Annotated in this window: 109 protein-coding genes, 1 tRNA gene, 1 pseudogene and 1 riboswitch (1 of these 112 running past the window's edge); of the genes and pseudogenes, 42 read left to right on the top strand and 69 right to left on the bottom strand. The window is 73.2% G+C overall.

Annotated features, from left to right (window positions below; translation table 11 throughout):
- Positions 1–564: 564 nt before the first annotated feature.
- The gene (locus tag C1N71_RS05005; protein ID WP_137755409.1) at positions 565–2,250 is read right to left on the bottom strand and encodes an ATP-dependent helicase; all 1,686 of its coding nucleotides are present in this window, start codon (positions 2,248–2,250) and stop codon (positions 565–567) included.
- Positions 2,247–3,149: an NAD(+) diphosphatase gene (gene nudC / locus C1N71_RS05000; RefSeq protein WP_137755408.1), complete on the bottom strand. Its 903-nt coding sequence runs from the start codon at positions 3,147–3,149 to the stop codon at positions 2,247–2,249. The genes C1N71_RS05005 and nudC overlap by 4 nt, the downstream gene beginning before the upstream one ends.
- Before the next feature lie 66 nt (positions 3,150–3,215).
- Between nudC and C1N71_RS04995 the strand changes: the two genes are divergently transcribed.
- Positions 3,216–4,298 (top strand): phosphotransferase, encoded by a 1,083-nt coding sequence (locus C1N71_RS04995; protein ID WP_137755407.1) that lies wholly within the window; start codon positions 3,216–3,218, stop codon positions 4,296–4,298.
- Here C1N71_RS04995 and C1N71_RS04990 read toward each other — a convergent pair.
- Together C1N71_RS04990 and C1N71_RS04985 are read right to left on the bottom strand one after the other, a co-directional pair.
- Positions 4,295–7,486: an ATP-dependent helicase gene (locus C1N71_RS04990; RefSeq protein WP_175414109.1), complete on the bottom strand. Its 3,192-nt coding sequence runs from the start codon at positions 7,484–7,486 to the stop codon at positions 4,295–4,297. The genes C1N71_RS04995 and C1N71_RS04990 overlap by 4 nt on opposite strands.
- Entirely contained in the window at positions 7,483–10,506 is a 3,024-nt protein-coding gene (locus C1N71_RS04985; protein WP_175414108.1) for a UrvD/REP family ATP-dependent DNA helicase, read from the bottom strand. The genes C1N71_RS04990 and C1N71_RS04985 overlap by 4 nt, the downstream gene beginning before the upstream one ends.
- A 98-nt stretch (positions 10,507–10,604) precedes the next feature.
- Here C1N71_RS04985 and C1N71_RS15275 point away from each other — a divergent pair.
- Together C1N71_RS15275 and C1N71_RS15270 are read left to right on the top strand one after the other, a co-directional pair.
- Positions 10,605–10,754, top strand: a pseudogene (locus C1N71_RS15275) (DUF3107 domain-containing protein); the annotation flags it as partial.
- A 68-nt stretch (positions 10,755–10,822) separates the two neighbouring features.
- The gene (locus C1N71_RS15270) at positions 10,823–11,116 is read left to right on the top strand and encodes a hypothetical protein (RefSeq protein WP_254678186.1); all 294 of its coding nucleotides are present in this window, start codon (positions 10,823–10,825) and stop codon (positions 11,114–11,116) included.
- Between the two features lie 34 nt (positions 11,117–11,150).
- Here C1N71_RS15270 and C1N71_RS15265 read toward each other — a convergent pair whose 3' ends face one another.
- Positions 11,151–11,867 carry a ferritin-like fold-containing protein gene (locus C1N71_RS15265; protein ID WP_254678104.1) on the bottom strand — a complete coding sequence of 239 codons (717 nt, stop codon included), beginning with the start codon at positions 11,865–11,867 and terminating at the stop codon, positions 11,151–11,153.
- 131 nt (positions 11,868–11,998) lie between these two features.
- Between C1N71_RS15265 and C1N71_RS04970 the strand changes: the two genes are divergently transcribed.
- A complete protein-coding gene (locus tag C1N71_RS04970) occupies positions 11,999–13,441 on the top strand; it encodes a DEAD/DEAH box helicase (RefSeq protein ID WP_137757198.1) in 1,443 nt (480 codons plus the stop codon).
- An 80-nt stretch (positions 13,442–13,521) separates the two neighbouring features.
- Here the strand turns inward: C1N71_RS04970 and C1N71_RS04965 are convergent, their stop codons facing one another.
- Positions 13,522–14,175 (bottom strand): suppressor of fused domain protein, encoded by a 654-nt coding sequence (locus C1N71_RS04965; protein ID WP_137755402.1) that lies wholly within the window; start codon positions 14,173–14,175, stop codon positions 13,522–13,524.
- Between the two features lie 86 nt (positions 14,176–14,261).
- Positions 14,262–15,146, bottom strand: coding sequence for a PHP domain-containing protein (locus tag C1N71_RS04960; RefSeq protein WP_137755401.1), 885 nt, complete (start codon positions 15,144–15,146; stop codon positions 14,262–14,264).
- 53 nt (positions 15,147–15,199) lie between these two features.
- On the opposite strand from C1N71_RS04960, the gene C1N71_RS04955 reads away from it, so the two are divergent.
- Entirely contained in the window at positions 15,200–16,207 is a 1,008-nt protein-coding gene (locus C1N71_RS04955; RefSeq protein ID WP_137755400.1) for an endonuclease/exonuclease/phosphatase family protein, read from the top strand.
- 503 nt (positions 16,208–16,710) lie between these two features.
- Here C1N71_RS04955 and C1N71_RS04950 read toward each other — a convergent pair.
- The 3 genes from C1N71_RS04950 to C1N71_RS04940 are packed head-to-tail and all read right to left on the bottom strand — an operon-like array spanning position 16,711 to position 20,645.
- Complete coding sequence (locus C1N71_RS04950) at positions 16,711–17,505, bottom strand: ferritin-like domain-containing protein (protein ID WP_137755399.1); 795 nt, start codon at positions 17,503–17,505, stop codon at positions 16,711–16,713.
- 48 nt (positions 17,506–17,553) lie between these two features.
- A complete protein-coding gene (locus tag C1N71_RS04945; protein WP_137755398.1) occupies positions 17,554–19,845 on the bottom strand; it encodes an SDR family oxidoreductase in 2,292 nt (763 codons plus the stop codon).
- On the bottom strand, positions 19,842–20,645 hold the full coding sequence (locus C1N71_RS04940; RefSeq protein ID WP_137755397.1) for a hypothetical protein: 804 nt from the start codon (positions 20,643–20,645) through the stop codon (positions 19,842–19,844). The genes C1N71_RS04945 and C1N71_RS04940 overlap by 4 nt, the downstream gene beginning before the upstream one ends.
- Before the next feature lie 90 nt (positions 20,646–20,735).
- Here C1N71_RS04940 and C1N71_RS04935 point away from each other — a divergent pair, with 90 nt between their 5' ends.
- The 3 genes from C1N71_RS04935 to C1N71_RS04925 are packed head-to-tail and all read left to right on the top strand — an operon-like array spanning position 20,736 to position 23,866.
- On the top strand, positions 20,736–21,491 hold the full coding sequence (locus C1N71_RS04935; protein WP_137755396.1) for an SDR family NAD(P)-dependent oxidoreductase: 756 nt from the start codon (positions 20,736–20,738) through the stop codon (positions 21,489–21,491).
- Positions 21,492–21,500: 9 nt separating this feature from the next.
- Positions 21,501–22,202 carry a lysophospholipid acyltransferase family protein gene (locus C1N71_RS04930; RefSeq protein WP_137755395.1) on the top strand — a complete coding sequence of 234 codons (702 nt, stop codon included), beginning with the start codon at positions 21,501–21,503 and terminating at the stop codon, positions 22,200–22,202.
- On the top strand, positions 22,199–23,866 hold the full coding sequence (locus tag C1N71_RS04925; protein ID WP_137755394.1) for an FAD-binding oxidoreductase: 1,668 nt from the start codon (positions 22,199–22,201) through the stop codon (positions 23,864–23,866). Before C1N71_RS04930 ends, C1N71_RS04925 begins: the two co-directional genes overlap by 4 nt.
- 18 nt (positions 23,867–23,884) lie before the next feature.
- On the opposite strand, the gene C1N71_RS04920 is transcribed toward C1N71_RS04925, so the two are convergent.
- Genes C1N71_RS04920 through C1N71_RS04910 form a run of 3 tightly spaced genes read right to left on the bottom strand, consistent with a single transcriptional unit; the run spans position 23,885 to position 26,450 of the window.
- Positions 23,885–24,925, bottom strand: coding sequence for a hypothetical protein (locus tag C1N71_RS04920; protein ID WP_137755393.1), 1,041 nt, complete (start codon positions 24,923–24,925; stop codon positions 23,885–23,887).
- Entirely contained in the window at positions 24,922–25,647 is a 726-nt protein-coding gene (locus C1N71_RS04915) for an esterase/lipase family protein (RefSeq protein ID WP_137755392.1), read from the bottom strand. Before C1N71_RS04915 ends, C1N71_RS04920 begins: the two co-directional genes overlap by 4 nt.
- Entirely contained in the window at positions 25,644–26,450 is an 807-nt protein-coding gene (locus C1N71_RS04910) for an alpha/beta fold hydrolase (protein ID WP_137755391.1), read from the bottom strand. The genes C1N71_RS04915 and C1N71_RS04910 overlap by 4 nt, the downstream gene beginning before the upstream one ends.
- 50 nt (positions 26,451–26,500) lie before the next feature.
- Between C1N71_RS04910 and C1N71_RS04905 the strand changes: the two genes are divergently transcribed.
- Positions 26,501–27,991 (top strand): aminopeptidase P family protein, encoded by a 1,491-nt coding sequence (locus C1N71_RS04905; RefSeq protein ID WP_175414107.1) that lies wholly within the window; start codon positions 26,501–26,503, stop codon positions 27,989–27,991.
- Positions 27,992–28,067: 76 nt separating this feature from the next.
- Here the strand turns inward: C1N71_RS04905 and C1N71_RS04895 are convergent, their stop codons facing one another.
- Complete coding sequence (locus tag C1N71_RS04895) at positions 28,068–28,712, bottom strand: LysE/ArgO family amino acid transporter (protein WP_254678103.1); 645 nt, start codon at positions 28,710–28,712, stop codon at positions 28,068–28,070.
- Positions 28,713–28,796: 84 nt separating this feature from the next.
- Between C1N71_RS04895 and C1N71_RS04890 the strand changes: the two genes are divergently transcribed.
- Entirely contained in the window at positions 28,797–29,720 is a 924-nt protein-coding gene (locus C1N71_RS04890) for an ArgP/LysG family DNA-binding transcriptional regulator (protein WP_137755389.1), read from the top strand.
- Here C1N71_RS04890 and C1N71_RS04885 read toward each other — a convergent pair.
- On the bottom strand, positions 29,665–30,204 hold the full coding sequence (locus tag C1N71_RS04885) for a general stress protein (RefSeq protein WP_137755388.1): 540 nt from the start codon (positions 30,202–30,204) through the stop codon (positions 29,665–29,667). The two genes, C1N71_RS04890 and C1N71_RS04885, sit on opposite strands and share 56 nt — an antisense overlap.
- Before the next feature lie 76 nt (positions 30,205–30,280).
- On the opposite strand from C1N71_RS04885, the gene C1N71_RS04880 reads away from it, so the two are divergent.
- The 3 genes from C1N71_RS04880 to C1N71_RS04870 are packed head-to-tail and all read left to right on the top strand — an operon-like array spanning position 30,281 to position 33,157.
- Positions 30,281–31,513: a magnesium transporter MgtE N-terminal domain-containing protein gene (locus C1N71_RS04880; RefSeq protein WP_254678102.1), complete on the top strand. Its 1,233-nt coding sequence runs from the start codon at positions 30,281–30,283 to the stop codon at positions 31,511–31,513.
- On the top strand, positions 31,506–32,066 hold the full coding sequence (locus C1N71_RS04875) for a DUF1003 domain-containing protein (protein ID WP_254678101.1): 561 nt from the start codon (positions 31,506–31,508) through the stop codon (positions 32,064–32,066). Before C1N71_RS04880 ends, C1N71_RS04875 begins: the two co-directional genes overlap by 8 nt.
- Positions 32,063–33,157: an Mrp/NBP35 family ATP-binding protein gene (locus C1N71_RS04870; protein ID WP_137755387.1), complete on the top strand. Its 1,095-nt coding sequence runs from the start codon at positions 32,063–32,065 to the stop codon at positions 33,155–33,157. Before C1N71_RS04875 ends, C1N71_RS04870 begins: the two co-directional genes overlap by 4 nt.
- Positions 33,158–33,163: 6 nt before the next feature.
- Here C1N71_RS04870 and C1N71_RS04865 read toward each other — a convergent pair whose 3' ends face one another.
- From C1N71_RS04865 to C1N71_RS04855, 3 genes are all read right to left on the bottom strand, one after another.
- Entirely contained in the window at positions 33,164–34,582 is a 1,419-nt protein-coding gene (locus C1N71_RS04865) for a pyridoxal phosphate-dependent decarboxylase family protein (protein WP_137755386.1), read from the bottom strand.
- Positions 34,579–35,934: an MFS transporter gene (locus C1N71_RS04860; RefSeq protein ID WP_137755385.1), complete on the bottom strand. Its 1,356-nt coding sequence runs from the start codon at positions 35,932–35,934 to the stop codon at positions 34,579–34,581. Before C1N71_RS04860 ends, C1N71_RS04865 begins: the two co-directional genes overlap by 4 nt.
- A gap of 83 nt (positions 35,935–36,017) precedes the next feature.
- Positions 36,018–36,434 (bottom strand): Sec-independent protein translocase TatB, encoded by a 417-nt coding sequence (locus C1N71_RS04855; RefSeq protein WP_254678100.1) that lies wholly within the window; start codon positions 36,432–36,434, stop codon positions 36,018–36,020.
- 108 nt (positions 36,435–36,542) lie between these two features.
- On the opposite strand from C1N71_RS04855, the gene C1N71_RS04850 reads away from it, so the two are divergent.
- Positions 36,543–37,175 (top strand): O-methyltransferase, encoded by a 633-nt coding sequence (locus C1N71_RS04850; protein WP_137755384.1) that lies wholly within the window; start codon positions 36,543–36,545, stop codon positions 37,173–37,175.
- Positions 37,176–37,248: 73 nt separating this feature from the next.
- On the opposite strand, the gene C1N71_RS04845 is transcribed toward C1N71_RS04850, so the two are convergent.
- The 3 genes from C1N71_RS04845 to dapE form a co-directional block, all read right to left on the bottom strand.
- Positions 37,249–37,422 carry a DUF3117 domain-containing protein gene (locus C1N71_RS04845; RefSeq protein ID WP_092505945.1) on the bottom strand — a complete coding sequence of 58 codons (174 nt, stop codon included), beginning with the start codon at positions 37,420–37,422 and terminating at the stop codon, positions 37,249–37,251.
- Positions 37,423–37,547: 125 nt separating this feature from the next.
- On the bottom strand, positions 37,548–38,711 hold the full coding sequence (locus C1N71_RS04840; RefSeq protein WP_137755383.1) for a hypothetical protein: 1,164 nt from the start codon (positions 38,709–38,711) through the stop codon (positions 37,548–37,550).
- A gap of 15 nt (positions 38,712–38,726) precedes the next feature.
- Complete coding sequence (dapE, locus tag C1N71_RS04835) at positions 38,727–39,809, bottom strand: succinyl-diaminopimelate desuccinylase (protein ID WP_137755382.1); 1,083 nt, start codon at positions 39,807–39,809, stop codon at positions 38,727–38,729.
- A gap of 24 nt (positions 39,810–39,833) precedes the next feature.
- Here dapE and C1N71_RS04830 point away from each other — a divergent pair, with 24 nt between their 5' ends.
- From C1N71_RS04830 to C1N71_RS04820, 3 genes are all read left to right on the top strand, one after another.
- Positions 39,834–40,757 (top strand): DapH/DapD/GlmU-related protein, encoded by a 924-nt coding sequence (locus tag C1N71_RS04830; protein ID WP_137755381.1) that lies wholly within the window; start codon positions 39,834–39,836, stop codon positions 40,755–40,757.
- A gap of 74 nt (positions 40,758–40,831) precedes the next feature.
- Positions 40,832–41,593 (top strand): ABC transporter ATP-binding protein, encoded by a 762-nt coding sequence (locus tag C1N71_RS04825; protein ID WP_137755380.1) that lies wholly within the window; start codon positions 40,832–40,834, stop codon positions 41,591–41,593.
- Entirely contained in the window at positions 41,575–43,155 is a 1,581-nt protein-coding gene (locus C1N71_RS04820; RefSeq protein ID WP_137755379.1) for a hypothetical protein, read from the top strand. The genes C1N71_RS04825 and C1N71_RS04820 overlap by 19 nt, the downstream gene beginning before the upstream one ends.
- A gap of 19 nt (positions 43,156–43,174) precedes the next feature.
- On the opposite strand, the gene C1N71_RS04815 is transcribed toward C1N71_RS04820, so the two are convergent.
- From C1N71_RS04815 to msuE, 7 genes are all read right to left on the bottom strand, one after another.
- Positions 43,175–44,116, bottom strand: coding sequence for a hypothetical protein (locus C1N71_RS04815; protein ID WP_137755378.1), 942 nt, complete (start codon positions 44,114–44,116; stop codon positions 43,175–43,177).
- Between the two features lie 35 nt (positions 44,117–44,151).
- On the bottom strand, positions 44,152–45,600 hold the full coding sequence (locus C1N71_RS04810; protein ID WP_137755377.1) for an NCS2 family permease: 1,449 nt from the start codon (positions 45,598–45,600) through the stop codon (positions 44,152–44,154).
- A 47-nt stretch (positions 45,601–45,647) separates the two neighbouring features.
- Positions 45,648–46,934, bottom strand: coding sequence for a citrate synthase (locus C1N71_RS04805; RefSeq protein ID WP_441297167.1), 1,287 nt, complete (start codon positions 46,932–46,934; stop codon positions 45,648–45,650).
- A gap of 24 nt (positions 46,935–46,958) precedes the next feature.
- Positions 46,959–48,044 carry a succinyldiaminopimelate transaminase gene (dapC, locus tag C1N71_RS04800; RefSeq protein ID WP_137755375.1) on the bottom strand — a complete coding sequence of 362 codons (1,086 nt, stop codon included), beginning with the start codon at positions 48,042–48,044 and terminating at the stop codon, positions 46,959–46,961.
- A gap of 15 nt (positions 48,045–48,059) precedes the next feature.
- Positions 48,060–48,377, bottom strand: a complete 318-nt coding sequence (gene fdxA, locus C1N71_RS04795) for a ferredoxin (protein WP_137755374.1) — start codon at positions 48,375–48,377, stop codon at positions 48,060–48,062.
- A 106-nt stretch (positions 48,378–48,483) separates the two neighbouring features.
- The gene (locus C1N71_RS04790; RefSeq protein ID WP_137755373.1) at positions 48,484–49,536 is read right to left on the bottom strand and encodes a PIG-L family deacetylase; all 1,053 of its coding nucleotides are present in this window, start codon (positions 49,534–49,536) and stop codon (positions 48,484–48,486) included.
- A gap of 59 nt (positions 49,537–49,595) precedes the next feature.
- Positions 49,596–50,174, bottom strand: a complete 579-nt coding sequence (gene msuE / locus C1N71_RS04785; RefSeq protein WP_137755372.1) for an FMN reductase — start codon at positions 50,172–50,174, stop codon at positions 49,596–49,598.
- 121 nt (positions 50,175–50,295) lie between these two features.
- Between msuE and C1N71_RS04780 the strand changes: the two genes are divergently transcribed.
- A complete protein-coding gene (locus C1N71_RS04780; RefSeq protein ID WP_137755371.1) occupies positions 50,296–51,690 on the top strand; it encodes an LLM class flavin-dependent oxidoreductase in 1,395 nt (464 codons plus the stop codon).
- Between the two features lie 61 nt (positions 51,691–51,751).
- Here C1N71_RS04780 and C1N71_RS04775 read toward each other — a convergent pair whose 3' ends face one another.
- The 3 genes from C1N71_RS04775 to C1N71_RS04765 form a co-directional block, all read right to left on the bottom strand.
- A complete protein-coding gene (locus C1N71_RS04775; protein ID WP_137755370.1) occupies positions 51,752–52,645 on the bottom strand; it encodes an endonuclease domain-containing protein in 894 nt (297 codons plus the stop codon).
- A gap of 185 nt (positions 52,646–52,830) precedes the next feature.
- Positions 52,831–54,747 (bottom strand): translational GTPase TypA, encoded by a 1,917-nt coding sequence (gene typA / locus C1N71_RS04770; RefSeq protein WP_137755369.1) that lies wholly within the window; start codon positions 54,745–54,747, stop codon positions 52,831–52,833.
- A gap of 166 nt (positions 54,748–54,913) precedes the next feature.
- Positions 54,914–56,770: an ABC transporter ATP-binding protein gene (locus C1N71_RS04765; RefSeq protein ID WP_254678099.1), complete on the bottom strand. Its 1,857-nt coding sequence runs from the start codon at positions 56,768–56,770 to the stop codon at positions 54,914–54,916.
- A 57-nt stretch (positions 56,771–56,827) separates the two neighbouring features.
- Between C1N71_RS04765 and C1N71_RS04760 the strand changes: the two genes are divergently transcribed.
- Positions 56,828–57,463: a PH domain-containing protein gene (locus C1N71_RS04760; protein ID WP_137755367.1), complete on the top strand. Its 636-nt coding sequence runs from the start codon at positions 56,828–56,830 to the stop codon at positions 57,461–57,463.
- A 3-nt stretch (positions 57,464–57,466) separates the two neighbouring features.
- Here the strand turns inward: C1N71_RS04760 and C1N71_RS04755 are convergent, their stop codons facing one another.
- The 3 genes from C1N71_RS04755 to C1N71_RS04745 all read right to left on the bottom strand — a co-directional run bounded on the left by C1N71_RS04755 (position 57,467) and on the right by C1N71_RS04745 (position 61,882).
- The gene (locus C1N71_RS04755) at positions 57,467–58,417 is read right to left on the bottom strand and encodes an ABC transporter permease (protein ID WP_137755366.1); all 951 of its coding nucleotides are present in this window, start codon (positions 58,415–58,417) and stop codon (positions 57,467–57,469) included.
- Between the two features lies 1 nt (position 58,418).
- Positions 58,419–59,954 carry an ABC transporter permease gene (locus tag C1N71_RS04750; protein WP_137755365.1) on the bottom strand — a complete coding sequence of 512 codons (1,536 nt, stop codon included), beginning with the start codon at positions 59,952–59,954 and terminating at the stop codon, positions 58,419–58,421.
- 122 nt (positions 59,955–60,076) lie between these two features.
- Entirely contained in the window at positions 60,077–61,882 is a 1,806-nt protein-coding gene (locus C1N71_RS04745) for an ABC transporter family substrate-binding protein (RefSeq protein ID WP_254678098.1), read from the bottom strand.
- A gap of 286 nt (positions 61,883–62,168) precedes the next feature.
- Here C1N71_RS04745 and C1N71_RS04740 point away from each other — a divergent pair, with 286 nt between their 5' ends.
- The gene (locus C1N71_RS04740; RefSeq protein ID WP_137755364.1) at positions 62,169–62,552 is read left to right on the top strand and encodes a thiol-disulfide oxidoreductase DCC family protein; all 384 of its coding nucleotides are present in this window, start codon (positions 62,169–62,171) and stop codon (positions 62,550–62,552) included.
- Positions 62,549–63,361: a CPBP family intramembrane glutamic endopeptidase gene (locus C1N71_RS04735; RefSeq protein ID WP_137755363.1), complete on the top strand. Its 813-nt coding sequence runs from the start codon at positions 62,549–62,551 to the stop codon at positions 63,359–63,361. Before C1N71_RS04740 ends, C1N71_RS04735 begins: the two co-directional genes overlap by 4 nt.
- Before the next feature lie 19 nt (positions 63,362–63,380).
- Here the strand turns inward: C1N71_RS04735 and C1N71_RS04730 are convergent, their stop codons facing one another.
- From C1N71_RS04730 to C1N71_RS04675, 12 genes are all read right to left on the bottom strand, one after another.
- Positions 63,381–65,147, bottom strand: coding sequence for an ABC transporter substrate-binding protein (locus tag C1N71_RS04730; RefSeq protein WP_137755362.1), 1,767 nt, complete (start codon positions 65,145–65,147; stop codon positions 63,381–63,383).
- 95 nt (positions 65,148–65,242) lie between these two features.
- Positions 65,243–68,086: an aminomethyl-transferring glycine dehydrogenase gene (gene gcvP, locus C1N71_RS04725; protein ID WP_137755361.1), complete on the bottom strand. Its 2,844-nt coding sequence runs from the start codon at positions 68,084–68,086 to the stop codon at positions 65,243–65,245.
- Entirely contained in the window at positions 68,086–68,442 is a 357-nt protein-coding gene (gene gcvH, locus C1N71_RS04720) for a glycine cleavage system protein GcvH (protein WP_137755360.1), read from the bottom strand. Before gcvH ends, gcvP begins: the two co-directional genes overlap by 1 nt.
- On the bottom strand, positions 68,439–69,539 hold the full coding sequence (gene gcvT / locus C1N71_RS04715; RefSeq protein WP_137755359.1) for a glycine cleavage system aminomethyltransferase GcvT: 1,101 nt from the start codon (positions 69,537–69,539) through the stop codon (positions 68,439–68,441). The genes gcvH and gcvT overlap by 4 nt, the downstream gene beginning before the upstream one ends.
- Before the next feature lie 69 nt (positions 69,540–69,608).
- Positions 69,609–69,697: riboswitch (glycine riboswitch) on the bottom strand.
- 80 nt (positions 69,698–69,777) lie between these two features.
- Positions 69,778–70,119 carry a monovalent cation/H(+) antiporter subunit G gene (gene mnhG / locus C1N71_RS04710; protein ID WP_137755358.1) on the bottom strand — a complete coding sequence of 114 codons (342 nt, stop codon included), beginning with the start codon at positions 70,117–70,119 and terminating at the stop codon, positions 69,778–69,780.
- Positions 70,116–70,409 (bottom strand): monovalent cation/H+ antiporter complex subunit F, encoded by a 294-nt coding sequence (locus C1N71_RS04705; protein WP_254678097.1) that lies wholly within the window; start codon positions 70,407–70,409, stop codon positions 70,116–70,118. The genes mnhG and C1N71_RS04705 overlap by 4 nt, the downstream gene beginning before the upstream one ends.
- A complete protein-coding gene (locus tag C1N71_RS04700; protein WP_175414106.1) occupies positions 70,406–70,927 on the bottom strand; it encodes a Na+/H+ antiporter subunit E in 522 nt (173 codons plus the stop codon). Before C1N71_RS04700 ends, C1N71_RS04705 begins: the two co-directional genes overlap by 4 nt.
- 20 nt (positions 70,928–70,947) lie before the next feature.
- On the bottom strand, positions 70,948–72,444 hold the full coding sequence (locus C1N71_RS04695) for a Na+/H+ antiporter subunit D (protein WP_137755356.1): 1,497 nt from the start codon (positions 72,442–72,444) through the stop codon (positions 70,948–70,950).
- On the bottom strand, positions 72,444–72,989 hold the full coding sequence (locus C1N71_RS04690) for a Na(+)/H(+) antiporter subunit C (RefSeq protein WP_137755355.1): 546 nt from the start codon (positions 72,987–72,989) through the stop codon (positions 72,444–72,446). Before C1N71_RS04690 ends, C1N71_RS04695 begins: the two co-directional genes overlap by 1 nt.
- A complete protein-coding gene (locus C1N71_RS04685) occupies positions 72,986–75,862 on the bottom strand; it encodes a Na+/H+ antiporter subunit A (protein ID WP_137755354.1) in 2,877 nt (958 codons plus the stop codon). The genes C1N71_RS04690 and C1N71_RS04685 overlap by 4 nt, the downstream gene beginning before the upstream one ends.
- 177 nt (positions 75,863–76,039) lie before the next feature.
- Positions 76,040–76,519: a glutathione peroxidase gene (locus C1N71_RS04680; RefSeq protein ID WP_137755353.1), complete on the bottom strand. Its 480-nt coding sequence runs from the start codon at positions 76,517–76,519 to the stop codon at positions 76,040–76,042.
- 33 nt (positions 76,520–76,552) lie between these two features.
- Positions 76,553–78,118, bottom strand: coding sequence for an APC family permease (locus C1N71_RS04675; RefSeq protein ID WP_137755352.1), 1,566 nt, complete (start codon positions 78,116–78,118; stop codon positions 76,553–76,555).
- Between the two features lie 74 nt (positions 78,119–78,192).
- On the opposite strand from C1N71_RS04675, the gene C1N71_RS04670 reads away from it, so the two are divergent.
- Entirely contained in the window at positions 78,193–79,296 is a 1,104-nt protein-coding gene (locus C1N71_RS04670) for an LOG family protein (RefSeq protein WP_137755351.1), read from the top strand.
- Positions 79,297–79,305: 9 nt separating this feature from the next.
- Here the strand turns inward: C1N71_RS04670 and C1N71_RS04665 are convergent, their stop codons facing one another.
- Positions 79,306–80,025: a hypothetical protein gene (locus tag C1N71_RS04665; RefSeq protein ID WP_137755350.1), complete on the bottom strand. Its 720-nt coding sequence runs from the start codon at positions 80,023–80,025 to the stop codon at positions 79,306–79,308.
- Between the two features lie 36 nt (positions 80,026–80,061).
- Positions 80,062–81,549, bottom strand: a complete 1,488-nt coding sequence (locus C1N71_RS04660) for an MDR family MFS transporter (RefSeq protein ID WP_137755349.1) — start codon at positions 81,547–81,549, stop codon at positions 80,062–80,064.
- 184 nt (positions 81,550–81,733) lie between these two features.
- Between C1N71_RS04660 and C1N71_RS04655 the strand changes: the two genes are divergently transcribed.
- Positions 81,734–82,309 carry a CDP-alcohol phosphatidyltransferase family protein gene (locus C1N71_RS04655; RefSeq protein ID WP_137755348.1) on the top strand — a complete coding sequence of 192 codons (576 nt, stop codon included), beginning with the start codon at positions 81,734–81,736 and terminating at the stop codon, positions 82,307–82,309.
- 187 nt (positions 82,310–82,496) lie between these two features.
- Positions 82,497–83,552, top strand: coding sequence for a Glu/Leu/Phe/Val dehydrogenase family protein (locus C1N71_RS04650; RefSeq protein ID WP_137755347.1), 1,056 nt, complete (start codon positions 82,497–82,499; stop codon positions 83,550–83,552).
- A gap of 18 nt (positions 83,553–83,570) precedes the next feature.
- Here C1N71_RS04650 and C1N71_RS04645 read toward each other — a convergent pair whose 3' ends face one another.
- Entirely contained in the window at positions 83,571–84,149 is a 579-nt protein-coding gene (locus tag C1N71_RS04645; protein WP_137755346.1) for a DinB family protein, read from the bottom strand.
- A 92-nt stretch (positions 84,150–84,241) separates the two neighbouring features.
- Between C1N71_RS04645 and C1N71_RS04640 the strand changes: the two genes are divergently transcribed.
- Positions 84,242–84,628 (top strand): helix-turn-helix domain-containing protein, encoded by a 387-nt coding sequence (locus C1N71_RS04640; RefSeq protein ID WP_137755345.1) that lies wholly within the window; start codon positions 84,242–84,244, stop codon positions 84,626–84,628.
- Here C1N71_RS04640 and C1N71_RS04635 read toward each other — a convergent pair.
- The 5 genes from C1N71_RS04635 to C1N71_RS04615 form a co-directional block, all read right to left on the bottom strand.
- A complete protein-coding gene (locus C1N71_RS04635; RefSeq protein ID WP_137755344.1) occupies positions 84,592–85,221 on the bottom strand; it encodes a ClpP family protease in 630 nt (209 codons plus the stop codon). The genes C1N71_RS04640 and C1N71_RS04635 overlap by 37 nt on opposite strands.
- Positions 85,218–85,829, bottom strand: coding sequence for a ClpP family protease (locus tag C1N71_RS04630; protein WP_137755343.1), 612 nt, complete (start codon positions 85,827–85,829; stop codon positions 85,218–85,220). The genes C1N71_RS04635 and C1N71_RS04630 overlap by 4 nt, the downstream gene beginning before the upstream one ends.
- Before the next feature lie 100 nt (positions 85,830–85,929).
- Positions 85,930–88,047 carry a DEAD/DEAH box helicase gene (locus tag C1N71_RS04625; protein WP_254678096.1) on the bottom strand — a complete coding sequence of 706 codons (2,118 nt, stop codon included), beginning with the start codon at positions 88,045–88,047 and terminating at the stop codon, positions 85,930–85,932.
- A 212-nt stretch (positions 88,048–88,259) separates the two neighbouring features.
- Positions 88,260–89,564: an SRPBCC family protein gene (locus tag C1N71_RS15485; RefSeq protein WP_137755341.1), complete on the bottom strand. Its 1,305-nt coding sequence runs from the start codon at positions 89,562–89,564 to the stop codon at positions 88,260–88,262.
- 33 nt (positions 89,565–89,597) lie between these two features.
- The gene (locus C1N71_RS04615) at positions 89,598–89,969 is read right to left on the bottom strand and encodes a winged helix-turn-helix transcriptional regulator (RefSeq protein ID WP_137755340.1); all 372 of its coding nucleotides are present in this window, start codon (positions 89,967–89,969) and stop codon (positions 89,598–89,600) included.
- A 109-nt stretch (positions 89,970–90,078) separates the two neighbouring features.
- Here C1N71_RS04615 and C1N71_RS04610 point away from each other — a divergent pair, with 109 nt between their 5' ends.
- The 8 genes from C1N71_RS04610 (at position 90,079) to arfB (ending at position 93,582) form a co-directional block, all read left to right on the top strand.
- Entirely contained in the window at positions 90,079–90,927 is an 849-nt protein-coding gene (locus tag C1N71_RS04610; protein ID WP_137755339.1) for an SDR family oxidoreductase, read from the top strand.
- Positions 90,928–91,001: 74 nt separating this feature from the next.
- The gene (locus tag C1N71_RS04605) at positions 91,002–91,343 is read left to right on the top strand and encodes a hypothetical protein (RefSeq protein ID WP_137755338.1); all 342 of its coding nucleotides are present in this window, start codon (positions 91,002–91,004) and stop codon (positions 91,341–91,343) included.
- 104 nt (positions 91,344–91,447) lie between these two features.
- On the top strand, positions 91,448–91,783 hold the full coding sequence (locus C1N71_RS04600; RefSeq protein ID WP_137755337.1) for a hypothetical protein: 336 nt from the start codon (positions 91,448–91,450) through the stop codon (positions 91,781–91,783).
- A gap of 148 nt (positions 91,784–91,931) precedes the next feature.
- Positions 91,932–92,273 carry a hypothetical protein gene (locus C1N71_RS04595; protein WP_137755336.1) on the top strand — a complete coding sequence of 114 codons (342 nt, stop codon included), beginning with the start codon at positions 91,932–91,934 and terminating at the stop codon, positions 92,271–92,273.
- A gap of 41 nt (positions 92,274–92,314) precedes the next feature.
- Positions 92,315–92,647, top strand: coding sequence for a TraR/DksA family transcriptional regulator (locus tag C1N71_RS04590; RefSeq protein ID WP_137755335.1), 333 nt, complete (start codon positions 92,315–92,317; stop codon positions 92,645–92,647).
- Positions 92,648–92,700: 53 nt separating this feature from the next.
- Positions 92,701–92,871, top strand: a complete 171-nt coding sequence (locus C1N71_RS14910; protein ID WP_175414105.1) for a hypothetical protein — start codon at positions 92,701–92,703, stop codon at positions 92,869–92,871.
- Positions 92,872–92,933: 62 nt separating this feature from the next.
- Entirely contained in the window at positions 92,934–93,089 is a 156-nt protein-coding gene (locus C1N71_RS14905) for a hypothetical protein (protein ID WP_175414104.1), read from the top strand.
- A gap of 52 nt (positions 93,090–93,141) precedes the next feature.
- Positions 93,142–93,582: an alternative ribosome rescue aminoacyl-tRNA hydrolase ArfB gene (gene arfB, locus C1N71_RS04585; protein ID WP_137755334.1), complete on the top strand. Its 441-nt coding sequence runs from the start codon at positions 93,142–93,144 to the stop codon at positions 93,580–93,582.
- Between the two features lie 15 nt (positions 93,583–93,597).
- Here arfB and C1N71_RS04580 read toward each other — a convergent pair whose 3' ends face one another.
- Complete coding sequence (locus C1N71_RS04580; RefSeq protein WP_137755333.1) at positions 93,598–93,909, bottom strand: hypothetical protein; 312 nt, start codon at positions 93,907–93,909, stop codon at positions 93,598–93,600.
- A gap of 172 nt (positions 93,910–94,081) precedes the next feature.
- On the opposite strand from C1N71_RS04580, the gene C1N71_RS14900 reads away from it, so the two are divergent.
- The gene (locus tag C1N71_RS14900) at positions 94,082–94,219 is read left to right on the top strand and encodes a hypothetical protein (protein ID WP_175414103.1); all 138 of its coding nucleotides are present in this window, start codon (positions 94,082–94,084) and stop codon (positions 94,217–94,219) included.
- Between the two features lie 331 nt (positions 94,220–94,550).
- Here the strand turns inward: C1N71_RS14900 and ychF are convergent, their stop codons facing one another.
- Entirely contained in the window at positions 94,551–95,624 is a 1,074-nt protein-coding gene (gene ychF / locus C1N71_RS04575; protein WP_137755332.1) for a redox-regulated ATPase YchF, read from the bottom strand.
- Positions 95,625–95,729: 105 nt separating this feature from the next.
- Between ychF and C1N71_RS04570 the strand changes: the two genes are divergently transcribed.
- The 3 genes from C1N71_RS04570 to C1N71_RS04560 all read left to right on the top strand — a co-directional run bounded on the left by C1N71_RS04570 (position 95,730) and on the right by C1N71_RS04560 (position 97,676).
- Positions 95,730–96,428 (top strand): DsbA family oxidoreductase, encoded by a 699-nt coding sequence (locus C1N71_RS04570; protein ID WP_137755331.1) that lies wholly within the window; start codon positions 95,730–95,732, stop codon positions 96,426–96,428.
- 76 nt (positions 96,429–96,504) lie between these two features.
- Complete coding sequence (locus tag C1N71_RS04565) at positions 96,505–97,203, top strand: nucleotidyltransferase domain-containing protein (RefSeq protein ID WP_137755330.1); 699 nt, start codon at positions 96,505–96,507, stop codon at positions 97,201–97,203.
- Positions 97,200–97,676, top strand: coding sequence for an AAA family ATPase (locus C1N71_RS04560; protein ID WP_217496035.1), 477 nt, complete (start codon positions 97,200–97,202; stop codon positions 97,674–97,676). Before C1N71_RS04565 ends, C1N71_RS04560 begins: the two co-directional genes overlap by 4 nt.
- An 80-nt stretch (positions 97,677–97,756) precedes the next feature.
- Here the strand turns inward: C1N71_RS04560 and C1N71_RS04555 are convergent, their stop codons facing one another.
- Together C1N71_RS04555 and C1N71_RS04550 are read right to left on the bottom strand one after the other, a co-directional pair.
- Positions 97,757–98,149 carry a PPOX class F420-dependent oxidoreductase gene (locus tag C1N71_RS04555; protein WP_137755329.1) on the bottom strand — a complete coding sequence of 131 codons (393 nt, stop codon included), beginning with the start codon at positions 98,147–98,149 and terminating at the stop codon, positions 97,757–97,759.
- Positions 98,146–98,544, bottom strand: coding sequence for a VOC family protein (locus C1N71_RS04550; RefSeq protein ID WP_137755328.1), 399 nt, complete (start codon positions 98,542–98,544; stop codon positions 98,146–98,148). Before C1N71_RS04550 ends, C1N71_RS04555 begins: the two co-directional genes overlap by 4 nt.
- Positions 98,545–98,643: 99 nt before the next feature.
- Here C1N71_RS04550 and C1N71_RS04545 point away from each other — a divergent pair, with 99 nt between their 5' ends.
- Genes C1N71_RS04545 through C1N71_RS04535 form a run of 3 tightly spaced genes read left to right on the top strand, consistent with a single transcriptional unit; the run spans position 98,644 to position 100,900 of the window.
- Positions 98,644–99,405, top strand: a complete 762-nt coding sequence (locus C1N71_RS04545) for a YqjF family protein (protein WP_137755327.1) — start codon at positions 98,644–98,646, stop codon at positions 99,403–99,405.
- A 44-nt stretch (positions 99,406–99,449) separates the two neighbouring features.
- A complete protein-coding gene (gene yccX / locus C1N71_RS04540) occupies positions 99,450–99,719 on the top strand; it encodes an acylphosphatase (protein ID WP_137755326.1) in 270 nt (89 codons plus the stop codon).
- A gap of 17 nt (positions 99,720–99,736) precedes the next feature.
- A complete protein-coding gene (locus C1N71_RS04535; protein WP_137755325.1) occupies positions 99,737–100,900 on the top strand; it encodes a VOC family protein in 1,164 nt (387 codons plus the stop codon).
- Between the two features lie 86 nt (positions 100,901–100,986).
- On the opposite strand, the gene C1N71_RS14895 is transcribed toward C1N71_RS04535, so the two are convergent.
- The 7 genes from C1N71_RS14895 to leuC all read right to left on the bottom strand — a co-directional run bounded on the left by C1N71_RS14895 (position 100,987) and on the right by leuC (position 107,966).
- Entirely contained in the window at positions 100,987–101,736 is a 750-nt protein-coding gene (locus C1N71_RS14895; protein ID WP_175414101.1) for a CPBP family glutamic-type intramembrane protease, read from the bottom strand.
- Positions 101,733–102,821, bottom strand: coding sequence for a D-alanine--D-alanine ligase family protein (locus tag C1N71_RS14890; RefSeq protein ID WP_175414100.1), 1,089 nt, complete (start codon positions 102,819–102,821; stop codon positions 101,733–101,735). Before C1N71_RS14890 ends, C1N71_RS14895 begins: the two co-directional genes overlap by 4 nt.
- Positions 102,818–103,828 (bottom strand): NAD(P)H-dependent glycerol-3-phosphate dehydrogenase, encoded by a 1,011-nt coding sequence (locus C1N71_RS14885; protein WP_175414099.1) that lies wholly within the window; start codon positions 103,826–103,828, stop codon positions 102,818–102,820. The genes C1N71_RS14890 and C1N71_RS14885 overlap by 4 nt, the downstream gene beginning before the upstream one ends.
- Positions 103,821–104,561, bottom strand: coding sequence for a lysophospholipid acyltransferase family protein (locus C1N71_RS04525; protein WP_137755324.1), 741 nt, complete (start codon positions 104,559–104,561; stop codon positions 103,821–103,823). The genes C1N71_RS14885 and C1N71_RS04525 overlap by 8 nt, the downstream gene beginning before the upstream one ends.
- 2 nt (positions 104,562–104,563) lie before the next feature.
- Positions 104,564–105,823 carry a UDP-N-acetylglucosamine 1-carboxyvinyltransferase gene (gene murA, locus C1N71_RS04520; protein WP_441297172.1) on the bottom strand — a complete coding sequence of 420 codons (1,260 nt, stop codon included), beginning with the start codon at positions 105,821–105,823 and terminating at the stop codon, positions 104,564–104,566.
- Between the two features lie 98 nt (positions 105,824–105,921).
- A complete protein-coding gene (gene leuD, locus C1N71_RS04515; RefSeq protein WP_137755323.1) occupies positions 105,922–106,530 on the bottom strand; it encodes a 3-isopropylmalate dehydratase small subunit in 609 nt (202 codons plus the stop codon).
- Positions 106,530–107,966, bottom strand: coding sequence for a 3-isopropylmalate dehydratase large subunit (gene leuC / locus C1N71_RS04510; protein WP_137755322.1), 1,437 nt, complete (start codon positions 107,964–107,966; stop codon positions 106,530–106,532). The genes leuD and leuC overlap by 1 nt, the downstream gene beginning before the upstream one ends.
- Positions 107,967–108,091: 125 nt before the next feature.
- On the opposite strand from leuC, the gene C1N71_RS04505 reads away from it, so the two are divergent.
- Together C1N71_RS04505 and C1N71_RS04500 are read left to right on the top strand one after the other, a co-directional pair.
- A complete protein-coding gene (locus tag C1N71_RS04505) occupies positions 108,092–108,760 on the top strand; it encodes a PH domain-containing protein (protein ID WP_137755321.1) in 669 nt (222 codons plus the stop codon).
- A gap of 54 nt (positions 108,761–108,814) precedes the next feature.
- Complete coding sequence (locus C1N71_RS04500) at positions 108,815–110,017, top strand: cobalamin-independent methionine synthase II family protein (RefSeq protein WP_137755320.1); 1,203 nt, start codon at positions 108,815–108,817, stop codon at positions 110,015–110,017.
- Positions 110,018–110,072: 55 nt separating this feature from the next.
- On the opposite strand, the gene C1N71_RS04495 is transcribed toward C1N71_RS04500, so the two are convergent.
- From C1N71_RS04495 to C1N71_RS04480, 4 genes are all read right to left on the bottom strand, one after another.
- Complete coding sequence (locus tag C1N71_RS04495) at positions 110,073–110,450, bottom strand: TFIIB-type zinc ribbon-containing protein (RefSeq protein ID WP_137755319.1); 378 nt, start codon at positions 110,448–110,450, stop codon at positions 110,073–110,075.
- Between the two features lie 75 nt (positions 110,451–110,525).
- A complete protein-coding gene (locus C1N71_RS04490; RefSeq protein ID WP_175414098.1) occupies positions 110,526–111,242 on the bottom strand; it encodes an HNH endonuclease in 717 nt (238 codons plus the stop codon).
- Between the two features lie 119 nt (positions 111,243–111,361).
- Positions 111,362–111,437, bottom strand: a tRNA-Glu gene (locus C1N71_RS04485).
- 98 nt (positions 111,438–111,535) lie between these two features.
- Positions 111,536–111,660: the 3' portion of a diacylglycerol/lipid kinase family protein gene (locus C1N71_RS04480; RefSeq protein WP_137755317.1), read on the bottom strand. It continues 772 nt past the right edge of the window; the window shows 125 of its 897 coding nt (coding positions 773–897); the start codon falls outside the window, past its right edge — the gene reads right to left on this strand; it ends in the stop codon at positions 111,536–111,538.

Below are 111,660 nucleotides of genomic sequence, written 5' to 3'. Positions count from 1 at the left end.
ACGACGACGTCGCCGCGCTGCTGGACCGGATGCGGCGGGGCGTCGTGCCGACCGAGCCCGCGGTCGTGCTCGGCGACGAGCGCGCGGCGACGCTGCTCGCCGCCCTCGCCCCGGCGCTCGATCGGCACGAGCGACCGCGGCTGCGCATCGAGGTCCGAGGGCTCGGCGCGGTAGCCGCCACGGTGCGGCGGGTGCTCGAGGAGGACGGGCACCGCGTCGCGCAGCGCGGCGTCGACGTGTCTATCGCCGTCGCCGACTGGCGGCTGCCCGACCTCGAACGGCAGCGGCTGCTGCGGCGCGAGCGACCCCACCTGCCCGTGATCGTCGGCGATCAGCGCATCGTCATCGGGCCGTGGACGGTGCCGGGCGAGGGCGCGTGCCCGCGGTGCGCCGACCTCGCCGAGACGCAGGCCGCCGTGCCGCACGGGCTGCCGCCGATCGACGGCGTGCCGGCGGCCGCGGTCGCGCAGACCGTCGCCCACGTCGCGACGCTCGTGAACCTCCATGCGCTCGGCCGTGCGGAGCCGGGCTCGGGCGCGAGCGTGGCGCTCGACACTGGGGCGCTCAGCGCGCGGCGCTGGCGCCAGCACCCGTCCTGCGGGTGTCGAGCTCTGCCAGGAACCGCGACGGCGTCCGCGGCATCCGCCCCGACGCCGCGGCGTGCGAGAGGTGCAGCGTCGTCCGCGCGCGCGTGATGCCGACGTAGCACAGTCGCCGCTCCTCGTCGATCGCGTCGAGGCTCGTCGCGTACGAGATCGGCAGCAGCCCCTCCGAGAGCCCCACCATGTGCACGTGCTCCCACTCGAGGCCCTTCGCCGCGTGCAGCGTCGCGATCGTGACGGCCTCGACGCTCGGCTCGTGGTCGGTCGCGGCGCGACGGGCGAGCTCGGCGGCGAACCCCGCTGCCGTCGCCCCCTCCGGCGCCTCCTCGGCGAGGGTCACGAGCGCGTGGAGCGCATCCCAGCGCGCTCGCTCCTCGCCCTGGGTCGCGGGCGGCTCGTGACTGTATCCGAGCGGATGCACGACGTCGACGACGGCCTGGAACAGGGGGCGACCGTCGTCCGGGGTCTGCTGCAGCAGCAGCATCGCCTGCCGCACGGCCGGCAGCTCGAAGAAGCGCTGCGCGCCCGCGAGGCGCACCGAGAGACCGGCGTCGGCGAGCGCCTGCTCGATGCCCGCCGACTGCGCGTGGAAGCGCACGAGCACAGCGATGTCCGACGCCCGCGCGCCGCGCTCGACGAGCGTGCGGCACCGCTCGGCGACCGCGCGCGCCTCCGCCGAATCCGACGGATGCATCGTGACCTCGACCTCGGATCCCGACCGATCGGCGCGCAGGTGGATGGCGTCGCGGCCGCGCATGAGGCGGTTCGCCGCGTCGACGATCTGCGTCGTCGAGCGATGGGAGTGCTCGAGCCGCACCACGGTGGCCTCGGGGTGACGACCGACGAACTCGGGGAGGCTGCGCGCATTCGCGCCGGCGAAGGCGAAGATCGTCTGGCTCGGGTCGCCGACGACGCACACCTCCTCGCGGTCGCCGAGCCACGCGTCGAGCAGGCGCTGCTGCAGCGGCGAGACGTCCTGGTACTCGTCGACCGTGAGGTGGCGGTACTGCCCGCGCACGGTGTCCGCCGCGATCGGCTCGCGCTCGAGCATGCCCGTGGTGGCGAGGATGACGTCCTCGAAGTCGATCTGGCGGCGATCGTCCTTCAGCCGCTCGTAGGTCTCGTGGAGCTCGACCATCGTCGACACCGACATGTCGCCGGGCAGCGCGCGACCGTGCGCGCCCGCCGCGTACTGCTCGATCGTCAGGGCGCGCGCCTTGCGCCACTCGACCTCCGCGGCGAGGTCGCGCAGCTGCGCCGTGTCGACCTTGAGCCGCAGCTGCAGCGCGGCGTCGGCGATCGTGCGGGCCTTCGTCGGCAGCACCTCCGGCATCCGCCCGCCCGCGAGGCGGGGCCAGAAGTGCGCGAGCTGCGCGAGCGCGGCGGAGTGGAAGGTGCGCGCCTGCACCTCGGCGCCGAGCGCGCGCAGCCGGGTGCGCATCTCCCCCGCCGCCTTCGTCGTGAACGTGACGGCGAGCACGCGGCGCGGGTCGTAGACGCCCACGGCGACGCCGTACGCGATGCGGTGCGTGATGGCGCGCGTCTTGCCCGTGCCCGCACCCGCGAGCACACACACCGGACCCTGCACGGCGAGGGCCACCTCGCGCTGCTGCTCGTCGAGGCGCTCCAGGATCTGCTCGGGCGTCACCGATCCAGCCAGCGCTGGATGAGGTAGGAGGCGATCGAGGCGCTGCCGGGCAGCCCCACGACGCCCGCCCGCACCTCGTCGCGCGTGAGCCAGCGCACCTCGACGATCTCCTCGCCGTCGGGCCGCGCGGCCTCCGGGTCGAGCGCGACCGCCTCGAAGCCGATCATGATGCTGCGCGGGAAGGGCCAGGGCTGGCTCGCGACGTAGCGCGGGTGCTCGACCGTGACGCCCGATTCCTCCGCGACCTCCCGCACGACCGTCGCCTCGAACGACTCGCCGAGGTCGACGAAGCCCGCGAAGAGCGAGAAGCGGTCGGTCCAGGCGGCGTTGCGGCCGAGCAGGATGCGCTCGTCCGACGCGTCGGTGACGAGGACGATGACGGCGGGGTCCATGCGCGGGAAGTGCTGCGCGCCCGCCCCGTCGACGCCCACCCAGCCGCCTTGCACGAACGACACCGGCGAGCCGTCGACGCCCGAGTACGCGGTCTGCGCCTGCCACCTGGCCAGCGCGACCGCCTGCGTGAGGATGCCGGCATCCTCGTCGTCGAGCTCCGCGCCGATCTCGCGCAGGCTGCGCCACGCGCCGAGCTCCTGCCCGTCGCCCGCGCCGTCGACGATCCCGCCGTCGACGGTGGCCGCGAGCACGACGGCGCCCTGCTCCTGCTCGAGGTGCCCGGCCGAGCGACCGAGCCACGACAGGCGAGCGCCGTAGGGCACGCGATCGACGGGCACCCGCACGATCGCGCCGTCGGCGACGAGCGTGCGATCGCCGTCCACGAGCACGACGCGCGTGGACGGATCCGCGAGCGCCGCCTCGAGCGACCCTTCCCGCATGCGGGAGGCGTGGTCCCGGTCGAGCGAGGCTCGAGAGAGCGGCGGGATCGCGGGCGAGTCGGTCACGGACGTCCTTCCCGTCGCAGCGCGTGGCGGCGCGGGGTCGGCCGATGCCCGCCGTACCCTCGCATCATGGCTGCGAACCCGTTCACTCTAGCCGCGCTGGCGACGTCCGCCGTGCCCGGCATCGAGGTCGTGGGAGCCGTCGACGACGGCTCGGACGAGGACCTCGAGGCGGTCGCCGCGCGCGTCGCCGACGGCCGCGTCGTGCGGGTCGTCGTGCCGCGCACGCCCGAGGCGCTGCGGCGCCTGCGCGACCAGGCGGTCACGCTCTCGGTCTTCTCGCGCGCCGTGCGCGACCGCCTCCCGTTCGAGGTGCCCGAGACGCTCGGCACCGCACCGCTGCAGCGCACCGCGGTCGTCGTCTCGACCCGGCTCGGCGGTGCGACGATGCGGCTGGCCGACGTCTCCCCCGCCCACCTGGGCATCGCCGCCTCGATCGGCGAGGCCATCGCGGCGCTCCACGACCTGCCCACGAGCGTCGTCGTCGACGCGGGGCTGCCGCACCGCACGACCGCCGAGATCCGCGACGCGCTCGTCGCCGTCTTCGACCGCGGGGCCGAGACCGGTCGGGTGCCGGCGGCGCTGCTCGCGCGCTGGGAGACCGCGCTCGACGACGCCGCGCTGTGGCAGTTCCAGCCGCGCGTCGTGCACGGCGACCTGCAGGCGCCCGCCTTCCGACGCGAGCACTCCACGATCACCGGCATCGACGGCTGGCACGCCCTCGGGCTCGGGGATCCCGCGATCGACCTCGCGTGGCTGCTCGGCAGCGAGCACGGCTCGTCGGTCGACGAGGCGTTCGTCGCCTACGCGGGCATCCGCGGCGCCGACCGCCACCTGCGTCGACGCGCCATGCTGCACGCCGAGCTCGACGTGGCCCGCTGGCTGCTGCACGGCGTCGACGCCGGCGACGCGGCGATCGTCGCCGACGCCGAGGGGATGCTCGCACGGCTCGCCGAGCGGGTCGCGGACGACGACGCCACGACGGCGCTGCAGCCCGAGCGCCTCCACACGATGGACCTCGCCGACGTGCAGCACATGCTCGACGAGCGCGGCACGTCGACCCCGCGCGACGACGCTCACCGACGTTCGCAGGCGCGCGAGCAGGAGACGGTCGAGCTCGACGGCGTCGACGCGGCCCGCTCGCCCCGCTAGGCGCCGTCCGTCGCGGCACCGTCCCGCGTCAGCACGCCGCGTGCGCGCTCCCACGCGTCGCGGAGCTCGTCGAGGCTCAGCACGTGCTCGGGCCGCACGACCTCGTCGTGCTCGACGAAGTACAGCTCCGCGCGCACGCTCTCGGGGTCGACGCCGGCATGGAGCGCGTACGCGGCGCGGTAGAGCGCGAGCTGCAGGCCGCGCTCGGCGACGTCGGCGCGCGACCTCGGCAAAGCGCCGGTCTTCCAGTCGACGAGCACGAGCTCGTCGCCGTCGCGCAGCACGGCGTCGATGCGGCATACCACCGAGGTCGAGCCGAGCGGCAGGTGCACCTCGAGCTCCGTCGCCACGTGCTCCATGCGGGCGTAGGGCGAGGCGAGGAACGTCCGCCGGAGTCGCTCGAGCCGCTCGACGTCGACCGCGACGAGGTCGCCGCCGAGCTCGCGCTCGTCGAGATCGCCATCGACGAGGTCGGCGAGGCCCGTGGTGCCGCGCCGCTCCACCCACTGGTGGAAGAGCGTGCCGAGCCGCGTGGCGCGGAAGGGCCGGCGCGGCATGGGCCGCACGCGCGCGAGCGCCTGCCCTGCGGGGTCTGCGAGCCAGTCCTTCGCGGTCGACGCCGAGATCCGGCTCGGCGCGACCGCGCGCGCGGGAGCGTCGCGCTCGGCGAGCAGCAGCGCGATCTCGTCGTCGAAGCGCGTCGCGGCGCTCGGGTCGGCGGCCCGCACGGCGTCCGCCGCCTGCGCGACGGCGCTGCGGCGGGCGCCGAGGGGATCGGGCGGCCACACGACCTGCTCCGCCTCGAGCACCGTCGGATTCTCGGGCTGCGCCGGCGCGTCCGGCAGCGCGACGCCGAGCACGGCGGCGCCGTCGCGCAGGAAGCGGGAGGGCTTCGCGACACGCTTGTTGCGTCCGATCCACCACGCACCCGACATCCACAGCGATGCCCTCGAACGCGTCACCGCGACGTACGCCAGGCGCCGCTCCTCAGCGTGGAACTGATCGGCGAGGCCGTCGACGTAGGCGGCGCGCTGGATGCCGTACTCGCGAAGGTCCGCGACGCCGCGCGGGTCGAAGGTCGGCAGCTCCGCGGCGTCGCCGCGCAGCGCGTACGGCACGGCGCCCACCGCGAGCCAGCCGCGCGCATCCTGCCGCTGCATCGGCAGCGTGCCCTCGGTGAGCGAGGGCACGGCGACGAGGTCCCACTCGAGGCCCTTCGAGGCGTGGATGGTGAGCAGCTGCACGACGCCGGGCTCGGGCTCGGGCGCGGGCGCGTCGAGCGTGTCGTCGCGCGCAGCGCGCTCGAGCCAGCCCACGAGCGACTCGAGCGTCGCCGACGGATCGGTGAGCGAGAACTGCTGCACCTCGGCGACGAACGCGTCGAGTGCGCGGCGCGGCGCCCGTGCGGGGTTCGCGAGCACCTCGACGTCGAGCCGCAGCTGGCGCTCGACGAGCCGGACGAGCTCGGGCAGCGGCAGGGCGCGCTGCCCGCGGAGCCTGCGGAAGGTGCGCGCCGCGTCGCGCAGCCGCTCCGCCCCCGCGGGCGAGAGCGCCGACCACACCGGCGCGTCGGCGCCGACGTCGAGCAGGTCGTCGAGCGCGTCGACGAGCGATGCGGCCGCGTCGTCGTCGGTCGACGCGCGATCCGCCGCGCGGGCGCGCTCGGGGACGTAGCGGGTCGCGACGCTGCGGGCGTGGTCGCGCAGCGCCGCGAGGTCGCGCGGTCCGACGCGCCAGTGCGCCCCGGCGAGCAGGCGCAGCAGGTGGCCGCCGGCGCGCGGGTCCGCGAGCACGGACAGCGCGGCGCGCATGTCGACGATCTCGGGCTCGGCGAGGAGCCCGCCGGTGCCGACGACGTGGCAGGGGATGCCGCGCCGCGTGAGCGCGTCGGCGAACGTCCACATGCGTCCCCGCACGCGCAGGAGCACGGCCGCGGTGGTCGGCGCCCGACCCGCGCCCCGCTCGGCGAACCAGGTCGCGAGCGCCTCCGCCTCGTCGGCCTGCGTCTCGAAGAGCTCGAGCGCGACCTCGCCCGCCGCGGCGCCGGGTCGGGCCTCGAGGCGCTCGACCCCGTGCGCGGGCAGCGGCGCCGCGATGCGGTTCGCGACGTCGAGCACGCCGGCGGCGTTGCGCCAGCTCGTCGACAGGGCGAATCGCGCCGAGCCGCCGAAGTCCTCGTGGAAGCGTGCGAGCGTGCCTGCGCTCGCGCCGCGCCAGCCGTAGATCGACTGGTTCGGATCGCCGACCGCCATGACGGGATCGCCGCGGAACAGCGTCGTGAGGAGGCGCACCTGGGACACGGACGTGTCCTGGTACTCGTCGAGCAGCACGACGCCGTGCCGCGCGCGGACCTCGTCGACGAGCCGCGGCGCCGCCTCGAGCGCCTGCAGCGCGAGGCGCACCTGGTCGCTGAACTCGATGACCCCGAGCTCGCGCTTGCGCGCGTCGTAGGCGCGGGCGAGGGCGGCGAGCGGCTCGAGCGCACGCATCGCCAGCACGTCCTTGTCGCGCTCCCGACCGATGCCGACCTGCCCTCGTCCGACCTCGAGCGCCGCGATGCGCTCGAACGCGTCGGCGAAGCCGTCGAGCACGCTGGGATCGAGCGCGTTGTCGCCGAGCTCGGATGCGAGGCGGCGCAGCCCGTCGACGACCACGTCGCTCGAGCGCAGCGCCGCGAGCCGCAGGTCGTCGCTCGCGAGCGCGACGTCGCGCGCGAGCAGCCACGCCGCGATGTCGCCGAGCAGGTCGGCGTCGGGGTCGCGGCCGAGCACGAGCGCGTGCTCGCGGTAGAGCTGGCTCGCGAAGGCGTTGTACGTCGAGACGGTGGGCTCGGCGACCGCCGCGGCCGCGTCGACGAGTCCGGCGCGCACGAGCTGCTGGATGCGCTCGATGAGCCGTGCGCGCAGCTCGCTGGCCGCCTTGCGGGTGAACGTGAGCCCCAGGATGCGCTCCGGCTCCACGAGCCCGTTCGCGAGCAGCCACAGCACGCGCATCGACATCGTCTCGGTCTTGCCCGAGCCCGCGCCCGCGACGACGAGCGCCGGCTCGAGGGGTGCGGTGATGACGGCGGCCTGCTCGTCGGTGGGGATGCGCGGCGGCCCCTCGGCGCCCGAGGCGGCGTGCAGGCGCTCGGCGATCTCGGCGGGTCCGATCGTCGCCGACGCGGGATCAGGGTCGATCGTCGTCACTGCGTCACCTGCCGTCGCACGTGGATCTCGCACTGCCCGTGCGCGAACTCGTTCAGGCAGTGCTCGAGGGGCAGCGCCGTGAACGTCGCGGCCGCCATCCGCGCGGCGACGTCGACGACGCGCTCCTCGAACGCCCCGAGCTCGTCGGGGGCGAGCGCCTCCTGATCGCCGATGGGCTTCGGGTCGCGCGGGTAGAGCAGTCGGGCCCCGGCGGACGTCGTGCCCGCCGGCACGCTCGCGATTGCGCCGCGGGCGGCCGCGAGCTGGTAGGCGCGCAGCTGCGCATGCTCGGCGATCGCCGGGCCGCTCGGCTTCGCCCTCCCCGTCTTGAGGTCGACGATGCGCACCTCGCCGCCTCGACGCTCGATCCAGTCGATGGAGCCCGACAGCACGACGTCGCCGATCTGCAGCTCGAACCTGCGCTCGTGGTCGCCGACGTCGATGCGCCAGCCGAGGGCGCGCTCGGTGCGCACGTAGTCGGCGATCGCGCCGACGATCTGCTCGACGATCGCGCGCTCGCGCGCGGACTCCCACGGCGACCGGAAGGCGAGCTCGGCCCAACGCTCCTCGACGGCGGCGAGCAGCGCTGCCGGGTCGGCGGCGTCGGCATGCTCGACCGCGGCGTGCACGATCGTGCCGATCGCCTGCGGCGTCGCCGACCCCGTCGGCGCCAGCCGCCCGACCGCCCAGTCGACCGGGCACGCCTCGAAGCCCTCGAGCGCGGAGGGCGACACGCGCACGGGCTCGCCCTCGTCGACGAGCGGGGCGTCGCTCGTGGCCGCGGCGAGACCCGCCCACTGCTCGGGCGCGGCGCCGGGCACGCCCTCGGCGGCCAGCCGCGCGAGCGCCGTCGCGGCCTCGGCGCGCACGCCCGTCGACGTCTGCTCGTCGACGAGCAGCCGGCGCAGCGTGCCGACGAGCTCGCGCAGCGTGCGACCGCGCGCATCCGACTCCTCCGGCGCGTCGGGCAGCAGCGCGAGCCACCGCGCGGGGCGCTCCTCCTCCGTGTCGATGGCGACGACGTGCACGGCGGCGCGTGCCCGTGCGATCGCGTGGACGAGCATGCGCAGCTCGTCGTCGGCGACGTCGGTGACGGTCGTGACGCCACCGACCGCGTGCGCGCCGAGCAGCTGCGCGCCGAGCAGGGAGCCCCGCGGGCGCAGGTTCGGCCACGCGCCCTCCTGCACCCCGGCGACGACGACGGTGTCGAGCTCGACCGAGACGAGCTGCGAGGGCGTGCCGATGCGCACGGAGTCGGCCACCTGCCGCCCGGCGAGCGAGTCGAGCTCGAGCGCCGCCGAGCGCCACGAGCGCACGAACTCGTCGGCGCGCACGTCGGGGTGCCGCTCGGCGTGCCGGGCGGCGTGGTCGAGCAGCGCGACGACGGCGTCGAGCCGGCGATGCGCCCAGGCCGCGTCGGCGCCGCCCGCGAGCGCGGCGTCGCGCCAGGCGTCGGCGACGCCCGCGCCGTCCCACAGCCGCCACAGCAGCTCGACGGCGGTGTCGGGGTCGTCGCCCTGCGCGCGCGTCGCCGCGTGCCGCAGCCGCGAGGCGACGTCGCGGGCGATGCGCGCCTCGGGTCCGCCGACGCCGTCGAGCGCGGTCTCGTCGGCGAGCGCCTCGGCGAGCAGCTCGTCGCCCGATCCCGGTGGCCGCTCCGCGGCGATCGCCCGGTGACGCACGGCGCGGCGCAGCCGCCGCAGACCCACGCCGTCGAGCCCGACGAGCGGCGAGGAGAGGATGCGGCGCGACGACTCGGGGCCGATGGGCTCGACGCCCGTGACGACGGCGAGCATCGCGACGAGGTCGTCGGCGACGCTCGAGGCGCGCACCGCCGACCCGCCCTCGCGCAGCGTCGGCACCTCGAGGTCGGCGAGCGCGCGCTCGAGCTCGGCGGCGAGCCTGCCCGATCGCGTCACGACCGCCATCTCGCCCCACGCGACGCCGTCGACGAGGTGCCTGCGACGCAAGATGCGCGCGACGCGGCGGGCCTGCTCGACGGCGCCGTCGACGCGGTGCACGGCGATCGCTCCCTCGCCGCCCGCCGCCTCGGCGGCGCGGTGCGTGCCGCCGAGCGCCGTGCCGATGCGCGCCGAGAGGTCGCCGATCGCCGCGCGCAGCGCGGGTCCGTGCCGATGGTCGATCGCGAGGTCGATCCTCGTGACGAACCCGAGCCGCGCGCCCAGCCCGCCGACGATCGACGGATCGGCACCGCGGAACATGTCGGTCGCCGTGTCGGGGTCGCCGAACGCGACGACGGCGGTGCCCGTCGCGTGCAGCGCCGCGACGAGACGCGCCGCGCCCTCCGTGAGCTCCTGGGCGTCGTCGACGACGAGCAGCCGCAGTCGTCGACCGCCGCGCTCGACGATGGCCGCGGCGCGTGCGAGGAGGCTCGCGGCGTCGACGGCGCCGACGCCGTCGCGATGCGCGAGCGCGAGCACCTGGTCGAGCTCGTGCTGGATGGCGCCGGCCGCCGCCCACTCCGGCCGATCCTGCTCGCGCGCGAGCGCCTCGAGCGCCGCGCGATCCAGACCCTGCTCGCGCGCCCGCGCCAGCACGTCGCGCAGCTCCGTGCGGAATCCCTGCTGCTCGCGCACCTCGGGGCCGAGGTGCTGCGGCCACGCAGGCCCAGCCTCCATCGCGACGTGGCCGGCGAGGAGGTCGGCGAGCATGCCGTCCTGCTCGGCGCCCGAGAGCAGCTGCGGGCGCTCGACGCCGTCCGCGAGCGCCTGCTCCCCCAGCAGCGCGTACGCGAAGGACGCCGCCGTGCGCGCGAGCGGACCGGGCGTCACGACGTCGACGCGCGCCGCGAGCCGATCGCGCAGCCGCGTGGCCGCGGCTCGCGACCCGGCGAGCACGAGCACGTCGCCGCCCGCCCAGCCCGGCCGCGCGAGCCGATCGGCCACGAGCTCGACGATCGTCGTCGTCTTGCCAGCGCCGGCGACGCCGAGCACCGTCGCGCTCGCATCCTCGGGCAGGTCGAGGACGGCGCGCTGGGAGGCGTCGAGGATCGTGGGCACCCCTCGACCGTAGGGTGCTCCGCCGACACCGCGGCGCACCCCGGCCGCTGTCGGCGAACGCGCACGATGGCCCGGAGCCGATCCCATATCCTTGCGGCATGGACATCCGCATCGGCATCAAGGACACCGCCCGCGAGATCGCGTTCGACTCGGCGCAGTCGCCTGCCGAGGTCGAGTCCGCGGTCACGTCGGCGCTCGACGGCGGACTCCTCTCCCTCGACGACGCCAAGGGGCGTCGATACCTCGTGCCGAGCGCGCAGATCGCCTACGTCGAGATCGGCTCGGAGTCGACGCGCCGCGTGGGATTCGTGGCCTGGTGGAGCTCATCTGGATGCCGGTGCTCGGGGCCGCGATCGGAGCGATCCTGCGCTACGTCATCCCGGGCCGCGACACGCACGGCCTGCTCCTGCTGCCCGGCCTCGGCGCCGCGACGACCGCGACGGCGTGGGTCGTCATGGTCGTCACCGGCTGGAGCCTCGACGACCCGTGGATCTGGACGCTCGCGCTCGTCGCACCCGCCGTCGTCTGCACGATCGCGGCGCTCGTCCTCGCCCGCGTGCGGCCCGCACGCGACGCGCAGCGCCTGCAGCAGCTGCTGTCGGCGCGCTGACGCGCTGCGGCCCGTCTCGTCGGGGGCGGCGCGACTAGGCCGTGAGGCCGAGCGCATCCATGCGTCGCGTGTGCGACGCGACGATGTCGTTGAACGCCGGCTCGAGCCGCTGCGACGGCGCGGGCGACGCGTCCTCGGGGCCGTGCACCGCCAGGTACATCTGCAGCAGCGTGTCGCCGACGAGGCGTCGACCCCATAGCGCCATGCGCGCCGCCAGGCGCGGGTTCTGCGCGATGGCGCGCTGCAGCTCGCGCGCGAGGAGCGGCTGCCCCGTCTCGCGCGTCAGCACCCGCAGCACCGCGTCGCGGTCGTCGTCGGGCAGGCCCGCGCCGTACGCGACGAAGAAGTCCGACAGCAGGCCCGTCGTCACGTGCAGCGAGAGCACCTGCTCGTACCAGTCGGCGCCCGCGACCTCCTTCGCGAAGCGCTCGCTCGAGGCGAAGAACGGCTCCATGGCGGTCAGCGGCTCGACGTCGCGCGGCAGCAGCAGCACGAGGTCGCGGTAGCGGGTGGACACGATGCGCAGCGCCTCGACGAGGTTCGCCTTCGCGGCGAGCGTGGGCGCCTCGGCCACCGCCTGCCCCGCCTGCTGCAGCACGACGAGCTGCAGCGCGAGCAGCTGGCCGAGGTACTGCTCGAGGCTCGGCTCGAGGTCCTGCAGCAGCACGCGATCGCCCTCGGGCACCACCTTGCGGGGTCGCAGCAGCGACCTCGTCACCTCGCGCGGCGTGCGATCGAACCATCGGACCACGGCGACGAGCCTAGCCATCCGCGAGAGCGCCAGCGGGCATCGGGATGCGCCGCCGGTAGACTCGCTCGCGACACACGCACTCCAGAGACGGACCAGACTTGACGTTCGCAGAACTGAACATCGATGCCGACATGGTCGAGGCCCTCGCCTCCCACGGCATCCACGACCCCTTCCCGATCCAGCAGCAGACGATCCCGCTCGGTCTCTCGGGTCAGGACATCATCGGCCAGGCCAAGACCGGCACCGGCAAGACCTTCGCGTTCGGGCTCCCCGTCGCGCAGCGGCTCGGCGCCGACCCGGGCCCCGGCGTGAAGGCGCTCATCGTCGTGCCGACGCGCGAGCTCGCCGTGCAGGTGACCGAGGACATGGTCCTCATCACCGGCAACCGACCCACGCAGATCGCGTCGATCTACGGCGGCAAGGCGTACGAGGGCCAGGTGGAGCAGCTGAAGGCGGGCGCGCAGATCGTCGTCGGCACGCCCGGTCGCCTGCTCGACCTCGCCAACCAGCGCATCCTCGACCTGTCGAAGGTCCAGGAGATCGTGCTCGACGAGGCCGACAAGATGCTCGACCTGGGCTTCCTGCCCGACATCGAGCGCATCTTCTCGCTCGTGCCGCCCGTGCGGCACACGATGCTGTTCTCCGCCACGATGCCCGGCCCGATCGTGGCGCTCGCGCGCCGCTTCATGTCGCGCCCCATCCACATCCGTGCGACCGATCCGGACGACACGATCGCGCAGGCGAACATCCGCCACCTCGTCTACCGGGCGCACGCGCTCGACAAGGACGAGGTCATCGGCCGCATCCTGCAGGCCGAGGGCCGCGGCAAGACCGTCGTCTTCACGCGCACGAAGCGCGCGGCGTCGCGCCTATGCGAGGAGCTCATCGACCGCGGCTTCGAGGCGGCTGCCGTGCACGGCGACATGAGCCAGGAGGCGCGCGAGCGCGCCATGGCGGCCTTCAAGGCTGGCAAGAAGGACGTGCTCATCGCGACCGACGTCGCCGCGCGCGGCATCGACGTCGACGATGTGACGCACGTCATCAACCACACGATCCCGGACGACGAGAAGACGTACCTGCACCGCGTCGGCCGCACGGGTCGCGCGGGCCGCACCGGCATCGCCGTGACGTTCGTCGACTGGGAGGACCTGCACAAGTGGGTCTTCATCGATCGCGCGCTCGAGCTCGGCATCCCCGAGCCGGCCGAGACGTACTCGTCGTCGCCCCACCTCTTCGAGGACCTCGCGATCCCCGCCGGCTCGAAGGGTCGCCTGCGCGCGACGCCGCCGGACCGCGTCGCCAAGCGCGAGCTCGAGCGGGAGCGCGACCGCGCCGCCCGCGACGGGGGCCGCGGACGCGGCGGCTCGAGCCGCGGCGGGCGCGGCGGGCAGCGTCGCGACCAGTCGGCGCGCGCCGAGGCGCCCGCGCGCGAGGCGCAGCCCGCCGAGGGTCGCGGCACGCACGACGGCGGCGGTGCGGAGCACCACGACGGCAACGCGGCGCCGGCGCGTCGCAGGCGTCGTCGTCGCCGCTCCGGCGGCGGCGCAGGCGCGCCCGCCGCGCCCCAGGCCTGAGGCCACGATCCCGCGCTCGGCCCCTCGACCATCCGGTCGAGGGGCCGACGTCGTGGTGCGCCGCAGCGCCCGCGAGCGCCTCAGGCGACGGACGCGCGGTACGGGTCGATCGCGATCGTGACGCCGGCCGCCTCGAGCCGGTCGATGAGCTCGTCCGAGCCCCGCGGCGTCGACTTCGCGAGCTGCGTCTCCGCATCCGTGATCGGCACGACGGCCAGGTACGAGACGCGACCCAGCGGCGTGCGGGCGGTCATGATCTCCGCGGGCAGGCCGAGCGGCGGCGCCACGAGCGCGGTCGAGAACGGCACGTCGTCGTGGAATCGGGCGCCGCTGGGGATCGTGTGACCCCACGACACCCATGTGCTGCTGCGGCGCGGGTAGCGGGCGAGACCCTTGAGCAGCCGGATGGGCCAGTAGGCCGCATCGTCGCGCAGCGCACCCTCGACGTCGGCGACGCCGTTCACGAGCCCCGGCCAGTCGGCGGGCACGCCGAGCAGCAGCTCCTGGTGCGCGCGATCGGCGAGCTCGGAGGGGACGAACATCGGCAGATGCGACATCCCGACCGTCGCGAGGGTCACGAACGGCCGACCGGCGGCGGGCGGGAAGACCGCGAGGTCGATGCGCAGCTCGTCGGGGATGCGCTCGGCGAGCACCGTCGACGGCTCCCCCAGGTGCGCCGCGAGGTGCTGCATGAGGGACTGCGCGTGCAGGTCTCCAGCTCTCAGGTCGTCCATGGGCGGATGCGGTCCTCTCGCTCGTCGACGGCACGTGCCGATCGCCAGGCTATCGGCGCACGGCCGCCGTGCCGACGGCGGGCGCGTCAGCGCGGGCGGGTGGGCTCGGCGCCGGTCGCGGCCTCGACGATCGCGTCGAGCGCCTCGGCGCTCGTCGTGTGCTCGCCGAACGCGTTGGGCTTGCCGCGGCCGTGCCAGTCGCTCGAGCCGGTCGTGATGAGGCCGTGGATGCGCGCCTGCTCGCGCAGCCACGCGCGCGCCTCGGGCGGGTTGTCGCGGTGCTCGACCTCGAGGCCCAGGAGGCCCGCGTCGACGAGCTCGGCGATGACGCGCTCGTCCATGGTCGCCTGGCCGCGGGCGGCGGGATGCGCGATGACGGGCACGCCGCCGGCGGCACGGATGATGCGCACGGCCTGCGACGGCGCCGGCGCCCGGTGCGGCTGGTAGTAGCCGCCGCGCCAGTGGAGGATGCCGTCGAACGCAGCGGAGCGGTCGGGCACGATCCCGAGCGTCACGAGCGCGTCGGCGATGTGCGGCCGTCCGATCGTCGCGCCCGGCGCCGCGTGGTCCTGCACGTCCTGCCACGTGAGCGGATGGTCGGCCCCGATGCGCTCGACCATGCGTCGGGCGCGCTCGACGCGCTCGACGCGGATGCGCTCGCGCTCCGCGAGGAACGCGGGTGCCGCGGGGTCGAGGAGGTAGCCGAGGACGTGGACGCTCGCCCACTGCTGCTGCGCGGAGAACTCGACGCCGGGCACGAGCCCCATGCCGAGCTCGCGCGCCGTCGCCGCCGCTTCCTCCCACCCCGACGTCGTGTCGTGGTCGGTGATCGCGACGGTGTCGATGCCCGCGGCGTGCGCCTGCAGCACGAGCTCGCGCGGCGACTCGGTGCCGTCGGACTCGGTCGAGTGCGCGTGCAGGTCGATGCGACCCCACGGCGTGCCCGAGCCGGGCGTGCTGGAGGGGGTCATCCCTCCATCGTAGGAGCCGCACGATCTACAGGTGCGCCGCCTACCCTGGACGGATGAAGGTGCTCGGCTGGCTGCTCGGCATCGCGGTCGCCGCCGCGCTGCTCGTCGCCGCGTGGCCGCAGACGTTCGGCCTCGAGCAGGCGCCGATCGTCGCGCAGGTCGTGTCGCTGCGGATGGGCGTCGTGGCGATCGCGGCGGGTCTGACGGTGCTCTTCCTGCTGCTCATGACGGCGAGGCGCATCCGCCGGTTCGCGGGCGCCGTCGTCGTGATGCTGCTCGTCTTCATGGTCGCGTCGTCGGGCATCCACCTGAGCCGCGGCGTCGACGACGCGCCGGTGCAGGCCGCCGAGGGCGACCTCGTCGTCGTGACGTGGAACACGCTCGGCGACGCGCCGGGCGCGGACGAGATCGCGGGCCTGCTGCGCGACACGGGCGCCGACGTGGCGATGCTGCCGGAGACGACGATCGAGACGGGCACGCGCGTGGCCGAGATCCTCGGCGCGGAGGGCAATCCGTTCTGGGCGATCACGACCGACTTCGCGAACTCCGAGTACGGGGCGCTCAACACGACGCTGCTGGTGTCGGCCGCGCTCGGCTCGTACACGGCGCAGCCGTCGGTCGACGTCGGGCAGACGAACACGCTGCCGACCGTCGTCGCCACGCCTGACGACGGCTCGGGTCCCGTGCTGGTGGCGACGCATCCCGTGGCGCCGATCCCGCAGCAGATGCGCAACTGGCGCGACGATCTCGCCTACGTCGCGAGCCTCTGCGCGCAGGGACGTTCGATCATCGTCGGCGGCGACTTCAACTCGACGCTCGACCACTGGACGTCGCTCGGCGTCGGCAGCGGCGACATCGGCACGTGCGTGGACGCTGCCGGCGCGACGGGTGCGGGCGCGATCGGCACGTGGCCGACGTGGGCGCCCGCGTGGCTCGGCGCGCAGATCGACCACGTCGTCGCCTCGGCGGACTGGCGCCCGATCGCCGCGCAGGTGCTCACGGGCTACGACGACCTCGGCACCGACCACCGCCCCGTGGTGGCGGTGCTGCGCCAGGGCTAGCGGGCAGTCCCGCGGGCGCTTCGGTGAACGCTCGCTCCCCCGTTCGCCCGAGGTGCGAGCGCAGCAGACGTCCTCGCTTCTGTGGCGCGAGCGCAGCACCTGTTCCCGCTCCCTGAGGGCGGTCATGGAGAGCTCCGAGGTGCGGTCGTGGAGACCCGCGTGCAAGCAGCATCCTCCCCGCCGCTCCCTGAGGTGCGAGCGCAGCGAGCCTCCCCGCTCCCTGAGGTGCGAGCGCAGCGAGCCTCCCCGCTCCCTGAGGTGCGAGCGCAGCGAGCCTCGAAGGGTGCCCGACGACCCCGCTCCGCTGATCGGCGAACGAGCCCGGGAGCCCCTTTCGAGGCTCGCTGCGCTCGCACCTCAAGGGGCGGTCATGGAGAGACGCGCACGCAGCACACGACGAGCATCCGGCAGCACGAAGGAAGGCCGGGTGGTGCGACCGACGACACCTCTCTGCGTTCCGCGTCGCCAACCGGCGCGCGCCGGCCTGACGCGCAGCAGGCGCGTCAGGCCGGCACGCCCCGGTTGTCCATGGCCTTCTCCACGATCCGCAGCCCCTCGAGCCCGGGCAGTGCGGAGATCTTCGTGTCGAGGTCGCGGATGAGCTTGCGGCCGTCGGGGCCCTGGAAGAGGTGGGTCATCACGTGGGTGACCTCCTCGTCGGTGTTGATGCCGGAGCCGACGGGCTGCCACACCTTCGACATGACGAAGCGGGTGATGACGCGAGCCTTCTTCGACGCCTCGAGTCGCTTGCGCGCCTGCGTCGCGTAGAAGGCGATGTGCTTCGACTCCTGGATGGCGATGCGCTTCAGCAGCGGCGTGAGCACGGGATGCGTGACCATCTTCGCGAGGCGGTGGTAGGCGGCGTTCGCCGAGTACTCGTTCGCGGCGCCGTACGTCATGTGCACGGCGACGAAGTCGTGGCCGACGACGTTGCCGAGCAGCGACTGCTTGATCGGATCGAGCCGATCCTTCCAGCCGAGCTTGATGCGGCGCGCCTTCAGCACGTCGTAGTCGACGGTGATGTCGTGCTTCGCGAGGACCGCGGCGAGCGCCTCTCCGTGCCAGAACTCCTCGCGGTTCCACATGGTCATGAAGGCGCCGACCTCGGGCTCCTTGTGCGACGGCGTCGTCAGCAGGTCCCGCAGGTAGCAGACCGTGTGGTACTCGACGTCGCACATGTAGCGCAGCGTGCGCAGCGTCGGCTCGTCGAGCGGCTGCTCGTCGAAGGCGTCGAGGTCGAGGTCGCCCCACTCGACGCCCTCGGACTGCTTCGTGTACTTGTCGATGTCGAAGGCCATGTGCCCGCTCGCCCGTCCTGCTCTACGCCGTGATGCTCCGGACCGCGCTCATGCGGCGGTCTCCGGGATGGTTCGGAGCAGCGCCCGGGATCGGACTGCCGGACCACGTCGCCAGCGTACCGACGTCCATCCGCGCCGGTCCGCCTCGGCCGCGAGCCGCGAGTCGGCGTTCACGGCCGTCGGCGTGCCGACGAGTCGCAGCCAGCCGAGGTCGGCGTGGCTGTCGCCGTAGCCGTACGACGCCGACAGGTCGGCGCCGTGCTCGTCGGCGTACTGCGCGAGCCACGACGCGCGCGCCTCGTCGACGAGCGGCGGGGTCGCGAGATAGCCCGTGAGACGACCGTCGCGCTCGTGCATGCTGCCGGCGACGACCTCGTCGAAGAGCGCGGCGACCGGAGCGGCGAGGCGGTCGAAGGATCCGGTGACGAGCACGGTGCGATGCCCGGCGGCGCGGTGCTGCAGGACGCGCTCGATCGCGTCGGCGCTCGCGTGGGACAGCATCCGCTCGCGGTAGCCGCTGCCCTGGACGATGCGCTCGAGCCGGTCGACGGCCATGCCCTCGTAGCGGCGCATGAACTCGCGGATGAACTCGCCGCGGTCGCGACGCTCGGCGGCGAGGTAGCGCGGCACGTCGGCGAGCATCCGCACGACCTCGGCGGGATACGCCGTGCGGCGCACGCCGTTCGTGCGCACCCACAGGTACTGCTCGACGATGTTCGAGTCCACGAGCGTGCCCTCGAGGTCGAAGACCGCGAGCACGTCGGAGCGCTGCGGCAGGCCCGCGGCGGACTCGGCGATCGCCGCCTTCGCCTTCGCGCGACGCCGCGCGGAGAACGACGTGGCGAGCTCGGTCACAGCGGGCAGGTGCACGTCCTGCAGGTAGTGCTCCCAGTCGATGGCCGTGATGTCGAAGCCGCGGTCGGCGGCGATCTCGGGCGGCAGCGACGCGTGCAGCGCCTTCGTGTTCGCGTCGTCGAAGATGATCTCCGACTGCACGTACACCTTGTAGAGCGCGATGAACTGGCGCAGGCGGCCGATGTCGCGCACGGCCTTGTCCGTCGACGTGCGCCAGCGGCGCGTGCGCGACGTCGTCGGCATGACGCCGAGCGCCTTCTGCGCGAGCGTCACGGCGCGCTGCTGCTGCGCGAGGCGCCGGTCGACGCGCATGCCGCCGGGGAAGGTCCACTCGGGCACGATGACGGGCGCGTCGCCCTGCTGCATGGGGTGCTTCGTGAAGTACGTCCGCACCGCCTCGAAGATCTCGTGGTACGGCAGCGGGTTCGAGCGCCCCGACGCCACCTGGTAGTACGCGGGGCTGCCGGCGGGCGGCGGCTGCGTCGCGGCCGCGATCGCCGCGTTCACGACGTGGTCGACGGGGATGACGTCGAGCACGGAATCCGGCGAGCCGGGGAACTCGGGCAGCTGGCCCTTGCCGTAGGCGACGATGAGGGGGTCTGCGACCTTGAAGCCGTCGATCCAGCCCGGGTACGGGTGCTGCGCGGCCGACTCGATGATCGACGGGCGCACGATCGACAGGCGTCGCTCGGCGCCCCACAGCTCCTCGGCGGCGCGCTCGGCGAACGCCTTCGTGAGCGTGTAGACGTCGGTCCAGCCGAGGCTCTGCGCCCGCGTGCGGCCGGCCTCGACGAGCTGCTCGGTCACCCAGGCGCGGCGTGCCTCCTCGCTCGCGGACGCGACCGCGAGCGGTCCGGCCTTGCCGTGCTCGGCGCGCGCTGCGTCGAGGAATCCCGTGAGCAGCTCTGGCATGCGCGACTGCATCTCGACGCGCTCGCGCGCCTGCCGGGCGGCACGGTGCTCGAGGCGCCAGTCGACCGAGTGCTCGAGGCTCTGCTCGAGCGCGACGCCCTTGCGCAGGCCGCCGACGTAGCAGGTGGAGATGTGCACGACGTGCGGGTCGGCGCCCGTGGCGCGCACCGCCTCGTACAGGCCGACCGCACCCCCGAGGTTCGTGTCGAACGACTCGTCGATGGGCGGGTCGAACGACACGCTCGCCGCGGAGTGGAAGACGACGTCGATGCCGGCAGGCAGCGGCGCGACCTCGTCGAGCCCGGAGTCGATGACCGTGATGCGCGTGCCGATCGCGGCATCGGCGACCTCGTCGCCGACCGCGGCGCGCCAGGCGTCGAAGACCGGCTTGCGCAGCAGCGCCGCCGCGCGCTGCTCGGCGCTCTCGTCGCCCTTGCCGCGCACGAGGATCGAGATCGTCGTGTCGGGGAACGTCGCGAGCAGGCGCTCGAGGATGGCCTGACCGACGAATCCGGTCGCTCCGGTGAGGAGGACGTGAGCGGACCCGAGGTCGTGCGGCGTCGTGGGACTCATGCCACCAGCCTGGCAGCCAGACGGTCCGCTGTCGCATCCATGCCCGGCAGCGCCGCGACGCGGTCGCGCACGCGCACGATGGCCTCGCGGCCCTGCGCACCTGCGAACGTGAGCCGCTCGAGCAGGTGCCGCGCCCTCGCGGGCACGTGGATGGCGCCGATGGGCCATGCGGCGCCGAGCAGCGCTCGGCGCGTGAGCCGGCGGGCGCGCGTCGAGCGGGCGAGCCTCGCGTGCGCCTCCTGGCCGAGGAAGTCGAGGTGGCGCGCCTGGACCTCGTCGACGATGCGGGCGAGCACGTCGATCGTCGTGTGGCGCGCGTGGCGCGCGAGGGCACCGAAGGCCTCGCCGATGATCCACTCGTCGACGAGCCCGGTCGCGGCGTGGATGGCGACGACGTCGTTTCCCGTCACGTTGGCGAGGATCGCACGGCGCACGGGTCCTCGACGCTCGGCGAGCTCGCGCGGGCGGAGCCGCGGCCGGCCGTGCAGCTCGGTGGGGTGACCGTGCGCCTCGAGGATCGCGCGCAGCGCGTCGGCGATCCAGAAGCGCTCGTACGCCCACGTCACGAGGAACGCCGTCATGCGCGCGTCCTTGTGCGTCGCGGTCACGAGCATGTCGCGCAGACGCCCCATCGTGGCGGCCTCGACGTGGTGCAGCACGGCGACGAGGCGCAGCGAGACGTCGTCGAGCGGGCTCGCGACGAACGCATCGAGGTCGAGCGCGTCGCGGTGGCTGCCGCGCGCGTCGCGGGCGAACGCGCGCACGTCGAAGCCGCGCTCGGGCGCGGTGGTGCTGGTCATCGTCTCGACGATACCGGCCCGAGCATGGCTCGCCGATCGGTCGATCGACGGTCGAGCCCCTCGACCGGGGCGCTCGCTAGGGTGGGGCGCATGCGTGCGCTCGTCACCGGTGCGTCCTCCGGCATCGGAGCGGCCTTCGCGCGCGCCCTCGCCGCCCGCGGTCACGACCTGGTCCTCGTGGCCCGCGATCGCGCGCGGCTCGAGGCGATGGCGGCGGAGCTGCCGGTCGACGTCGAGGTGCTGCCCGCGGACCTCGCGGTCCGCGACGAGCAGGAGCGCGTCGCCGCGCGGCTCGAGTCCGAGGACTCCCCCATCGGCATGCTCGTGACGTGCGCCGGGTTCGGGATGCACGCGCCCATCATGAGCGCGGACCCCGCCGAGCACGACCGTGCGTGGGAGGTCATGGGGCGCTCGACGCAGCGCCTCGCCGCCGCGGCGGCGCGTGCGATGCGCCCACGCGGCGAGGGCGCGATCGTCACGGTGTCCTCCACCGCCGGGCTCACTGCCATGGGCGCGTACGCGGCGATCAAGGCGTGGGTGACGACGCTGACCGAGGGGCTCGCGAACGAGCTGCACGGCTCGGGCGTCACCGTCACGGCGCTGCTGCCCGGCTGGGTGCGCACCGAGTTCCACGAGCGGGCGGGCATGGCAGCGTCCGGGCTGCCCGACGTGCTGTGGCTCGAGCCCGACGCCGTGGTCGCGGCATGCCTGCGCGACGTCGATCGCGGCAAGGTCCTGTCCATACCGAGCGTTCGGTACAAGGCGTTCGCGGGATTGCTGCGCGTCATGCCGCGCTCGGGCGTGCGAGCGCTCTCGCGTGCGCTGCGATCGCGTCGCGATCGATAGGTTGTCCTGGTGGCAGACGCCTCGCATCCCCGCGACCGCTTCGACTCGAAGGCGCATGAGGTCGCTCGCTTCGGCGCGCAACGCGGCGTGCTGAAGTCGGCCGTCCACGCCACCGTCACGCTGCACGCCGTCGACGCCGAGAAGGCGGCAGCCCTCGAGGGGAAGCCGTTCATCCTCGTCGCGAACCACTCGAGCCACCTCGACGCGCCGTCGATCCTCTCGGCCCTGCCGTGGCGCATCGCGAAGACCCTCGCGATCGGCGCCGCCGCCGACTACTTCTTCGACGTGTGGTGGCGCCGCGGACTCACCGCGCTGTTCTTCAACGCCTTCCCCGTGCAGCGCTCCGGACGGCGCAAGCAGGTGGTGTCGGCGCGCAGCCTGCTCGAGCGCGGCATCCCCGTGCTGCTGTTCCCCGAGGGCACGCGCTCGAAGACCGGCAGGATGGGGCCCTTCCGCCCCGGATCGGCGGCGCTCGCCACGAGCCTGGGCGTGCCGATCCTGCCCGTCGCGCTCATCGGCGCGCACGAGGCCCATCCGCGAGGGTCGTCGTGGCCGAAGCCTGGGCGACTGCCCGTGACGGTCGTCTTCGGCGACCCGATCGCACCGATCGAGGGCGAGACCGCCCGCGACCTCACCGCCCGCGTGCAGGCGGAGGTCGTCCGACTCGTGACCGTCCACGGCGGTCCTGACGCGAAGGAGCTGCCGGCATGACCGTCGAGCACATGAAGTGGTGGGGCTGGGGCCGCGAGGGCGTCGGGTTCCACTTCGAGGACAAGCCCGCGTTCGCGCCCTTCGTGCAGCAGGCCGTCGGGCTCGACCTGCACGCCGCCCCCGCCGTCGACACGCCGTCGTTCGACGCGCTCGACGTGCCCGCGTCGCAGGCGCCGTCCGCACTCCTCGACGAGCTGCGCGGCGCCATCGGGGCCGAGCACGTCGTGACCGAGGACCTCGATCGCGTCGTGCACACGTACGGCAAGTCGATCCGCGACCTCATCCGGGTGCGCGCCGGCATCCTGCCGCGCATCCCCGACGTCGTCGCCTACCCCGGCGACGAGGACGACGTGGCCCGCATCGTGCAGGTCGCGGTCGCCGCGAACGCCGTGCTCATCCCCTTCGGCGGCGGCTCGAACATCGCAGGCTCCCTCGAGCCGACCGCGACCGAGACGCGACCGATCGTGTCGGTCGACATGGGTCGCATGCGCCTGCTCGTCGACATCGACGAGCCGTCGCAGATCGCGCGCATCCAGGCGGGCGCGCTCGGGCCCGACCTCGAGGCGCAGCTGAACGCGAAGGGCTGGACGCTCGGCCACTTCCCCGACTCGTTCACGCACTCGACGCTCGGCGGCTGGGTCGCGACGCGCTCGAGCGGCATGCAGTCGGACAAGTACGGCGACATCGCCGAGATCACCCGAGGCATGCGGGTCGTGCGCCCCGACGGCACGCTCGTCATCCGCGCGATGCCGAACGCGTCGACCGGGCCGAGCGTGCGCGAGATGGTGCTCGGGTCGGAGGGCCGTCTCGGCATCATCACCGAGGTCTCGGTGCAGGTGCACCGCGTCCCCGAGGAGCGCGTCATCCACGCGTACTTCTTCCCGCGCTGGAACGTCGCGCTCGGCGCGATGCAGGCGATCGCGGCGTCGGATGCCGCACCGTCGATCACACGCGTGTCGGATGCGCGCGAGACGGCGTTCTCGATGTCGACGAGCAAGCTGCGCACGGGCACGTCGCGCATCCTCGCCGAGGAGGTGCTCCCCCGTCTCATGCGGTCGAAGGGCTGGGACCTCGACGAGATCTGCATGTCGTTCATCGGCTACGAGGGCTCGCCCGCGCACGTGCGCCGGCAGCGCGCAGCGGTCGAGAGGATCGTGAAGGCGTACGGCGGCATGGGCGTGGGCACCGGCCCCGGCGTGCTGTACGACCAGAAGAAGTTCGACACCCCCTACCTGCGCGACTTCCTCCTCGACCGCGGCGCCGTCGCCGACGTGTCCGAGACCGTCGCGCCGTGGTCGCGCCTGCTCGAGCTGTACGACGCGACCGTCGCCTCGGCGAACGCCGCCTACGAGCGGATCGGGCAGCCCGGCTGGATCATGTGCCATCTGTCGCACTCGTACCACTCGGGCGCGTGCCTCTACTTCACGTTCGCGTGGGTCGCGGGCGGCGACGAGATCGCCGAGTACGAGACCGTGAAGTCGGCCATCCAGCAGTCGTTCGTCGACCACGGCGGCTCGATCTCGCACCACCACGGCGTCGGCTTCGAGCACGCGCCGTGGCTCGAGCAGGACATCTCGGCCGAGGGCGTCACGGTCATGCGCGGACTGTTCGCCGCGTCCGACCCGCAGCGCATCCTCAACCCGGGCGCGATCGTCGCCGACTGACGCCGCCGTCGCGCTGGGTCAGGCGTCGAGCTCGACCCAGCCGGCGGCGTCGTCGCGCGCGAAGCGTCGCGACGGGACGCCGTCGACGGGCTGCGGGTCGCGCAGCCAGCACGTCGCGTCCGGCGACCATCCCGCGATGACGGTCGCTGCGTCGTCGTCGACGCGCAGCGCTCGTCCCGCGCCCTCGAGCCAGCAGCGCACGTCGAGGTGCACGGCGTCGTGGTGCGCCGCGACCGCGACCCAGTCGGGCACGATCCATGACGCGTGCCGCTCCCCCGTCGTCCGCGTCCAGTCGTGGCGACGGGCGAAGGTGACCTCGAGCGGATGGGCTCGGCACAGCGCCAGCCAGTCGTCGATCGACGCGATCCGGAGCAGCCGGTCGGGCTCGCGCATCGCGATCGCGGTCGCGCCCTGCCAGCCGAGCTCGTCCTCGACGAGAGCGAGCGCGATGGGCAGGCGACCGACGGTCTCGGGCGTCTGCGGCGTCGACCACCACGCGCCGCCGACCGGCACGCCTCCTGCGTCGAGCGGGTGGGCGCGCATCGCCTCGTCGTCGGCGAGCTCGGCCGCCCGCGCCGCGGTGAGGTCGACGGCCGTACGCGGCGGCGTCTCGTCCCATCGCACGAGCCAGGAGCCGCGCGCCCGGCCGTCGCGCAGCCAGTGGTCGCTCGCGGCGACGGCCTCGGCGATCGGAGCGAGGACGTCGCTCACGACCCGGTCGCTCGCGATGCGATCGTCGGCGTCCGGCTCCTGCCAGTACCGGGCTGAGGACACCGCGCTGGAGAGCGCAGCGTCGACGACCGCTGCGTCGACGTCGACGTGCGACGCCAGGATCGCCTGAACCACGTCGTCCACCGAGCGGTGCGGCACGGCGTCGGCTGCAGCGCTCCCCGGCCCGTCGAGCGCGATCCACGTCGTGCCGACCGCGGGGTCGTCGCGCTCGATCGCCCATGCAGCCCAGAAGACCGCCTCCCGCACGCGGTCGTCGTGCATCGCGACGTCGAGGCAGAGGCGGCGACCGCGCGGGCCGGCGAGGAGTCGGGCTGCGAGCGACGTCATGATGGCTCCCGGGCGCGCAGGCGGTCGATGGCCGCGACGATCGCCTCGAGCACCTCGCGGCTCTCGAGGCTCGAGAAGTGCCCGGCGGCGCGCAGGCGCACGACCTCGCCGCCGACGAGCGGCGGCGTGGCGGGCACGTGCGGGTCCCACGCGGGCACGAGCTCGACGATGCGCGCATTCGCCTCCGTCTCGGCCGCGAGCTCCCGCAGCGCGGGCGAGTCGTCGCGGAGCTCTGCGAGCGAGCGCCACCATGGCAGCAGCCGAGCGCGCGCGGATCCGCCGAACGGCGTCGCGACGGCGACGAGGCCCACGAGCCGCACGCCCTCGGGCGTCGCCTGGGCGATGCGGTCGCGCGCCCAGTCGACGAGCACGCGCTTGCCCGTCAGCCCGCCCTTCGAGTGCGCGACGAGCACGACGTCGCCGTGGAGGTCGTCGATCGCCGCGCGCACGAGCGGCACGGCGTCGACGAACGGCGCGAGGTTCCACCCGAGCGCGGGCACGGCGCGGACCCCGAGCCCCCGCGCCGCCAGCCGCCGCGCGAGCGGCTCGAGGTACCGCCAGCGCTCCCACACCCCCGGCAGGAGCACGACGGTCGCGGCGCCGGCGGGCGGCGGCACGTCGTAGGGCGTCGTGCGACGCACGAAGGCGCGCAGCTGGCCGCGCGTCGCATCGACGTAGTCCAGCGCCCACGTCGCGCCGCGCCGAACGAGGTCCGGGATCATGCGCCCGTGTCCTCGAGGAACCTCGTCACCATGCGGGCGACGGGCTCGGCGCCCGTGATCATCGCCTCGTGCCCCTTGCCTCGCGCCTCGCGGAACGTGGCGTCGGGGATGAGGGAGGCCACGTGCCGCGTCCAGCCCCGGGGGCAGACGACGTCGCTCGAGCCGCGCACGACGAGCGTCGGGCAGTCGATGCGCGGTGCGACGTCCTCGATGCGGTGGGCGAGCATCGCGTCGAACTGCGTGAGGAACCAGCGCGGACCGGCCTGCGCGTACATCCGCAGGCCGACGGCGGCGACGATCGGCGGATCGTTGACGAGATCGAGCAGCAGCCGCGCCGTCTGCGACCGCTTCGAGCGATGCCTCGCGTCGACCGTCGGGCCGATGAGCACGAGTCGCTCGACGAGGTCCGGGTGCCGTGCGGCGAGCTCGGCGACGACCTGCGTGCCCATCGAGTGGCCGATGGCGACGACCGGGGCGATGCCCAGGTCGCGCAGCACCGCCGCGACGTGGTCGGCGCACTCCGGCATCGACGCCTGCCTCGTCGGCTCCGGCGACTCCCCGAAGCCGGGCAGGTCGATCGCGACGACGTCGTACGGGCGGCAGAGCTCCTCGCGCAGCAGCCCGAAGTACTGCTGGCCCATGCCGATGCCGTGCACGAGGACGAGCGTGCGCGCATGGCCGCCGCGCCAGTGCCAGGCGACGACGACGTCCTCGCCGCGCCGATGCTCCGACCGCGTCGCACCCAGCCGACCGCGATTCTCGGCGCGCCAGGCGCGTCTGCCCGCGCGCAGTCGACCGCCCATCGTCCGATCGTAGGACCGCGAGCCTGGGCGACGGTGCGAGGATGGATGCCATGAGCGACACGACGACGAGCGCAGCCGAGACCACCGCCGAGCCCCAGGCGAACGAGCGCAACGCCGGTCGGTCGACGACGCCGCTGTCGAGCCGCTTCGTCGAGCACGTGCAGCAGGGCTGGGCGGACCGCGAGGAGGTGCTGCCCGAGCCGCGCGCCGCTGCCGCCGAGGCGGCCGCGCGACGCGCCGCGCTGTCGGCGAAGCATCCCGGCGCCCGCATCGTCGTGCCCGCCGGACCGCGCAAGCAGCGCTCGAACGACACGGACTACCCGTACCGCGCGGCCCCCGACTTCGCGATCCTCACGGGCTGGGGGGCCGACGCCGAGCCCGACTCCGTGCTCGTCCTCGAGCCCACCGACGACGGGCACGACGCGACGCTCTACTTCCGCCAGCCCGCCGGCCGCGACACGACGGAGTTCTTCGCGAACGCCGAGATCGGCGAGTTCTGGATCGGTCCGCGCCCCTCGCTCGCGCACGTCGCCGCCGACCTCGACGTCGCGACGAAGGACCTCGCCGAGGTGGACGCGGTGCTCGACGACGCCTCGGTGCCCGTGCTCGTCACGACCGAGGGCGATCCGGCGATCGTCGCTCGGCTGAGCGAGCGCGCCAACGCGAGCGCCGAGGGCGCCGACGTCGTCGGCCGCGACCTCGCAGAGCTGCGCCTCGTCAAGAGCGCGTGGGAGATCGCCGAGGTGCAGCGCGCCGTCGACGCGACGCAGGCGGGCTTCGAGGACGTCATCCGCGACCTCGACGCCGCTCGCGCGCACGCCCGCGGCGAGCGCGTCGTCGAGGGCACCTTCCACCGCCGCGCGCGCATGGACGGCAACGCCGTCGGCTACGACACGATCGCGGCCTCGGGTGCGCACGCGTGCATCCTGCACTGGACGCGCAACGACGGCGTCGTGCGCGACGGCGACCTCATGCTGCTCGACGCCGGCGTCGAGGTCGACTCCCTCTACACCGCCGACGTCACGCGCACGCTGCCGATCTCCGGCACCTTCTCCCCCGTGCAGCGGAAGGTCTACGAGGCCGTGCTCGAGGCGGCCGACGCCGCGTTCGCGGTCGTGCGGCCCGGCATCGTGTTCAAGGAGATCCACGCGGCCGCGATGGAGGTCATCGCGCGACGCACCGCCGAGTGGGGGCTGCTGCCGATGTCGGCGGAGGAGTCCCTCGAGCCCGAGAACCAGCTGCACCGGCGGTGGATGGTGCACGGCACGAGCCATCACCTCGGCCTCGACGTGCACGACTGCGCGCAGGCGCGGCGCGACTTCTACCACGACGGCATCGTCGAGGAGGGGATGGTCTTCACGATCGAGCCCGGCCTCTACTTCCAGCCCGACGACCTCACGGTGCCCGAGGAGCTGCGCGGCATCGGCGTGCGCATCGAGGACGACGTCGTCGTCACGGCCGACGGCGTGCGCAACCTCTGCGGCGCCATCCCGCGCACGGTCGACGACGTCGAGGCGTGGATGGCGCGGCTGCGCGCCTGAGCGCTCCGGCGCTCCGGCGCTCCGGCGCTCCGGCGCTCCGGCGCTCCGGCGCTCCGGCGCTCCGGCGCTCCGGCGCTCAGAGCGTCACGAGGCCGACGGCGATGCCGAGCATGACGACGGCGATGCCGGCGTCGAGGATGCGCCACGCGCGCTCGGTGCGCATGACGGGCGCGAGCAGACGAGCGCCGTAGCCGAAGCCCACGAACCAGACGGCGGCGGCGACGAGCCCGCCGACGAGGAACGACCAGCGCGCCTCGCCGTGCGTCGCGGCGATCGAGCCCATGACGAGCGTGGTCTCGATGAGCGCGTGCGGGTTGAGCCACGTGAGCGCGAGGATCGTGAGCACGGCCGTGCGCCGCGACGTGCGCTGCCGCACGGCGACGCCGCCCTCGCCCGCTCCCGTCTCGTCGGGCGCCGCGACGAGCGAGCCGCCTCCGCGCCATGCGCGTCGCGCGCACACGAACGCGTAGCCGACGAGGAAGATCGCGCCCGCCCACCGCGCGACGCCGTCGAGCCACGGCACGTGCTCGACGAGCACCGCCACGCCTGCGACGCCAGCGGTCTGCAGCACGACCTCGCTCGCGATGCACGCGAGCACGATCGCGCCGACGTGCTCGCGGCGGATGCCCTGACGCAGCACGTAGGAGTTCTGCGCGCCGATCGAGACGATGAGGCCGAGGCAGATGGCGAGTCCGGCGAGGAAGGCGGCGAGCGAGAGCACGCGTCGACGCTACGACCGTACGACCTGCAGCACCAGCGCAGGGATCTGCAGCACCTGAAGCAGCGCTGCAGGTAGCCTCACGGCATGGACCTCCCCCGCGACCTGCTGCGCACCCTCGTCGCCGCGGTCGACGCCGGCACCCTCGACGGCGCGGCGCAGGCGCTCTCCCTCACCCCCTCCGCCGTGAGCCAGCGCATCCGGGCCCTCGAGCGGCAGCTCGGACGCGTGCTGCTCGCGCGGACGCGACCCGTGCGCCCCACGCCCGACGGCACGATGCTGCTGCGCCTGGGTCGGCAGCTCGCGCTGCTCGAGCACGAGGCGCTCCGGGCGCTCGGCGCCGACCAGGGCACCGCGACGATGCGCCTGGGCGTCAACGCCGACTCCCTCGCGAGCTGGTTCCTGCCCGCGGTCGCCGCCGTGGCGCAGCGGCACGACGTCGTCGTCGAGCTGCACCGCGAGGATCAGGAGCGCACGGCGGCGCTGCTCGAGGCCGGCACGGTCATGGGTGCCGTCACCGCGCAGCGCGAGCCGGTCCCCGGGTGCGTCTCCTCGCCGATCGGCGCGATGCGCTACGTCGCGGCGGCGAGCCGCGACTTCGCCGCGCGATGGCTGCCGGAAGGGGGCACCGCCGCCGAGCTCGCCCGCGCGCCCTATGTCGACTTCGACGACTCCGACGTGCTGCAGTCGCGCCACCTCGGCGCGCGCGGCGTCGAGGGCTCGCCGCCGCGCCACCTCGTGTCGGCGTCCGCGGAGTTCGGCCACGCGATCGAGCTGGGCCTCGGCTGGGGCATGCTGCTGCCCTCGCAGCTCGCCACCGGCGCGTTCGTCGCGCTCGACGGCGACCCGATCGACGTGCCGCTGCACTGGCAGCGCTGGAACCTGGCGTCGACGCTGCTCGACGCCATCACGGACGCCGTGGTCGCGGCTGCCGCGGAGGCGGCCGACATCGTCGCTACGCCTGCGGCGTCTCGGGGGCCGGCGCGACCGGCGCCTCGGCCGGCGTCGTGACCGGCGCGGGTGCCGAGCGCTGCCCGATGACGTGCATCGCTCGACCCGCGATGCCCTGCGGCGCGACGACGTCGTAGCGGGCAGCCATCACCTGCTGCACGCTCGAGAACTCGCGGCGCTTGCGTGTCATGGCATGCGTGACGATCGCCAGCAGGATGCCCATGGCCGCGCCGAGCAGCGGCAGGATGAACGCCGACTGCAGCGACTCGGGCATGAGCAGGTAGATCGCGAGCCCGAAGAACACGCCGAACATGAGCCCGCGCAGCAGGCCGTTCAGCGCGACGCGACCCCAGGTGAGCCGACCCATGACCCGTTCGACGAGCTTGAGGTCGTTGCCGACGATCGCGAGGCCGCGGATGTCCGCGTCCGACTCCGACAGCCTGTTCACCGCCGCCTGCGCCTCGGCGTAGGTGGGGAACGACGCGACGACGATGCCGTCGGGCAGTCGCTGCTCGCCGCGGTCGGAGGGCTGGAGGATGGTCACGCCTCCATGGTCCCACGTCGCGCGGCGCTGGCGTGGGGCGTTCGCGACCCGCGAAGCCCACAGGTAGCGTTGCACCGTGAGCAGCAAGGCGTTCGTCGCACGGCTCGCGGGCTGCCCCGTCTTCGACCCCCAGGGCGACAAGGTCGGGCGCGTCCGCGACGTCGTCATGGTGCCGCGCGAGACCGCGGCGCCTCGCATCGTGGGCTTCGTCGTCGAGGTGACGGGCAAGCGTCGCGTGTTCCTGTCCGTCGGCCGCGTCATGGCGATCGGCGGCGGGCAGCTCATCACGACGGGCCTCATCAACCTGCGCCGGTTCGAGCAGCGCGGCGGCGAGCAGCTCGTGCTCGCCGAGGTGCTCGGCCGCTCGGTGACCCTCCGCGACGGCACCGAGGCGCGGCTCGAGGACCTGTCGATCGTCGAGACCGCGCCCGGCGAATGGGTCGTCGACCAGGTCTTCCTCCGCAAGCCCCGCACGTCGCCGTTCGGCAAGGGGCCTACGACCCTCGCTCGGTGGATGGACGTCGTGCACGACGACGCCGGCGAGCAGGAGTCGGACCACATCCTCGCGCAGCTGCAGGACCTGCCCGCCGCCGACGTCGCGACGGCGCTGCTCGACCTGCCCTCGCAGCGCATGCTCGAGGTCGCCGGCGACCTCTCCGACGACCGCCTCGCGGACGTGCTCGAGGAGATGGGCGAGGACGACCAGGTCGCGATCCTCGACGCGCTCGGCGACGACCGCGCCGCCGACGTCCTCGACCAGATGCAGCCCGACGACGCCGCGGACCTCATCGCGCAGCTGCCCGCCGAGCGCGGCGAGGCGCTCCTCGAGCTCATGGAGCCGGAGGAGGCCGAGGACGTACGCATGCTGCTCGCCTACGGCCAGGACACCGCGGGCGGCCTCATGACGACCGAGCCCGTCATCCTCGCCTCGGATGCGACGGTCGCCGAGGCGCTCGCGACGATCCGGCGGCACGAGATCGCGCCGGCGCTCGCCGCGGCCGTCTTCGTGACGCTGCCGCCGTACGAGCCGCCCACGGGCGCCTTCCTCGGCGTCGTGCACTTCCAGCGACTGCTGCGATACCCGCCGAACGAGCGCCTCGGCACGCTGCTCGACCCCGCCCTCGAGCCCGTGCGCGTCGACGAGACGGCAGCCGAGCTCACGCGCCGCATGGCGACCTACAACCTCGTGTCCGTGCCCGTCGTCGACGACCAGTCGCGGCTCGTCGGCGTCGTGACGGTCGACGACGTGCTCGACCACATCCTCCCCGACGACTGGCGCCGCGACGACGCGGAGGTGCGCCGTGGCTGACCGTCGGGACGAGCGCGAGGAGCGCCAGGATCGGCTCGCGACCCCGAAGGGCGCCGGCCGGGGCCTCTTCGGTCGCCGACGCGGCCGACGCGAGTCGAAGGACCGGTTCGGCGGCTTCAGCGAGGCGATGGCGCGCGGCATGGGCACGCCGTGGTTCCTCGTCGGGATGACGATCTTCGTGACCTTCTGGCTCGGCTACAACTCGATCGCGCCGCACGACTCGCAGTTCGACCCCCAGGACCAGGGCTTCCCGCTGCTCACGCTCGCGCTGTCGCTGCAGGCCTCCTACGCCGCCCCGATGATCCTGCTCGCGCAGAACCGGCAGGATGACCGCGACCGCGTGCAGATCGAGCAGGACCGCGTCCGCGCCGAGCGCAACCTCAACGACACCGAGTACCTCGCCCGCGAGGTCGTGGCGCTGCGCCTCGCGATCAAGGACATGGCGACGAAGGACTTCATCCGCGCCGAGCTGAAGAGCCTGCTCGACGACATCGAGGAGCAGCGGCGAGCCGAGTCGGACGCCGGGGACGCCGGGCCCGAGTCGAGGCCGTGACGGACGCGGCGACGGCGGATGCCGTCCGCGCGGCCCTCGCGCGGGTCGTGGATCCCGAGATCCGCAGGCCCATCACGGAGCTCGACATGGTCGGCGACGTCGCGGTCGACGGCGGTGTCGCGCACGTGGACCTGCGGCTCACGATCGTCGGATGCCCCGCCGCCGATCGCATCGAGGCGGACGTGCGCGCGGCGACGCTCGGCGTCGACGGCGTCGACGCCGCCGAGGTCGCGGTCGGCGTCATGACCCCCTCCGAGCGGCAGGCGCTCGTCGAGCGGCTGCGCGGCGCCCGCACGATCGCGTTCGGCCCCGACTCGCTCACGCGCATCGTCGCGGTCACGAGCGGCAAGGGCGGCGTCGGCAAGTCGACGCTCACCGCGAACCTCGCCGTCGCGCTCGCGCGCACGGGCCTCCGCGTCGGCCTCGTGGACGCGGACGTGCACGGCTACTCGATCCCCGGCATCCTCGGCGTCGACGACGCGCCCACGCGCGTCGGGGACCTCATGATGCCGCCGACGGCGCACGGCGTGCACGTCGTGTCGATCGGCATGCTCGTCGAGGGCAACCGCGCGGTCTCCTGGCGCGGACCCATGCTGCATCGCACCCTGCAGCAGTTCCTCACCGACGTCTGGTGGGGCGACCTCGACGTGCTGCTCATCGACATGCCACCGGGCACGGGCGACGTCGCGATCTCCCTGGGGCAGCTGCTCCCCCACGCCGACGTGGTCGTCGTCACGACGCCGCAGCGCGCCGCCGCCGACGTCGCCGAGCGCTCCGCGGAGGTCGCGCGGCAGACGGGGCAGCGCGTCGTCGGCGTCGTCGAGAACATGGCGGGACTCGTGCAGCCCGACGGGGGCGTGCTCGAGCTCTTCGGTGCCGGCGGGGGCGCGGAGGCTGCGGCGCGGCTCGAGGTGGAGCTGCTCGCGAGCGTGCCGCTGTCGATGGCGCTGCGGCAGGACGGCGACGCGGGCACGCCCGTCGTCGTCGCGCATCCCGACGACCCCGCCGCGCGCGCGATCGCGGCGCTCGCCGAGCGCCTGCGCGGCGGCCGTGGGCTCGCCGGACGCGCGCTGCCGTTCTCGACCCGCTGAGGGCCCTCAGTCGCCGAGCTCGCGCGCGAGCAGCTCGACGAGCAGGCGGTGGACGACGCTCGGCGGCGTGGCCTCGATGACGGCGATGAGCTCGGCGCGCTCGGCACCGAGGTCCTCCGCGCCGACCTGCGCGAGGATCGCCCCCGCCGTGGCGGAGTCGATCGGCACGCCCTCGAGCGCGGCGAGGGGCGCGGCGGCCTCGCCCGTCGCGGCCGGCACGCCCCGCACCTCCTCGGCGCATGCGACGAGCGCCTCGCGCAGCGCGTCGAGGTGCTGGTCGAGCGCGGGCGTCACCGTGAGGTGGAGCGTCGAGGGGAGGTCGGGCTGGCCGTGCTGCCGCAGGCCCGGCTGCGCCTGGGCGAGGAAGCCGCGCGCGACGAGCGCGTCGCCGAGCCGGAGGGGGTCGACCGGCGACGCCGAGGCGGCGTCGGTCGCGATCGCGAGCGCGACGCCGACGGGATCGCCCACGACGCGCAGACCCTCGATGCCCTCGACGGTCGAGCGGATGGCGTCGGCGATGCGCCGGCACCGCGCCTGCAGGACGCCGAAGCCCTCGGTGCCGAGCGACTGCAGCACCGCCCACGCCGCGACGAGACCCGCGGCCTGGCGCGAGCCGAGCAGCGTCGACGTCGCGACGGGGTAGCCGGGCCAGTCGGCGTCGGCGAACATCATGCCGCGCTGCCGATCGGCGCCGCGCTGCAGCAGCACGGAGGCGCCCTTCGGCCCGTAGCCGTACTTGTGCAGGTCGGCCGAGATCGACGTGACGCCGGGCACGGCGAGGTCCCACGGCGGCACGTCGTCGAGGAAGGGCAGCACCATGCCGCCGAAGCACGCGTCGACGTGCACGTCGATGCCGCGCTCGGCGCATGCGGCCGCGACCGCCTCGATCGGATCGACGACGCCGTGCGGATAGCTCGGCGCCGACACGACCGCCAGGGCGACGTCGTCGTCGAGCGCCGCGACGAACGCGTCGACGTCGACGACGCCGTCCGGCGTCACCGGCACGACCTCGAGCGTCATGCCCAGCAGATGCGCGGCCTTCTGGAACGCCGGGTGCCGCGTGGTCGGCGCGACGATGCGGCGCCTGCCGGGATGTGCCTCGCGCGCAGCGAGCACCGCCAGGATGATCGACTCCGTGCCGCCCGAGGTGCAGGTCGCGACCACGCCCTCGTCGCCGTGCAGCAGTCGCTTCATCATGGCGCCGAGCTCGCGCTCGACGACGGCGAGGGAGCCGTAGACGAACGGGTCGAGCCCGTTGAGGTGCAGCACCTCGAGCGCGGCCTCCTCGACGAGGTGGTGCAGCTCGGGGACGCCCGGGTCGTAGACGTAGGACAGCACGCGGCCGCCGCGCGTCGGAGCGTCGCGCTCCGCGCGCAGGGATCGCAGGCGCGCGAGCACCTCGTCGGGCTCGATCGCGAAGGTCATGCCTGGGTCTCCTGCCGGGGAGCGACCTCCGCGTCGACGACGGCGCGCGTGAGGCGGTAGCCGCGCAGCGGCACGAGCGACACGAGCACGACGAGCGCGGGGATGACGCTGAAGGCGACGGCGATGCCGACGACGACGCTCTCGGGCTGCTCGGCGCCGCCGCGGCTCGCGACGTAGCCCGTGGCGGCGAGGACGATGGACATGACGAGGCCGCCGAGCGCGAAGCCCGTCGTCTCCATCGCCGTCCAGACGCCGCCGATGACGCCCGAGCGGTCGACGCCCGTGCGCTTGCGGTCGTGGGCCATCGCGTCGGGCAGCATCGCCATCGGCAGGGACTGCATCCCGGCGTAGCCGAGGCCCGCCAGGGCGACGGGCGCGTAGACGAGGGCGTCGGGCACGAGCAGCGCAGGCACGAGCAGCACGCCGCCGACGATGAAGACGATCGAGGCGAGCTGGAACGCGAAGCGCTTCGACGTGCGCGCCGACAGCCACTGCCAGCCCGGCGCCGCGAGGATGGCGGGCGCGATGAGCGCGACGAACAGGAAGGTGATCGCATCCTCGTCCTGGAGGATGTACGTCGCGACGTACTGCCCGCCCGCGAGCATGAGGCCGGTCGCGAGCGCCTGCAGGAAGAACGGCACGACGAGCGCGCGCAGGCTCGGGCCGTGCCGCAGCACGTCCCACGTCTCGCGGTAGATGGCCGCGATCGAGCGGCGCGGCGGCGCGGTCGGCGCGTGACGCGGCGCGCTGCGCACCGCGACGAGGCAGCCGACCGCGAGGAGGGCGGCGCAGATGACGCCCATGAGCAGGTAGCCGACGTGCGCGTCCTCGACGATGCCGCGCAGCGCCGGTCCCCCGCCGCCGAAGGCGAGGATGGCGATGGTCAGCACGATGACGCGCGCCGTGAGCAGTCGTGTGCGCTCGTCGTAGTCGTGCGAGATCGACGCGGGCAGCGCCATGTACGGCACCTGGAAGACGCTGAAGGCGGTCGCCGCGCCGAAGTACGCGATGCCGACCCAGAGCACGGCGACGAGCGGCGGGAGGTCGGCGGGCACCGCGAACATGAGGACGAACAGCACCGGCAGGGCGATGCCGCCCACGAGCATCCACCGCCGACGCGAGCCCGTGCGCGCGTCGTCGTCGTCGGACAGCGCGCCGATGACGGGGTCGGCGACGACGTCCCACACGCGCACGATGCCGATGACCAGCCCGGCCCAGAGCGCAGCGATGCCGAGCGTGTCGGTCATGAAGTAGAGGAGCACGAGCCCGGGGAGCGTGCTGAAGCCACCCGTGCCGAGCGCTCCCGCGGAGTAGCGCACGACCGTGGAGCGAGGGATGCGGTCCTGCGGCATGCTGCAGACTCTACGGCAGAAGGTGAGGCATCGTCACGACGAACCCCCGTGGATGCCCGCTGGACGGTCGCCGGGCGTCGGCGTCACGTCGCCTCGACGTCGAAGGGCGCGCCGTGCGGCAGCGGATCGCGCGCGGCGGCCGCACGACGCGGCCGGCTCGACGACCGGCCGGCCGCCGCCATCGCCGCGACGGTGCTCGCCGTCGAGGCCTGCGTCGTGGCCGTGCGGGCCGCGGTCGGCGCGTCGTCCTGCAGCGCCTCGCGCACGATGCGCCGCGGGTCGTACTGCCTGGGATCGAGCTTGCGCCAGTCGACCTCGTCGAACTCCGGCCCCATCTCCTCGCGCATGCGATCCTTCGCGCCGTTCGCGAGGTCGCGCACGCTGCGCACCAGGCCTGCGAGGCGCTCCGCCGCGGACGGCAGGCGCTCGGGGCCGAGGATGATCGCCGCGATGATGCCGATGACGATGAGCTTGTCGAGGGTGAGCCCGAGGAACGTCACGATCCTCTCCTCTCGACGTGACCTCCAGACTACCGCCGCGCCGTCCCACGCGGCGCGGCGCGGCGGCGGGACCCGGGCGCGCGGCTAGCCTCGGGAGCGGAGGATGCCGTGGAGACTGCCCTGACGTCGAAGTACCTCGACGAGCTCGCGCCCGAGGACGCCGTGATCGCCGCCGCGCGCGACGCGGCCGACGAGCTCGGCATCGTCTCGGTCGAGCCTGCCGTCGGTGCGCTGCTCGCCCTCACCACCGCGACGCTCGGCGCCGGCGCGATCCTCGAGATCGGCACGGGCACGGGCGTGAGCGGCCTCTGGCTGCTGCGCGGGGCGCCCGCGGCGACCCTCACCTCGATCGACACGGAGCTCGACCACCACGCCCAGGCGCGCGCCGCCTTCACGCGCGCCGGCTACGCGCAGGCGAAGGTGCGCCTCATCACGGGCTCGGCGAGCGAGGTGCTGCCGCGCATGAACGAGGCGAGCTACGACGTCGTGCTCGTGGACGCCGACCCCGCGGACCGCATCGAGCACGTCGAGCACGCGCTGCGTCTCGTGCGCGTCGGCGGCACCGTGCTCGTCGCGCACGCGCTGCTCGGCGGCAGGGTCGCCGACCCCGCCCAGCGCGGCGATGCGGTCGCCGACGCACGCGCCCTGCTGAAGGAGCTGAGCGCATCCGACGCCGTCGCCATGGCCGTGAGCCCCGCGGGCGACGGCCTCCTGCATGTCACGCGGCTGCCGGAGCCGTAGGCGCCGACGCGCATCCGACGCACGCATGACGAAGGGCGGGCCCGCGGGCCCGCCCTTCGTCACGTCCGACGCGTCACGCCGAGACGACGACCTCGCTCAGCGCAGCGTGCAGCTCCGCCGCCTCGGCGTCGTTCACGGACACGACGAGGCGACCGCCGCCTTCGAGGGGGACGCGCACGACGATGAGCCGTCCCTCCCTCACTGCCTCCAGCGGACCGTCACCAGTGCGAGGCTTCATCGCAGCCATCAGGGGTTCCCCTCTCGTTCCCAGACGTCCAGTATCCCACGCATCCAGGAATGGACCCTGGGTTCGCAACATGATCGTCATGCAATCGATGGCGGACCGTGACCCGAGACGACCCCGCGGCTGCGCTACGGGATGGTCCAGTCGACCCCCACGACCCACCAGCACGCCCCGAGCCACCAGACCTGCCCTGCGATGCACGCGACGAGCGCGAGCGGACGCCACCATCGGCCCGGCAGCACCGCGACGACGGCGGCAAGGCCGTACGCCGGCAGCAGGATGCGGAACGTCGACGACTGCGGGAACCATACGGCCAGGAGGTAGAGGAGGTAGGCGACGGTCCACGCCCACGCCTCGACGCCCATCGCCTCGCGCGTCGCGCGGCGTGCGAGCACCCACACGAGCCCGCCGACGACGATCGCCAGCAGCCCGAGCCCCATGCCGCCGAGCCACCACTGCGCGCCCGCGACCCAGCCGGTGCCCGGCACGAGCTCCATCGGGCCGACGTAGGGCGCGCGCCAGCCGAGCTCCGTCGCGACGTACGCGCCCGGCTCGCCCGTGCGCACGGCGGCGTAGGCGGGCCACGCGAGCCCCCATGCGAGCGCCCACGCCGCGAGCGCGACGAGGATGCGGAGGTCGCGGCGCGGCCAGGCGTCGCGCTCCCGCCACCACGACCACGCGGCGACGATGCCGAGCGCGAGCGCGAACGCGAGCCCCGACGGGCGCGTGAGCGCCATGAGCGGCACGAGTGCGGCGAGCAGCACCCACCGCCGATGCCGCAGCGCCAGGAGCGCGCCCGCGAGCAGCGCGAGGTGCAGCGACTCCGCGTAGCCGACCTGGAGGAGCGGCGCGACCGGTCCGAGGAGCACGATCGCGAGCGCGAAGGCCGCGTGCTGCGGGATCGTCTCGCGCAGCAGCCGGTAGGCCAGCACCGCGAAGACCGCCGACGCCGCCCACGCGATGACGAGCGCCGCGACCTGCCAGTCGAGCCCGAGGCGCACGAGCGCCCGCACGAGCATCGGGTAGACGGGCATGAAGGCCCACGCGTTGTCGTCGATCGCACCCGAGGGCTCGCGCGGCAGGACGTCGGGATAGCCGCGCGTCGCGACGTGCTCGTACCAGCGCGCGTCCCAGATCGTCGAGAGTTCGACGAGCGACGGTGACGCCGCCGTGTACACGTTCGCGGGCTGCGCGGCGGCGAACGCGGCGAGCAGCGACGTCGACACGACGCGGCTCGCGGCCCAGATGGCGAGCGCGCGCCCCCACCACGGCAGCCGCGCCCACCACCGCATCCGCGTGCGCTCGCGTCAGGCGCCGGTGAGCCAGGCCCGCAGGCCGCGCTCGACGTCGACGATCTGCTGCAGCTCCACGCGCTCGTCGTCGGCGTGCGCCTTGAGGGGGTCGCCGGGGCCGTAGTTGACGGCGGGGATGCCGAGGCTCCAGAAGCGGGCCACGTCGGTCCAGCCGTACTTCGGACGCGGCTCGACGCCGACGGCCTCGACGAACTCGCGCGCGAGGGGTGCGTCGAGCCCGGGGCGCGCGCCCGCGGCGGCATCCTGCACCTCCACGTCGAAGCCCTCGAAGAGCTCCGTGACGTGCTCGATCGCCTCGTCGACGGTCCGCGAGGGCGCGAAGCGGTAGTTCACCTGCACGCGGCACTCGTCGGGGATGACGTTGCCGGCGACGCCGCCGACGATGCCGACGGCGTTGAGGCCCTCGCGGTAGACGAGGCCCTCGACCTCGACGTCGCGCGCGCGGTAGTCCTGCAGCGTCTGCAGCACCTGCGCCGCATCGTGGATGGCGTTGTGGCCCACCCACGAGCGCGCGGAGTGCGCGCGGACGCCGCGCGTGCGCACCTCGACGCGGAGCGTGCCGTTGCAGCCTCCCTCGATGTGGCCGTTCGACGGCTCCCCGAGGATCGCGAAGTCGCCCGCCATGAGATCCGGCCGCTCGGCGGCGAGGCGGCGCAGGCCGTTCTGCTCCTCGCCCACCTCCTCGTGGTCGTACCAGATCCACGTCACGTCCACGATCGGCTCGGCGAGCTGCACCGCGAGCAGCAGCTGCACGGCGACGCCGGCCTTCATGTCCACCGCGCCGCGGCCCCACAGGTACTCGACGCCGCCGAGCGACTCGAGGCGCGAGGGCACGTTGCCGTTGATCGGCACGGTGTCGATGTGGCCGGCGATGACGACGCGGCGGTCGCGACCGAGGTCGGTGCGGGCGACGACCGTGTCGCCCACGCGCGTCACCTGCAGGTGCGTCACGCCCTGCAGCGCCGCCTCGATGGCGTCGGCGAGCGGTCCCTCGTCGTCGGAGACCGAGGGGATGTCGAGCAGCTGCCGTGTGAGGTCCACGGCGGGTGCGGTCAGGTCGAGCGTCGGGGCAGCCATGGCTCCCAGCCTAGGCTGGAGGGCATGACGCGCCTCGCCCACGGACACGCCCTCGCGACGTTCTCCAGGGACCAGCCGCTCGACGCCTGGTTCCCCGCCCCGGCGCTCGGACCGGCGCCAGAGGGCGACGCCCGATGGCTGGCCGCGCGGTCCCTCGACGCGCACGCCGGTCCCGTGCCGGCGCTCGGCGTCGAGCGCCGCGTCGTGACGATCGAGATCGACCTCGACGCCGCGCCCGCCGACGCGCTCGACGTGCACCTGCGCCTCCACCTGCTGAGCCACCGCCTCGTGCAGCCGAACACGATCGCGCTCGACGGCGTCTTCGGCCTGCTGCCGGTCGTCGCGTGGACGACGCACGGCCCCACGACGCCCGAGCACGCGCGTGCGCACCAGCCCGCGCTGCGCGCCGCCGGCATCCAGGTGCAGCTCGTCGACCGCTTCCCCCGCATGACCGACTACGTGCTGCCCGAGGGCGTGCGCATCGGCGATGCGTCGCGCGTGCGCCTCGGCGCGCACCTGGCCCCGGGCACCGTCGTCATGCACGAGGGCTTCGTGAACTACAACGCCGGCACGCTCGGCGCATCGATGGTCGAGGGCCGCATCTCGCAGGGCGTCGTCGTCGGCGACGGCTCGGACGTGGGCGGTGGAGCCTCGATCATGGGCACGCTCTCCGGCGGCGGCACCGAGCGCGTCACCATCGGCGAGCGCGTGCTCCTCGGCGCCAACGCGGGCGTCGGCATCTCGATCGGCGACGACTCGATCGTCGAGGCCGGCCTCTACGTCACCGCCGGCACGAAGGTGACGGTGCTGCCCGGCGGCGAGCAGGTGAAGGCCGAGCGCCTCTCGGGCGTCGCGGGGCTGCTCTTCCGCCGCAACTCCGTGTCCGGCGCCGTCGAGGCGCTGCCGCGCACGGGCGCGGGCGTCGCGCTGAACGCCGCGCTGCACTAGGCGCCGGGCTCCCCCGCGCGGCGTCCCCCCACGGGTGGATGCCCCGCCCAGGGTGCGCCTGGTGGGATGGATGCATGACCGATCCCGTGCTGTCCCTGCGATCCCTGCACAAGCGATTCGGGCAGAAGGTGGCCGTCGAGGCGCTCTCGCTCGACGTGCCCGCCGGCTCGATGCTCGGCCTCCTCGGCCCCAACGGCGCCGGCAAGACGACGACGTTGTCGATGGCGACGGGCCTGCTGCGCCCCGACGGGGGCACGGCGCACGTGCTCGGTGCCGACGTCTGGCAGGACCCGGCGGGTGCGAAGGCCCGCATGGGCGTGCTCCCCGACGGCGTGCGGATGTTCGACCGCCTCACGGGCGCCGAGCTCCTGCGCTACACGGGGCTGCTGCGCGGCATGCGGGAGGCCGACGTCACGGCGCGCGCGGGCGAGCTCCTCTCGGCGCTCGGCCTCGACGAGGCCGCCTCGACGCTCGTCGTCGACTACTCGGCGGGCATGCGGAAGAAGATCGGACTGGCGTGCGCGCTCATCCACGCGCCGCGCCTGCTCGTGCTCGACGAGCCGTTCGAGGCCGTCGATCCCGTGTCGGGCGAGGCGATCCGCTCGATCCTGCGCGGCTTCGTCGGCTCGGGCGGCACCGTCGTGCTCTCGAGCCACGTCATGGAGCTCGTCGAGTCGCTGTGCGATCGCGTCGCGATCGTCGCGCAGGGCCGCATCCTCGCCGACGGCACGCTCGACGAGGTGCGCGCGGGGACGACGCTGCAGCAGCGGTTCCTGCAGCTCGTCGGCGTGCACGAGCTCGGAGAGGAGACGCTGTCGTGGCTGCGCTCCTCCTAGGCCTCCGCCTGCGGCAGCTGGGCCGCTCGCTCACCCGCAGCCCCTGGCACATCGTCGGCCTCGTCTTCGGCGTGCTCGGCGCGCTCTGGCTGCTCTTCCTCGTCGGCGCCGGAGCCGTCGCGCTGCGCGTCGGCGCGCCGGAGGCCGTGCCGTTCGTGCTCGTGCTCGTCACCTCCGTCGCCGTCGTGGGATGGGCGGTGGGCGCGATCCTCACGAGCGCCGACGAGTCGCTCGCGCCCGAGCGCTTCGCGCTGCTGCCCGTCCGCGCCCGGCAGCTCCTGCCCGGGCTCGCGCTCGCCCACCTCCTCGGCATCGGCGGCATCGCGACGGCGCTCGCGCTCGCGCTGCTGCTCATCGCCTGGAGCACGCAGGTCGCGACGCTCGTCGCCGCGATCGTCATGCTGCCGATCGCCCTCGTCACGTGCATGCTCGGCGCGCGCGTCGTCTCCGGCGCGCTCGCGCAGACGCTCGCGTCGCGACGCTCGCGGGACGTGACGGCGATCGTCCTCATGCTGCTGCTCATCTGCTCGGGGCTCATCGTCAGCGTCGCCGTCCAGGCGATCACGTCCTCGCCCTCGGCACTCGGCGTCCTGACCGACGTCGCCACCGTGCTCGCCTGGACGCCCATCGGCGCGACGGCGGGCGTGCCCGCCGCCATCGCCGGCGGCGACTGGATCGCCGCCGGCGTCCGCCTCCTCGTCGCCCTCGCGACCGTCGCGCTGCTGTGGTGGGCATGGGGTGCGCAGCTCGCCGCGCGGCTCGTCGCGCCCGTCGAGGCCTCCGGCGGCGGTCGTGTGCGCTCGGGCGGCATCGTGGACCGGCTGGTGCCGGCGACGCCCGTCGGGGCGATCGCGGCGCGCGGCGTGCGCTTCACGCGGCGCGACCCCCGCCACCTGCTGAACGCCATCGCGGTGCTCGTGCTGCCGCTCATCCTCGTGGGCTCCCAGCTCATCGGCGGCCAGGCCCTCGATCCGCGACTGGCGCTCTTCCTGCCGCTCGTGATGGCGCTCATGGTGCTGCAGATCACGCAGCTCTCGCTCGCCTACGACAAGGATGCGCTCGCGCTGCACGTGCTCGCCGGCGTCTCGGGGCGCGCCGACCGTGCAGGTCGCCTGCTCGGCGCCGGCGTCGTGCTCGGACCCATGGTCGTCGCCGCGCCCGTCGTGGTCGCCGGGATCACCGGCGGCTGGGACCTGCTGCCCGCCGGCCTCGGCGCCGCCGTCGGCACGTCGCTCGTCGCCGCGGGCGTCGGCATCGCCGTCGGCGCCTTCCTGCCGGGCCGCGCGCCCAGCCCGGAGCGGCCGTTCGGCCGCGGCTCGTCCGGCGGCGCGCAGTCGCTCGCCGCCCTCGCGATCATGGCGCCCATCACGCTCGTCGCCTCCGCCCCCGCCATCGCGCTCGCGATCGCGAGCGTCGTGTGGCAGCCGTGGCTCGGCTGGGTCGCCGTCGCCGTCGGGCTCGCCGTCGGCGCCGTCGCGATCGGCCTGGGCATCCGCATCGGCGGCGACCGCCTCGATCGCACGTGGCCCGAGGTGCTCGCCGCGGTGTCGAGCGAGGACTGAGCGCTGCGGCCGGCGGCCCTCAGCCGCCGTCGGCCCAGCGCAGCACGCGCAGCGCGCGCAGCGTGTTCCAGCGGCTCGGCTCGCCGGACGGCGCGTCGAGGTGCAGCTGCACGGCGCCGGGGTCGTCGTACTCCGACAGCCAGCGGCCATCGGGCTGCCGCTTCGAGCGCACGATGGCGATCGCCTCGGCCATGCGCGGCTCCGGATCGAGCCCCGCGAGCCGCAGGTGGTCGAGCGCGCGCAGGACGTCGTACCGCGCGCGCGGCGGGAAGGCGAACGACAGGTACGACGGCGAGACGATCTCGCCCGAGCGCAGCCCGCGCAGCAGCGAGCGCTCGAGCAGGTAGGCCATGCCGCGCTCCCGCATCGCCGCCGTCGACCTGCCGGTGCGCTGCTGGTACTCCAGCAGGCCCTCGAGCACGCTGATCGTGCTCGCGAACGACGACCTCGTCGAGCCCTCGCCCTCGAGTCGGAAGCAGTTCCAGCCGCCGTCGGGCTGCTGATCCTCCTCGCAGTAGGCGACGATCGCCGAGACGTCGGCCCCGAACCGTGCCCCCGCGCGGATGGTGCGGCCGTTGATGCAGGAGTCGACCTCGCCCTGCCAGAACGGCAGGTCGCCGTACTCCCAGCGGCCGTTGCGGGCGATGAGCTCGACCGTCTCCGCCATGACGGGCTCGTCGGCGGGCATCCCGAGGTCGCACAGCGACTCGAGCACCCACGACGTCGACGTCCACGCCTGCGGCTCCCCGAGCTCCCACGACCAGCCTGCCGGCGCCCACGCACCGCCCGCCCAGAGCCCGTCGTCGCCGCGGGCCGCCAGCAGCGCGGCGCCGAAGCCCTCGTGGGCGACGCGGGCGCGCTCGGCGTCGACCTCCTCCTGCGGAGCGTCGAGCAGGTCCTGCATGACCTGCCAGCGGATGCCGGGATCGCCCTCGAGGAGCCAGGTCGTCACGTCGTCCATGCGGCAGAGGCTACGCCCCGCCTCCGACGCCGCGTCTACAGGCCGAGCAGCGCCTCGATGGGTCCGCGGACGAAGAAGACGACGAAGAGGCCTGCGACGACCCACAGCAGCGGGCTGATCGTGCGCGCGCGACCGGAGACCGCGTGCACGAGCACCCACGCGATGAAGCCGACGCCGATGCCGTTCGCGATGTTGTACGTCAGCGGCATGACGACGATCGTGAGGAACGCGGGCAGCGCGACGCGGAAGTCGGTGAAGTCGATGTCGCGGATCTGGCTCATCATGAGCGCGCCGACGATGACGAGCGTCGCCGCCGCCACCTCGAGCGGCACGATCTGCGTGAGCGGCGTGAGGAACATCGCCGCGAGGAAGAGCACGCCCGTCACGACCGACGCGAGGCCCGTGCGCGCCCCCTCGCCGATGCCGGCCGCGGAGTCGATGAAGACCGTGTTCGACGACGCGCTCGCACCACCGCCCGCGATCGCGCCGACGCCCTCGACGACGAGCGCGCGCTTCAGGCCCGGGAACGTGCCGTCGGGCGCCGCGATGCCCGCCTGCTTCGCGAGGCCCGTCATCGACCCCATGGCGTCGAAGAAGTTCAGGAAGAAGAGCGTGAAGACGAGCATCGACGCCGCGACGGGGCCGACGCGCGCGAACGCGCCGAACGGATCCACCTGCCCGACGAGCGAGAGATCGGGCAGCGACACGAGCGCCGAGGGCAGCGCGGGCGCGGCGAGGTTCCAGCCGCCCACGCCCACCTCGAACGCGGGGCCGACGGGCCACAGCGCCTGCGCGCCGATCGCGAGCACCGTCGCCACGACGATGCCGATGAGCAGCGCCCCGCGCACCCGGCGGGCGACGAGGATGCCCATGATCGCGAGCGCGACGAGGAAGACGATCGTCGGCAGCGCCGTGATCGAGCCGCCCTCGCCCAGCTGCAGCGGCGGCGACGCGAGCTCGGTCGTGCGCACGAAGCCCGAGTCGACGAATCCGATGAAGGCGATGAAGAGGCCGACGCCGACGGCGATCGCGCTCTTCAGCTCGGCCGGGATCGCCTCGAAGATGCGGCGGCGCAGACCGGTGACGCTCAGCACGACGATGAGCACGCCGTTGACGACGACGAGGCCCATCGCCTCGGGCCACGTGAGCTCGCCCACGAGCGTGAAGGCGAGGAAGGAGTTGATGCCGAGGCCCGCGGCGAGCCCGAACGGCACGTTCGCGACGAGCCCCATCGCGATCGTCATGAGGCCGCCGACGAGCGCGGTCACGGCTGCGACCTGCCCGTTGGGCAGCCAGCCGCCCTCGACGTCGACCGCCGCCTGGTCGGCGGAGAAGCCGCCGATGATGAGCGGGTTCAGCACGATGATGTACGCCATCGCGAAGAACGTCACGAGGCCGCCCCGGACCTCCTGCGGGATCGTGGAGCCGCGCTCGCGGATCTGGAAGTATCCGTCGAGCCGCGTCGCGATCGCGGTGCGTGCCATGTGTCTCTCCTCGAGCACGGAACCGCTTTCGCTGCGGTGGGATGGATCTAGATGTGGCGCTCGCCGGGGCCGACGTAGAGCTGCTGCGGGCGGCCGATCTTCGTCTGCGAGTCGTCGACCATCTCGCGCCAGTGCGCGATCCAGCCCGGCAGGCGACCGATCGCGAACAGCACCGTGAACATCCGCTCGGGGAAGCCCATCGCCTTGTAGATGACGCCCGTGTAGAAGTCGACGTTCGGGTAGAGCTTGCGCTCGATGAAGTACTCGTCCTCGAGCGCGACCTGCTCGAGCTCCTTCGCGATGTCGAGCAGCGGGTCCGAGACGCCCAGCGCCTCGAGCACCTCGTCGGCCGACGCCTTCACGAGCTTCGCGCGCGGGTCGTAGTTCTTGTACACGCGGTGGCCGAAGCCCATGAGCCGCACGCCCTGCTCCTTGCGCTTCACGCGCTCGACGAAGCGCTGCACGCCCTCGCCCGAGTCGCGGATGGAGCGCAGCATCGTCAGGACGGCCTCGTTCGCGCCGCCGTGCAGCGGGCCCGAGAGCGCGTGGATGCCGGCGGAGACCGACGCGAAGAGGTTCGCCTCGGTCGATCCCACGAGCCGCACCGTCGAGGTCGACGCGTTCTGCTCGTGGTCGGCGTGCAGGATGAGCAGGCGCTCGAGCGCCTTCACCATGACCGGGTTCAGCTCGTACTCCTCGGCCATGAGACCGAAGTTGAGCTTCAGGTAGTTCTCGACGAACGACAGCGAGTTGTCGGGGTAGAGGAACGCCTGGCCGATCGACTTCTTGTGCGCGTACGCCGCGATCACCGGCAGCTTCGCCAGCAGGCGGATCGTCTGCAGCTCGACGCGGCGCGGGTCGTGCGGGTCGTGGTCGGCGGCGTAGTACGTCGACAGGGCCGAGACGGCCGACGACAGCGCGCTCATCGGGTGCGCGTCGCGCGGCAGCGAGTCGAAGAAGCGGCGCAGGTCCTCGTGCAGCAGCGTGTGCCGGCGGATGCGCGTGTCGAACTCGCCGAGCTCGTCGGCGGTCGGCAGCTCGCCGTAGATCAGGAGGTACGCGACGTCGAGGAAGGACTTCTGCTCCGCGAGCTCCTCGATGGGATAGCCGCGGTAGCGCAGGATCCCTGCATCACCGTCGATGTACGTGATCGCACTCCGCGTCGCCGCCGTGTTGACGAAGCCGTAGTCGAGGGTGGTGTGGCCGGTCTCGCGCATCAGCTTCGACACGTCGATGCTCGATCGCCCCTCGGTGGCGGGCAGGATCGGCAGCTCGACAGTGCGACCATCGACCGAAAGGGTCGCCGTCTTGGGCGTCTCGTCAGCGTGGGTCACCATCACACCCTATGGCGTACGCAGTCAGCGTCGAAAACCGGCCAGGCGCCGGGCGGCCTCGGCGATGCGCTCGTCGCTCGCGGTGAGCGCGACGCGTACGTGGCCGGCATCGCCGTAGAAGTCGCCGGGCGCGACGAGGATGCCGTGGGCGGCGAGCGCGTCGACCTGCGTGCGCGCGTCGCGGCCGTCCGTCGACCACAGGTAGAGGCCGGCCTCCCCGCGCACCGCGAAGCCGGCCGCCTCGAGCGCGGGACGCAGCGCGTCGCGACGCGCGCGGTAGCGCTCGCGCTGCTCCGCCACGTGCGCGTCGTCGGCGAGCCCCACCGTCATGGCGTGCTGCACCGGCATGGGCGGGATGAGGCCGACGTGCTTGCGCACCTCGAGCACCCTGCCGACGATGCGGGCGCATCCGGCGACGAACGCCGCGCGATAGCCGGCGATCGACGACTGCTTCGACATCGAATGCACGACGAGCAGGCCCTCGCGCGTGCTCCCGGCGATGCGCGGATCGAGGATCGAGGGCACCTCGTCGACGTCCCAGGGCAGCAGCGCGTAGCACTCGTCGCTCGCGACGACCGCGCCGATCGCCCGCGCGCGCTCCACGACGCGGCGCAGCGCCTCGACGCCTGCGACGTCGCCCGTGGGGTTCGACGGCGAGTTCACCCAGACGAGGCGCGTGCCCTCGGGCCAGTCGTCGGGGTCGTCGGCCGGCACGGGCGTCGCGCCCGCGACGCGCGCGCCGATGTCGTACGTCGGGTACGCCACGGTGGGGTGCACGACGACGTCGCCGGGCCCGAGGCCGAGCCACAGCGGCAGACCCGCCACGGTCTCCTTCGACCCGACGGTCGGCATGACGTTCGCGTGACCGAGCCCCGGCACGCCGCGCACGCGTGCGAACCAGTCGACGATCGCGTCGCGCAGCGCGGGCGTGCCCCAGCACGTCGGGTAGGTCGGCGCGTCGGACGCCGCGGCGAGCGCGTCCTGGATGACGTGCGGCGTGGGGTCGACGGGCGAGCCGACCGACAGGTCGACGATGCCATCCGGGTGCGCGGCCGCGACGGCCTTCGCCTCGGCGAGGGAGTCCCAGGGGAACGCGGGCAGCTGATCCATGCGATCGTGCGGCGCTCAGGCCTGCGGCGGCAGCGCCTTGACGATCGCGTGATCGTCGGCGATGACGCCGACCTTCGCGGCGCCGCCGGGCGATCCGTGCGTCTCGAAGAACTGCACGTTGACGTCGTAGTACTCGGCCCACTCCTCGGGCACGTCGTCCTCGTAGTAGATCGCCTCGACCGGGCACACGGGCTCGCACGCGCCGCAGTCGACGCACTCGTCGGGGTGGATGTACAGCATCCGCTCGCCCTCGTAGATGCAGTCGACGGGGCATTCGTCGACGCACGCGCGGTCCTTCACGTCGACGCATGGGAGCGCGATCACGTAGGTCACGAGGGGGTCCTTTCGACCGACTCAGCCTATCGTCGCCGTCGCGGGCCGCTCGACCAGCCGCGGCAGCGTCGTGTCGCGCCCGGGCGGCGTCCGTGCGTCGCGGTCGTCAGCCGCGCGCCGCGTCGCGGATGCGCGCGATGCCCTCGGGCGACGGCCATGCGACGGCGACGAGCGCCGCGACGCCGGGCACGAGCACCCAGAGCCAGCCGAGCAGGTCCGCCGCGAGGAGGCCGGCGCTGCCCGCCGTGCGGAAGGGGTCGAGCGCGACGAGCGCGATGGGGGCGAGGACGCCGACCGCCGCCGCGATCGTCGCGGGCCGCGAGCCGAGCAGGCGCGGGCCGACGACGATGCCGAGCGCCGCGACGAGCGCGAGCACGAGGCCCCACGGCTCGACGGCGCGGTACGCGAAGGTGCCGACGGTGCCGATGACGAGCGCGACGAGCCCGACGACGACCGTCGTGCCCCAGCCGATCGGCGACGGCGCGCGCACGAGGCGGTAGTGCTCGACGTCGGCGATCGGCTCGCGCTGGCCGCCGACGTGCACGACGTCGCGGCCGTCGACGGCGAGCTGGCTCGCGTGCGCCGCGAGCGCGTCGTGGACGCGGTCGGCGACGGGTGCGAGGGGCACTGCGACGTCGGCGGGCTCCGAGCTGCGGACGTAGACCGGGATGCGCAGGTCGCGCGCGACCGCGACGACGGCGAGGTGCACGGCGCGGTGGTCGGGATGGCCGTAGCCGCCGTCCTCGTCGTACGTCACGATCGCGTCGGGGCGGAGGCGCTGCACCGCGTCGAGCACGAGCAGCTCGACGTCGGTCGGCGGCTGCGACGTCAGCGCCGCCGTCGACACGTCGGCGCTCGGTGCCGCCCGACCGCCGACCCACGCCATGCCCGAGTCCTCGAAGCGCGCATCCGGCTCGACGCGGGTCGCCCCGAGCGCGACGATCGCGCGGTCGAGCTCGAGGCTGCGCAGCGCAGGCAGGCTCCCGGCGGCGTCGAGGGCGTCGCGCGCCTCGGGGCGCGCCTCGCCGCGCTCGCCCATCGTGAGGGTGAGGACGGAGGCGACGCCGGTCTGCGCGACCGTCGCGATGGCCGCACCGGTCGAGAGCGTCTCGTCGTCGGGATGCGCGTGCACGAACAGCACGTGCTCCCCGAGGTCCATCCCACCATCCTCGCATCCATCGCGGGTCGCGCCCGCCGGATGCCGTGCGCGGCGATCCGCTACCAGCGCGCGGGCACCGTGGGGCGCACGCGGTGCGCGACGAGCGGCAGCGAGCGCGAGACGGCGGCGTCGATGCGGTCGAGCAGCGCCGGCGATGCGACCCGTCCGTCGGCGAAGTCGCCCGCGGAGCCGTACACGCCCGTCGGCAGCGTGAGCGCCTGGAAGAAGCCGAACAGCGGCCGCAGCTGGTGCTCGATCGTGAGCGTGTGCCGCTCGCTGCCGCCCGTGGCCGTGAGCAGCACGGGCGTGTCGACGAGCGCGCGCTGCTCGACGAAGTCGAAGAAGTGCTTGAAGAGGCCCGTGAACGACGCGCGATAGATGGGGGTGCCGACGACGAGCACGTCGGCGGCCTCGACCGCCGCGAGCGCATCCTCGACCTCGGGCGACAGCCCCTCGCGCGACACGGCGCCCGCGAAGCCGCTCGCGATGCTCGCGAGGTCGATGCGCCGCGGCTCGATCGTCGCGCGCTCGCCGATGGCCGCGAGCACGGCGTCGAGCAGCACGCCCGTCTTCGACGGCGACTGCAGGCTGCCGTTCACGCCGACGACGCGCAGCGGGGGCTCGAAGGTGTCGCTCATGCACGGCAGGCTAGGTCGACGAGCGCCTCGGCGGTGCGCGCATTGCGTCGCATGACGACGCGTTGCGTCCCGAGTCGCTCGCGTCTTGCGCAGGCGGCGGACGCGCAGCTTGCATGCCCGCATGACCAGGCAGATCCGCTTCAACGCGTTCGACATGAACTGCGTCGCCCACCAGTCCTCCGGCCTGTGGCGCCACCCGGACGACCGCTCGCGGCACTACACCACCATCGAGTACTGGACGTCGCTCGCGCGCCTGCTCGAGTCGGGCACGTTCGACGGCATCTTCATCGCCGACGTGCTCGGCACCTACGACGTGTACGGCGGCACGAACGAGGCCGCGATCCGCAACGGCGCCCAGGTGCCGGTGAACGATCCGATCCTGCTCGTGTCGGCGATGGCGGCCGTCACCGAGCACCTCGGCTTCGGGATCACCGCCGGCACGGCGTTCGAGCATCCCTATCCCTTCGCGCGTCGGCTCACGACGCTCGACCACCTCACGAACGGCCGCATCGGCTGGAACGTCGTGACCGGCTACCTGCCGTCCGCCGCGCGCAACATGGGGCAGGAGGATCAGCTCGCGCACGACGACCGCTACGACCACGCCGACGAGTACCTCGAGGTGCTCTACAAGCTGTGGGAGGGGTCGTGGGAGGACGACGCCGTCGTCGAGGATCGCGAGCGCGGCATCTTCACCGACCCCGCGAAGGTGCACCCGATCCGCCACGAGGGTCGGCACTTCCGCGTGCCGGGCATCCACATCTCGGAGCCGTCGCCGCAGCGGACGCCGGTGATCTACCAGGCGGGCGCCTCGCCGCGCGGGATCCGCTTCGCGGCCGGCAACGCGGAGGCGATCTTCGTCGCCGCGCGCTCGAAGGAGGTGCTCGCCGCGACCGTGCAGCGCATCCGCGACGCGTTGGAGGCCGAGGGGCGCGACCGATGCTCGGCGAGGATCTACACGCTGCTGACCGTCATCACAGCGGCGACGCACGAGGAGGCGGTCGCGAAGGAGGCCGACTACCGCTCGTACGCGTCGGAGGAGGGTGCGCTGACCTTCCTGTCGGGCTGGATGGGCGTCGACCTCGCCGCGTACGACCCCGACCAGCCGGTCGGCGACGTCGAGTCGAACGCGATCCAGTCGACGGTGCAGCACCTGCAGCAGGAGGCGGCGCTCGGCCGCGAGTGGACCGTCGGCGACCTCGGTCGGCACGCCGCGATCGGCGGCCTCGGTCCGACGATCGTCGGCTCGGGCGAGGAGATCGCCGACGAGCTGCAGTCGTGGGTGGAGGAGACGGACGTCGACGGCTTCAACCTCGCATACGCCGTGACCCCCGGCACGTGGGAGGACGTCATCGAGCACGTCATCCCCGTGCTCCGCGAGCGCGGTGCCTATCCGTCCTCCTACGCGCCCGGCACACTCCGCGAGAAGCTGCACGGCGCCGGCCCCCGCGTCCCCGAGTCGCACCGAGCGGCGCGCTATCGCCTCGCTCCCGCGGCCACCGCCTCCTCCCCCACCTGATTGGTCACTTCTGCCGCCCGATTGGGCAGTAGTGGTTCGCGACACGCCGCGCAGCGAACCACTACTGCCCAATCGACCGACTCCGCGCGGCGCGGATGAGCGGGAGGATGCGCTGGCCGCCGTCGACGATGTCCGCATGCGAGATGCGGATGATCCGCCACCCGAGCGCATCGAGCGCGGCAGAGCGACGGATGTCGTAGCCGAACTGCTCCGCGTCGAGCCGGTGGTAGGCGCCGTCGTACTCCATGCCCACGAGCAGCTGCGGATACGCGAGGTCGAGGGTTGCGATGACGCGTGCCCGTCCATCGCGCACCTGATGCTGCAGCACGGGCTCCGGCAGTCCGGCGCGTCGCAGCAGCAGTCGCGTGCGCGTCTCGCCGGGAGAGTCGGAGCCCACGCGCACCAGCGGGATGGCCTTGTGCACCCGGGCGATCCCGCGCGCACCCGTGAAGTGCCGGGCGTGCTCGCGTAGATCGGTCGGCGTGAGCCGGCGCTCGCGTCGACGGCTCACGATCCAGTCGCCGACCTCGACGAGCTCGTCGAGCGTCAAGGACGAGGTGCCGAGATGCACGAAGGCGTCGGGGATGCTCTCGACGCGGTGACCGGCGACCTCGACGACGGTCGCCTTGATGCGGTGCCCGACGACCCCGTCCCGGCGCATGCGGCTCGTGAACGACGGCGATGCGAGGTGGATCGGCTCGTCGTCGAGCCGTGCCGGCAGCGGCATCCCGTGGATGCGGGCGGCCGTCACATGCGAGAAGAACTGGTCGTCGCGCGCAAGCTCCTCGAGGGAGCCGAGGAAGGCTGCGCGGGGGTCGACGGCGTGCTGCGCGACGCCGACGCGGGCCCCGCGCGTGGGCGCGACGAGATCGGGTGAGCGCAGATCGCCTCGCGTGCGACCGGCAGCCAGTGCTCGTGCGACGGTGAACGGCTCCGAGGTGTGATCGAGGTCCATGCGCGGATCCTGTCCCCGACCGCCCCGCCCTCTCTCCCGCATCCTCGCGGCTGTGGAGAGCTCTTGCCTGTGCATCCGCGACTCCCGCATCACCGCCGGAGACGCCGATTGGGCAGTAATGGTTCGCAGCACGGCGTGTCGCGAACCACTACTGCCCAATCACGAAGCAGAAGTGACCAATCGGGTCAGGACTGGGACTGCTTCTTCAGACGGGAGGCGGCGCGGGCGCGCAGCGTCGCATCGAGCTCGACCTTGCGGATCCGCACCGCCGACGGCGTCACCTCGACGCACTCGTCGTCGCGCGCGAACTCCAGCGACTCCTCGAGGGAGAGCTGCCGCGGCGGCGTCAGGCGCTCGAGCTCCTCTCCGGTCGACGACCGGATGTTGTTGAGCTTCTTCTCCTTGGTGATGTTCACGTCCATGTCGTCGCCGCGCGAGTTCTCGCCGACGACCATGCCCTCGTAGACGTCGTCGCCCGGCTTGATGAAGAACTCGCCGCGATCCTGCAGGGCCATGATGGCGTTCGACGTCGCGACGCCCGAGCGGTCGGCGACGAGCGAGCCCGACTGACGCGTGACGATCTGGCCGGCCCAGCGCTCGTAGCCCGCCGCGATCGCGTTCGCGATGCCCGTGCCGCGCGTGACCGTGAGGAACTCGGTGCGGAAGCCGATGAGGCCGCGGCTCGGCACCGTGAACTCGATGCGGATCCAGCCGGTGCCGTGGTTCGACATCGTCTCCATGCGGCCCTTGCGGCCGGCGAGCAGCTGCGTGATCGCGCCGAGGTACTCCTCAGGCGCGTCGATCGTGAGGTGCTCGAACGGCTCGTGCAGCGCGCCGTCGATGTGCTTCGTGACGACCTGCGGCTTGCCGACGGTGAGCTCGAAGCCCTCGCGGCGCATCTGCTCGACGAGGATGGCGAGGGCGAGCTCGCCGCGGCCCTGCACCTCCCATGCGTCGGGCTGGCCGATGTCGAGCACGCGCAGCGACACGTTGCCGATGAGCTCGCGGTCGAGGCGGTCCTTGACCATGCGCGCCGTGAGCTTCGAGCCCTTCACCTTGCCGACGAGCGGGGACGTGTTCGTGCCGATCGTCATCGAGATCGCGGGGTCGTCGACCGTGATGGGCGGCAGGGGGCGCACGTCCTCGGGGTCGGCGAGCGTCTCGCCGATCGTGATGTCCGAGAAGCCCGCGACCGCGACGATGTCGCCTGCGGACGCGGACTCGGCGGGCACGCGCTCGAGCGCCTGCGTCGCGAGCAGCTCGGTGACGCGCGCCGAGTGCACCGACCCGTCATGGCGCACCCACGCGACCGTCTGGCCCTTGCGCAGCGTGCCGTTGAAGATGCGCAGCAGCGCGAGACGACCGAGGAACGGCGACGCGTCGAGGTTCGTCACGTGCGCCTGCAGCGGCGCCTCGTCGTCGTACGTCGGCGCGGGGATGTGCTCGAGGATCGCCGCGAACAGCGGCTCGAGGTCCTCGTTCGCCGGCAGCTCGCCGTCGGCGGGCTTCGTCTGGTCGGCGCGGCCGGCCTTGCCCGAGGCGTAGACGACCGGCACGTCGAGCACGGCGTCGAGGTCGAGGTCGGCGCGGTCCTCCGCGAGGTCCGACGCGAGGCCGAGCAGGAGGTCCTGGCTGTCGGAGACGACCTCGTCGATGCGCGCGTCGGACCGGTCGGTCTTGTTCACGAGCAGGATGACGGGCAGCGACGCCTCGAGCGCCTTGCGCAGCACGAAGCGCGTCTGCGGCAGCGGCCCCTCGGAGGCGTCGACGAGCAGCACGACGCCGTCGACCATCGACAGGCCGCGCTCGACCTCGCCGCCGAAGTCGGCGTGGCCGGGCGTGTCGATGACGTTGATCGTCACGGCCTCGGCGCCGGAGGGCACGTGCGCACCCGCGTAGCGGATGGCCGTGTTCTTCGCGAGGATCGTGATGCCCTTCTCGCGCTCCAGCTCGTTGGAGTCCATGACGCGGTCGTCGACCGTGCCGTGCGCGGCGAAGGAGTTGGTCTGCCGCAGCATGGCGTCGACGAGGGTCGTCTTGCCGTGGTCGACGTGCGCCACGATGGCGACGTTGCGGATGTCGGGACGCGTGGCAGTGGCCATGCTCAGCCTCTCGGGCTCGGGATGCGGCTGGCAGGGCGCCGCGCACGACGAGATCGCGGGCGCGGCACCGTCGCGCTGCAGCTGCGTTGGACGGATGTCGGGATCGCGGCACGAACGCGCGCATCCCTGCCTCGATGCTACCGCGTCGAGGCAGGGATGCCGGGCATCAGGTGCGCGGGGTCTCCTCGATGATCGGCGCGACGCCGTCGTCGCCGCCCACGATCTCGCCCTCGTTCGACTCCTCGGCCGTCTGCACGAGCACCTGGTGGCGCAGCGCGCGGCGGGCACGCTGCTGGTCGGGGTCGGGCACGGGGATCGCCGCGATGAGGCGCTGCGTGTACGGCTCCTTCGGCGCGCGCAGGATCGCGTCGCGCGGCCCCTGCTCGACGATCTCGCCGTGGTGCATCACGGCGATGCGGTCGGCCATGATGTCGACGACCGCGAGGTCGTGGCTGATGAAGAGGCATGCGAAGCCGCGCTCGCGCTGCAGCTCCTGCAGCAGCTCGAGCACCGTCGCCTGCACGGACACGTCGAGCGCGCTCGTCGGCTCGTCCGCGACGAGGAGGCGCGGGTCCATCGACAGCGCGCGGGCGATGCCGACGCGCTGCTTCTGGCCGCCCGAGAGCTCGTGCGGGTAGCGGTTGCGGTACGACGCGGGCAGGCGCACGCTCTCGAGCAGCCCGACGACGCGCTCCTCGAGCTCCTTGCCCTTCGCCACCTTCGCCAGCAGCATCGGCTCGCCGATCGACTCGCCGATGGGGAGGCGCGGGTTCAGCGACGACGACGGGTCCTGGAAGACGATGCCGACGGACCTCGTCAGCCGTGCGCGCGTCGCACGGTCCTTCGCGGTGACGTCGATGCCGTCGACCGTGAGGCGGCCGCCCGCGATGGGCTGCAGGCCGATGGCGGCGCGCCCGATCGTCGACTTGCCCGAGCCCGACTCGCCGACGAGGCCGAGCACCTCGCCCTCGGCGATGTGCATCGAGACCTGGTCGACGGCGCGGAAGGTGCCGAGCTTGCCGCGACGGCCGTACTCGACGATCACGTCGTCGACGACGAGCACGTCCTTCGCCGCGTCGGCCTCCGCGGCCTCCTCGCGCTGCGCGCGCTCGGCGATGCGGAGGTTCTCGGCGGCGCGCTCCTCGAGCTCGCGGTCGAGCTCCTCGCCCTCGGCGCTCAGCGCGAGGGCGGCGGTCACGTCGATCGCCTTCCCCTCCCCGCCCTCGCCGAGGCGGGGCACGGCCGCGAGCAGCATCTGCGTGTACGGATGCGCGGGCGCGTCGAAGATCTGGCGCACCTCGCCCTGCTCGACGAGGTCGCCCTTCTCCATGACGACGATGCGGTCGGCGAGGTCGGCGACGACGCCCATGTCGTGGGTGATGAGCAGCACGGCCGAGCCGAGCTCGTCCTTGAGGTTGCGCATGAGGTCGAGGATCTCGGCCTGCACCGTCACGTCGAGCGCCGTCGTGGGCTCGTCGGCGATGAGCAGCTCGGGGTCGAGCGAGAGCGACTGCGCGATCATCGCGCGCTGCCGCTGGCCGCCCGAGAGCTGGTGCGGGTACGACTTGAACGCCTTCATGGGGTCGGGCAGCTCGACCATCTCGAGCAGCTCGAGCGCTCGCGCCTTCGCGGCGCTCGGCAGCATCGAGCGATGCGTGCGCAGCGCCTCCATGATCTGGAAGCCGACGGTGAAGACGGGGTTCAGCGCCGTCATCGGCTCCTGGAAGATGGCCGCGACGCGCTCGCCGCGCAGCGAGCGCATCTGCGCCGGCGTGATGCCGAGCAGCTCCTCGCCGTCGAGCTTGATGCTGCCGCGCACGCGGGCGGTCTTCGGCAGCAGGTCGAGGATCGCCATGGAGCTGACGCTCTTGCCCGAGCCGGACTCGCCGACGACTGCGACGACCTCGCCGCGGTCGATCGAGTACGTCAGGTGCTTGGCGGCGGGGCGCCAGTAGCCCTCGACGGCGAAGTCGACGCTGAGGTCGGTGATCTCGAGGGCTGGAGGTGCGAGGCGGTCGGTCACCGTGTCTTCCTTCCGTCGAGGCCGCGCCTGTGGGCGTGGTCCTGCGAGAATGCTTCGGTGCCACAGGGGGAACCGGTCGTCGTCCACTCGCGAACGCATCGAGCGTTCGCGATCGTCATCTGGGCGCTGCTCGCCGCCATCGGCGTCGCGCTGTGGGTCAGCGGCGCCGAGGCGCCGCAGGCGCGCGCCGCGATCCCGACGGTCGTCGCCGCCGCGATCGTGGCGTGGGCCGTGCTCTGGCCGCCGTACGTCGCCGTCGACGCGGACGGCGTCACGGTGCGCAACGTGCTCTCGACGCGCCGCGTGCCGTTCGACGCGCTCGTCGACGTCTCGACGCGGTGGTCGGTGACGCTGCGCACGCCGCGCGGGGCCGTGCCGGTCTTCGTCGCGCCGCAGCCCAGCCGCATCTCGGCGTGGGGCGCGGAGCGCCGCGTGCGCCGCGAGGGCAGTCCGGACGAGCGCGCGAGGCTCGAGCGGGTCGTCCACGTCGGCGACGTGCCGGGCACGGAGTCGGGCGACGTCGCCGCGCTCGTCCGCGACCGCTGGCAGCGCGCGCTCGACGAGGGCCGCGTCGCGGTGGGCGACGCCGACGACGTCGCCGTGTCGCGCACCTGGCACGTCGCGACGATCGCCGTCGCGACGCTCGCCGTGGTCGCCGCCCCCGTCGCCGCGTGGCTCATCGCCGGCGCCTGACGATCAGGCCGCATCGCCGGGGAGCTCCTTCGTGCGTCGGCGCGAGAAGCGCTTCTGCCGCGGGTCGAACGCGTCGCGGAGCCCGTCACCGATGAAGTTGATGAGCAGCGCGGGCGTCACGATGAACAGCGCCGGCCACCAGTACAGCCACGGGCGCGTCGCGAACGACGTCTGATTCTCCGAGATGAGTCGGCCGAGCGACGACTCGGGCGGCTGGATGCCGTAGCCGAGGAAGCTGAGGCCGGTCTCGAGCAGGATCGCGGCCGCTGCCAGCAGCGTGGACGCGACGATCACGACGCCGACGGCGTTCGGGAGGATGTGCTTGAAGATGATGCGCGTGTCGCTCGCGCCCGCGACGCGCGCGGCCTCGACGAACTCGCGCTCGCGCAGCGAGAGGAACTCGGCGCGCACGAGTCGCGCGATGCCCATCCACACCGTGAAGCCGAGGAGGATCGCGAGGAGCCACACGCCGAGCGAGCCCGACACGAGCTTGCCGACGATGGCGCCGATGACGATCGAGGGCAGCACGATGAAGACGTCGGTGATGCGCATGAGCACGGCGTCGACCCAGCCTCGGTAGTAGCCGGCGATGGCGCCCACGACCGTGCCGACGACCGTGCCCACGCCTGCGATGACGATGAGCACGAAGTACGAGTTCTGCAGGCCGCGCATGACGAGCGCGAAGTAGTCGACGCCGATGCGGCTGAGGCCGAAGGGGTGCTCGGCGGTCGGCGAGCGTCCGTCGACCGACAGCGGCGTCGTGTAGTCGTAGGGCCACCAGCCCGGGATGGGTCCGAGGCCGATCGCCGAGACGGAGAACACCCAGATGCCGACGAGCAGCACGAGGGACACCATCGCGATGGGGTTCTTGACGAATCGGAGCAGGATGAGCTGCCCCTGGCTGCGGCTCTCCTTGCCCTCGGTGGAGGCCTGGTTCTGCGTGGTCGTCGTCATCTCATTTCACCCGCACTCTCGGGTCGAGGGCCGCGTAGCAGAGGTCCGCCACGAAGTTGAACAGGATGGCCATGATCGCGATCACCACGAAGTAGCCCATGAGCGGATTGAGGTCGCTCGTCCGCAGCGAGTTGTTGAACAGCTGGCCCATGCCGGCGATCGCGAAGATCGTCTCGGTGATGATCGCGCCGCCGAGCAGCGCGCCGATGTCCGCCGCGACGATCGTCGTGAGCGGGATGAGCATGTTGCGGAACGCGTGGCGCATGACGACCGTGCGCTCGGGCAGGCCCTTCGCGCGCGCCGTGCGCACGTAGTCCTGGTTCAGCACCTCCAGCATGCCGGCGCGGGCGTAGCGCGTGTAGCCGGCGAACGAGATGAGGAGCAGCGCGATCGTCGGCAGCGTGTAGTGCATCGTCGCGTCGATCGTCGTCGCCCAGACGTCACCCGAGAAGCCGGCCGTCTCGCCGCTCACCGTCGCGATCGGGCGTCCGCGGATCCTCGAGTTGTCGAGGTAGGCGGGCCACGACTGCATGACGCGGTCGAGCACGACGAAGGCGCCGGCGACGAAGGCCGTGATGCCGGAGGCGAGCATCGCCTGACCGCGGTCGGGTCCGCCGAGCACGGCGCCGATCAGCACGCCCACGACCACGGCGACGATGCCGAGGAAGATGATCGTCCAGATCGTCGAGACGTCGAACAGGCCCTGCACGAGGAAGTACGACACGTAGGCGAGCGCGCCGCTGATGCCCGCCGAGAGCAGCGCACGCCGGTTCTGGAAGCCGGAGACGAGCGCGACCACCGCGGCGACCGTGCCCGCGATGAGCACGAGCAGGCCGACGGGGCCGAGCGAGGGCTGCAGGAAGAAGTTCGTCGCCTGCATGACGATCAGCAGGCCGGCGGTGGCGACTGCGGCCACCGCGGCGGTGATGAGGCGACGCCGCAGCGCGCCGCCGATGATCGCCTGCCAGACGAATCCGGAGACGACGGTCATGACGATGAGCGTCACGATCGGTATCTGCGGATCGAGGAAGAAGTCGTTGCCGCCGATGGCGATGAACTCCTTGAGGAGCACCGCGACGAGGAAGGACGGCAGCGAGAAGAGGAAGAAGCTGAAGAACGTGATCGTGACGTCGAAGCCCGAGTACTGACGCAGGGCCGAGACGACGCCGATCGTGATGCCGAGGATGATCGCGACGACGGTCGCGATCGAGACGAGGCGGATGGTCGAGACCATGGCGCCGGGCAGCAGGGTCGTGACCTCGATGTTCTGGAGGTTCACGCCGAGGTCGCAGCCCGCGAAGGGCACGACGCAGCGGGCGGCGCCGGAGATCCAGAGGAACCAGCGCAGCGGAGGCGGAACGTCGAGGTCGAGCGCCGCGATGCGGGCCGCGATCAGCTGGTCCTTGTTGATCGCGTTCGACGACTCCAGCTCCTGGAGAGGATTGCCCGCGTAGGCCGCGAGCACGTAGATGATGAACGATGCCACGACGAGCGTGAGGATCGATGCGAGCACGCGTCGCACGATGAAACCGATCAACCCAGGCCTTCTTCCTTACGTCGGAGCGCGCGACGGATCGCGCCGCACGCACACGCTAGTACACGCCCGAGGGGGCGCCGGAGTGGTGCTCCGACGCCCCCTCGTGCCGTGCTGATGCGGGATCAGTCCTCGAGCGTCCAGTCGAGGACGTTGTAGAAGATGCCGGTCTGGCCGCCGAAGAAGTCTCCGACGCCACCGACTCGGCCGTTGCCGGCGGTGAGGCCCGGCGTCTGGAAGAGCGGCAGACCGTACGCGTCCGACTGCGTCAGCGTGTCGATCTGGATCTGCAGCTCGTCGATCGCCTCGGTGTCGTCGATGATGACCTGCGTCTGGTCGACGAGCGAGTCCACCTCGGGGTTCGAGTAGGCGTTGTAGTTGCCACCGCCACCCGTCTGCCAGATCTGCGGCAGACCGGCGTAGCCGGCGCCCGCCGAGATCCAGCCGAAGATCGACACGTCGTAGCCGCCGCCGCCGAGCAGCGAGGACCAGTCGGGCGATCCGCCGTCGTTCACGATGAAGCCGGCCTGCTGCGCGCTCTGCTGGATCAGCTGGAACGTGTCGACGCGGTTCGGGTTCGCCGTGTTGTAGAGGATGGTGATCTCGGGCGTCGCGCCGGCCAGGAGCTCCTGGGCACGGGCGATGTCGACGTCGCCGTAGTTCTCCGCGTAGCCGTTCGCCGCGACGGCGTCGGCGTACTGGGGCTGCGACGAGACGAACAGCTGCGAGTTGAGCACCTCGGCCTCGGGGTTGATCGGCGTGATGATCGAGTCGAGGATCTGCTGGCGCGGGATCGTGAGGAGGAAGGCCTCACGGTAGTCGCGGTTCGAGAACACGGGGCTGTCGAACGACAGGTCCACGTGGTCGTACGAGAGCGCGTCGCCCAGGTCGACCTCGAGGCCGGCCTCGTCGAGCGCCTGCGTCGTGTCGGCCGTGATGCTCGTGGGAGCGATCAGGTCGACCTCGCCGTTGCGGAGCGCCGAGACCTGCGCGGTCGTGTCGCCGATGAACGACATGATGACCGTGTCGAAGGCCGGAGCGTCGCCCGCCCAGTTCTCGTTCAGCGAGAACACGGCCGAGCCACCGTCGTCGGCCGTGAAGTCCGAGAGGATGTACGGGCCGGCACCGACGACGACGTTCTCGTCGGTCGGCATCTCGGTGATGTTGTAGCCGGTCAGCCACGCCTCGCCGAGGGCGAGCAGCGTCGCGTCGGGCTCGGCGGGGTTCGCCGGGTCGCCACGGGTCTCGTTGGCGAGCGCCGTCTGCACGTCCTCGAGCGACACGCCGGCGATCTCCGCCATCGCGTGCGCGGGCTTCGACAGCATGCCCGCGAGCTCCCAGTCCACGTAGGGCTCGGAGTACGTGATCGTCATGGTGCCCGCGTCCTCGTCGATCTCGGGGTACGAGGTCGTGTCGAGGCCGGCGGTGCTGCCGGCGAGCTGGAAGTACTGCGTGCCCGAGGTGGGCTCGCCCGACTCGGGGTCGATCGTGACGTCGTCGTAGTAGCCCGACGTGATCGCCCACGTCAGCAGGAGGTCGGTCGTCGTGATGGGCTCGCCATCGGACCAGACGGCGCCGTCGTTGATCGAGTACTGCACCGTCAGCGGGTCGTCGGAGACGAGCTCGTACGAGACGTTCGTCTCGTCGTGGACGATGCTGTAGTCGCTGCCCAGCTGGTAGAAGGTGCCGAGACCGCCGTTGGAGCCGGAGATGTACTCGGCCATGCCGTTGGTGTTGAGGTTCGTGTCGGGCGTGGCCGAGTTGAGCGACGTCAGGGCGTTGGTGACGGCGACCGTCACGGACTCGCCGCCCCCGCTGCCGCTGGCGCCAGGCGTGTCGCCGCTGGTCGTGCACGCCGAGAGCGCGAGACCGGCGACGCCGACCGCAGCGACGGCCATGAGGCCGCGCGCGCGCGTCTGCTTGTTGAACAAGATTCCTCCTGCTGTGTTCGAAGGTGCGACGCGCTCGTGGCGCAGACGCGTAGGTGCCCCGACTCTATGGCGGGTGGAGGGACGCCTGGCGCCCAGCGGCAAGACCGTTATGAAGTGGTGACGTGGGTGACATCGGACCGTGACGCCGACGCACGATCGTTGCGCGGTGCGCACCGTTCGCGCGCGCAACGCAGCGCAGAAGGGTTGTGGACGGCACGCGCGAGCGCGCAGACCAGGGGCGACGGCTCCGCGTCCCCCGCCTCCCCCGTCGCCGTATGCTGAGGTCGTGACTCCGGCGCTCCTGGTGTTCGACGGCGACTGCGGCTTCTGCACGAGCGCCGTCGATCGGCTCCGCGCGGCGCTGCAACGCTTCCCCGAGGCGCAGCCGTGGCAGTTCCTCGACCTCGACGAGCTCGGCCTGACGCTCGACGACGTCACGAGCTACGCGTGGCTCATCGATCGGGAGTCCGGCCGCCGCTGGCACGGCGCGCAGACCTTCGCGGCGCTCCTGTCGGGGCAGCGCGGCCCGCTGCCGCGCATGGCCGGGGCGCTGCTGTCCGCGCCCGGGCTGCGCCGCGTCGCCGAGCACGGCTACGACTGGGTCGCGGCGCACCGCCACCGGCTGCCGGGCGGCACGCCGGCGTGCGCGATGCCCGGGGCGGGCGCGTGACGCAGGAGCGGCTCGCGCGGCCCTGGTTCCCCGACGCCGAGCCGCTCGTCGGCTCCCGCAGGTCCCGCTGGGTCGAGATCGCCTGCGTGCTGCTCGTCTCGCTCGGCGCGAGCGCGATCTGGTCGATCATCCAGATCGCCGACCTCGCCACCCGTCCGGAGCCGATCGGCGACCAGGTCGTCGCGCTCAACCCCACGCGCAGCGATCGGCCGTGGCTCGACCTCGCGTACCAGCTGACCGGCCACCTCCTCGACCTCGTGCCCGTCGTGCTCGTGTGCTGGCTCCTGTGGCGCGCGCGCCGCCCCCACCTCGCGCGGCTCGGGATCACGTTCGACCGGCCCGCCCGCGACGCGGGCTGGGGCGCCGTGCTGCTGCTCGTCATCGGCATCCCGGGGCTCGCGATCTTCGTCGCGGGTCGTGCGCTCGGCCTCACGGCCGCGCTCGCCCCGAGCCCGCTCGACGCGCAGTGGTTCACGATCCCCGTGCTGCTCGTCGCGGCGTTCCGCGCCGGCGTGACCGAGGAGGTCATCGTCGTGGGCTACCTCTTCGAGCGCCTGCGGAGCCTCGGATGGGGTCGCTACCGGATCATCATCGCCGCGGCCCTCCTGCGCGCCACCTACCACCTGTACCAGGGCGTGGGCGGCTTCATCTCGAACCTGCTGCTCGGCCTGCTCTTCGGCTGGCTCTACAGCCGATACGGCCGCCTGCTGCCGCTCGTGATCGCGCACATCCTCATCGACGTCGTCGCCTTCGTCGGATACCCGCTCGCCGCGGGTGCGTGGCCGGCGCTCTTCGGCCTCGACGGCTAGCGGAGGCGTCGCGGCGCGCTCACTCCTCGGGCAGCGCCCACTGCGGCAGGTTCCACGTGAGCCTCGCGTCAGGTCCGTTGCGGGGCTGCACGCTCTCGATGCCCGAGGCGACGACGTCGGCGACGATCACGGTCGACAGCGGCAGCGCGACGCCCTGCGCCACGATCGAGGTCTCGACCTCGACGAGCAGGTCGCGCACGTCGTTCGGCTCGGTCCTCGTCGCCGCCGTCGCGATGGCCTCGTCGCGAGCGGGGTCGCCGATGCCCGTGAGGTTCGCGGCGCCGCCCGTGCCCCAGTGCGCCGCGACGTCCGCGGCGCTCGTCGGCAGCGGCACCGATGCGATGACCGCGTCCCAGCCTCCCTCGGCGAGACGCGCGTCGAGGTCGTCGGCGCCGCAGTCGGCAGCGGTCCACCCGGACTCCGCGAGGCCTGCGGCGAGCGCGGCGAACGCGCCCGCTGCGAACGGCTCGGCGCGATCGTAGACGACGCACACGGCGGTGCCGGCCGGCACGCCCGCCTGGTCGCGCTCGGCCGCGGCGAGCTCGGCGTCCGGCGAGCCCCAGGCGTCGGCGAAGCCCGAGTCCTCGAGGGAGATCTGATAGCCGCCCGTGCCGGTCTGGAAGAGCACGGAGTCGGTGGATCCCATCTCGGCGCTCCACGCGCCCGCACCGGCCGCGACGACGTCGGCGCGCGGGATGGCGTGCAGCAGCGACTGCCTCGCGAGCGTCGACTGCAGCACGCCCCGATCGCCGCGCAGCTGCAGCGTCCAGATGCTGCCGGTCTGCGTCGCCGTGAGCTGCGCGCCGTCGCGGGTGAGGTCGCGGATCGGCTCCCAGTTCTCGTCCGTCGGCAGCACCTCGACCGCGTCGACGTCGGAGCCGAGCGCGGCGAGCAGCCGGTCCTCGGGCAGGGCGACGAGCTCGACGGTCTCGATCGTCGGCGTCGTCCCCGCGTAGCGACGGTTGGCGACGAGCGTCACGCCATCCTCGCGGATCTCGTCGACGACGTACGGGCCGCTCGAGACGAGCAGCCCCTCGTCGGTCGTCGGCGAGACGTCGAACCCCTCGTTCCACACGGCGGCGATCGCGGCGAGCCGCTCGGGATCGGCGATGCGGATGGCGTCGACCACCGCCTGCTTCGCCTCCATCGGATCCTCGATGCCGAACGCGAGCCGGCCGACGACGTGGGCGGGCACGGCGATCTCGAGCATCGTCTGCCAGTCGGCGACCGGGCCCGTCAGCGGCACGTCGATCGACCTCGCGAACTCGTCGACCTCGGGCTGCCCGTCGGCGAGCGCGAGTCCGCCGGACACGGCGACGTCGAACCACGCCACGTCGGCCGGCACGACGAGCGCGCCCGCCTCGTCGATCGACTCGGCCGGATCGAAGCCCTCGGGCGCCAGCGCGTTCGACCCGGCGACCCAGCCGAGCAGGAGGTCGGCCGCGTCGAGCGGAACGCCGTCCGACCACATGCCGTCGTCGACGAGGTCGTAGCGCACCGTGAACGGCTCGTCGTCGACGATCTCGACCTCGCCGAGGTCGACGTTCGCGACGAGGGATCCGTCGAGCCCGATCGCCGCGAACTGCGACCGCGTCGCGGCGGCGACGTCGAGGTTGCCGGGCGTCGCGCCCGCGCTCGACGCCGCGTTGACGCTCGTGAGCTCCCCACGCCAGCCGATCGCGACGTCGGAACCCTCGATCACGGAGACGGGCAGCGACGGGCCGCAGCCCGTGAGCAGGACGACGCTCGCGACGACGACGACGACCGAGGGGCGCGCAGCGCGCATGCGAACCTCCGTGCTCGAGACCGTGCTGGCGGGCGTCGCCAGGGTGCGCCGACGATCCTACGGACGCACCCTGACGCGCGCTGCCAGGTTGCGGCTCAGTCGGCGAACGCCTCCGGCGGCGGGCAGGCGCACACGAGGTTGCGGTCGCCGAACGCCTGGTCGATGCGCGAGACCGGCGGCCAGTACTTGGCGTGCTCGACCCCGGGCACGGGGAAGACCGCCTGCTCGCGCGTGTACGGCCGCTCCCAGTCGCGCACGATCGAGCCCGCCGTGTGGGGGGCCCGACGCAGCGGGCTCTCCTCGAGCGGCCACTCCCCCGCGCGCACGCGCTCGGCCTCGGCCTTGATCGCGATCATCGCGTCGCAGAACCGGTCGAGCTCGGCGAGGTCCTCCGACTCCGTCGGCTCGACCATGAGCGTGCCCGCGACGGGGAACGACATGGTCGGCGCGTGGAAGCCGTAGTCGACGAGCCGCTTCGCGACGTCGTCGTTCGTGACGCCGGTCTCGGCCGTGAGCGGGCGCAGGTCGAGGATGCACTCGTGCGCCACGAGGCCGTCCGGGCCCGAGTACAGCACCGGGAAGTGGTCGCGCAGCCGCGCCGCGACGTAGTTCGCCGCGAGCACCGCCGCCGCCGTCGCCGCCGTGAGGCCCTCCGTGCCCATCATCCGCACGTAGCTCCACGAGATCGGCAGGATCGACGCGGAGCCCCACGGCGCCGCCGACACGGGTCGCGCGCCGAGCACGAGGCCGTCGACCTCGATGGGCGCCTCCCGCGGGTCGCGCGGCAGGAACTCGGCGAGGTGCTGCTTCGCCGCGACGGGACCGACGCCGGGGCCGCCGCCGCCGTGCGGGATGCAGAACGTCTTGTGCAGGTTGAGGTGGCTGACGTCGCCGCCCACGTCGCCGAAGGATGCGTGGCCCACGAGCGCGTTGAGGTTCGCGCCGTCGATGTAGACCTGGCCGCCCGCATCGTGCACGAGCTCGCAGACGCGCCGCACCCCCTCCTCGTACACGCCATGGGTCGAGGGGTAGGTGATCATGAGCGCCGCGAGGCGATCGGCGTTCGCCGACACCTTCGCCTCGAGGTCGGCGAGGTCGACGTCGCCGCCCTCGTCCGTCGCGACGACGACGACCCGCATGCCCGCGAGCACGGCGGAGGCGGCGTTGGTGCCGTGCGCCGAGGCCGGGATGAGGCAGACGTCGCGCCCCTCGTCGCCGCGCGAGCGGTGGTAGCCGCGGATGGCGAGGAGTCCGGCGAGCTCGCCCTGGCTGCCGGCGTTCGGCTGCAGCGAGACGACGTCGTAGCCCGTGAGGGCCGCGAGCCATGCGGAGAGCTCGTCGATCATCGCGAGCGTGCCCGCGGCGTCGCCCACGGGTGCGTACGGATGCAGCTCGGCGAACTCCGGCCACGACACCGGCTCCATCTCGGTCGCGGCGTTGAGCTTCATCGTGCACGAGCCCAGCGGGATCATGCCGCGATCGAGCGCGTAGTCCTTGTCGCTCAGGCGCTTGGCGTAGCGCATGAGCGACGTCTCGGACCGGTGCGTCGCGAACACCTCGTGCGTCATGAACTCGGTCGTGCGCGGCAGCGCGATCGACGGCTCGACGGCGCCGGCGTCCTGCAGGTCGAGCGCGGCGAGCAGGTCGCCGATGCCCGTCTCGGCCCACAGCTCGTCGACGGTCGCCTGCAGCGTGTCCTCGTCGACGACGTGCACGAGCACGCCGCGAGCGCGCGCCGTCTCGGCCGCCTGGCGCGCCCGACCGGGCAGGCGCAGGCGCACGGTGTCGAAGACGTCGTCGTGCACGACCTCGATGCCGGCGGCGCGGGCGGCCGCCTGCAGCCGCAGCGCGGCCAGGTGCACGTCCTCGGCGATCCGACGGATGCCGTCAGGGCCGTGGTACACCGCGTACATCGACGCCATGACCGCGAGCAGCACCTGCGCGGTGCAGATGTTGCTCGTCGCCTTCTCGCGGCGGATGTGCTGCTCGCGCGTCTGCAGGGTGAGCCGGTAGGCGGGATAGCCGTCGGCGTCCTTCGACACGCCCACGAGCCGGCCGGGCATCTGCCGCTCGAGCCCCGAGCGCACGGCGAGGTAGCCGGCGTGCGGACCGCCGAAGCCCATGGGCACGCCGAAGCGCTGCGACGAGCCCACGGCGATGTCGGCGCCGAGCGAGCCGGGCGACTCGATGAGCGCGAGCGCGAGCAGGTCGGCGCCGACGACGACGACGCCGCCGGCCGCCTTGACGGCGTCGATGACCACGCGCGGATCCCACACGCGCCCGGAGGCGCCCGGGTACTGGATGAACGCGCCGAAGACGTCGATGTCGCTCGGTGGCTGCTCGTGGCCGGGCGCGCCGTCGCGATCGAACGGCGTCTCGTGCAACTCGATGCCGACGGCCTCGGCGCGGTGCGCGAGCAGCGCCTTCGTCTGGGGCAGCGCATCCGCGTCCACGAGGAAGACGTTCGAGGACGACCTCGACACCCGCCGGGCCAGCAGCATGCCCTCGACGACCGCCGTCGACTCGTCGAGCATCGACGCGTTCGCGGTGTCGAGGCCCGTGAGGTCGGCGATCATCGTCTGGAAGTTGATGAGCGCCTCGAGGCGACCCTGCGAGATCTCGGGCTGGTACGGCGTGTACGCCGTGTACCAGGACGGGTTCTCGAGGATGTTGCGGCGGATCGGCGCCGGCGTGATCGTGCCGTGGTAGCCGAGGCCGATGGCGCTGCGCCGCACGGTGTTGCGACGCGCGAGCTCCGCGAGCCGCTGCGCGGCCTCGCGCTCGGTGAGCGCGGCGCCGATGCCCTCGGGCGTCGAGCGGATGCCCGCGGGCACCGCCGCATCCATGAGCGACTCGAGCGAGTCGTGGCCGAGCAGCTGCAGCATCGTCTGCTGCGCCGCCGACGACGTGCCGATGTGGCGGTCGCGGAAGGGCCGCATCAGGAGAGCGTCGCCTGGTAGGCCGCGGCGTCGAGCAGCTCGGGCTCGGAGGTGAAGCGGACCTTGACGAGCCAGCCCGCACCCTCGGCGTCCTGGTTCACGAGCGTCGGGTCGCCCGCGACCTCGTCGTTGACCGCCACGACCTCGCCGTCGGCGGGCGCGAAGAGCTCGCCGACCGACTTCGTCGACTCGATCTCGCCGATGGCCTCGCCGCTGGAGAAGGTACGACCCACCTCGGGCAGGTCGACGTAGACGACGTCGCCCAGCTGCTGCTGCGCGTGCTCGGTGACGCCGAGGACGTGGGCGTCGCCCTCGGCGCGCACCCACTCGTGGTCTGCGGTGTACTGCGTGGTCATGCTCGCTCCTGACGGCGGTAGAAGGGGAGGTCGACGATGGTGACGGGGATGCGCGTGCCGCGCACGTCGATGGCGAGGGATCCCGAGTGGCCGGGGGTCACGAGCGCCATGGCGATGGGGTGGCCGAGGGTCGGCGAGAGGGCGCCCGAGGTGACGACGCCGACCTCGGCGTCGCCGTCGAGCACCGGGTAGCCGGCGCGGCCGGCGCGGCGACCCTCGGCGACGAGGCCGACGAGCACGGGCGCGTCGGCGGCGGGCCCGGCCTCGACGGCCTCGCGGCCGACGAAGTCGCCCTTCGTGCGCAGCGCGACCGAGCGGCCGACGCCGACCTGCGCAGGCAGCGTCTCGGTCGACAGCTCGTGGCCGTACAGCGGCATGCCCGCCTCGAGGCGCAGCGTGTCGCGCGCGGCGAGGCCGCACGGCTGCAGGCCCATGGGCGTGCCGACGCGCACGAGCGCATCCCACAGGTCCGAGGCTGCGTGCGCGGGCACGTAGAGCTCGAAGCCGTCCTCGCCGGTGTAGCCGGTGCGGGCGACGAGCACGTCCTCGCCCTCGAAGACCGCCTCGAGGACGCGGTAGTAGCCGAGCTCGTCGAGCGGCGACGACTCGAGGCCGATCGCCTCGACGATCGCCTGCGACGCGGGCCCCTGCACGGCGACGAGCGCGATCTCCTCGGTCTCGTCGACGACCGTCGCGTCGAAGCCGGCGACGCGCTCGGCGAGCGCCTCGGCGACGACGGCGCGGTTGCCCGCGTTCGCGACGACGAGCCACTCGGACGCCCCGAGCCGGTAGACGATGAGGTCGTCGAGGATGCCGCCGGACTCCGCCAGCAGCAGCGTGTAGCGCGCCTGCCCGAGCTCGAGCGCCGACAGGCGGCCGGCGAGCGCGTGGTCCAGGAAGGCCCCCGCCTCGGCGCCGCGCACGCGCAGCTCGGCCATGTGGCTGAGGTCGAAGAGGCCGGCGCGCTCGCGGACTGCGGCGTGCTCGGCCAGGTCGGAGCCGTAGCGCAGCGGCATCATCCAGCCGCCGAACTCGGTCAGCTGGGCGCCGGCGGCCGTGTGCCTGGCCTCGAGCGGGGTGTGCAAGATCTCGGGCATGAGTCCTCGTCGTGAGTGGATCGGGACTCCCCCTCAGTCGCGCGACGGATCGCCGGTGCTCCTGAGCGGCCTGCGCATGCGGTCTTCGGACCTGAGAGGTTGGCGGGGAGTGCTTGCTCCTTCGGTGTCGCGCGAGGCGACTCTTCCGCATGGGCTGCGACGGCCGGGTTCTGCAGTTGTGCCTCGATCGTAGCCGACGCGCACGGCGGACGGCGTCCGCTCCCGCATGCGGCGGCGCTCAGCGCTCGTCGTCGGTCTCGTCCTCGACGAGCAGGTCGGTGCGGTACTGCTTCGCCAGGTACGCCGAGCGCGACATCATCTGGCTCGCCACGGGCGCCGTGAGCAGCTGCAGCAGCGCGACGAGCAGGAGCATGCCCGTCGCGAGCGGATCGCGCAGCTCGAGCGCGAGGCCGATCGCGATGAGCGCGATGCCGAGCGTCTGCGGCTTCGACGCGGTGTGCATGCGGCCGAGCGCGTCGGGCAGCCGCAGGAGGCCGAAGGCTGCGATGACGGTGAGCAGGGCGCCGAGCAGGATGAGGATGGCGCCGGCGACCGTGAGGATCGTCTCGAGGAGGGTCATGCGTCGTCCTCCTCGTCCGTGCGCATCGTGGCGGCGCGGCTCGCGACGTAGCGGGCCATCGCGACGGTGCCGGCGAAGGCGACGAGCGAGAGCACGAGCATGACCGGCACGGTGTAGGCGTGCTGGGAGACGGCGGCCTCGATCGCGAGGACGCCGACGACGACGGCGATGAGCACGTCGGTCGCGAGCACGCGGTCGATCGGCGAGGGTCCTCGCACGAGTCGGACGATCGCCATGACGGCGGCGGCGGCGAGCAGAACGCCGGCGACGACGAGCACCCAGTCGCTCACGCGGTCACCTCCTCGTAGCGGGCGCGCTCCGCGCGCGACGCGAAGGCGCGCACGAGCAGGCGCTCGGCGTCGTGCACCTCGTCGCGCGCACGCTGGATGGAGGCGGGGCTCGAGGCGTCGAAGACGTGCAGCAGGATCTCGTGCCGGTCGAGCTCCACGATGACGGACCCCGGGATCAGGGTGACGACCTCGACCGTCATCGCCTTCACGAACGGGCTCTCGCTGCGGAGGGGCACGCGGATGAGCGCATGCTGCACGGGGCGTCGCACGGCGAGCACGCCGATCGAGACGATGACGCTCGCCTTGACGAGGCCCCAGCCGACCCAGGCGATCAGATGGAGGAGCGCCAGCGGCCGGAACCGCTCCATCTCGGGCACGTCGGGGAGGGGGAAGGCGACCTGCACCCCGAGCGCGACCACGAGGCCGAGCACGGCGGCCGCGATCGACAGGTCGCCCCACAGCACCATCCACACGATCGTGAGGCCGATCGTGGCGGTCCACGACAGACGAGCCTTCAAGCGTCGATGCACGCGTCGCATCACGGCACCGCCTCCTCGACCGCGGTCACGTACGTCTGGGCGCGCAGATCGTGCGCGGCGTCGGTCGAGAACGTCGAGAGCGGGCCGGCGACGATCGAGATCGCGCACGTCACGGCCACGAGCGCGCCGGCCGTCACGAGCCACGACGCCGGGAGCCTGCGGTGCTCGGCGTGCTCCTCCTGCGCGGGCTCCCAGAACGCACGATGCCACACGCGGATGATCGCGAGCAGCGTGAGCAGGCTCGTGGCGATGCCGCCGAACACGAGCGCGTACGCGAGCGGCGTGCCCTCGGCGATGCCCGCCTGGAAGAGCGCGACCTTGCCGAGGAAGCCCGAGAAGGGCGGCAGTCCCGCGAGGTTGATGGCAGGGACGAAGAACAGCACCGCGAGCACCGGGATGGAGGCGAGGCCGCCGATCCGGGACATCGACGTCGAGCCGCCCGCGCGCTCGATGAGCCCGACGACGAGGAACAGCGCCGTCTGGATCAGGATGTGGTGCGCCACGTAGAAGATCGAGCCCGCGAGCCCCGCCTCGGTCGCGAGGCCGATGCCGAGCACCATGTAGCCGATGTGGCTCACGAGCGTGAACGACAGCAGTCGCTTGATCTCGTTCTGCGCGAGCGCGCCGAGGATGCCGACGACCATGGTCGCGAGCGCGACCCACAGCAGCAGGTCGGTGAGCGGGCTCTGCGGGAACAGCAGCGTCTGCAGCCGGATGATGGCGTAGACGCCGACCTTCGTCAGCAGGCCGGCGAAGACGGCGGTGACCGAGGCCGGCGCGGTCGGGTACGAGTCCGGCAGCCAGGCCGACAGCGGGAAGATCGCCGCCTTGATCGCGAAGACCGTGAGCAGCAGCAGCTGGATCGTGAGCTGGATGCCCTCGCCGAGCTGCGGCAGCCGCTCGGCCATCTGCGCGAAGTTCACGGTGCCGACCGCGCCGTAGACGACGGCGATCGCGACCAGGAAGAGCGTCGAGGAGACGATGCTCACGACGATGTACGTGCTGCCGGCGCGGACGCGCTCGCGCGGCGCGCCGAGCGTGAGCAGCACGTACGACGCGAACAGCAGCATCTCGAAGCCGACGAACAGGTTGAAGAGGTCGCCGGCGAGGAACGCGTTCGCGACGCCCGCCGAGAGCACGAGGTAGGTCGGATGGAAGATCGACACCGGCGCCTCGCGCGTGCCGGCATCCTGGTCCTGGCGCGTGGCGAAGACGAGCACCGTGATCGTGACGATGCTCGACACGAGCACCATGAGCGACGAGAGCCGATCGGCGACGAGCACGATGCCGAGCCCCTCGGGCCACGCGCCGACCCAGAGCGCCTGCGGCCCGGCGGTGGACAGCGCCACGAGCAGGACGGCGACGACGAGCACGAGCGACAGCGAGATCGCCGAGACGATGCGCTGCACGCGCGGGCTGCGCGGGAAGCACATGGCGACGCCAGCGCCGACGAGCGGCAGCAGCACCGGCAGCGGGATGAGGTTCACGGCATCCATCAGCCCCTCCCCTCCGGCTCGATCGCGTGCTCGCTGTCGGTGTGGTCGGCACCCGGCTCGGGCATGTGCTCCTCGGTCGCGTCGTCGGGCACGGCGTCCTCGGGCACCGCGTCGGGCGCCTGCACGCCGCCCGACTCGGTGTCGTCGTCGACCCCGGGCCGCTCGGCGAACGACGCCGAGGTGAGGTCGGCCTCGGCACGGCGACGCACCAGCGCGTCCTCGACGTCGTCGGCGACCTCGTCGTGGCCGTCGAGCTGGAACGACCGGTACGAGAGCGCGAGCAGGAAGGCGCTCGCCGCGAGCGAGATGACGATCGCCGTGAGCACGAACGCCTGCGGCAGCGGGTCGGCGATCGCGTCCTGCCCCTCGCCGATGATCGGCGCACGACCCGCGGGGCCGCTCGCGACGATGAAGAGCAGGTTGACGCCGTTGCCGGCGAGGATGACGCCCGCCATGATGCGCAGGATCGAGCGCTCGAGGATGAGGTAGACGCCGCACGCGATGAGCGCGCCGCCGGCGACGACGAGGGCGAGGCTGGGGATCACGACGACTCCCACGTCCGCACGCGGTCGGACTGCGCGATCGGCACGGGCGCCATGCCCTGCCGCACCTGCACGTCGATGCCGGCGCCGAGGCTGCGCACGAAGTCGAGCATGGCGCCGACGACGATGAAGTACACGCCGACGTCGAAGACGACGGTCGTCACGAGATAGGACTCGCCGAGCACGGGCAGGTCGAGGTCGATGCGGTACGACTCGCCGATGCGCCCGCCGATCAGCACCGGCCACAGCATGCTGACCGCCGCCACCGCGATGCCCACGCCGAGGAGGCGTCCGGCGTCGAAGGGCGCGGCGTTCGCGAGCTCGTCGCGGCCCGCGGCGAGGTAGCGCAGGGCGATCGCGAGTCCGCCCACGAGTCCGCCCGCGAAGCCGCCGCCGGGCAGGTTGTGGCCGACGAGCAGCAGGTAGATCGACACGACGACCATGACGGGGAACATGAGGCGCGTCATCATCTCGAGCACGGGTGCGGCATCCTGCGCCTCGACGCCGCGACCGCCGCGCAGGAACGTGCTCGCGCGGCCGCCCGTCGCGTCCGGGCGCCCGCGGTCGCCGCGGAGCGTGCCGCGCGGGTCCGCGGCCCGGGTGCGGATGAAGATGAGGCTCGCGACGCCGGTCGCGGCGACGAGCAGCACCGCGATCTCGCCGAGCGTGTCCCACGAGCGGATGTCGACGAGGGTCACGTTCACGATGTTCGAGCCGTAGCCGAAGTCGTACGCCCGCTCGTAGAAGCCCTCGGAGATGGGCACGTCGATGCGCGCGCCCGCCGCGGCGACCGCGATGAGCGAGGCGACGGCGCCGACGCCGATCGCGAGGGCCGCGCGCAGCCACCTGCTCGAGCGCAGCGGGCGGTCGGTGAAGTACTTCGGCTGGCGTCGCAGCACGAGCACGAGCAGCACGAGCAGCACCGTCTCGCAGAGCACCTGCGTGAGCGCGAGATCGGGTGCGCCGTGCAGGAGGAAGAGGACGGCGACGCCGTAGCCGACGACGGAGAGCAGCATGAAGGTCTTCAGGCGACCGCGCGTGTTCGCCGCGAACACGCCGGCGATGACCACGGCGACGACGACGAGCAGCTGGCCGGGTCCGTCGGCGAGGCGGACGGGCTGCAGGAACGCGCCGCTCGCGAGCACGACGACGCCCGGCAGGGCGACGACCGTCGCGAGGATCGTCGCGACGTGCAGCGGCAGCGAGCCCGTCTGGGTGCGGCCGGTCACCTCGACCGCGAGGCGGTCGATGCCGCGGATGAGCCCGCGGAAGCCGCGCTCGAACGGGTCGACGGCGGTCTGCTCGCCCATCCGGCGCCCGAGGGTCAGCCAGACGAGGGCACCCACGAGCAGCGCCGCGATCGTGAGCAGCAGCGGCACGCTCACGCCGTGCCAGAGCGCGAGACGCTCGATGTCGTCGGCGCCGAGCGCCGGCGCGATCGCGGGCTCGAGCACCTGCGTGAGCGGCTCGCCCGCGAAGCCGAGCCCGAGCCCGACGGCCGCGAGCACGACGGGCATCGCGACCATGGGCCAGACGAGGCGGTCGGAGGTCGTCGCGTCGTCGCGACGAGGACCGAGGAAGACGGCGACCGTGAGGCGCAGCGTGTACGCGACGGTCATGGCCGCGCCGATCGCGAGCGCGACGAGGGCGACGTACCCGACCCACGGGTCGAGGCCCTCCATGTGCGACGCGTGCTCGGCGGCGGCGAGGCCCGACTCCTTCGCGACGAACGCGAGGGCGGGCGGCACCCCTGCCATGGCGGCCGCGGCGACGAACGCCGCGACCGCGAGGACGGGATGGTCTCGGCCCACCCCTCCGAGCCGCCGCAGGTCGCGCGTGCCGTACGCGCGATCGACGGCCCCGACCACCATGAACAGCGCGGCCTTGAACATCGCGTGCGCTGCCAGCATGGCGAGGCCCGCGAGCATCGCCTGCGCCGTGCCGATGCCGATGATCGTGATGAGCAGGCCGAGCTGGCTCACCGTGCCGTGCGCGAGCAGCACCTTCGCGTCCAGCTGCTTGAGGGCGCGGGCGGCGCCGAGCAGCATGGTGACGGCACCGAGCACGATGAGCGTCGGCCGCCACCACGGCAGGTCCGCGAAGGCCGGCGTGAGGACGGCGACGAGGAAGACGCCCGCCTTGACCATCGCCGCCGCGTGGAGGAACGCGGAGACCGGCGTCGGCGCGGCCATGGCGCCCGGCAGCCAGAACTGGAAGGGCACGATCGCCGACTTCGCGAGCGCGCCGACGACGGCGAGCGCGACGCCGACGGACGCGACGGCGGTCTGCGGCGCCTCCGCGAGCACGGCGGCCAGCGAGAGGGAGCCGGCCTCGTGCCCGACCATGAGCACGCCGACGAGCAGGGACAGGCCGCCGATCGTCGTGACGACGAGCGCCGAGTGGGCCGCGATGCGGTTCTTGCGGACGTGGTGGTTCAGGCCGACGAGGAGGTAGCTGAACACCGTCGTGAGCTCCCAGAACACGACGAGCAGCACGAGGTCGTCGGAGAGCACGAGGCCGAGCATGCTGCCCGCGAAGCCCGTGAGCAGCCCGACCGTGCGCGGCGCCAGCGACGCCGATCGGAAGTACCACGCGCAGTAGGCGAAGATCAGGGCGCCGACGCCCGTCACGACCATCGCGAGGAGCCAAGCCGGCGGCGTGAGCCGGAGGTCGATGGCGACGTCGAGCGTCGGCATCCACTCGATGCGCTCCTGCAGCACCTCGCCGGCGGCGACCGCAGGCGCCTGCAGGGCGAACCAGACCGCGCCGGCCGCGCTGAGCACGGCGGGCACGAGGAAGACGCGTCGACCGAGGCGGGCGCTGAGCGCGCTCGCGACCAGCGCCACGATGGCGTATGCGGCGACGAGTGCGATCACGGCGGCCTCTCTCGCATCCCGAAGACGCGGATGGGGTCGGAGTGTCCTCCCAGCATACCGTCAGCGGCATGGGAGGCGCGCGCCGAGGATGCACCTCGGGGCACGCGCTCGGCGAACGTGGCATTCCCGTGCCGGAGCCCGGGCGCGCCGCCGCGTCCGGCGACGACGCGCCTGCCGTCAGGCCGCGAGCGCGCGCTCGACGTCGGGCGCGATGTCCTTCGGCTCGACCCTCGGCGCGTACCGCTCGACCACGGCGCCGTCGCGGCCGACGAGGAACTTGGTGAAGTTCCACTTGATGGCGTCGCCGAGGATGCCGCCCTTCTCCTTGCGCAGCCACTGGAAGAGCGGGTGCGCATCCTTGCCGTTCACCGCGACCTTCGTCGACAGCGGGAACGTCACGCCGTAGTTGACCTGGCAGAACTCCGCGATGGCCGCGTCGTCGCCCGTCTCCTGCTTGAACTGGTCGGAGGGGAAGCCGAGCACGACGAGGCCCTGGTCGCCGTACTGCCGGTGCAGCTCCTCGAGGCCCTCGTACTGCGGCGTGAAGCCGCACGACGAGGCCGTGTTCACCACGAGCACGACCTTGCCCGCGTACTCGGCGAGCGGCTGCTCGGATCCGTCGTTCCTGGTCATGGTGAAGTCGGCGATCGTCGTCATGGCGTCAGCCTGCTCCCGCATCCTCTGCGCCTGCTATGCGCCGTCGCGTGCGCCCGAGCGCGCGAGCTCGATGGGCCCGAGCGCCGCGGTCGCGACCTCCTGCGACACGGCCTCCCCGCCGCGCCTGGCGAAGAACGCGCGTCCCTCGGTGAGGTACCACGCGACCATGAGCCCGATGCCGACGAGGAAGAGCCCGATCGCGATCGCGAGCGGTGCGCCGACGCCGAGGATCGGCGTGCCCGAGTACGACGCCTCGGGATCGGCCTGCTCGATCGCTGCGGCGACGAGCAGGACGAGCAGCACGACCGAGCCGATCGCCGGCCCGACGCCGACGAGCAGGAATCCGCGCACGCTGCGCAGCAGCGCGTGCCGCCAGTAGATGACGCAGGCGATGCCCGTCAGCGCGTAGTAGAAGGCGACGACGATCGACAGCGCCGTGAGCGAGTCGAAGAGGAAGTTCTCGCTCACGATCGATGCGGCGACGTACCAGACGATCGCGACGATGCCGATGACCCAGGTGCCGAACGCCGGCGTCTCGAAGCGCTCGTGCACGCGCCCGAACGCCTTGGGGAAGGCGCCTGCGACCGCCATCGAGAGGGACGTGCGGGATGCGGGCAGGATCGTCGTCTGCGTCGACGCGAGCCCCGAGATGATGATCGAGAGCACGAGGACCCAACCGAAGGGCCCCATGACCTGGCTCGCCACGGCCCCGAAGAGGCCGGCGTCGTCGTCGTACGCCTCGACGGTCGACAGCCCCGCGACGCCGATGATCGCGATCGCGGTCGTGAGGTAGGTCACGAGCAGCAGCACGGTCGACACGATGCCCGCGAGGCCGGGCGCGGTCGCCGAGTCCTTGGACTCCTCGGAGAGGTTGACCGCCGACTCCCAGCCCCAGTAGATGAAGACGCCCAGCAGCATCCCGGCGATGAGCGCGCTCGGCTCGACGCCGACGGGGTTCAGCCAGTCGAGCGAGAAGGCGGGCGCGTCGGCGGCGACGTTCCCGGTCGCCATCGCGGCGATGCCGAGGCCCGCGAAGAGCAGCACGGCGCCGACCTGCGCGAGCACCATGACGCGCTGCACCATGGCCGACAGCTCGGTGCCGATGACGCAGATGAGCGTCATGATCACGATGATGATCACCGCGAGCGCGACGACGACCCAGCGCGTGTCGCGCAGGTCGTGCAGCCCGACGATGTCGAGCAGGTAGTAGGCCGAGACGTCGGCCTGCGCGCCGATGACGAGCACGCCCGTCGTGAAGATGGCCCAGCCGCCCATCCATCCGACCCACGGCCCCATCGCGCGGGTGACCCAGGAGAACGTCGTGCCGCAGTCCTGGTCGGCTCGGTTCATGTACGAGAACGCGCCGGCGATGAGGAACATGGGGATGAACGACACGAGCAGCACCGCGGGCGCCTTCACGCCGACGATCACGACGATCGACCCGAGGACGGCGGCGAGCGAGTAGGCCGGCGCCGTGGAGTCGAGGCCGATCGCGAGACCGTCCCAGAAGCCGATGGCGTTCGCCTTCAGGCCCTTGCCGCCGCGCTCGTCGGTCGTCGCGGGCGGCGTCGCGCTCGTGGGCTCGTCGGTCGTCGCCATGGCGCCTCCTTCGGTCGTGAGCCGATTCTGCACCCATCGACGCCGCCCGGTCGCCCATCGCTAGGCTCGCGCCCATGCGCGCCGAGCACGGACGGATCGTCGACGTCGACTCCCTCGACCAGCTGGATCGGCTGCTCGTGCGCGGCGCGCGCGCCATGCGCGGCTGGCGCCTGCAGGATCTCGACCTGCGCGAGCGCGACGCACAGCTGCGGCAGCTCGACCCGCGCGGGGCAGTGCTGCTCGGCTGCGACCTGACGCCCGAGCAGGAGACGCGGCTCGTGGCGGGCGGCGCCCTCGTGTTCCGCGACGTGCCCGACGCGCCGTTCAACGCCTACCGCTCCACGCTCTACTCCCCCGACGAGCTGCTCGATGTCGCCCCGGAGGACTACGAGCGCAGCCTCGACGCTCGCGTCTACGCATGGTCGCGGCAGCGCTCGCGCGACGTCGCCCTCACGCTCGCCGCCGCGATGCACGACCACGCGATCGACGACGCGCTCGCAGCGTGGGTGCGCGGCAGGCGCGTCGTCGGCGTCATGGGCGGGCATCGCGTGCAGCGCGACGAGCGCGCCTACGCGGACGCCGCTCGCCTCGGTCGTGCGCTCGGCGCGGCGGGTCGCACGGTCGCCACGGGCGGCGGGCCCGGGGCGATGGAGGCTGCGAACCTCGGCGCTCGTGCCGCAGGCGCGTCGGAGTCGGCGCTCGCGGAGGCCCTCGCGATCGTCGCCCGCGTGCCGACGTACGTGGGCCGCATGGCCGCGTGGCTGCGCTCCGGGCTCGACGCGCGCGCCCTGCTCGAGCCGGCGTCCGACACCCTCGGCGTGCCGACGTGGCACTACGGCCACGAGCCGCCGAACGTCTTCCAGACCGCGGCGGCGAAGTACTTCCAGAACTCCGTGCGCGAGGACCTGCTGCTGCGCGTCGCGACGGCGGGCCTCGTCGTGCTGCCCGGCGAGGGCGGCACGGTGCAGGAGATCTTCCAGGACGCATGCGAGGTCTCCTACGCCGACGAGGCGGGATGGACGCCGATCGTGCTCGTCGGGCGCGCCTACTGGACCGAGCGCTATCCCGCGTGGCAGCTGCTCGAGGCGGTCATGCGCGGCCGGCCGGGCGCGCAGGGCCTCGCGCTCGTCGACACCGTCGACGAGGCGGTCGAGGCGATCCTCCGGTCGGAGCGCTGACCGATCCGGTCAGGCGGTCGTCGTGCCGCGGTCGATCGCGCCGGCGATGCGCTGCTCGATGTCGGCAGCCGTCGCGTCGGGCAGCACGATCAGCCCGTCGAGCTCCGCGCGCGCACGGCGATACGCGCTCTGGCGCTCGGCGGCCGACGCCGCCTCGTCGACGGCGATGCCCACGAGCATCCGCGCCGTCTGCAGCCGCTTCCGCTCGGCGTCGGTGAAGTCCTGCTGCTTGCGCCGGCGCGCCTCGGCGAGCGCGACCTCGAACGCGTCCTCGAACTGCTCCACCGCGTCGCGGTACTCGGCGAGACGGGTGGCATCGAGCTGCTCGCCGTCGTCGGGCCGCAGCGCGTCGGCGCGGCGCTTCGCGCGGTGGAAGTCGCGCGTGAGGGGCTCGCGCATGTCCGTCATGAGCGGATAGTCGATGACCTTCGCCGCGTCGAGCTCGTGGTCGAGCCACCGCCGCAAGACCGCGTCGTGCCTGGCGACGACGCGGTCGAGGTCGCGCGCCAGCGCGTCGGGCGTGGGCGACTGCGGCACGCCCGCCGCCGGTGCGGCGACGCCCGACGTCACCTGATGGCGCAGGCGCAGTCGCTCCATCCGCATCTCGTGCCGCTCGCGACGACCGCGCTCCAGGTAGTGGCCGAGGCCGCCGATGCCGGCCCAGATGAAGCCGCCGAAGGGGAAGACGAGCCACCAGTAGTTCCCGAGGAAGTCGAAGAAGCCGTCCACGCGCCCGACCCTAGCCCCGCAGCCTGCACGGCACGGTCAGACGGCCGGAGCCTCCTCGGCCGGGTGGTCGCGGTCGACGACGACGTCGTCGGGTCGGCGCACCGTCGTGGCGAGCAGGATGCCGGCGACCCAGACGATCGCGCCGCCGAGGAAGGCGACGCGCGCGCCCTGCACGAAGGCCTCGTCGAACGGCGTGCCAGCCGCCTGCAGCGCGGCCGACTGCGACGCGAGCACCGTGACGAAGAGCGCCGTGCCTGCTGCCCCCGCCACCTGCTGCAGCGTGGACACCATCGCCGAGCCCGAGCCGTACAGGCGGCGGGGCACCGAGCCGAGCGCGACCGTGAAGAGGACGGGGAACGTCGCGGCGAAGCCGAGGCTCATCGTCACGTGGAGCGCGAGCACCATCCACAGGGGCGTGTCGACCGACAGCAGCGTCGCGAAGCCCACGAGGGCCGCGAGCACGACGAGCGACCCGGGCACGAGCAGGACGCGAGGGCCGCGACGGTCGTAGATGCGGCCGACCACCGGCCCGAGGAGGCCCATGAGCAGTGCCCCTGGCAGCGTGACGAGGCCGACGAGCAGCGGATCGAGGCCGAGCGCCCGCTGCAGCACGAGCGGCAGGGCGATGATCGATCCGAACATCGCCATCATCGCGATCGCCATGACGAGCAGCGACCTCGTGAAGAGCGCGTAGCGGAAGGTGCGCAGGTCGAGCAGCGCATCGTCGGTGCGCTGCAGCACTCGCTGGCGCAGCACGAACGCGACGAGCGCCGCGACGCCGACCACGGCCGCGAGCGGCAGCTCCCACGCGGGCGCCGCGGCGTCGCCGATGAGCGAGAGCGCGTAGACGGAGCCGCCGAAGCCGAGCGCCGCGAGCGGCACCGATGGCCAGTCGAGACGCGCCGCGACGACCTCGTTGACGTCGCTGAGGCGCGACAGGCCGACGACGGCGAAGCCGATCGCGATGGGCAGCACGACGATGAACACGAACCGCCAGTGCAGCTGCTGCAGGATGACGCCCGACAGCGTCGGACCGAGCGCGGGCGCGCACGCGATGACCATCGAGACGTTGCCCATGACGAGGCCGCGCAGCCCGGGCGGGACGAGGTCCATGACGGTCTTCATCATGAGCGGGAAGACGATCGCGGTCCCCGCCGCCTGCACGATGCGGCCCGCGAGCAGCATCCAGAATCCGAAGGACGCCGCGGCGACGAGCGTGCCGAGCACGAAGAGTCCCATCGCGAGCGCGTACGTCTGGCGCGTCGTGAGCCGCTGCTGCAGCCACCCCGTGATGGGGATGACGACGGCCATCGTGAGCAGGAAGCCCGTCGTGAGCCACTGCGCGAGGCGCTCGGTGATGCCGAGGTCGTCGATGATCGCGTCGAGCGCGACGTTCATCGCCGTCTCGTTGAGGATGACGACGAACGCCGACAGCAGCAGGACGGTGATCGTGACCTTGTCGCGCGGATCGAGGCGCGGCCGCTCGGCGGACTGCGCGGCGACGGGGGCGTCGGTGGATGCCATGGGGGTGCTCTCGGGGATCGGCGACGCGACGGCGTCGGAGACGTGGTGCGTCCGGCGGTGCGCGCAGGACGACGGGTGGGGCAACGGCGCGAGTGCGATCGGCATTCCCCCTGTCGCCACGATCGGGCGACACGGTCCGCGGCCATGCGCCGCGGGCAGATGCCCATGCTGCCAGACTGGCGTCATGGAGTCGACGCCGCGCGATGCGGGCTGGGCCACGATCCCGAACCTCGTGACGGTGCTGCGCTTCCTGCTCATCGTGCCCGTCGTCGTGGTGCTGCTGCGCGGCGGCGAGGGCGACTGGCTGCCGGTCGTGCTGCTGGGCGTGTGGGCGTCGACCGACTGGATCGACGGGCAGCTCGCGAGGCGGCTGGGCCAGGTCTCCGTCATCGGGGCGAAGCTCGACCCGTTCGTCGACCGGCTCGGCACCGCCGTCATCGCCGTGACGCTCGCCGTCATCGGCGCCCTGCCGTGGTGGATGCTCGCGGTGCTGCTCGCGTTCGACGTGCTCGCGACCGTGCTGGGCGTCAAGGCCGCCGCCGAGGGACGCCTGCCGGTGACGTGGGTCGGCAAGGTGCGCACGGCCGTCCTCTTCGTCGGGCTCGTGCTGCTCGTCGCAGCGGTCACCGTGCTGCCGGCGCTGCATCCGGTCGCGTTCGTGCTGCTCGTCGCGGGCCTCGCGCTGCACGTCGTGTCGACCGTCGGCTACAGCGTCTCGGCCGTGCGCCAGGGCATCGCGCGCCGCGCCACCACCCGCTGAGCGGCTGACGCGCGGCGCTCGACGCCCTCGCCGTTCCCCTCAGGCTGGGCAGGATGCGTCGCGCGATGGCGCGAGCGACGCATCCTGCGCATCGCGGCGCGCCACGATTGCGCGCCTGGCACGGTGGGCGCACCATGGGTGCACGTCGCGCGATCCGCGACCACCCGATGACAGAGGAGTCACCGCCATGAGCGCCATCCCCGATCTCGCCCACGAACGCGTCGTCACCGCATCCGGATCGAGGTCGGGCCTGCCGATCACGGTCGCGCTGCACTCGTCCGTGCTCGGCCCCGCCCTCGGCGGCTGCCGCATGTGGACGTACCCGACCTGGGCGGATGGGCAGGCCGACGCGCTGCGGCTCTCGGCTGCCATGACGCTCAAGAACGCGGCGGCCGGTCTGGATGCCGGCGGTGGGAAGTCGGTGATCGCCCTGCCGATGGGCACCGTGCTCGGCGACGAGCTGCGCCGGGCGGCCCTGCTCGACCTCGGCGACCTCGTCGAGACGCTCGACGGCCTCTACCGCACGGCGGAGGACGTCGGGACGACCGAGCACGACATGCTCGTCGTGCGCGAGCGCACCGCGCACGTCGTGGGCCTGCCCGCCGAGGCCGGCGGCGTCGGCGAGCCCGCGGTCGGCACGGCGCTCGGCGTGTTCGCGGCCATCGCGCCGACGCTCGAGGAGGCGTTCGGCGACGACCGCATCGCCGGCCGCTCGTTCGTCGTCTCGGGCCTCGGGCAGGTCGGCGGCCGTCTCGCCCGCATGCTGGCCGACGCGGGCGCCGACCTCGTCGTCACCGACGTCGTGCCCGCCAAGCGCGCCCTCGCAGACGAGCTCGGCGCGCGCTGGATCGCGCCTGAGGACGCGCTCGTCACGCCCGCCGACGTCCTCGTGCCCGCCGGGCTCGGCGGCGTGCTCACGTCGTCCGCCATCCGCACCCTGCCCGTGCGCGCCGTCGTCGGCCCCGCGAACAACCCGCTCGACGAGCGCGAGGGCGCCGCCGAGCTCGCCGAGCGCGGCATCGTCTACGCACCCGACTTCGTCGTCAACGCCGGAGGCGTCATCCACCTCACGCTGCTGGACGCCGGCGCCTCCGCGGCGGAGGTCGAGCGACGCCTGCTCGGCATCGGCGACACGACCAGGCGCGTGTTCGCGACGGCGCGCGAGCGCGGCGTCACGTCGCTCGACGCGGCCGAGAGCATCGCACGCGAGCGGATCGAGGCGAAGCGCCTCGTCCACGCGTGACGCGCGCCGCGCCCGGCGTCAGTCGGGCGCGGCCTCGGCGATCGCGCGCAGGCGCGCGACGTACGCCTCCCACCAGTCGGCGTCGACCTCCGGGAGGTTCGACACGTCGGCGCGGAGCCCGGCGGACTCGTCGATCTGCTCGCGCAGCACGTCCATGTGTCCTGCGTGCCTGGCGACCTCGGCGATCATGTGCACGAGCACGCGGTGCAGCGTCACGTCGCCGCGATCGCCCCACCACGGCACGCGCCCGCGTGCGTCGAGGGCGAGCGCGTCGATGGTCTCGTCGGCGAACGCCCGCACGCGACCGGCGAAGGCGACGACGTCGGCCATCGTCTCGTCGGCGGTCGCCCACATGTCGGCGTTCGGCTCGGCATCGTCGTCGAGCCACGGCTGCGGCTCGGGCCACGGCCGGTCGAAGACCAGGCCGAAGTAGTCGGCCTCGCACGCCGCGACGTGCTTCACGATGCCCAGCAGGTTCGTGCCGGTCGCGGTGCGCGGCATGCGGGCGTCGCGCTCGGAGATGCCCTCGAGCTTCCACACCAGCGCGTCGGTCTGCGCGCGGAGGTACCGATGCAGCGTGGCCTTCTCGTCGTCCATGCACCGAGCATGCACCCGACCGCCGACGCATGCGGGTTCTGCTCTGAGCGGATGCGCTGGGCGCGCCGGCTACGCGCTGGTGGGATGAGCGCATGAGCGCGCACCTCCCCCACCGCCCCGCGATCGATCGATCGGCGCACGAGCCGCTGTGGCGCGAGGCGCTCGGTCGGCGACTGCGAGCCCTGCGGCTGCGCCGCGGCGCGACGCTCGCCGACGTCGCCGCCCGCGCGGGCATCGCGCCGCAGTACCTCTCGGAGGTCGAGCGCGGCAGGAAGGATCCCTCGAGCGAGATGGTCGCGGCGATCGCCGGAGCGCTCGGCGTCACGCTGCTCGACCTGACGGTGCAGGTCGCGCGGTCGCTCGAGGTCGAGTGGTCGAGCGGCGGCGTGCTCGACCTCGCCGCCCGTCCGTCCGATGCGCTCGCCTCCGTGGCCTGGACCGATCAGCCCGGCGGCGTCGTGCTCGCGCTCGCCGCCTGATCGCCCGCACGTCGCTCGACGACCCGGTCGATCACGCCGTACGCGACCGCATCGTGCGCGGTGAGCACGCGATCGCGGTCGGTGTCGTGCCGCAGCGTCGCCGCGTCCCTGCCCGTGTGCTCGGCGAGGATCGCCTCGAGGTCGCCGCGCACGCGCGAGAGCTCGTCGGCCTCGAGGATGAGGTCGGGGATCGTGCCGCGCGCGCTCGTCGCCGGCTGATGCAGCACGATGCGCGCATGCGGCAGCGCGGCGCGCCTGCCCGGCGCGCCCGCGGCGAGCAGCACCGCCGCGGGTCCCTTGGCCTGCCCGACGCAGGTCGTGGCGATCGGCGAGCGCACGAAGCGCATCGTGTCGTACACGGCGAGTGCGGCCTGCGGATCTCCACCCTCGCTGTTCACGTACAGCTGGATCTCGCGCTCGGCACCGACGGCGTCGAGGTGCAGCAGCTGCGCGATGAGCACGTTGGCCACGCCGGCGTCGATCGGCGTGCCGAGGGAGACGATGCGCTCGGCGAGCAGATGCGAGTAGACGTCGAGCACCCGATCGCCGCGCGGGCTCTCGGCGACGACGTTGGGGATGGCGTAGCCGCTCATCGCGCGCCTCCCAGGCCCACGGGCGCGCGATCGGGGCGCAGCTCGTCGATCGACGACACGATGCGATCGACGAAGCCGTAGTCGAGCGCCTCCTGCGCCGTGTACCACCGGTCGTGCAGCGAATCCTCGAAGATGCGCTCGACCGGCTGACCCGTGTCGGCGGCGATGCACTCGAGCACCGTGTCGCGCACGTGCCGCAGGTCGCTCGCCTGCACGTCGACCTCCACGGCCGAGCCGCCGATGCCCGCCGATCCCTGATGCATGAGGATGCGCGCGTGCGGCAGCGCCATGCGCTTGCCCGGCGTGCCGGCCGAGAGCAGGAACTGCCCGGCCGAGCACGCGAGCCCGAGCGCGACGGTCGCGACGTCGTTCGGCACGAGCCGCATGAGGTCGCGGATCGCGAGCATCGACGGCACGGAGCCGCCGGGCGAATGGATCCACAGGGCGACGTCGGCGCGCGCGTCGTCGAACGCGAGCTGCAGGAGCTGGGCCTGCAGCGCGACGCCGCCGTCGTCGTCGAGCGCGCCGTCGAGCACGAGCACGCGACGCGAGAGGAGCTGCGCGCGGAGCTGCTCGGAGAATGCGGGGATGGATGGTTGCTCTGCCATGCGCCCACGCTCGCGCGCAGCGGACCTCGCCATCCAGCCCGCGCCGCTCAGGGCTGCCCGGCGCTGCCGAGGGCTGCGTGGCAGCCCTCGGCGCCGTTCGTCAGTCGCCGCGAGCGCGCAGCGCCTGCTCGAGCAGGCCCACGAGCGTCTCGAGCCGCAGGTCGAGGCTCGTCGCCTCCTGCTCGATGCCGTCGAGCGCGGCCTGCGCGAGGCCGGCCTTCGAGTCGAGCAGCTCGGCGATGCGCGTGTCGACCGTGTGCGCGGCCACGATGCGCCACACCGTCACCGGCATCGACTGGCCGATGCGGTGGATGCGGTCGATCGCCTGCGTCTGCTCCGCGTCGGTCCACGAGAGCTCGGCGAGCACCATGTTCGAGGCGACCTGCAGGTTGATGCCGATGCCGGCTGCGGTGAGCGAGCAGACCGCGACGGTGACCGCCGGGTCCTCGACGAACGCGTCGATCGCCGCCTGCCGCGCGGCCGGCGTCTGGTCGCCGCGGATCGACACGGTCTTCAGACCGCGCTCGGCGAGCGTGCGCTCGGCGATGTCCATCGCATCCACGTGCTTCGCGAACAGGACGACCTTGCCGACGCTGCGCGCGAGCTGCGCGGCGTAGTCGGCGGCGAGCGCCGCCTTCGCCGTGCCGATCTGGCGCACGAGGCGGAAGACGTTCTCACCCGTGCCCGACGAGTCGTCGCCGTCGACCTCGCTCGTCGCGATGCGGCGCACGAGGTCGTGGTCGATGCCGATCGTCGGCTCGGTGCGGGCCGCGACCGCGCGGTCGTAGCGCTGCACGAGACGCGTCGCGAGCTCGCGCTCCGCCTCGCGGATCGACCGCGCCGCCGCGTCGTCGAGCTCGACGGGCAGGTCGGCGATCGTGCGCGCGGGGATGTCGGAGGCGACGTCGACCTTGCGGCGGCGCACGATGCCCATGTCGACGACCGCGTGCCGCGCCGCACGGTAGAAGGCGGCGTCCATGGGCGTGAGGTGCGTGGCCTCGAGCGCCTCGGTGAGCTCGGCGTTCGGCTGCCGGCCGTCGATCCAGCCCAGGAGCTGCCAGATGGCGCGGAAGTCCTCGATGTCGTTGATGAGGGGCGTGCCCGTGAGCGCCATGAGCAGCGGCTTCGCGTGGCGGGCGCGGATCGACGCGGCGATGTCGAGCACGTGCCGCGAGCGCTTCGAGGTCGTGTTCTTGATGAAGTGCGCCTCGTCGACGACGAGCCCGCGGAAGCCGTGCCGACGCAGCCAGCCGACGTGTCGGTCGAGCACCTCGTAGTTGATGACGATGACGTCGGCGAAGCCGTCGAGCGACGCGCCGTCGCCCTGCACGATCGACACGGAGCGGCCGGGGATCCATCGCTCGGCCTCGCGCGCCCAGTTCATCTTCACCACGGCGGGACTCACGACGAGCAGCGGGAACGCGCCCGCGGCCTCCGCCGCGATGAGCGCCTGCGCCGTCTTGCCGAGGCCGGGCTCGTCGGCGAGCAGGAAGGATCGGTGCCCCTCGGCGACCGCGCCGACGAGCTGCGCCTGGTGCTGCATGAGCTCGAGGCCGCGCGGCGTGAAGCGGTCGACGCGCTCCGGCAGCTCCATGGTCGCGGCGGTGCCGTCGGCGCCGTACTCGAAGGAGTGGAACAGGGGGTCGAGCAGGTCGAATCCCGCGAGCCTGTCCGGCTTCGGTACGCGCCTGGGCGTGTCGAGGTCCGGCGCGAGGAACGGGTTGGCGAGCTGCTGCGACAGCACCGACGACGGCACGACCTGCCGCTCGAGCTCGATGGTCTCGACGGGATCGGGCGCGGGCTGCGGCTCGGGCTCGACCTCGATGCCCGCCGCCTGCAGCATCGTGCGACGCGCCTCCTGCGCCGCGGCCGACGGCGGAGCGCCCTCGCCGAGCAGCGGCAGCAGGGAGGGGTCGCGCGAGGCGGCCTTGCCGAGGATGAGCGCGACGCCGTCGAGGCGCTTCAGCTCCTCGGCGCGACGCTCGTGGCTCAGCTCCGCGTCGGCCTTGACGCGCGCGCGCTCCTCGCGGACGAGCATGGCCGCCGCCTGGAGCTTCGCGCGTGCGCTGCGGCTCGCCGCACCGCGCTGCACGCTGCCCTCGACCTCGCGCGCAGCGCGCGCGAGCCGAGGGATGATGCCGCCCTCGCGGCGCTGCTGCTGCTGGCGCTGCTGCGGCCGCTCGGCCGTCGCGGTGCCCGCACCCTGGCTGTCTGCCACGTCTCTCCTCTCGACGCGAACGCGTCGTCGTGCCGCACGAGGCGTCAAGATCGCCGTCGACGCCTGGCGGATCCGCTCGAGGGAGGATCGGCGAGTGCTGCGACGGGCGAGGGGCGGGATCGGTCGTGCCAGAGATGACGGCCACGGCCGGCCGGACGCCGGTGCACCATCGATGCTAGCGCCTCGCGGGCACGATTGCCCGCAGCGCCTGCTCAGCGCTCGCGCGCGCGCATCCGACCGGCGATGCCGAGGGCGTCGAGCGCGAGCCCCGCCGCCGCGACGACGACGCCCGTCACCGCCAGGCATCCGGCGACCACGAACCCCTGCGCACCGGCGAGGCCGACGATCGCGGGCACGACCAGGGCGAGGCCGAGCAGGGCCCCAGACGCGACGAGCACGAGGCCGACGAGGACGACGAGGCGCAGGACGCGGCGGTCGAGCAGCGCGAGCGCGAGTCGGTCGTGCCACGCGTGCCAGCCGTCCACGACATCGACGACGCTCCTCGCTGCGCGGTCCTCGACGTCGACGGTCGCGACCGCCAGGCCGAGGGACGCCACGACGACGGGGATGCGGCCGACGCCGCCTGCGACGCGAGCGGCGACCGCCGCGGCGACGGGCGCCCGCATCGCCACGAAGCCGGGCGACGCGGCCTGGGCGAGTCCGCTGCCGACGACGACGTCGACGTCGCCCTCGTCGAGACGCGCGAGCAGCGCGGGCAGCTCGGCGGGATCGTTGCGACCGTGCGCACCCAGCGCCACGACGACGTCGGCCCGCGGTGCGGCCTCCCGCAGCGCCCGCGCGAGCGTCGCGGACGCGGAGGACGCGAGCGGTGCCGGGGCGACGCCGATCCGTGCGTCGAGGGCCGCGAGCGCAGCGGCCGCGTCCGCCACGACCGCCGTCGCCGGCACGATGACGACCTCGAGGTCGAGCTCGGCGCCCTCCGCGGTGCCGAGCACCTCGGGCACGAGCACGTCGAGCTCGTCGACGTCGTCGGCGGGCACGAGCACGACGATGCGCATGGCCGTCGGGGGTGCGCCCGCCTCCTCCCCGTCCGGCACCGAGCCGCCCGCATCCGCGATCGAGGCGGCAAGCTCGGCGAGCCGATCGACGGATGCGAGCAGCCGCTCATGCGTCGTCGCCGTCGCCCTCGGTATCCGGCGCTCGTCGCGCAGGTCGCGCCAGTCGTAGGAGTGGGTGACGCGGCTCGTGCCGTCGCCCAGGTCCTCGACCTCCCACCGCCACTCGTGGCCGACCGGCGCCGCGCCCGGCTCCGCGGGGCGCCACGCGATCCTGCGTCCCTCCTCGAACGCGACGACGTGGTTGTGGCGATCCTCGCCGTTCGTGATCGTCATGACGAAGACGTCGCCCACCGCGTGCACGCGCTGACCGGGCGCGGCCGCGGCGAGGTTGTCGTTGCCGTCCCACTCGGGCTGCCGTCCGGGATCGGCGATGAGCTCGAAGATCGTCGCCGCGGGCGCGCGCACCACGCGGGACGCCTGCACGATGCGCTCGTCCATGGCGAGAGCCTAGGTGCGAGCCGCGCGCTCGCGTCAGTCGCGTCGTCCGCCGAGCATGGCGTCGGCGTTCTCGCCGATCCACGCGAGCAGCGGCAGCATGCGATCGACGAGCGCTCGACCGCGCTCGGTGAGGCGGTAGTCGACGTGCGGCGGCACGGTCGGCCGCGACTCGCGCTCGACGAGCCCGTCGGCGACGAGCACGCGCAGCGTCTGCCCGAGCATCTTCTCGCTGATGCCGTCGACCTCGCGGCGGAGCTCGCTCCACCGCCGCGTGCCCTCGCCGAGCTCGCACAGCACGAGCACGCCCCATCGGCTCATGACGTGATCGAGCACGGTGCGCGTGGGACACGCATGGGTGAAGGCGCCGGGATGCTGGGCCCGGATCTGCGCAAGACTGACCGTCACGTCAGTACCGTACCGGAAGGTGGGTACCCGCGATCGGGAATGCGGCACGCCGCTCGGTCGCTGCACGCCGACGAGCGCGCGACCGCGTGCCGACAGCGAAGGGAACCCCATGACCGTCCTCGTCACCGGATCCACCGGCCACCTCGGCCGTCTCATCGTCGAGCGGCTCGTCGCTCGTGGCGCCGCCCCCGCCGACGTGGTCGCGGGCGCCCGATCGCCCGAGCGCGTCGAGGCGCCCGAGGGCGTCGCGACGGCGCACGTCGACTACGACCGCCCCGAGACCCTCGCGCCCGCGCTCGAGGGCGTCGACGTGCTCGTGCTCGTGTCGGCGTCGGAGCCCGGCAAGCGCGTGCCGCAGCACGCCGCGGTCATCGACGCCGCGAAGGCGGCCGGCGTCGGCCGCATCGTCTACACGAGCATCCTCAGCGCCGAGACCTCGCCGCTGCCGCTCGCGCCCGAGCACGTCGAGACCGAGCGGCTCCTCGCCGCCTCCGGCATCCCGACCACGATCCTCCGCAACGACTGGTACACCGAGAACTACGCCGCGGACGTCGCCCGCGCGCGCGAGACCGGCGAGATCGCGGGATCGGCCGGCGAGGGTCGCGTCGCGAGCGCGAGCCGCATCGACTACGCCGACGCCGCGGCGGTCGTCGCCCTCGACGACAGCCACGCGGGCCGCATCCACGAGCTCGCCGGCGACGTGAGCTGGACGTTCGACGAGCTCGCCGCCGCGATCTCCGAGGTCGTGGGCCGCGAGGTTCGCTACGTCCACCTGACGACCGACGAGCACGTGGCCGCGCTGCAGGCCGCGGGCCTCGACGCCGGCACGGCGGGATTCGTCGCCGCGCTCGACGCCGGCATCGCGCAGGGCGCGCTCGACTCCTCCGACCGCACGCTCTCGCAGCTCATCGGCCGCCCGACGACGCCGCTCGTCGAGGGGCTGCGCGCCATCGCCTGACGCCGCGATCGCGGCGGGTCGCGCGACGCGGCCCGCCGCGAGCCGTGTCGATGGTGCGCCCTACGCTCGCGCCCATGACGATGCGGCCCGTGGAGTGGGAGGTGCGGCACCCCGCGAGCGGCGAGCTCATCGCGATCGTCCGCATGGTCGCGCTCGGGCCGCGGCGCGAGTGGTACGCGCGCGCCGTCACGCCCGAGGAGGATCGCGCGCGCCGCGCGCTCATCGGCTACTGGGCATCGCCCGACGAGGCGCATCGCGGCGTCCTCGCGCTCTACGAGCGGCGCACGGGTCGCTCGCTCGCGGCAGGGGGCTCCGGCGCGCCGACCGTGCCGCTCGTGCCCATGAAGCCGCCTCCGGCGAGTCGCGCCGAGCCCGGGATGGCCGCCCGACCGATGCGACACGCGTCGCGAGCGTGACGCCTCCACCACGACGCATGTCCCCCGGGTGGTAGCAGGCCTCTCACCGGATGGGCCATACCATCGGGCACGAGCGTGACGAACGCTCCACATGAGGAGGCGAAGTGTCGACTGCCAAGCGGCTGCAGGAGATTCGCGAGGAGACCGCAGCGCGCGCCATGCGCGCCGACATGACCGACGAGATGGCGGAGGCCATGCGCGGCATCTGGGCTGCGCTCGAGGAGATCGCCGCGGCGGTCGACTCGCGCGGTCGAGCATCCTCCGGCGACGGCATCACGCCGCGCGAGCTCGGACGCGAGCTCGGCCAGCCCGACCGCCGCATCCGCGCTTTCCTGCGCGAGCCCGACGACGGCGGCCCCGCGTTCACCCACACGAAGCACAAGCACTGGAGCCTCGGCCCCGAGGATGCGGACCGGGTCCGCAAGCGCTTCTCGAGCTGACGCGCGACGCGTCCCTGCGACCTTCCCGCCGCCGTACGGCGCGACGAAGGTCGCGATTCGCGTATCTGAGCGCCAGCCGGGTGACGTCGTACCCCTCTCGGAGTACGCTTTCGGCGGACGAAAACCCTATGTCAGGGGAGGTATTCCGATGAGCACCCAGGGGGCAGTTCGCGAGATCCGCGAGCGCTCGATGGGGCGCATGCGGGCCGAGCGCGATCCCGACAGGGCGGTCGCGTACGCACTCGCCGGGTTGTGGGACGCCGTCGAGCTGCTGTCGAACGCGCTCGACGACGACGCCGATCCCGCGATCCGGGCGGATCTCGAGCGCCTCGTGCGCTCGCTGCCGGTGCGTCTCGCGAGCGTGGGCGACGACGACGTCGCCACCGCCGTCGTGACAGAGCGGCTCGCGGAGGTGCTGCGACTGCCGCAGCCGCCGGGCGCGACGCGGACGATCGTGGAGCGCTCGGTCCGACGACGCTGCGGCGCCTGACCGCCTCGCCCGCCGTGGGTGGCTCGTGATGGGGTGATCGCATGGACCACGCAGCGCGGATCGCGTCGCAGCGCATCGCCGCCGCCGACCGCCTGACGCGGCTCGAGCAGCAGCTCGTCGAGCTGCGCGCCCTGCGGCGCGGCGAGCAGGACGACGACGAGCACGATCCCGACGGCGTGCCGCTGTCCGAGGAGTGGTCGCGCCTCGAGGGGCTGCGCGAGCGGGCGGTTCGCACGCTCGCGGAGCTCGACCGCGCCGCCGAGGCCGCTGCGCGGGGCGAGGTGCCGACGTGCATCCGATGCGGCGCCCCCATCCCCTCCGGCAGGCTCGAGGCTCGGCCCCAGGCTCTCACGTGCGTCGCGTGCGCGGTGTGATCGTCGCTGTCCACCCCCTCCGCCGGCCGCCTCCGCTCCCCTAGCGTCGCCGCATGAGCACCGACGCACACGCCCCGCAGCACGACGACGACGCACGCCTCGGCGGCGCAGAGGATGCAGCCGTCGACGATCGCGCGGAGGCGCTGCGCAGCACGGGGATCATGCCCGACGTCGCCGCGATGCGCGCGGACGACCGCGCCGACGACGCCCCGCGCGAAGGCTGACGCCCACGGGCGGGGCGCGCAAGCCCGTCGCGCCCGGCCCGCCGGCAGCGCATGCTCGACGCATGAGCGATGCACATGCCGATCGGCGCGGGACGGACGACGCCGCGCCGGGTGACGACGAGACCCTGCTGCCCGACGGCGCGCCGGATGGCGGCCCGCTGACCCCGTCGGGCGACCCCGTCGACGACGAGGAGTCGACGGTGGGCGGCCCGCCATGACCCGCGGTGACGACGCGCAGTCCTGACGTCCGCGCCCGGCAGACTCGAGGGCATGGACGACCTGCACGTGGCAGCCGGGCCGGGGGCGCCGCACGGGCTGCGCATCCCGGCGAGCGAGCTGCAGGAGCGCTTCTCGCACGCCTCCGGGCCTGGCGGGCAGGGTGTGAACACGACCGACTCCCGGGTCCAGCTCTCGCTGGACCTCGCGACGACGAGCGCCCTGACTCCGACGCAGCGCGCCCGTGCGCTGGCGCGCCTGGCGCCTCGACTGTCGGGGACGACGTTGATGGTCGCCGTCGCCACGCAGCGGTCGCAGCGGCAGAATCGCGCCGAGGCGCGCGATCGGCTCGCCGACCTCCTTCGCGACGCGTTGATTCCCGCGACGCCGCGTCGAGCGACGCGGCCCACGCTCGGCTCCAGGCGGCGACGGCTCGACGAGAAGCGGCGGCGCGGCGAGGTGAAGCGCAACCGGAGCCGTCCGCCCGGCGACTGACGGGCCGCGCTGCGATCAGGGCTGCGGGCGCAGGTCGGTCTCGGGCTCGATCGGCACGACCGCCGGGCGGACCTCCTCGCCGACGACCTCCGGCACGACGAGCTCCTCGCCGCGGCGGAGTCGAGCGACCGTGAGGGCGGCGAGGATCGTGGAGGCCACGACGAGCGAGACGATCGCGAGCAGCGCCCCGCGCCACGCGTCGAGCTGCAGGGTGGACGAGGCGGGAGCGGTCGCTGCCATCACGACCGCGATGGCGGAGATCGCGAGCAGCACGATGCTCGTCACGAGCGCCATCACCCAGGCGGCTCCGAGGAAGGTCTTCTCCACATCGCTAGCCTGTCGAACGATCGGCGCGGGCGCGCAGCGTTGACAAACCGTCAGGTTCGTGCAGGCTCCGGCGACGCGCTCCCGTCGAGGACTTCGGGTGACGGACCGTGGCCCTCGTCGCTCGGGGGCACAAGCCCTGGCACGCGCGCCGACCGCGGGCGATGCTCATGGGATGAGCGACACGATCAGCGGCAGCACCGGCGACCCGACGCAGCCGGACCCCGACGTCTCCACCGACCCCGAGACCGCGCAGCCCGAGACTTCGGGCGACGACGAGCTCGTGCCCGAGGAGTTCCAGTCGCCGACGTGAGCGCGCATCCGCATTCCTAGCGCGTCGACAGGTGCGGCACGCGATGCGCTGATCCCTCGCGCCCAGGATGATCGGTCTGCGCGCTGTCGGACCGTCGGATGCCGGCACCGCGCCGTGACCGGACGAGACGCGAGGAGTGGACGCATGCCGATGGACCTGGACGAGCTGAGCGCGCTGCTGGACGCCGGCACCGGCCCGGTGCCCACGGGCGCCGAGCCGCCCACCGACACGATCTGCATCCCGGGCTACAACTGAGCCCCGCTGCACGGGCGACGCCCTCGCGATCCGTGCGGATCGCGAGGGCGTCGTCGTGCGTGGCGCGGGCCGCTCGTCACACGTTGAAGCGGAACTCCACGACGTCGCCGTCGGCCATGACGTAGTCCTTGCCCTCGATGCGCACGCGGCCCTTCGCCTTCGCCTCCGCCATCGAGCCCGCCGCGTCCAGGTCGTCGAACGAGACGACCTCGGCCTTGATGAAGCCCCTCTCGAAGTCCGTGTGGATGACGCCGGCGGCCTGCGGCGCGGTCCATCCCTTCCGGATCGTCCAGGCGCGCGACTCCTTCGGGCCCGCCGTGAGGTAGGTCTGCAGGCCGAGCGTGTCGAAGCCGATGCGGGCGAGCTGGTCGAGGCCCGACTCCTCCTGGCCGAGCGACTGCAGCAGCTCGAGCGCCTCGTCGGGCTCGAGGTCGACGAGCTCCGACTCGACCTTCGCGTCGAGGAAGACGGCCTTCGCCGGGGCGACGAGCGCCGCGAGCTCGGCCGTGCGGGCGTCGTCGGTCAGCACGGCCTCGTCGACGTTGAAGACGAAGAGCATCGGCTTCGCCGTCATGAGGCCGAGGTCCTTCACGAGCGCGAGGTCGACGTCGGAGGCCGACAGCAGCGTGCCCGCGTCGAGCGCGGCCTTCGCCTGCTCGGCCGCCGCGAGCACCGCAGGGTCCGCCTTCTTGCCGCGCACCTCCTTCTCGAGACGCGTGATCGCCTTCTCGAGCGTCTGCATGTCGGCGAGGATGAGCTCGGTGTTGATCGTCTCGAGGTCGCTCGCGGGGTTCACGGCACCTGCGACGTGCACGACGTCGCCGTCGGCGAAGCCGCGCACGACCTGCGCGATCGCGTCGGCCTCGCGGATGTTCGCGAGGAACTGGTTGCCGAGCCCCTCCCCCTCGCTCGCGCCGGCGACGATGCCCGCGATGTCGACGAACGACACGGTGGCGGGCAGGATCTTCGCGCTGCCGTGGATCTCGGCGAGGCGCTCCAGGCGCGGATCGGGCAGCTCGACGACGCCGACGTTCGGCTCGATCGTCGCGAACGGGTAGTTCGCGGCGAGCACCTGGTTCTTGGTCAGTGCGTTGAAGAGGGTCGACTTGCCCACGTTGGGGAGTCCGACGATGCCGATCGTGAGTGCCACGACCGACGAGCCTACCGGCGGCACCGCGACGCCCGGGACGTCCCCCGGTGCCGGTGTCGACCTCGCCCGGGGAATGGACGGGGCGCGGATGCGTTGGCGTACGGCATGCAGGTGGAGATCTGGTCCGACGTCGCGTGCCCCTGGTGCTACATCGGCAAGCGCCGCTTCGAGGAGGCGCTTGCGCGCTTCGAGCATCGCGACGACGTCGAGGTCACGTACCGCTCGTACCAGCTCGACCCCACGCTGCCCGAGCACTACGACGGCACCGAGGCCGAGTACCTCGCGACTCGCAAGGGCGTGTCGGTCGAGCAGGCGGAGCAGATGTTCGCGCACGTCGCGCAGCAGGCGCGCTCGGTCGGGCTCTCGTACGACTTCGACGCGCTCGTCGTCGCCAACAGCATGCGGGCGCACCAGATCCTGCACCTCGCGAAGGAGTACGGCGTGCAGGCCGAGGTGAAGGAGGCGCTGCTCGCCGCCCACTTCGAGCAGGGTCGCGACATCGGCGACGCGTCGCTGCTCGAGTGCGTCGCCTCGGCGGAGGGCGTGCCGGCCGAGGCCGTGCGCGAGGAGCTCGCGACGGGCTCGCGCATCCCCTCGGTGCAGCAGGACACCGCCGAGGCGCGCGCGCTCGGCATCCAGGGCGTCCCGACCGTCGTACTCGATCGCCGGTACGCGGTGTCGGGCGCGCAGCCGGCCGAGGTCTTCCTCGATGCGCTCACGCAGGCGTACGCCGCGCAGGCGCCGCTGCAGACGGTCGGCGCACCGACCGATGGCGAGGTGTGCGGCCCCGACGGCTGCGCCTGAGCGTCGCGGACCCGGATCGGGAGGCCGCTCGGCGTCGAACGGTGGCACCTGCAGCGGGCGCCCCTAGCCTCGATGCATGCGCACCGGGTACGAGGACCTCATCCACCGCTTCGTCGAGCAGCGGTTCCCCGGCGCGACGTCCGTGATCGTCGCAGGGAGCACCGTGCGCGGCGAGCGCACGGCGACGAGCGACGTGGACCTCCTGCTGCTGGGTCCCGAGGGCTTCCTCGCCGACGGCGCCGACTCGCTCGCCGCCACGTACGCCCACGAGGGCGAGACGATCGAGGTGTTCGCGTACGCGCGTCACGGCTTCGAACGATGGGCGCGACGCGGCGTCGAGGATCGGCGGCCGGTCATCGTGCGGATGCTCCTCGAAGGCCGGGCGCTCGTCGGCGACCGGGACCTGGACGACCTGCGCGAGCGCTGGGCGGAGGTGTCCGAGCGTGGTCCGCAGCCGACGCGGGCCGAGGTCGACGCGCTGCGATACGCGGTGACCGACCTGCTCGACGACCTCCAGGATGCGAGCGACGAGCTCGAGCGCCGCGTGATCGCCGATGCGCTGCTGCGACAGGTCGCCGCGCTCGTCCTCGTGACGAGCCACCGATGGATCGCGACCGGCAAGCACCTGGCCCGCGAGCTGCGGCACTGGGATCCCGAGCGCGCGGCGCGCCTGACCGATCCGTACGTCGCGGGCGATCTCGCCGCGTTCCACGCCGCCGCGTCGACCGAGCTGGACGCCGCGGGCGGGAGGCTGTCGACGGGCTTCGTGCGATGACGCATCGGGCCGTCCTCGTCACCGGCATGTCGGGCACAGGCAAGTCCACCGTGCTGCGCGGGCTCGCCGAGCGCGGGTGCGACGTCGTCGACACCGACGAGCCCGATGCGCACGGGCCGTGGATCGAGGCCGTCGACGGCGAGCCGCTCTGGAGGCTCGACCGCGTCGCCGCGCTGCTCGAGCGGCCGCGCGCGCGTCCGCTCGTCGTGCAGGGCACCGTCGCGAACCAGGGCGCGACGTACGACCGGTTCGACGCCGTCGTGCTGCTGTCGGCGCCGTCGGACGTCATCCTCGCGCGGCTCGCCACGCGCACGACGAACGACTTCGGCAAGTCCGAGGCCGAGCGCGCCCAGGTCCTGCGCGACCTCGCCGAGATCGAGCCGCTGCTGCGCGCCGGCGCCACGCACGAGGTCGACGCGTCGCGTCCGCTCGACGAGGTCGTCGCCGCGGTCCTGGCTGTCGCCGTCGGCTGATGCGTCGTCGAACCCGCACCTGAGCCCCGGCTCGCGCGCAGGATGCACGCGAGGGGTCGCTGACGTGCGGATGCGACGAGTCAGCCCACGCGCACGCGCGTCGGCGTGACCCGCGCGATCATCCGCAGGTGCCCCTCGTCGTCGGGCGGCAGCGGCGCCCCGTCGTACTTGACGGCGAGCCCGGTCGCGAGCGACGACGTCGGATCGTCGACGAGCTCGACCGTGCCGCGCACCTCCAGGAAGTGCTCGGGGTCCGCGCGCGACGTCACGAGCACGCTGACGCGCGGATCGCGGCGGATGTTCTGCGTCTTCCGCAGATGGCGCTTCATCGGGATGAGCAGCGTGTCGCCGTCGCGACCGACCCAGACAGCCGTGACCTGCGGCGAGCCGTCCGGCTCGATCGTCGCGAGGGCCGCGACGTTCGGCTCCTCCAGCAGGTCGGCCGCCTCGTCCGGGATGCTGGGCGCGCTCACGCGGCGCCTTCCGGCTCCGGGATGCGCTCCATGACGGCGATGACGTTGCCGCCAGGATCGGTGGTCCAGGCGATGTCGGGTCCCTGGCCGCGGCCGTGCGCGATGCCCCGCTCGTCCTGCCCGAACCCGTCGTAGCGCACGAACGCGGCGCCCTTCGCGACGAGATCGTCGATCGCAGCGGGCAGGTCGGGCACGACGAGGTTCAGCACCGTGAATCCCGCAGGCTCGTGATCGCCCTTCGGGTAGGCGAGCACGCGCGCGCCGCCGGGCAGGTCGATCCAGAGCATGCCGTGGTCGTCGGTCACGACGAGGCCGAGCACGTCGCGGTAGAACGTCGCCGCCGCGGCGGCGTCGGGCACGGCGAAGCCGCTGAATCCCTCGGTGTAGTCCGGCATGGCCACCTCCTCCTGGTTCGAGCATGGTCAGCGGTGCCGCGCGCCGCAACGGGTTCCGCCGACAGCGAGCGCGAGCGGATGCGATGGCACGATGAGGTCGTGCCCACCCCCGCGCCGCTGCCCGTGAGCATCGCAGCCCCGCCCCTCGGCGGTCCGCGCATCCTCAGCCAGCGGTGGAGCGACGTCGTCTTCGTGCACTGGCGCGTCGACGCGGCGCTCGTGGCACCGCATCTGCCGCCGGGGTGCACGCCAGACGAGCACGACGGCTCGTCCTGGGTGGGCCTCATCGCCTTCCACATGTCGCGCAGCACGTTCCTCGGCGGTCCGCCGGTGCCATGGCTCGGCGACTTCCCCGAGGTCAACGTGCGCCTCTACGCCGTCGACGCCCACGGTCGGCGCTCCGTCGTCTTCGCGAGCCTCGACGCGCAGCACCTCGTGCCCGTGCTCGTCGCACGTGCGGCCTTCGGGCTGCCGTACCGCTGGGCGACGATGCGCACGGGGCGCCGCGGCGAGCTGCTCGCCTATCGCACGCGTCGGCACGGGCAGCCGCACGCGCGCTCGCACCTCATCGTGCGCACGCCTGCGCCGGACGTGGATGCGACGCCCGACGATGCGTCGCTCGCGACGTTCCTCACGGGCCGCTGGGGCTTCCACGAGCGACACCTCGGCCGTACGATCCTGTGCCGCAACGAGCACGAGCCCTGGCCGCTGCGCACCGCCGAGCTCGTGCATCTCGACGACGGGCTGCTCGAGGCCGCCGGGTTCGAGGGCGTCGCGACGCGCACGCCCGAGAGCGTGCTCGTCGCATCGCGGGTCTCGACGAGCTTCACGCTGCCGACCGTGCTCGTCGACGAGCCCTGACCGGCCCCTGCCGCACGTCGGCGAAGGGTCGTAGGGTCGGCTGCATGACGACGGCGGTGGTGGCGACGGTGCACGGCATGGTGCAGGGCGTCGGCTTCCGCTGGGCGGCGCGCGCCGAGGCCGAGCGGCTCGGCGTCGCGGGCAGCGCGCGGAACCTCGTCGACGGCACCGTCGAGGTCGTCGCCGAGGGCGAGCCGGCCGCGGTCGACGCCATGCTCGCCTGGCTGCGGCAGGGACCGCCGTCGGCGACCGTCACGCAGGTCGACGTCGCCGAGCGCTCCCCGCGGGATGCGTCGGGCTTCGCCATCCGCTGAGCACGAGGAGGCCGACGATGGACGACGCATGGCGGAGCATCGGCGATCGGCTGCTGGCGTGGTTCGCGACTCCGTCGCACGCCGCGGGCGCAGCGCTCGTCGAGCGCATCGTGGGCATCGCCGGCCGCGTCGTCGACGTCGACGTCCGAGCGCGCTGCGTGCGCGTCGCGCTCGAGCGCCCCGACGCGTCGCTGGCACCGGCGATCGCCGCGGCGGCCGAGGATCTCGGCCTCGCTCCCGAGCCACGGCGGCTGCAGTCGATCCGGATCGTGCTGGAGTCGCCGGATCCCGAGCACATCGCGCCGTTCTGGGCGCTCGCGCTCGGCTACGAGCGTCGCGGCGACGTGCTCGTCGACCCGTGGCGCAGGGATCCAACGATCGTGCTCGTGCGCGACCACGAGGCGCGTCCGCATCGCGAGCGCATCCACCTCGACGTCGTGCGACCGGCCGCGGCCGTCGCGGCGATCGCGGAGGCCGTCGGCGCGCCGACCGGCCCGTACGGCGTGCGGCACGCCGACGACGACGGCATCGAGGTCGACGCCGTGCCGGGCGACGCGCTCGAGGGCGCTGCGTCGTGGTGGACGCTCTTCGCCGCCGTGGCGCGGTTCGCGACGCCCACGGCCGACGTCGCCGCCCTGGTCGCGAGCGCTGCGGCGCGGCTCGCCGACGCGGCGGGCGAGCGCGTGGGCATCGACGTGCGACCGGGCTCCGTCACGCTCGACGGCGGCAAGGACGCGTGGGAGGGCGACGAAGGCGCCCGCGCCCCGTTCGTCGGCGTCGCCGCCGCGATCGCCGACGCTGCGCTGCGGGCCGGTGCGACCCCCGAGCCCGCAGACCTCCGCTTCGTGCAGCTGGGGCTCGACGCGGTCGACGTACCCGCTGCGCGCGCCGTCTGGCGGGCCGTGCTCGCCGCCGAGGACGATCCGCGTGCGCACGTCACGGACCTCGTCGACCCGCTCGGGCTCGGGCACGTGCTGTTCCTGCAGGACATGGACGCCGACGACCTCGAGCGCCGTGCGCAGCGCCCGCGCGTGCACGTCGAGGTGCTCGTGCCCTCCGACGCGCTCGAGGCGCGGCTCGACGCGGTCGTCGCCGCGGGCGGGCGCGTGCTCGAGCAGGGCGACGGACGCGTCGTCGTCGCCGATGCAGAGGGCGCGCGAGCGACGTTCGTGACCGGCTAGCCTGCCCGAGGCGTGCCTGGCCGGGCACCGTTCGAGGCTCGCTTCGCTCGCACCTCGAGGAGCGATCGGTGCAGCGACCGCGATGCTCAGGCCGATGCGGCCCTCGCCGCACGGCGGCGCTGCGCCGCGCGGAACATGAGCAGCCAGACGACGGCGACCACGACCGAGGCGCCTGCCACCACGAGCGAGCCCGCGCCCTCGAAGCGAGCGGACCCGGCGACGAGCACGAGCCCGACCGACACGAGCGCCTGCACGACGCCCGCGGTGATCCACCGCTGCCACCAGGAGCCGGTGCCGAGGTAGCCGAGCAGCACCGAGAGCGCGACCGACGTCACGAGGGTGGCGACGATGCCGGCCGCGTCGTCGACCTCGAGGCGCCAGGCGGCCCACGCCACGCCGACCGCCAGGCACGCCCACAGCCGCCCGATGCGCGGCTCGAGCAGCGGCTGCAGCGTGCCGCGCCAGCCGAGCTCGAGCGCGAACGCGAGCGGCACGAGCAGCAGCACGGTCGGCAGCACGGACGCCCCCAGCGCCGCACCGGCGAGCGCGTCGCGCCCGAGCAGCACGAGCCCGATGCCGACGAGCGCGAGCAGCACGACAGCCGCGCCGACGCCGAGGATCGTGTGGGCGCGCACCTGCCGCGTCGACACGGGCGCCGGCAGCATGATCGCGAGCGCGCGACGCCCCACGAGCCACGTGATGCCGGCGGCGAGCGCCGGCGCGAGCCACAGCCACGACGGGCTGGCCGTCGAGGCCGTCGGGTCGAGGAGGCGGATGAGCCCGCTTGCGGTGAAGAGCGCGACGACGTACGTCGCCACCGCCCACCAGGGGCTCACCGCTCCTCCGCGAGCCCCAGCTCGACGAGTTCGGTGATGAGGTCGGCGTAGCCGATGCCGGTCGCGCCCCATGCGAGCGGGAACATCGAGATCGTCGTGAAGCCCGGCATGGTGTTGATCTCGTTGACGACGACGCCGTGCTCGTCGGAGACGAAGAAGTCGACGCGCGCGAGTCCCGACCCCTCGATGGCCTCGAAGGCGCGGACGGCCGACTGCTGCACCGCCGCGAGCGTCCGCTCGTCGAGGTCGGCCGGGCAGACGACCCTCGCGCGCTCCGGGTCGACGTACTTCGCGTCGAAGTCGTAGAACTCGCCGGGTCGCAGCACGATCTCGCCGGGCAGCGACGCGCGCGGCATCGCGCCGTCGCGGCCCTGCAGCACGGCGACCTCGACCTCGCGGCCGGGGCATCCGGCCTCGATGAGCACGCGCGAGTCCTCGGCGAACGCCTCGCGCATCGCCCCGTCGAGATCGATGAGCGACGCGACGCGCGAGACGCCGACGCTCGATCCGGCGCGGGCGGGCTTCACGAACAGCGGCAGCGTGAGGTCGCCCAACCGCGTGCGGATCGCCTCGGGATCCGCCTCCCACTCGCGGCGCTGCACGGTGATCCACGGCGCGACGGTGATGCCCGCGTGCGCGAGCACGGTCTTCGTGAAGTGCTTGTCCATGCCGACGGCGCTCGCGAGCACGCCGTTGCCGACGTAGGGGATGCCGGCGAGCTCGAGCATGCCCTGCACCGTGCCGTCCTCGCCGAAGCGGCCGTGGAGGATGGGGAAGGCGACGTCGATCTCGCCGAGCGAGCGGCGCGCGCCGGACGCGTCGATCGCCGTCAGCTCGCGCGTGCGCGTCGTGTCGGGCAGCAGCACGCGGTCGCCGTCGCCGACCTCGGGCATGCGCTCGAGCGTCATCGAGGCCGGATCGTCGGGCTGCAGCACGAGGGCGCCGGAGCGCGTGATGCCGATGGGCACGACGTCGAAGCGGTCGCGGTCGATGTGCGCCAGCACGCTGCCGGCGGTGGCGCACGAGATCACGTGCTCGCTCGAGCGCCCGCCGAACAGCAGGGCGACGCGGATGCGGTCGGTCACGAGAGCATCTCCAGGGTGGGTTCGGCATCGTCGGTCGTGAGGTGCGGGGCGATGTCGCGCGGGTCCATCGCCTCGTCGATGACGAGGCGGACCTGCTCGAGGATGGGCATCGGGATGCCGCGGGCGGCGGCGAGCTCGGCGACGGGCGCGATCGACGACAGCCCCTCGGCGACCTGGTTCATGCGCGCGACGACGTCCTGCCGCGAATAGCCGAGGCCGAGCAGGCGGCCGGCGGTGAAGTTGCGCGACAGCGGCGACGCGCATGTGGCGATGAGGTCGCCGAGTCCGGCGAGGCCCTGCATGGTCTCGGGCTTCGCGCCATGCGCGACCGCGAACGCCGTCACCTCGGCGAGGCCGCGCGTGATGATCGACGCCTTCGTGTTCTCGCCGTAGCCGACGCCGTCGACGATGCCGATCGCGACGGCGACGAGGTTCTTCAGCACCCCGCCGAACTCGGTGCCGATGACGTCGTCGTTCACGAACGAGTGGAAGTAGTCGTTGCGGGCGACGCGCGCGACGGCCATGGCCGCGTCGAGGTCGCTGCACGAGACGACGGCGGCGGTCGGCTGCTCCTGCGCGATCTCGAGCGCGAGGTTGGGGCCGGAGACGACCGCGACGCGCTCGGGGCCGACGTGCGCCGCCTCGGCGACGACCTCGCTCATGCGCAGGCGCGTGCCCGCCTCGACGCCCTTCATGAGGCTCACGAGCGGCGCGTCGGTCGGCAGCACGGGGAGCAGATCGGTGAGGGTCGCGCGCAGCTGCTGGCTCGGCACGGCGAGGTAGACCTGCTGCGCCCCCGCGACCGCCGCCGCGGCATCCGACGTCGCCGTGAGCGCATCCGGCAGCGTGATGCCGGGCAGGTAGCGCGTGTTGCGGCGCGACTCGGCGATCTCGCGCGCCGCCTCGGGGCGCCTGGCCCACATCGTGACGCGGTTGCCGCCGTCGGCGAGCACCTTCGCGAACGTCGTGCCCCAGGAGCCGGCGCCGAGCACGGCGACGTCAGCCATCGAACCGCCCCGTCTCGTCCTGCCCGCGCTTCGCGGGATCCCAGCGCTCGGCGGGCGCCGTCTCGCCGCGCAGCTCCTCGAGCAGGTCGGTGATCGACTGCATGACCGCGTCGGTCGCTCGCAGCAGCGTCGCCTGGTCCATCGCTCCCCCACGGTACGCGGCGAGGTCGACGGGCTCGCCGAAGACGACGTCGATGCGCTTGCGCGGGATGGGGCGGATGCCGCGCGCGTAGCGCGGCATGAGCCGCTGCGCGCCCCAGTGGGCGACCGGGATGAGCGGCACGTCCGCCTGCAGCGCCATGCGCACGGCGCCCGTCTTGCCGCGCATGGGCCACAGGTCCGGATCGCGCGTGAGCGTGCCCTCGGGGTAGATGATGACGGCGAGGCGCTGCTCGACGAGCGCGCGCGCCGCCGCCATGGGGTCCGCGCCGCGCACGATGCCGCCGCGGTCGACGGGGATCTGCCCCGTGCCGCGCATGATGGCGCCGAGGCCGGGCACGCGGAAGAGGCTCTCCTTCGCCATGAACCGCGGCACGCGGCCCGCCTTCCACAGCGCCACCGCGGTCACGAGCGGGTCGATCTCGCTCATGTGGTTCGGCGCCATGACGAACGCGCCGTCCTGCGGCACACGGTCGGCGTGGTGCAGCCGGATGTCTGCCATCGCCGCCATCGAGGGCAGCACGACGCCGGCGAGCGCCCGGAAGAGCGGCGTGCGCTCGCTGCGGCGGGGCATCGTCATCCGTCGACGTCGAAGTCGGCTCCGAGCACCTGCAGCTTCTCGATGAAGCGCTCGTAGCCGCGCGCGATGATCCCGACGTTCGAGATCCGCGACTCGCCCTCGGCGGTGAGCGCCGCCACGAGGTGGCTGAAGCCGCCGCGCAGGTCGGGCACGACGATGTCGGCGCCGTGCAGCGTCGCGGGGCCCGCGATGACGGCGGAGTGCTCGTAGTTGCGCTGGCCGAAGCGGCACGCGTGGCTGCCGAGGCACTCCGTGTGGATCTGGATCGTCGCGCCCATGTCGACGAGGGCCTCCGTGAAGCCGAACCGCTGCTCGTAGACCGTCTCGTGCACGATCGAGATGCCCTTGGCCTTCGCGAGCGCGACGACGAGCGGCTGCTGCCAGTCGGTCATGAAGCCGGGGTGCACGTCGGTCTCGACGACGACGGGCTTGAGGTCGCCGCCCGGGTGCCAGAAGCGGATGCCGTCGTCGGAGATCTCGAACGCGCCGCCCACCTTGCGGTAGACGTTGAGGAACGTCGTCATCTCCTGCTGCCGCGCGCCGCCGACGAAGATGTCGCCGCCGGTCGCGAGGGCCGCGCAGGCCCACGAGGCGGCCTCGTTGCGGTCGAAGAGCGCCGTGTGGCTGTAGCCGACGAGACGCTCGACGCCCTCGATGCGGATCGTGCGGTCGGTGTCGACCTGGATCTCGGCGCCCATCTTCTGCAGGATCGCGATGAGGTCGAGGATCTCGGGCTCGACGGCCGCGTTCGACAGCTCCGTGCGCCCCTTCGCGAGCGTCGCCGTGAGCAGCACCTGCTCGGTGGCGCCGACCGACGGGTACGGCAGGCGCACCTTGGCGCCGTGCAGGCCGTCGGGCGCCGTCATGCGGATGCCCGTGGGCAGCTTGTCGACGACGGCGCCGAAGTTGCGCAGCACGTCGAGGTGGTAGTCGATCGGGCGATCGCCGATGTGGCAGCCGCCGAGGTCGGGGATGAACGCCTCGCCGAGGCGGTGCAGCAGCGGCCCGCAGAAGAGGATCGGGATCCGGCTCGATCCGGCGTGCGCGTTGATCGACGTCTCGTGGGCGCTCTCGACGTTCACGGGGTCGAGGCGCATGGTGTCGCCGATCGACTCGACGATGACGCCGTGGATCTCGAGCAGGCCCCGCACGACGCGCACGTCGCTGATCTCCGGCACGGAGCGCAGCTCGGAGGGGGTGTCGGCGAGCAGCGCGGCGACCATCGCCTTCGTGACGAGGTTCTTCGCGCCCTTCATCTCGATGCGTCCGTTCAGCGGCTTGCCGCCGCGGACGGTGAGGGCGTCGACGTCGAGCCCGATGGCCCTGGCCGAGGTGGCGGACAGCTGGTCGGCGTTCACTGGGTTCCCGTCTGCACCGGCAGCGTCCTCGGCATCCAGGAGGGACGGGAGGCCTCGAAGGCGGTGATCCGCTCCTCGTCGCGCAAGGTGAGCGCGATGTCGTCGAGGCCCTCGAGGAGGCGCCAGCGCGTGTAGTCGTCGATCTCGAAGTCGATCGTCTCGTCGGCGATCGTCACCGTACGGGCAACCAGATCGACGGTGGTCTGCATTCCCGGACTCGCCTCGGCCGCCGCCCACAGGCGCTCGACCGCCTCCTCCGGGATCACGCCCGTGAGCAGGCCCTGCTTGCCGGCGTTGCCGCGGAAGATCTCGCCGAAGCGCGGGCTGAGCACGGCGGTGATGCCGAAGTCGCGCAGCGCCCACACGGCGTGCTCGCGGCTCGAGCCCGTGCCGAAGTCCGCACCGGTGACGAGGATGCCGCCGTGCCGGTAGGGCTCCTGGTTCAGCACGAACGACGGGTCCTGGCGCCAATGGTGGAAGAGGGCGTCGTCGTAGCCCGTCTTCGTGACGCGCTTGAGGAAGACGGCCGGGATGATCTGGTCGGTGTCGGTGTTCGACGACCGCAGCGGGATGATCGGGCCGGTCAGCTGTGCGATCTTCTCCATCAGGCCATCGCCTCCTCGTGCTGTCGCGCATCCATCTCGAGGTCCCACGGGCTCGAGAGCGTGCCGCGGATCGCGGTCGCCGCCGCGACGAGCGGCGAGACGAGGTGCGTGCGACCGCCCTTGCCCTGCCTGCCCTCGAAGTTGCGGTTCGACGTGGATGCGCAGCGCTCGCCGGGCGCGAGCTGGTCGGGGTTCATGCCGAGGCACATCGAGCAGCCGGCGAAGCGCCACTCGGCGCCGAAGTCGGTGAAGACCTTGTCGAGGCCCTCGGCCTCCGCCTCGAGGCGCACGCGCGCCGAGCCGGGCACGACCATGACGCGCAGGCCCTCGGCCTTGCGCTTGCCGCGCAGGATCGCGGCGGCGGCGCGCAGGTCCTCCATGCGGGAGTTCGTGCACGAGCCGATGAAGACGGTGTCGACCTTCACGTCCTTGAGGGGCGTGCCGGGCGCGAGGTCCATGTAGGCGAGCGCCTTCTCGGCCGCCGCGCGGTCGACGGGGTCGGAGAACGACGCCGGGTCGGGCACCGTCTCCGACAGCGGCGATCCTTGGCCGGGGTTCGTGCCCCACGTCACGAACGGCTCGAGCTCGTTCGCGTCGATGACGACCTCGGCGTCGAAGACGGCGTCGTCGTCGGTCGGCAGCGTCTTCCAGTACGCGACGGCGGCATCCCAGTCGGCGCCCTTCGGGGCGTGGTCGCGGCCCTGGATGTAGTCGAACGTCGTCTGGTCGGGGGCGACCATGCCCGCGCGAGCGCCGGCCTCGATCGACATGTTGCAGATCGTCATGCGGCCCTCGATGGAGAGCGAGCGGATCGCGGAGCCGCGGTACTCGAAGACGTAGCCGGCGCCGCCACCGGTGCCGATCTGGGCGATGACGGCGAGGATGATGTCCTTCGCCGTGACGCCGGGTCGCAGCTCGCCCTCGACCGTGATCGCCATGGTCTTGAACGGCTTGAGCGGCAGCGTCTGCGTCGCCATGACGTGCTCGACCTCGCTCGTGCCGATGCCGAACGCCATCGCGCCGAACGCGCCGTGCGTCGAGGTGTGGGAGTCGCCGCAGACGACGGTGATGCCCGGCATCGTGAGGCCCAGCTGGGGGCCGACGATGTGGACGATGCCCTGCTCCTTGTCGCCGAGCGAGTGGAGGCGCACGCCGAACTCGGCCGCGTTCTCGCGCAGCGTCGAGATCTGCTTCGCGCTCGTCGGGTCCTGGATGGGCTTGTCGATCGCGAGCGTCGGCGTGTTGTGGTCCTCGGTCGCGACCGTGAGGTCGACGCGCCGCAGCGGGCGCCCGGCCTGACGGAGGCCGTCGAACGCCTGCGGGCTCGTCACCTCGTGCACGAGGTGGAGGTCGATGTAGATGAGGTCGGGCGAGCCGTCCTCCCCCTTGACGACGACGTGGTCGTCCCAGACCTTCTCGGCCAGCGTCCTGCCCATCGACACCCTCCTCTGCTCCAGTCGGCCAGTCTACGCCCGGGGTCGTTCGGGCCCTCCCGGCGTCGCCCCGCCCTCGACGACGCGCCTCCCAGGATCCTCATGCGGGCGGCGGCGAGGATGAGGGCATGCTCCCTCCCCAGCCGCCGCAGCACCCGCAGGGCGCCGCTTCGCAGGCGCCCGCCGCGCGATCCGCCGCCCCGCCACCGCCTGCGCACCCATCCCATCCGGCCGCGCAGCCGTCGCAGCTCGCCGACGCGCTCGTCGTCCGCACCGATCGTGCGGCCATCGACCGCGTGCACCTGCCGATCCTCATCGTCTCCGCCGTGCTGCTCGCGCTGTGCCTCGCGATGATGATGCTGCTCGTCGGGTGGGCCGCCGACGGGCTCTCGCTCTCGACGCCGGTCCTCTCGATGCTGCCCTTCGTGCTGGTCGCGATCAGCTCGTCGCTCCAGATCGGCACGCAGGCGTACCTGTGGGGCGCGCGGCGCTCGATCGACGAGGTCGTCGTCGCCGACGACGCCGGTCTACGGGTGCAGACGATCTCCGGTCGCGTGCACGTGCCGTGGGACGGGGTGCTCGCGGCCCGCATCCAGGGCAGCGGCAGACGCCGTCGTCTCACGCTGCGGCTCGCGATGGCGTCGGCGATCCGGTCGGACCTCTCGCCCCGCGAGCGCGCCCGCGTCGAGCGTCGCGGCATCATGATCGGCGGCGTCGGCCTCGTGCCGGGCCTCGAGGCCGTCGCGGCGGCGATCGCCCACGGCACGCGTGGTCGGGTGCAGGCGACCGAGGGCTGACTCGGAGCGACGCATCCTGGCGCGCGGTCCCGTGCCGATGCGAGGCTGGCGACGATGACCGAGATCCTCACGACCCACGCGGGCTCGCTGCCGCGCACGCCCGCCCTCCTCGCCGCGAACGCCGCACGCCGCGTCGCCGACGACGGCTTCACGCTCGAGCGGTCCGACGAGCACGACGCCCTCGTGGCCGCCGCGGTCGCCGACGTCGTCGTGCGCCAGCGCGACGCCGGCATCCGCATCGTGAACGACGGCGAGTACGGCAAGGCCATGTCGACGGCGGTCGACTACGGCGCCTGGTGGTCGTACGCGTTCCAGCGGGTCGCGGGCCTGTCGCTCACCGACGACGACGTCTACCGGTCCGGCCACACGCCCTCGGCCCCCGGCGACATCCGCCTCACGTCCTTCCCGCACCGCCGCGATCGCGTGCTGTTCCCGGGCGCGTACGGCGACCCCGACGGGGTGCTCGCCGGTCGTCGGGCCGTGCGCTTCCCCGCGACGACCGGGCCGCTCGCGTACGTCGGGCAGGATGCCGTCGCGGCCGACGCGCGGAACCTGCGCGCGGCGATCGACGCCGCCGGCGTCGAGGAGGGCTTCCTCACCGCGCTCTCCCCCGGCTCCGGCGCCCGCGTCGCGAACGAGCACTACGCGAGCGACGAGGAGCATGTGTGGGCCTGGGCCGAGGTGCTGCGCGAGGAGTACCTCGCGATCGTCGACGCCGGGCTCACGGTGCAGGTCGACGACCCGTCGCTCGCCGAGAGCTGGGATCAGATCTCGCCCGAGCCGACCGTCGCCGACTACCGCGCGTGGCTGCAGGTTCGGGTGGATGCGCTCCGGCATGCGCTGCGCGGCATCCCGCCGGAGCGCGTGCGGCTGCACGTGTGCTGGGGCTCGTGGCACGGTCCGCACGTCACCGACATCGGCCTCGAGCACATCGTCGACCAGGTGCTGGAGGTCGGCGCAGGGGCCATCTCGTTCGAGGCGGCGAACGTCCGGCACGAGCACGAGTGGCGCGTGTGGCAGGACGTCGCCCTGCCCGAGCACGTGCGGCTGCTGCCCGGCGTGGTGAGCCACGCGACGAACGTCGTCGAGCATCCGCGACTCGTCGCCGACCGCATCGAGCGGCTCGCCGGCATCGTCGGCCCTGAGCGCGTCGTCGCGTCCACGGACTGCGGCCTCGGCGGCCGCGTGCATCCCGAGATCGCGTGGGCGAAGCTCGCGGCGATCGGCGACGGCGCCGCCCTCGCCTCGAAGCGTTGAGGTTCTCGGCCCGATGCGAGGTCGCATCGGGCCGAATTCCTCGACGCTCGCGAGGTCAGCGCAGGATGTCGCCGAGCCAGCTGCGGCGGCCCTGCTGCTGGCCGTAGCCCTGCGAGCCATGGCGCTGGCCACCGGAGCGCTGCTGCACCTGCTTCAGCACCTGATCCGCGACCTTGCCGACCATCGCGGCGGTGCCGGACTGCTGGCCCTGGCCGGACTGGCCGTAGCCCTGCTGGCCCGGCTGGCCGTAGCCCTGCTGGCCCGGCTGGCCGTGCACCGGCTGCGGAGGCATCGGCTCGGCGTACGAGCGCTCGATGAGCTTGTCGAGCTCGCCGCGGTCCAGCCAGATGCCGCGGCAGTCGGGGCAGTAGTCGATCTCGATGCCGCTGCGCTCGCTCATGACGAGCGTCGCGCCGTCCGTGGGGCACTGCATGGGCGTCTCCTCGTGCGGTCGTGCGACCGATCGGTCGCGTCGTCCATCACGATGCCCAGCGCGCCCATGCGCGACCTATGGCGCCGACCGACTCGCGACCTCAGCATGCATAATCGCTCGGAGCGAGTCCGGCGTGATCCAGTCCCCGCGATGACACATGCGGTGACAGTTGGCGCAAAGAAGTGCCAGTTCGTCGAGATGCGTCCGCGTGGCTCCGGTCACATGTAGCGGGTGCCGGTGGTGCACTTCGATGTATCCCTTTCCACGGCTGCCATAGCGTTCACCGAAGTCGAAGCTGCAGACCTCACAGGCGATCGGGAGACCTGACGCCTCAACTGCATCGAGCTTCCGAGAACGCAACTTGGGATCGCGTTCGCGACGACGCCCTACGAACTCCACCAGTCCGCCCTCGTCGCCGTAGTCGTCGGCATCGCCGACAGACATCGGAAGTTCCTCCCCCTCCTCGAGCAGCCGCCGAATCATGCTCGCTCGTTGCTGCATACCCGTGGGATCCTGCTCGAACTGCACGATGACAATCCTGTCGAGACGGTTCCCGCGCGTGGCCTTGCCTTGGTAGCCGGGCCGAGCCGTCTCTAGATCGGCAGTCTTGCGCTGGATGCTTGCCACTGAACGGAAGTTCGCCGGCAGGTCGGCGCCCGCATGCAACGCTCCGCGTCGGAGCAAAGCGGAGAGCGCCTTCGCTTCCTTCGAATTGCTCCTAACGGACTTCCAACCGTTGCGACTGACAACGTCAGCGGCGAGCACGATTTCGTCGTAGATCCAGTCGACCATGTTGCCCTCCTCACGGCGCGGGACTGTGACGATCCTCATGCTCAATCTTCGCCGCTTGACCTGAGTTCCCGTAGGCACGACGAAGGCCCGGGCGTGGAAGCCCGGGCCTTCGATGTCGTTGGTGACCCCAGCGGGATTCGAACCCGCGTTACCGCCGTGAGAGGGCGACGTACTAGGCCGCTATACGATGGGGCCGCATTGCAACCTGACAAGGATGCCACACGGCTCGCGCACGATGCAAAACGAGGCATGTCGCCCGGTCGGGACGGCGTGTCGGCTCCGTCCGCACGGTCTCAGCGCGGCGTGCCGAACACGCGCAGCGCGCCAGCGGCGACGCTGCACTCGATCGGCAGCCGACCGACGATCTCGCCGTCGGCGCACGCGAGCACGGCGGCGTCGTCGCACGCGATGGCGACGG

Origin of the sequence: Agrococcus sp. SGAir0287, assembly GCF_005484985.1 — a bacterium.
Classification (GTDB): Bacteria; Actinomycetota; Actinomycetes; order Actinomycetales; family Microbacteriaceae; genus Agrococcus.
The sequence above is the reverse complement of the archived record's forward strand: the minus strand, read 5'-3'. Positions and strand labels throughout refer to the sequence as shown.

Coding starts and splice junctions, on each gene's coding strand:
- C1N71_RS04995 (WP_137755407.1), top strand. CDS start 3,216: ATGGCTGCGAACCCGTTCACTCTAGCCGCGCTGGCGACGTCCGCCGTG.
- C1N71_RS04970 (WP_137757198.1), top strand. CDS start 11,999: ATGGTCGAGGCCCTCGCCTCCCACGGCATCCACGACCCCTTCCCGATC.
- C1N71_RS04965 (WP_137755402.1), bottom strand. CDS start 14,175: ATGGACGACCTGAGAGCTGGAGACCTGCACGCGCAGTCCCTCATGCAG.
- C1N71_RS04960 (WP_137755401.1), bottom strand. CDS start 15,146: ATGACCCCCTCCAGCACGCCCGGCTCGGGCACGCCGTGGGGTCGCATC.
- C1N71_RS04955 (WP_137755400.1), top strand. CDS start 15,200: ATGAAGGTGCTCGGCTGGCTGCTCGGCATCGCGGTCGCCGCCGCGCTG.
- C1N71_RS04950 (WP_137755399.1), bottom strand. CDS start 17,505: ATGGCCTTCGACATCGACAAGTACACGAAGCAGTCCGAGGGCGTCGAG.
- C1N71_RS04945 (WP_137755398.1), bottom strand. CDS start 19,845: ATGAGTCCCACGACGCCGCACGACCTCGGGTCCGCTCACGTCCTCCTC.
- C1N71_RS04940 (WP_137755397.1), bottom strand. CDS start 20,645: ATGACCAGCACCACCGCGCCCGAGCGCGGCTTCGACGTGCGCGCGTTC.
- C1N71_RS04935 (WP_137755396.1), top strand. CDS start 20,736: ATGCGTGCGCTCGTCACCGGTGCGTCCTCCGGCATCGGAGCGGCCTTC.
- C1N71_RS04925 (WP_137755394.1), top strand. CDS start 22,199: ATGACCGTCGAGCACATGAAGTGGTGGGGCTGGGGCCGCGAGGGCGTC.
- C1N71_RS04920 (WP_137755393.1), bottom strand. CDS start 24,925: ATGACGTCGCTCGCAGCCCGACTCCTCGCCGGCCCGCGCGGTCGCCGC.
- C1N71_RS04915 (WP_137755392.1), bottom strand. CDS start 25,647: ATGATCCCGGACCTCGTTCGGCGCGGCGCGACGTGGGCGCTGGACTAC.
- C1N71_RS04910 (WP_137755391.1), bottom strand. CDS start 26,450: ATGGGCGGTCGACTGCGCGCGGGCAGACGCGCCTGGCGCGCCGAGAAT.
- C1N71_RS04905 (WP_175414107.1), top strand. CDS start 26,501: ATGAGCGACACGACGACGAGCGCAGCCGAGACCACCGCCGAGCCCCAG.
- C1N71_RS04890 (WP_137755389.1), top strand. CDS start 28,797: ATGGACCTCCCCCGCGACCTGCTGCGCACCCTCGTCGCCGCGGTCGAC.
- C1N71_RS04865 (WP_137755386.1), bottom strand. CDS start 34,582: ATGACCTTCGCGATCGAGCCCGACGAGGTGCTCGCGCGCCTGCGATCC.
- C1N71_RS04860 (WP_137755385.1), bottom strand. CDS start 35,934: ATGCCGCAGGACCGCATCCCTCGCTCCACGGTCGTGCGCTACTCCGCG.
- C1N71_RS04845 (WP_092505945.1), bottom strand. CDS start 37,422: ATGGCTGCGATGAAGCCTCGCACTGGTGACGGTCCGCTGGAGGCAGTG.
- C1N71_RS04840 (WP_137755383.1), bottom strand. CDS start 38,711: ATGCGGTGGTGGGCGCGGCTGCCGTGGTGGGGGCGCGCGCTCGCCATC.
- dapE (WP_137755382.1), bottom strand. CDS start 39,809: ATGGCTGCCCCGACGCTCGACCTGACCGCACCCGCCGTGGACCTCACA.
- C1N71_RS04830 (WP_137755381.1), top strand. CDS start 39,834: ATGACGCGCCTCGCCCACGGACACGCCCTCGCGACGTTCTCCAGGGAC.
- C1N71_RS04825 (WP_137755380.1), top strand. CDS start 40,832: ATGACCGATCCCGTGCTGTCCCTGCGATCCCTGCACAAGCGATTCGGG.
- C1N71_RS04815 (WP_137755378.1), bottom strand. CDS start 44,116: ATGGACGACGTGACGACCTGGCTCCTCGAGGGCGATCCCGGCATCCGC.
- C1N71_RS04810 (WP_137755377.1), bottom strand. CDS start 45,600: ATGGCACGCACCGCGATCGCGACGCGGCTCGACGGATACTTCCAGATC.
- dapC (WP_137755375.1), bottom strand. CDS start 48,044: ATGGATCAGCTGCCCGCGTTCCCCTGGGACTCCCTCGCCGAGGCGAAG.
- C1N71_RS04790 (WP_137755373.1), bottom strand. CDS start 49,536: ATGGACCTCGGGGAGCACGTGCTGTTCGTGCACGCGCATCCCGACGAC.
- msuE (WP_137755372.1), bottom strand. CDS start 50,174: ATGAGCGACACCTTCGAGCCCCCGCTGCGCGTCGTCGGCGTGAACGGC.
- C1N71_RS04780 (WP_137755371.1), top strand. CDS start 50,296: ATGACCAGGCAGATCCGCTTCAACGCGTTCGACATGAACTGCGTCGCC.
- C1N71_RS04775 (WP_137755370.1), bottom strand. CDS start 52,645: ATGGACCTCGATCACACCTCGGAGCCGTTCACCGTCGCACGAGCACTG.
- typA (WP_137755369.1), bottom strand. CDS start 54,747: ATGGCCACTGCCACGCGTCCCGACATCCGCAACGTCGCCATCGTGGCG.
- C1N71_RS04755 (WP_137755366.1), bottom strand. CDS start 58,417: ATGACGACGACCACGCAGAACCAGGCCTCCACCGAGGGCAAGGAGAGC.
- C1N71_RS04730 (WP_137755362.1), bottom strand. CDS start 65,147: ATGCGCGCTGCGCGCCCCTCGGTCGTCGTCGTCGTCGCGAGCGTCGTC.
- gcvP (WP_137755361.1), bottom strand. CDS start 68,086: ATGCGGCCCTTCCGCGACCGCCACATCGGCACGTCGTCGGCGGCGCAG.
- gcvH (WP_137755360.1), bottom strand. CDS start 68,442: ATGACCACGCAGTACACCGCAGACCACGAGTGGGTGCGCGCCGAGGGC.
- gcvT (WP_137755359.1), bottom strand. CDS start 69,539: ATGCCCGAGATCTTGCACACCCCGCTCGAGGCCAGGCACACGGCCGCC.
- mnhG (WP_137755358.1), bottom strand. CDS start 70,119: ATGACCCTCCTCGAGACGATCCTCACGGTCGCCGGCGCCATCCTCATC.
- C1N71_RS04695 (WP_137755356.1), bottom strand. CDS start 72,444: ATGGATGCCGTGAACCTCATCCCGCTGCCGGTGCTGCTGCCGCTCGTC.
- C1N71_RS04680 (WP_137755353.1), bottom strand. CDS start 76,519: ATGACGACGATCGCCGACTTCACCATGACCAGGAACGACGGATCCGAG.
- C1N71_RS04675 (WP_137755352.1), bottom strand. CDS start 78,118: ATGGCGACGACCGACGAGCCCACGAGCGCGACGCCGCCCGCGACGACC.
- C1N71_RS04670 (WP_137755351.1), top strand. CDS start 78,193: ATGCGCGCCGAGCACGGACGGATCGTCGACGTCGACTCCCTCGACCAG.
- C1N71_RS04660 (WP_137755349.1), bottom strand. CDS start 81,549: ATGGCATCCACCGACGCCCCCGTCGCCGCGCAGTCCGCCGAGCGGCCG.
- C1N71_RS04655 (WP_137755348.1), top strand. CDS start 81,734: ATGGAGTCGACGCCGCGCGATGCGGGCTGGGCCACGATCCCGAACCTC.
- C1N71_RS04650 (WP_137755347.1), top strand. CDS start 82,497: ATGAGCGCCATCCCCGATCTCGCCCACGAACGCGTCGTCACCGCATCC.
- C1N71_RS04645 (WP_137755346.1), bottom strand. CDS start 84,149: ATGGACGACGAGAAGGCCACGCTGCATCGGTACCTCCGCGCGCAGACC.
- C1N71_RS04640 (WP_137755345.1), top strand. CDS start 84,242: ATGAGCGCGCACCTCCCCCACCGCCCCGCGATCGATCGATCGGCGCAC.
- C1N71_RS04635 (WP_137755344.1), bottom strand. CDS start 85,221: ATGAGCGGCTACGCCATCCCCAACGTCGTCGCCGAGAGCCCGCGCGGC.
- C1N71_RS04630 (WP_137755343.1), bottom strand. CDS start 85,829: ATGGCAGAGCAACCATCCATCCCCGCATTCTCCGAGCAGCTCCGCGCG.
- C1N71_RS15485 (WP_137755341.1), bottom strand. CDS start 89,564: ATGGACGAGCGCATCGTGCAGGCGTCCCGCGTGGTGCGCGCGCCCGCG.
- C1N71_RS04610 (WP_137755339.1), top strand. CDS start 90,079: ATGACCGTCCTCGTCACCGGATCCACCGGCCACCTCGGCCGTCTCATC.
- C1N71_RS04605 (WP_137755338.1), top strand. CDS start 91,002: ATGACGATGCGGCCCGTGGAGTGGGAGGTGCGGCACCCCGCGAGCGGC.
- C1N71_RS04595 (WP_137755336.1), top strand. CDS start 91,932: ATGAGCACCCAGGGGGCAGTTCGCGAGATCCGCGAGCGCTCGATGGGG.
- C1N71_RS04590 (WP_137755335.1), top strand. CDS start 92,315: ATGGACCACGCAGCGCGGATCGCGTCGCAGCGCATCGCCGCCGCCGAC.
- C1N71_RS14910 (WP_175414105.1), top strand. CDS start 92,701: ATGAGCACCGACGCACACGCCCCGCAGCACGACGACGACGCACGCCTC.
- C1N71_RS14905 (WP_175414104.1), top strand. CDS start 92,934: ATGAGCGATGCACATGCCGATCGGCGCGGGACGGACGACGCCGCGCCG.
- arfB (WP_137755334.1), top strand. CDS start 93,142: ATGGACGACCTGCACGTGGCAGCCGGGCCGGGGGCGCCGCACGGGCTG.
- C1N71_RS14900 (WP_175414103.1), top strand. CDS start 94,082: ATGAGCGACACGATCAGCGGCAGCACCGGCGACCCGACGCAGCCGGAC.
- C1N71_RS04570 (WP_137755331.1), top strand. CDS start 95,730: ATGCAGGTGGAGATCTGGTCCGACGTCGCGTGCCCCTGGTGCTACATC.
- C1N71_RS04565 (WP_137755330.1), top strand. CDS start 96,505: ATGCGCACCGGGTACGAGGACCTCATCCACCGCTTCGTCGAGCAGCGG.
- C1N71_RS04560 (WP_217496035.1), top strand. CDS start 97,200: ATGACGCATCGGGCCGTCCTCGTCACCGGCATGTCGGGCACAGGCAAG.
- C1N71_RS04550 (WP_137755328.1), bottom strand. CDS start 98,544: ATGCCGGACTACACCGAGGGATTCAGCGGCTTCGCCGTGCCCGACGCC.
- yccX (WP_137755326.1), top strand. CDS start 99,450: ATGACGACGGCGGTGGTGGCGACGGTGCACGGCATGGTGCAGGGCGTC.
- C1N71_RS04535 (WP_137755325.1), top strand. CDS start 99,737: ATGGACGACGCATGGCGGAGCATCGGCGATCGGCTGCTGGCGTGGTTC.
- C1N71_RS14885 (WP_175414099.1), bottom strand. CDS start 103,828: ATGGCTGACGTCGCCGTGCTCGGCGCCGGCTCCTGGGGCACGACGTTC.
- C1N71_RS04525 (WP_137755324.1), bottom strand. CDS start 104,561: ATGCCCCGCCGCAGCGAGCGCACGCCGCTCTTCCGGGCGCTCGCCGGC.
- murA (WP_441297172.1), bottom strand. CDS start 105,823: ATGAAGGGCGCGAAGAACCTCGTCACGAAGGCGATGGTCGCCGCGCTG.
- leuD (WP_137755323.1), bottom strand. CDS start 106,530: ATGGAGAAGATCGCACAGCTGACCGGCCCGATCATCCCGCTGCGGTCG.
- leuC (WP_137755322.1), bottom strand. CDS start 107,966: ATGGGCAGGACGCTGGCCGAGAAGGTCTGGGACGACCACGTCGTCGTC.
- C1N71_RS04505 (WP_137755321.1), top strand. CDS start 108,092: ATGCTCCCTCCCCAGCCGCCGCAGCACCCGCAGGGCGCCGCTTCGCAG.
- C1N71_RS04500 (WP_137755320.1), top strand. CDS start 108,815: ATGACCGAGATCCTCACGACCCACGCGGGCTCGCTGCCGCGCACGCCC.
- C1N71_RS04495 (WP_137755319.1), bottom strand. CDS start 110,450: ATGCAGTGCCCCACGGACGGCGCGACGCTCGTCATGAGCGAGCGCAGC.
- C1N71_RS04490 (WP_175414098.1), bottom strand. CDS start 111,242: ATGGTCGACTGGATCTACGACGAAATCGTGCTCGCCGCTGACGTTGTC.